Genomic DNA, 115,343 nt, shown 5'->3' on the forward strand with positions numbered 1-115,343 from the left:
ATCACCGCGGTAAAAGAGGGCATAGACCGGTTGAGGGATCGTCAGTAACACAGTCGGAAACAGTGGATCTCCTTTGACTAGAATCGACTCTTCGATCCAATCAAGCTGTAATGCTTGTTCATACCGTTTTCGAAGACGCGTCGAAACGGGTAATTCATGACTGGGAACGATTCCGAATTGCTCAATCAATCGGACGATCGTGTACGGTACCTGACACATGGCGAAGCGGACATACAGTTCACGTTTCATGAGATCAGCGCTCCTTATTTAAGCTTCTTATTTATATAGAAGAAAGCCGTCCTGATTTGTTCAGGACAGCTTCTTTTTTTGATTTATTTGACTGTGCTGTTCGTCACGCACTCGTCATAGATCCCTGCTTCTTTGATGACACGGATTAACGTCTCACCAATGACAGCTGGTGTTTCTGCCACTTCGATTCCGTTTGCACGGAGTGTCTTGATTTTTTCAGCAGCTGTTCCTTTACCGCCAGAGATGATCGCACCTGCGTGACCCATCCGTTTGCCGGCAGGAGCTGTTTGACCACCGATGAAACCAATGACTGGTTTCGTCATGTTCGCTTTGACCCACTCAGCCGCTTCTTCTTCAGCTGTTCCACCGATTTCCCCTAACATGATGACGGCTTTTGTTTCTGGATCTTCGTTGAATGCTTTGAGCGTATCGATGAAGTCCGTTCCATTGACCGGGTCGCCCCCGATACCAACAGCTGTCGATTGACCGATACCAGCAGTCGTCAATTGATGGACAGCTTCATACGTCAAAGTCCCAGAACGTGAGACGATACCGACATGACCTGGTGTATGGATGTATCCTGGCATGATACCAAGTTTCGCGACACCTGGAGTGATAACGCCCGGGCAGTTCGGTCCGATGAGACGAACTGGTTTGCCTTCGAGGTAACGTTTTACTTTGACCATATCAAGAACTGGAATACCTTCCGTGATACAGATGATCAACGCGATGTTCGCATCTGCTGCTTCCATGATTGCATCCGCTGCGAATGCTGGTGGTACGTAGATGATCGATGCGTTCGCACCCGTTTTTTCGACCGCTTGTGCGACCGTATCAAAGACAGGAACACCACCGAGTACTTCCGTACCGCCTTTTCCTGGTGTGACACCGCCTACGAGTTTTGTGCCGTAGTCGATCATCTGTTCACCGTGGAACATCCCTTGGTTACCAGTAATCCCTTGAATAATGACTTTCGTCGATTCGTTCACCCAAATACTCATCTTTAGCTCCCCCTTACTTCACGAGCGCAGCGATTTTTTCTGCGCCGTCTGCCATTGATGTAGCTGCTGTAATCGCTAGACCTGAATCTTTGAGAATTTGTTTCCCTGCATCAACGTTCGTACCTTCAAGACGAACGACGAGTGGCAATTCGAGACCGACTTCTTTTGTCGCCGCAACGATACCTTCTGCGATGACGTCACATTTCATGATTCCACCGAAGATGTTGACGAAAATCCCTTTGACGTTCTCATCCGATAAGATCAGTTTGAAGGCTTCTGTTACTTTTTCCTTCGTCGCACCACCACCGACATCGAGGAAGTTCGCAGGATCACCACTGAAGTGTTTGATGATATCCATCGTTGCCATGGCAAGACCAGCACCATTGACGAGACAACCGATGTTTCCATCGAGTGCGATGTAGTTCAAATCACTCTTTGATGCTTCGACTTCGCGTGGATCTTCTTCTGTTTCATCACGTAACGCCACGATGTCCGCATGACGATACAATGCATTTGAGTCGAAGTTCAACTTCGCATCCAGTGCGAGGACTTCGCCATCCTTCGTCGTAACGAGTGGGTTGATTTCTGCGATCGAACAATCCTTGTCGACGAAGAAGTTGTAGAGTTTCGTGACCATGCCGACGAACTTGTTGACGAGCTTCACAGGAACACCCATTGCGAACGCAAGTTTACGCGCTTGGAATCCTTGAAGACCAACTGCAGGATCGACGACTTCTTTGATGATTTTTTCTGGTGTCGCTTCCGCTACCTCTTCGATGTCCATACCACCTTCGCTTGATCCCATGATGACGACACGTCCTGTCACACGATCAAGTACGATTCCAAGATAGTATTCTTTGTCAATCGCACAACCTTCTTCGACGAGAAGACGTTGAACGACTTTTCCTTCTGGACCTGTTTGGTGCGTGACGAGCGTTTTGCCGAGTAACTCCGTCGCATATTCTTTCACTTCTTCTTGCGATTTCGCAAGCTTGACGCCACCTGCTTTACCGCGTCCCCCCGCGTGAATTTGAGCTTTGACGACTTTAATCGGGCCTGACAATTGTTCTGATGCATCGACCGCCTCTTCGACGGTGAAGGCTGCGATTCCGTTCGGTACGGGTACACCGTACGAACGAAGTAATTCTTTTGCCTGATACTCATGTACATTCATGAAAAAATCCCCCTTAACCCCTTTAGTTTCGGCTCTTTCATTGTAGTTAAAATTGGAAGCGCTGTCTATCGTTATCGACCGAAAGCTTTATTTTTTCAGAATTTCATCTTGATCGAGACGATATAAAAAGGCAAATAACTCGGCAATGACACCGTATAATTCTTCCGGAATCTGTTCTGACACTTGAACAGCATCTAGTAACGTCATCAACGTTTCGTCCTGCCGGATCGGAATATCATGTTTTAATGCCTCTTCTAAAATCCGTTCTGCGATGTGTTCCGATCCCTTAGCAACGACTTTTGGGGCATGCATCTGTTCTTCGTATGATAGAGCTATTGCTTTTTTCATATATGAAGATCCACCCTTCCGTTACGCGTTGAGATATCATGCGGTACGCGCTCTTTCGTCTGTTCGACCCAATCGAATCGTGTCAATGCATAGCCTTGTTCCTCAAGACGAGTCTGAATTTGCGATGTGTAGGCTTGCATGAACGTATTGACGTGCGCATTTGGATGAAAGACGGAAATCGAAACATTCCGGTCTGCGATCAAGACGTCGACAGCGACCTCACCGAGCGTCGGTAATTGAAGATACAAGACGACACGGGCATGATTTGGATCAAACGTCCGTTCGAACGGTGCTTCCATCATGAGATCAACATTTTCGAATGGTCCAAATTGAGGTAATTGAAATAAATAGACTCCTTTCCCTGCTTCGTTCGTTGCTTGGACGAGTTGTTGCGCTAAAATCTGATCACTCGTCTTTCGATCAAGCGTTCGACCTGTCTCGTCACCCTTTGCCAGTTGAACGAGTTCGGTAAGGGCGTGTTTTAACTGCTTCGCTTCTCCTTCTGTTACCGGTTGACCAATTTGCCTTAGGAGTTCCCGTGTTTCGGCAGTCGGTACCGTCTGGCGTTGTAAAAAGGAGTCGAGTAACTGGGGGAGAGCCGACTTTTGCGGAACAGACTCGGTCGAGATGATTTTTAAAACTGGTTGTCCCTCTGCTGAAACGACTTGAAAGCGATACATGTTCCCTTCTTTTAGTTCAGCTGTCGTCCCTGCCGTCAAGACGCGTTGACCGACTTGGAGTTCCATTAATCCGTCGGGTAACAGCTTTAAAACTTTACCGACGATGTTTGCGCCTTCCCGTAACGGTAGGTTCGCATGATCGATGATTTTAAATGGTAATAAGGCACGATGTTCGATTTGCATGATCGTTTCCTCCTAGAGGCGTTCTTTGACAGGGCGGAATGTTTTTCGATGAATCGGTGTGACGCCCAGTGTATCGAGCGCTTGTAAATGTATGGGTGTTCCGTAACCTGCGTGTGTTTCAAATCCGTACCCCGGATATTTGATCGCATATTGTTCCATCATCGCATCTCGTGTCTCTTTCGCAACGACACTTGCAGCAGCAATGGAGACACTTCGCGCATCTCCTTTGATAAGAGAGAGTTGTGGTGTATCGTCGTCGAGTGTCATCGCATCGACAAGTAAGGCATCCGGTCGTAATTGGTATACTGCGTCTTGCATCGCCCGTTTCGACGCCTGATAGATATTGATTTCGTCGATTTCAGCCGGTTCGATGATGCCGATCGCAATCTCAGCAACTTCTTGCAAATGCTTCAGTGCCGCTTGCCGCTGTACTTTACTCATCTGTTTTGAATCCGTTAGTCCTGGATGATAGAATCCGTCTGGTAAGATGACCGCTGCTGCGACGACTGGACCAGCTAGTGGACCTCGCCCGACTTCGTCCACTCCTGCAATTCGAACGTATCCTTGCTGACGATACTCGTCTTCAAACGCGAGTCGTTCCTTGAAATCGATCCGTTGCTGCTCTTCGTGCGCAAATCGTCGTTCTGTCTGACGAAACAGTGTATGCACCCCTTTTCGCGTATCTGACGCCAGTTCCTGCTTTAACTGAATAAATTCTTCTAGTGTTGCTTTTTGTAATCGTTCTTTTAATTCTGCTATCTTCATACATCCTGCTCCTTTGAAAAAAACTTGGACATCAAAAGATGTCCAAGTCCGTTATGCATGCGTTTCCCATTCTTCAACCGTTTCAAGCGTCACTCGACCGAGCTTTTCCGTTCGTAGTTCATGCAAGAGCATTTCGCTCGTCCGCTCGAAATCGACATAGCCACCTGAGACGAAACCACGTTTTTTACCGATTGCTTCAAGTACATCAACCGCTTCTCCCGATACTTCGTCGAGTCGATAGCGCTCACGCAACTGCTCCGGATACCGTGTCTTTAGCTCACGAAGGGCAAATAGCGCGATATCGTCGATGTTTAAGATGTCATCCTTGATCGCTCCTGTCGCTGCTAACCGATATCCGACGACTTGATCGTCGAACTTCGGCCAGAGGATACCTGGTGTATCAAGTAATTCCATCTCACCTGTCTTCATCTTGATCCACTGCTGGCGTTTCGTCACACCTGGACGGTCACCCGTGATAGCGATATTTCGGCCAGCAAGTCGATTGATGAGCGTCGATTTCCCGACGTTCGGAATGCCGATGATCAAGGCACGGATTGCACTTGGGTTCCGCCCTTTCTCCCGCATCCGTGCGTGTTTTTCTTTCATTAGTCGTAAAGCACCCTCATGGATTTGATTCAATCCTTTATTGTGCTTCGCGTCAACCGCAACGACATCAACACCATCTGCTCGTAATGCCTGCATCCATTGCTCCGTCACTCGTTTATCCGCCATATCCGCCTTGTTGAGGACAATCAGTCGCGGCTTACCTGCCGTGATCTGTTCGACCATCGGGTTACGGCTCGACATCGGAAGACGGGCATCGACGAGTTCGATCACCACATCGATCAACTTTAGTTTTTCTGTGACTTCCCGACGTGCTTTGGCCATGTGACCGGGGAACCATTGAATCGTCATATCCTTCACCTCGTTCATATATTCCTGGACTTCTTGCTGATCATACGATACATGAAAAAACATCCACTCCCTAGTATACGCAACTTCAGACAAGAAAAGAAGATGAGCTGCTTACTTTTAACGGCAAGCGTCTCATCTTCGTTCGTTTTAATCGACAGAGCGTACATCATTGAATGGATAGAAGACGAAGTTCGTCGTTCCGACGATTTGATCTTCATCAACAAAACCGATATCACGACTATCTTTTGAATTTTGACGATTATCTCCCATGACGAATACTTTTCCTTTTGGAACAGTCGTCTCTCCTGTTCGCTCTTCAAGCGTGAAGTCTTCCGTCAATGGCACACCACTCATCTGGGCTTTGTATTCTTTCAAATACGGTTCAGCGACTTTCTTATCGTTGACATACAATGTATCATCTTTGTAATACATCGTATCTCCCGGAACAGCGATGACCCGTTTGATATAGTCTCGCGTTTCCGTTGCATGGAAGACGACGATATCGCCTCTTTCTGGTTCATTAAAATAGTACGGGACCTTATTGACGATCATTCGATCCGCATTGTGTAAGGTCGGCATCATCGATTCCCCATCAACGATGACGGGTACGAACAGGAACGTTCGAATGATGAACGCGATGACGAGCGCTACGACGAGCGCCTTTACCCAACTGAATAACTCCTTCACGAATTCCACTCCCTTGATTAACGCAATTTCTTCCTAAGGACTAGTATACGCATAAACTGCAAAAAAAAGAAGCTTGTCCGGAGACAAGCCACTTTTTCACATGATTAACGACGAATTTCTTTAATACGCGCCGCTTTACCACGAAGGTTACGGAGGTAGTAAAGTTTCGCACGACGGACTTTACCGTAGCGAACGACTTCGATTTGTGCAACACGTGGTGAGTGGAGCGGGAAAGCACGCTCAACGCCAACTCCGTAAGAAATTTTACGGACTGTGAATGTTTCACTGATGCCGCCACCGTGACGTTTGATGACTACGCCTTCGAAGAGCTGAATACGCTCACGCGTACCCTCGACGACTTTAACGTGTACACGGACTGTATCCCCAGGACGGAACGCAGGGACGTCTGACTTGATTTGTTCTTGTGTAAGTTCACGGAACAATTGTTGTGTGTTCATGAATGATTTCTCCTTTTTTCACCAATGTTCTTATCTTCATTTGCTTCAAGCATCCGACAGCGGAACATCGTTAATGGGTGGCTTTTGCCACATGTTTTAACTTATCATAGATTCAGTCGTTTGACAATCCTGAAATCGAGTCTAAATAACGCTGATCTTCATCCGTCAACGATGCATCCACGAGAAGATCAGGGCGCCGCTCATATGTCCGCTTCAGCGACTGTTCCCGTCGCCATTTTTCAATCCGGGCATGGTTGCCTGATAACAAAACATCGGGTACTCGGTACCCTTTATATTCTGCCGGACGTGTATAGTGCGGGTATTCGAGAAGTCCCGTTGAGAAGGAATCATCTTCGTGACTCGCAGACGCACCGAGGACGTCCGGTAAGAGGCGGACGACTGCGTCAATCATCGTCATCGCAGCGAGTTCTCCTCCCGTCAAGACGAAGTCTCCGAGCGAGACCTCATCCGTCACCAACTGATCATGGATTCGCTGATCAAACCCCTCATAGTGACCACATAAGAAGACCAGTTCTTCTTCGTTTGCCCATTCTTCCGCCATTCGTTGCGAAAACCGTTTACCGGTCGGTGTCATGACGATGATTCGTCGTTTTCGTTCCGGTAGACTTGCCATCGCATCGAAGACGGGTTGCGGTGTCAACAGCATGCCCGCTCCTCCGCCATACGGATAATCATCGACCTTACCATGTCGATTCGTTGAAAAGTCTCGAAAATTGATTGTTTCGAGTATGACGTGTTGATCGTCTTGCGCTCGCTTGACGATCGAATGATCAAGCGCTGAAAACATCTCAGGAAACAGCGTCAATACACGGATGTTCATTCCTCGATCAGTCCCGGAAGCGGCGTGATCTGAATGCGTTTCTGTTCGACGTCGACGGAAGCGACGACTTGCTCGATATACGGAATCAGGACATCTTTTTTTCCGTCGCGTTTGATCGTCCAGACGTCATTTGCGCCCGTTTCGAGAATGTCGGATACGACTCCTATTTTCGTCTCACCGTCATAAACCGTACAACCGATGATCTCATGATAGTAAAATTCATGCTCGTCTAAGTCCTGTAAGTCTTCTGCATGGACATAGAGTTTCAATCCTTTGTACTTCTCGACGTCATTGATATGATGCATCCCTTTGAACGTCACCATGATGAATTGTTTATGCTTCCGGTAGCCACTGATCGTTACCGGTGTATACGTGCCTTCAGAGCCGAGAAAGACTTCTTTTCCGACCTTAAAGCGTTCTTCCGGAAAATCCGTGCTTGCGAGTAACTTCAATTCCCCTTTTAGACCGTGCGTGTTGGCGATTTTCGCAATTTCCAACCATTCCATTCGTTTCACTTCCTTTCTTGAATTAAAAAAAGGAGGTAAGCTTTCGCTCACCTCCTAACGTCTTACTTCGCGAGTTTCGCGTTGTGGAATTTCTCCATGATACCAGCTTGTGAGAAGAGGTTACGAACTGTGTCCGAAGGTTTAGCACCTTCAGAGAGCCATTTAAGAGCTAGCTCTTCGTTGATTTTAACTTCTGCTTCTGGTTTAGCAACTGGATTGTAGTATCCGATTTGCTCAATGAAACGACCATCACGTGGTGCACGTGAGTCTGCTACTACCACACGGTAGAAAGGTGATTTTTTTGCGCCCATGCGCTTAAGACGAATTTTAACTGCCATTCGTAAGTCCCTCCAAATAATAAATGATTTTTTCGTTTAGTCAAATTGACAACTTCATTAGTATACAACGTTACAGCAAAAGAGAAAAGACTTTTAAAAGAATGGAAGGCCAAAGCCTTTCTTTTTCCCTTTGCCCATCTGTCCGGAAAATTGTTTCATCATTTTCCGCATGTCTTCGAACTGTTTAATGAGACGGTTGACTTCTTGGATACTGCGTCCGCTACCACGGGCAATCCGCTTCCGACGGCTCGCATTCAAGATTTCAGGTTCAGTCCGCTCTCGTTTCGTCATCGATTGGATGATCGCTTCGACATACACGAGTTGCTTCTCATCGATTTGGGCGTTTTTCAACCCCTTCATCTTCCCTTTACCTGCCCCAGGGATCATTCCCAACAGTTCGTCGAGTGGACCCATCTGTTTCACTTGCTGCAACTGCTCGATGAAATCATCGAATGTAAACGATGCATCGCGCATTTTGCTTTCTAACTCTTTGGCACGCGTAGCGTCCATTTGTGACTCTGCTTTTTCAATCAGTGTCAGCATGTCTCCCATGCCTAGAATCCGAGACGCCATCCGCTCGGGATAGAATGGTTCGATGGCATCGAGCTTCTCTCCAAGACCGACGAACTTAATCGGTGCTCCGGTGACTGCCTTGATGGAGAGTGCTGCACCACCTCGCGTATCTCCGTCGAGCTTCGTCAGAACGACTCCCGTTACGCCAAGCTTCTCGTTGAAGCTCTCTGCGACGTTGACGGCATCCTGACCCGTCATCGAATCGACGACAAGGAAGATTTCATGCGGTTTGGCGATCTCCTTAACATCAACGAGTTCCTGCATCAGTTCCTCATCGACGTGTAAGCGACCTGCCGTATCGATCAACACGATATCGTGATGATGCTCTTTTGCATAATCGAGTGCACCGGTAACGATTTCTTGTGGACTAACCTGATCTCCCATCGAGAAGACCGGTAACTCCAATTGTTTTCCGAGTGTCTCTAATTGTTTGATTGCTGCCGGACGATAAATATCCGCCGCAACAAGCAAAGGACTACGATTATGTTTTTTACGTAAATGATTGGCAAGTTTACCCGTTGTCGTTGTTTTACCTGCCCCTTGCAGACCGGTCATCATGATGACGGTCGGAGGACGGTTCGCAAGCGTCAACGGTGACACTTCTGCACCCATCAGATTCGTCAATTCATCGTGGACGATTTTGACGACTTGTTGTCCTGGCGTCAAAGACGTCATGACATCCTGTCCGACGGCACGTTCCTTTACATCATTTACGAATTGTTTGACGACCTTGAAGTTGACGTCGGCTTCGAGTAGCGCTAAGCGAACTTCGCGCATCATCTCTTTGACGTCTGCTTCAGAAATCTTACCTTTACCTCGCATTTTAGCGAGACTGGCTTGAAGCCGTTCCGATAATCCTTCGAATGCCATTAAGAATGCCTCCTACTCTAATTGCTCCAATGTCTCAATGATCACTAGGGCTTCACCCGGAAGGTCGCATTGCTTCAGCTGATCGAGTAACTGCTTTCGCCGTTCGTGTTTCTTGAACAGGGATAGTCGTTCTTCATACTGCTCGAGCATGGCTTCCGTGCGTTTTATGTTGTCGTAGACTGCTTGTCGGCTGACTTCAAACTCATCGGCGATCTCACCTAAGGAAAAGTCATCTAAGTAATAGAGTGACATGTAATTCCGTTGTTTTGGCGTCAAAAGCTCCTGATAAAAGTCAATCAGATAGTTCATCCGGTTCGTTTTATCAAGTGTCATCCGAGCACCTCCGCAATGTTAAGTGAAATTCCTTTACAGATAGTATAGTACAGCCCTCACAGTGTGTTGTCAAGTTTTTTTCTTTACATGAAACGTCGCTTATTCTGCGCTTTCTTCCGTGTCGACGTTTTCTTTTTCTTCAAAGACATCGCCGAACAGTCCATATACGAATTGTTCTGCGTCAAATGGTTGTAAATCATCGATTTTTTCACCGAGACCCACGAACTTCACCGGTAGATTCAGCTCGTTCTTGATCGCAAGAACAATCCCACCTTTTGCTGTGCCGTCAAGTTTCGTTAAAACGATTCCGCTAACGTTCGTCGCTTGTTTGAAGGCTTTTGCCTGCACCATCGCGTTTTGCCCTGTTGTTGCGTCAAGTGCTAGTAACACTTCATGGGGTGCGCCTGGAATCTCACGTTCAATGACGCGTTTGACCTTTTCGAGCTCGTTCATCAAATTGACCTTGTTTTGTAGGCGTCCTGCCGTATCACAAATCAGGACGTCGACCTTACGTGCTTTCGCTGCTTGGACGGCGTCATAAACGACAGCAGCCGGATCGGAGCCTTCGCCTTGACGAATGACCGGTACACCGGAGCGTTCGCCCCAGACTTGCAGTTGATCGATCGCACCAGCCCGGAACGTATCTCCCGCTGCTAACATGACGCTCTTACCTTCTTGTTTTAATCGGTTCGCAAGTTTCCCGATCGTTGTCGTCTTACCGACCCCGTTGACACCAACGAAGAGGATGACATTCAGCTCATGATCAAGATCAAGGGCCGTCTCTTCTTCTTCGACTAACATGTTCGCGACGACTTCAACGAGGACATCCCGGACTTGTTTTGGATCCTTGACGTTACGTCGTTTGACTTCTGTCTTTAATTCTTCGACCAAATCCATCGTCGTCGTCACACCGACGTCGGCTTGGATCAACACTTCTTCTAACTCTTCGAAAAAGTCTTCATCGACTTCACGGAAGCGGTAGACGAGATCATTGACGGCACTCGCTAATCCGTCGCGTGTCTTCGTCAAGCCTTCCGTAAATTTAGTCGTGACTTCTTGTGTCGAAGTCGTCAAGCGGTCTTTCAGTTTTTTAAAGAAACTCATCGTTTAATCTCCTTTGGTTCTTCACTTAATGTACGTCGTGCCTCTTCTAGTTTAACGGATAACACTTCAGATATCCCGTTTTGCTGCATCGTGACGCCGTAAAGGACATCTGCCGCCTCCATCGTTCCTTTCCGATGGGTGATGATGACGAACTGTGTCTCGCGTGCTAGCTGATGGACGAACTCGCCGAATCGCGCGACGTTCGCTTCGTCAAGCGCCGCCTCGACCTCATCGAGGACACAGAACGGGACAGGACGTGTCTTTAGAATCGCAAATAATAAGGCGATTGCTGTCAAGGCACGCTCTCCACCAGACAAGAGCGATAAATTCTGCAGCTTCTTACCAGGCGGTTTCGCAACGATATCAATTCCACTCGTCAACAGATCACTCGGGTCAACGAGGACTAGATCGGCTTCACCGCCCCCGAATAACTCGCGGAATGTTTCCCGGAAGTGTTCTCGGACAGCATCATACGTTTGACGGAACAACCGAATGACTTCTCGGTCCATCTCTTCGATGACGCCATAGAGATCCGTTTTAGCAGCGACGAGATCATCCCGTTGCGCGGATAGGAACGTAAACCGTTCATCGACCTCTGCGAATTCCTCAATCGCACCGATGTTGACGATGCCGATTTCTTCGAGTTGGCGTTTGAGCAGATGAATTTCCTCTTTTGCCTCTTCATACGATAGATCAAGTGGTGCAATCAGTTCGAGCAGTAATCCCATCTCTTCCAGCATTTCTTGTCTTGTCTCAAGACGCGTGCTCGTTTTCCCTTGCGAGAGTCGTAGTTGCTCGAGTGCCTGTTTCGTCGTTTGTTGATCGTCCTTCGTCTTCGCTTCGCGGATCCGGATCAAGCGCAGGGATTCTGCTTGTACTTGAATCCGTTGTCCGATCGCAGCGAGTTCGGTCTCGACCCGTTGTTGTTCCTGTTCCTGTTCGCGCTGTTCCGCGTGCAAGGCATCAATCTTCGCTTCGTCGAATCCTTCAAGGACATGACGCAAGTCACGGCGTTTATGACCACGTTCAAGCTTCGCGTGACTGACCTGTTCCGTCAGGCGTTCGATCTCTTGCGAAAGCTGCGCTTGTTTCATTTGAATCGTCCGCTCTTCGAGAACTGCTTCTGCTTGTTCCTTCTTCAGTTCGTCCATCGTGACGGCACCACGGGCTTGTGCATCCTTGAGACGATCTAAGGCTTGTCTGAGCTCTGTTTGACGCTCCGTCCATTTTGCGATCTCGACTTCCGACGTCTCGATGATCCGACGTGCTTCCTGTTCTTGTTCGAGTACACGTGCCATCTGTCGATCTTCAACCGACAATTCAGACGTCATGACAGCGAGATGACGGTTCGCATCTGCTAACGTATCGCGCGATTGTTCGAGTTGCCCTTGTAATGCTTGAATCGTTTCTGTCCGTGTCCGAGCCGTAGCATCAAGAGTCTGGATCGCCGCTCTCAGATCTTCCAAGCGGCGCATCTGCTCCCGAATGACCGCTTGCCCGCGCGTCAGTCCCTCTTTTAACTCGTCAAGTTCACGCGATTGACTGAACAGTGGTGTACCTTTTTTCCGACTTCCGCCGGTCATCGTACCGCCGACGTTGACGACATCTCCTTCGAGCGTGACGAGACGATAGCGATGTCCTGTCGAACGGGCGATTTGGTTCGCCTGTTCAAGTGACTCGACGACGAGTGTCGTACCGAGCAAGTTCATCTTTAATTTCGTCAACGTCTCGTCTGTCGTCACGAGTTCACTTGCGATCCCGACGAACCCAGACATTCCACCGACTTGTTCTCGTACTGAACGATTGACTTCGCGTGCTTGCAGTGAGGCGAGCGGCATGAACGTCGCTCGACCGGCATTTAATCGTCGAAGCTCCTGGATCAGACGACGTCCTGTTGCATCGGTATCAACGACGATGTTTTGCATCGCACCACCAAGCGCTGTCTCGATTGCCGCTTCAAAGCGCGCCGGAACCGAAATCAACTCCGCGACCGCTCCGTGGATACCTGGGTGCTGATCTCGTTGTTTTAAAATCGTCTTCACAGCACCGAAATAACCGCTATAGTCGGCTTTGACGGATTCAAGGAATTCAATTCGGTCTTCCGTCTTATGCCGACGTCGCTCTAAATCCGCAACGGACTGTTCGACTTGGCGTAACGCATGTTGTTGTTCATTTCGTGCCGCAAGTGCCGTCGTCTCTTCTTCCGTTGCTTGGTCCAACTTCGTCCGGATTGAAGCGACATCCGCTTCTAGTCGAGCGACGTCTTCCTCGAGTTGACGACGCGTCGATTGTTTCGTACCGCTGTCCGCCGTAAATGAACGTTGTTGTTCTTCTGCCTGCATGAGATCTTGCTTCGCCCGGTTATAGGCATTATTCGTCGCAGCTAATCGACTCGCCACTTCAAAGGCTTCCGAACGTAATACTTCGGCTTCCTTATCAAAATCACGATCGGTTTGTGTCAGCGCTTGATCGGCTCTTTCCCGTTCAGCCGTGATCCGTTTTGCTTCCTGATCGACTTCTGCTTGGCGTTCCTGTAAAGCGGTCAGTTCGAGTTCCAGTTCCTTGACGCGTTCTTCGACGACGGCAACCTCTTGTTCGAGTCGCTCTTTCGTCTCGGTCCCGTGTTTTTCACGCTCTTTCGCTAGGTTAAGGGCACCTTGGATTTCAACCAGTCGCGTCGAGACATGTCGAAGTTGCTCCTGCAACGCGTTTTCTTGTTGTCGTTCTTCTTCGAGCGTCGATTCTTGATTCTCTCGGGACACGACGGTCTCTTCGTAAGTCGTCTTTTGAGACGCAAGGCGTTCTTCACATTGTGCGATGTCACGCGCTAGTGTTTCGAGCTCCGTCTGATACGTCGTGATTTCATGCGCCAAGATACCACGCTCGAGGACATCATGCCGTTCTCGAGCGACGAGATACTCCTTCGCGAGCGCCGCTTGTTCACGTAACGGCTCGATTCGTCCGCCAAGTTCATATAAAATATCATCGACACGCGATAGATTCGCTTCCGTATCACTTAATTTCCGCTCGGCTTGCTTCTTGCGATGACGATACTTCAAGACGCCTGCTGCTTCCTCGATAACAGCACGACGTTCTTCCGGTTTACCGGAGATGACTTGTTCAACTCGCCCCTGTCCGATGATCGCAAACGCATCACGCGACAAGCCTGTATCCATGAACAGATCAAGGACATCCTTCAGGCGACATGGTTTTTTATTTAAAAAATAATCGCTGTCTCCGTTGCGGCTGACACGCCGCGTGACACTGATTTCCTGATACGGCAACGCAACCGTTCCCGACTCGTTGTCTAAGACGAGCGTCACCTCGGCAAATTGTTTCCGGTGTTCAGACAGACTGCCTGCAAAAATGACGTCTTCCATCTTCGCCCCGCGCAGTGACTTCGCAGATTGTTCTCCGAGCACCCAACGGACAGCGTCCGATATATTTGATTTCCCACTTCCGTTCGGTCCGACGACTGCCGTGACACCCGGAAGGAATTCTAATTCAGTTCGACTGGCAAATGATTTGAAGCCATTGATTTCAATTCGTTTTAAGTACATCTTGATCACCCGTATGTTTAAATTTCTTTTGAATTTCTTTCAGTTTACCATAGCCGAAACGCTAGCAACATGATAGGTTTTAAGGTAGTATCACGCGAAACAAGAAGAAGAGGAGCGAATAACACGATGACGATTGAACAAATGATTGAAGCAATCTTAGATAAATTGAACATCATCAACAAAGGGGTCATTAAAGCAGAACAGTTCGATGGCTCAAAAAACGAGGACTTAAAAGAGATTTATGAGTTCGTCATGATGCGCGACTCGTTATCACTGGCAGAGGTCGATGCGATCGTCGACGAACTGAAATCCCTCAAGACTGTCTAATCAAGCGAACTTCACACGATAAAGGCCGATCATCTCTCACGTATTCGAGAGATGGTCGGCCTTTGTTGCTTAAAACTGTTTCTTTAATTCAAGTAAGGCTTGTTTTGCCGCCTGTTGTTCTGCCTCTTTTTTCGATCGGCCTGTCCCGATCCCTTCCAGCTCATCCGCGACTTGGACACGCGAGATAAATTCCCGACTATGCGCCGGACCGCGCTCCTCGATGATTTCATACTCGATGACACCTAAACCGACACGTTGAATCGCTTCCTGTAATTGACTCTTGAAATCTGTCTGTTCTTCAAAAAAGCCTGTCGCCACTTTCGGAAAAACCGCTTCGGCGAGGAATCGTTCGGCTGCTTCGATGCCTTGGTCAAGATACAAGGCGCCAATGAAGGATTCGAAGACATCCGCAAGTAAGGCTGGACGATTCCGACCACCGGTCAGTTCTTCCCCCTTACCTAACAGAATCATATCGGAAAACTGATAGTGATTCGCAAATTGGACGAGTGACGGTTCACAGACGATTGCCGCTCGCAATTTCGTTAATTCCCCCTCGGAACGTTCCGGGTAGTGTTCGAATAGATAGCGTGACACTGTCAACTCTAAGACCGCGTCCCCTAAAAATTCTAGGCGTTCGTTATCCCCTTCAGACTCGCGTTGTTCATTGACGAACGAAGAGTGCGTGAAGGCTTGTTTTAATAGCTCGACATTAGAAAACGTAATATTCAGTCGCTCTTGTAACGCTTCGAATTTCTGCTCGATTTGAGCGAGCGTCCGAGCATCCTTGCGTCGTTTTACATAGGGTCCTTTTCGGACACGACGTCCTTTTTGATTCGTCATAGTTCCTCCTAAACAGCTAAAGCCCACCGCAAATTGCGGTGGGTCAGCTTCAATGATCAGACTTGTGTTTCGATGTAGTTGACGACATCGCCGACAGTCTTCAAGTTTTCTGCTTGCTCATCTTCGATCGTAATTTCGAACTTGTCTTCTAAGTCCATGACGAGTTCCATGACTTCGAGAGAGTCAGCACCGAGGTCGTCTTTGAACGATTTATCAAGTGTGATTTCACTTTGTTCTTTTCCTAATTTTTCTGCGATTGCTTCTTGTACGTCTACTAAGATTTGTTCTTTTGTCATTTTAAAATCCCTCCATGAGTTGAGTATATAAGATGATTGCCGATTTGGCAAAGTACTACCGTTAGTTGTGTTACATCGTCATGCCGCCATCAACGGCAAGAGTTTGTCCTGTGATGTATCGCGCTTCATCTGAAGCGATGAAACTGACGAGTGAAGCGATATCGTCCGTTTGACCGAAGCGTTTCAACGGAATTTGCCCGAGTGACAGGTTCCGCTGTTCTTCCGTCAATTCATCCGTCATGTCCGTCTCGATGAAGCCTGGACAGATGGCATTGACTGTGACACCTTTACTCGCGAGTTCACGTGCGACGGATTTCGTCAGCCCGATCAGACCCGCTTTCGCTGCGACATAGTTCGCTTGCCCTGGATTTCCGGAAATACCGACGACTGATGCGATGTTGATGATACGACCGCTTGTTTTTAACAATGGACGTGTCGCAGCTTGCGTGACGAGAAACGCACCTTTGAGGTTCGTATCGATGACAGCATCAAAATCCGCTTCCTTCATGCGCATCAGCAAACCATCACGCGTGATGCCAGCATTATTGACGACACAATCCAGTTGACCGAACGTGTCGATCGTCTGTTTGATCATCTGTTTGACAGCATCTGCTTCAGCGACATTCGCTTGAATCGCGAGTGCCTCTCCGCCTGCTTCCTTGATTTCACGGACGACTGCTTCCGCCTTGTCCGTGCTTCCTGCATAGTTGACGACGACACGGAAACCATCTGTTGCCAATCGCTTCGCGATGGCAGCTCCGATGCCGCGTGACGCGCCAGTGACGAGTGCTACTTTACTCAACGAATTCCCTCCGCTTCCAATTGCTCAAGTGTCGTGATGCTGATGATCTTCGCATCTTTTTTGATTCGTTTCACGAGACCGCTAAGTGGAGACGATGGACCAAACTCGATGAATGTATCCGCACCTTCTTCGATCAGACGCTCGACGCATGATTCGAATCGAACCGGTGAGTAAAGCTGCTGAACGAGCAAACGAATCAATTCGTCTGGTTGATCGTGGAACGCACTGTCGACGTTCGAGATGAATTTCGTCTTCGCCGCTTCAAACGGTGACGAGACGAGAATATCTTCGAATCGTGGTGCGAATGGTGTCATGAGCGACGAATGGAACGCACCTGATACATCAAGCGGTAAGACACGTTTTGCTCCGAGCTCTTTTAACTTCGCTGTAGCGGATTCGACCGCTGCGATTTGTCCAGAGATGACGAATTGCCCAGGACAGTTGTAATTGGCGATCTGTACGATCTCTCCCGTTGCCGCAATCGATTCGACCGCGTGATGGGCTGCCTCGACATCATTCATGCCGATGACCGCCGCCATCGTTCCACCCGTGACTTGATTCATGAGTTTTCCGCGTTCTCGGACGAGATAGACGGCTTCAGACGGTGTGATGACAGAAGCTGCGACGAGCGCACTATATTCTCCAACACTGTGTCCGAGTACGAAATCAGGTGTATGTCCTTGTGCTGCGTACTGCTGTGCGAGTAATGCACTGTGTGCGACGATGGCTGGTTGAGCGATGTCCGTCGCTTTCAATTCATCCTTCGTCCCTGTCGTCATCAGCGTCGTCAGATCCAGACCAATTCGCGTTCCGAGGTCAGCGAGTGCTTGGCGTGTCTCGTCTTGCGTGATGAGCGTCTGTCCCATTCCAGGCGTTTGTGACCCTTGTCCCGGAAACATCCAAACTGTTTTCCCCATCTCGTCTCACTCCTTCTTAACGTGCTTTTGTTGCCTTCGCTTGAACGATTTTGGCAACGACTTCTTGTTCGACCATCTTTTCCGCTTGAACGAGCGCTCGGCTGAATGCGTAGGCATTACTTGAACCATGCGCCTTGATGACCGGAGCCGCAATCCCGAATAGTCCAGCACCGCCATATTCTTCATAGGCGAGCAACTGCTTCATTTTTTTCAACTTCGGTTTCAGTACGAGAGCGGCGAGCTTTGATGTCCACGAGCTCATGAATTGTTCCTTCATGACACCCATGATCATACTGGCTGCCCCTTCAGTACTTTTAAGTAACGTATTGCCGGCAAAACCTTCCGTGACGATGACATCGACGTCACCGCTCATCGCTTCTCTCGCCTCGACGTTCCCAACGAAATGAATCGGTGCTGTCTCAAGTAGCGGATACGTTTCCTTCGTCAGTGCATTCCCTTTACCGGCTTCTGATCCGATATTCAAGAGTCCGACTTTTGGACGTGTGATGCCGCGAACTTGTTCTGCGTAGACAGACCCCATGATGGCATAATCGAGCAAATGCTCTGCCTTCGCATCCGGGTTGGCGCCAACATCTAAGATGACGACACCTTTCCCATTACGTGTCGGGAAAGTCGGGGCCAGTGCAGGACGGTCAACTCCTTCGATTCGACCGATGACGAACAATCCGGCAGTCATGAGCGCTCCCGTGTTGCCTGCTGAAATCAAGGCATCTGCCTCTCCTGATTTCACCAGGTTTGCAGCCACAACGAGTGAGCTATCTTTCTTGCGGCGAATCGCACGTACCGGTTCGTCTTCTCCGGTGATGACGGATGCCGCGTGGACGATCGTCACGCGCGGATCCTCGATTGTGTATGAGCGTAATTTCAACTCATCTCCGACTAGTCGGATATCGATGTCTTCGTTTGGACGTTCTGCCAAATAGGCAACGACCCCTTCTACGATGGCACGGGGTGCGTGATCGCCCCCCATAGCGTCAACTGCTAAAATCATTTCGATTCCTCCTTACTACTTCGATACACTGTGAACTCACCGATAAAGACACATTCTTCACCGACATAACTCTCCACCGTGATGTCAGAACGCCCATCTTGACGATGGGAACTGACGAATGCCTTCGCAACGACGCGTTCCCCGACATGAACGGAGCGTGTGAACTGAACGTTCGCACGTGTCGTCAACGCGAGTTCATCGTCGATGAGCGCAATCGCAAGCGAGTTTGCCTGCGCGAACAAAATATGTCCGCGGGCGATTGCATTCCGACTAAACGCATGTTCCGGCAAAATCTCAAGGATCGAGATCGCAGATGTATCGAGTTTCAGGTCAATCATATCACCAATGACTTCATTTTCAGTCAACGTACGCAAATCATCCAGCCGTTCGGTCGCGACGTGTTTAATTCGCTCCCGTAATTCCGGAATCTTTAATTCCATCCGGTCGAGACGAATCGTCTGGATACTGACACGGAATCGTGTCGCCAGCGCTTCATCCGTGATGAACGGATTTTGCTCGATCGTCTGTAATAATTCTTGTTGTCTCTCTTTTTTAGGTACCCGCATGTATGTTCCTCCCACAAGAAGGATGACCACTATTATTACCTGGTACTAACAGTAGTATATATCCCTTGTTGTTCACTTTCAAGTATTATTCGATTCTTTCTCCTTCAAGTAGCCCTTGTCGTTCGATATAGTCACGCAAGACATCGTATTCCGGCGCTTGCCAAAAGGCGTCCGATCGCAGTAATCGGACTGCATCTTGTCGCGCAGTTTCCATGACTTGTATATCGAGCGCCGGATCAGTCAAGACGAAGCGCGGTAATCCACTTTGTTCGGTACCGAAGAAATTTCCGGCTCCGCGCAGTTTTAAATCCTTTTCCGCTAGCTTGAAGCCATCGTTCGTCTCCGTCATTGTCTTGATCCGTTCTTTTCCCGTATCGGAAGAGGGATCGGCGATTAGAATACAGTAAGACTGGGCATCGCCTCGACCGACGCGTCCTCTTAATTGGTGTAATTGCGCAAGACCAAAGCGTTCTGCATCATGAATGACGATGATCGACGCATTCGGAACGTTCACACCGACCTCGACGACCGTCGTCGAAACAAGGATTTGAACGGTATTCTCCTTGAATGCTTGCATGACCTCGTCTTTTTCTGAAGAAGTCAAGCGCCCATGCATCAAACCGACATGATAGGGCTTGAACCGCTCAGTCAATGTCGCATGTAATTCGATCGCATTTTGAACTTCGAGTGATTCGGATTCCTCGATCAATGGCGTGATGACGTAGGCTTGTCGACCTTGCGACAATTCTTTCTCGACGAACCCGAAAACGCGTTCCATCTGTTGCGGTTTCGCCCAGTAGGTCTCGATTTCCTTTCGTCCCGCCGGCATCTCATCGATGATCGAAACATCCATATCTCCAAAGACCGATATCGCAAGCGTACGCGGAATCGGTGTCGCTGTCATATATAATACATCTGCCTGTTCAGCTTTCGCACGCAATCGTTTTCGTTGTTCGACACCGAAGCGATGTTGTTCATCGGTGATGACGAGGTGTAATGCCTTGAACTGGACGGTGTCTTGAATCAGCGCATGTGTTCCGACCAAGACGTCGATCTCTCCTGTTACAAGAGCTTCGAGCAAGTGTGCACGCGCTTTCCCTTTAACGGAACTCGTTAGTAAACCGACTCGGATCCCAAGTGGTTCAAGCAATGGGGCGAGCGACGCTGCATGCTGTTCCGCTAAAATTTCGGTCGGCACCATCAAGGCGCCTTGTTTTCCGGCACGAACCGTCGCGAACAAGGCGATGGCTGCGATGACGGTCTTTCCGCTTCCGACATCTCCTTGCAACAACCGATTCATTCGTTCGCCGCGACCGATGTCGTCTAGGATCTCTTTTGTCACACGTTGCTGTGCACCTGTCAGCGGAAACGGCAGGCTCTTGATGAAATTGGCAATATCCGTTTCATGTAAAGGCAAGGCAATCCCTTGACCTTTCCGTCGTCCAAGACGTAACGCCTGTAATTTCAGTTGGAAATAGAGGCACTCCTCATAGACATAACTGCGACGAGCAGCCGTTAACTCTTGTCGATTCGTTGGGAAATGAAGCGACTTCAACATCGTCATCCGGTCTTGCAACCGATACGTCTTCCGGATGCTATCCGGGATTCGTTCAGCTAATGCCTCAGTCTCCTTGAACGCCAAGTCGACGACGCGTCGGAATGTCTTCATCCGCATGTCACCCCGGAGCGAGTACACGGGTGTCAATTCGCCTTCAATCGCCCCGAATTGCAATTCCGTCGCAGAGATCGTCATCCGGTGTAAATCCCACTTGCCACTGACCGTCACTTCTGCCCCGAGTTGCAATTGGTCTTTGTAGAATGCCCGGTTGAACATCGTTACGGTCACACTATACCGTTCTTCAACGAGCAGACGGAACGTTAAACGATTTTTTCCTTTACCGTAATAGCGCACAAGTGGTTCAGACTGGACTTGACCCGTGAACTTGACTTTATCCTCATGGATTGCTTCCGTTAGACTTCCCGTCACGAAGTCGTCATAACGAAACGGGACGTGCTCGAGCACGTCCGCAACGGTGAGAATATTCATCTCTTCTAGTTTTTTCGCTAAATCCCGTCCGACACCTTTTAATGTCTTGACGTCACGTGATGGATTCATTCGATAACTCTCCGAAGATTTTCGCTTCGAGCCAGCGACCCGTCGGCGTATTCGCGAGTCCACCTTTTGCTGTCTCGCGAAGCGCAGACGGCATCATCTGACCAATCTCATGCATGGCTGAGATGACTTCATCACACGGAATCCGTGACGTGATTCCTGCGAGTGCCATGTCGGCAGCGACAACAGCATTCGCCCCGCCCATCGCATTGCGTTTCACGCATGGTACTTCGACAAGTCCTGCGACAGGATCACAGACGAGTCCGAGCATGTTCTTCAGCGCGATCGCAAAAGCATGTGCTGACTGATCCGGTGTTCCGCCCGCCATCTCAACGATCGCAGCAGCTGCCATCGCTGTTGCTGAACCGACTTCTGCCTGACAGCCACCAGCCGCTCCGGAAATCGACGCATTGTTCGCGACGACGAAGCCGAACGCACCGGATGTGAACAAGAAGCGTAACATCTGCTCACGTGTTGGGTTTAACCGATCTTTGACCGCAAATAACGTACCTGGCACGACGCCGGCACTCCCTGCTGTTGGTGTCGCACAAATTTTCCCCATCGCGGCATTGACTTCATTCGTTCCGATTGCTTTACTAACGGCGTCCAGTAATAAATCACCGGATAAACCTTTACCTGAAGCACGGTACCGTTGAAGCAAAACAGCATCTCCACCGGTTAGTCCTGTCACCGACTGGACACCGTCACCATCAAGCGAACGAGCGACTGCTTCTTCCATCACTTGTAGGTTTCGTTCCATCATCGCATAGACTTCATCTCGCTCTAAATGACGAACCGTCATCTCTTGCTCGATCATGACTTCCGAAATCGGAATATTTCGTTCCGTCGCGATGGCGACGAGTTCTTTTACGGATTTAAACATGTCTTCACTCTCCCATCATGACGGCACGCTCGACTTGAGGTAACCGATCGATTTCTTCCAATACTTCTGCCGTTATCCGGTCATCAATCTCAATTGCCATGAGTGCTTGTTTTCCTTTTTCATGACGTGACACTTCCATATGCCCGATGTTGATTTCGTAATCAGCCAAAATGCTCGTCACGGCTGCAATCGCACCAAAGCGGTCATGGTGCAAGACGACGAGTGCCGGTCCCCCACCGGACAAACGAAGCGGTACACCATTTAATTCCGTGATTTCAATCGTTCCCCCACCAATTGAAATACCGACCAATTCAAACTCTTCTACTCCATTCGTCAAATGGACACGAGCCGTATTCGGATGATCCGTCAACGCCTCACTCGTCTCGAAATGAATCTCAATCCCTTTTGACTTCGCGATATCGATCGATTGCGGAATTCGGTCGTCAAACGTATCGTATCCGAGAACACCGCCGATGATGGCGACGTCCGTTCCATGTCCACGATACGTATCCGCGAATGAACCGTAAAACGTGATGTGAATGACAGTAGGTGTTTCCCCGAATAATTTACCCGCCATCAATCCGATCCGTGCAGCTCCCGCTGTATGCGAGCTCGATGGACCAACCATGACTGGTCCGATGATGTCAAAGACGCTACGATATTTCATCTCTTTTCCCCTCTCTATGAAACAAACGAAATCCCACCTCTATTATCGCAGATGGTGGGATTCGTGAAAAGGCTAGTCGCCCTTTTTCAGTATGATGGTTTTATTCGACGCTTAAAATGTACGAATAAAGTGGTTGTTTGCCGTCGTGGACTTCCACTTCAGCATCCGGATTAACCGATTCGATGTACGCAACGAGGTCGTCGACTTCTTCTGTCGAAACGCCTTCACCATAAAGAACCGTGATGATTTCGTCGTCCTCCGTGACGAGTGTATCGACGAGTTTCTTGACTGCACCAAGACTTGAAGCGTCCGTAGCGACGATTTGTTTTTCAGCAATCGCCATATGGTCGTCTTTCTTGATTTCTACACCATCGATGTTCGTATCACGTACGGCATATGTGACTTGTCCCGACTTAACGGCTGCAATCGCATCTGCCATATGCGCTTCGTTCTCTTCGACAGTCGCTTCTGGATTATAGACGATTGTTGCTGCTAAACCTTGTGGGACTGTTTTTGATTTCACGACCGTCACACCACAATTCGCAACAGATGCTGCTTGTTCAGCGGCCATGATGATGTTTGAGTTGTTTGGATAGACATAAACGTGTTCAGCGTGTGCATCCTCGATCGCCTTAACGATATCTTCCGTCGACGGGTTCATCGTTTGTCCGCCTTCGATGACGACACTGACACCGAGTGATTTAAAGAGTTCGCTGATTCCTTCACCCATTGCGACTGTCACGAGGGCTGCTTTCGCTTTTGCCTTCGGTGCAGCGACTGGAGTAACTTGGTTCGCTCCTTCTTCTTCAAGGATCGTCGAGTGTTGTTGACGCATGTTTTCAATCTTAACAGCGACGAGTTCACCGAAACGTTGTCCTTTTGTGATGACTTCTCCTGGTGTTTCAACGTGGACGTGAACTTTCAACAGTTCTTCATCCGCGACGACGAGCAACGAATCACCGAATTCCGCTAATTCGTTCCGGAAGTCTTCTTCGCTGAACGGTGCATTCGCAAGCTTGTCATCTTGGAAACGAACCATGATTTCCGTACAGTAACCGTAATGGATTTCTTCTGTCGACATGAAGCTTTGAGCCGTTTTATGATGCTCTGCTTCGACGAGTGCTTCCATGACAGGCGCATGCGGTTTGTCGAGTTCTTTTCCTTCGAGTGTTGCGAGGAATCCTTCATAGATACAAACGAGACCTTGACCACCAGAGTCAACGACGCCGACTTCTTTTAATACCGGAAGAAGTTCTGGTGTTCCGTCGAGCGATACTTTCGAAGCTTCGACGAGTTGACGCATCAACTCTAAGAAATCCGTCGTCGTCTCAGATTGTGCGATAGCAGCGACCGCTGTTTCACGGGCAACCGTCAAAATTGTTCCTTCAACCGGTTTCATGACTGCTTTGTATGCTGTATCGACACCTTTTTGCAACGCATCTGCGAATTCCTTCGTATCAATCGTTGTCTTACCTTCGATTGATTTCGAGAATCCACGGAACAGTTGGCTTAAGATGACGCCAGAGTTTCCGCGTGCTCCCATCAATAATCCACGTGCGAAGACGTTCGCGACTTCCGATACAGAATCCGAAGTTGATTTACCTGCTTCTTTTGCACCTGAAGTCATCGTCAAATTCATGTTCGTTCCCGTATCACCATCTGGCACAGGGAAGACGTTCAATGAATCGACGAAATCTGCGTTTTGATAGAGATTCGCCGCGCCATTTTGAATCATCTTGACTAACTGCGCTCCTGTTAAACGATCTACACTCACTAAAGTTTCCTCCTCTATTCCCGCCTTAGACATTCGTCAAGCGGACTCCTTGGACAAAGATGTTCACAGATGTCACGTCAAGACCTAGTGCCTGACTGAGCGTGTATTTCACGCGACTCTGTACGTTATTCGCCACCTCTGAGATTTTCGTTCCATAACTTACGATGATATGCATATCGATATGGACCTGCTCTGAAGCCTGTCGAACGATGACACCGCGTGCAAAGTTCTCGCGTTTTAAGAGTTCTGCAAGACCATCCTTGATTTGAGACTGGGATGCCATACCAACGACACCAAAACATTCCATTGCTGCGCCGCCCGCAAGTTGCGCGACGACATCATTATCTACATCAATCTTTCCATAGGTCGTTTTCATCTCGATCGCCACCTGAGTAGCCCCCTTTGAATATTGTATTCTTCTCATAATTCTACTATAAGGACCTACTATTGAAAAGTCGCCGTACTGACTATACAATGAATAAGTGAAAAATAGTAGCGGTCAAATGAACTTTTACCATCATCCTCATCCATTATTTTAAATTTCGAGGTTGTCTGTCAAGTTTTTTTCTTGTCAGCTACTTTTTTTATGTTGCAACCGCCCTGACACCATGCTAAGATAGCAAAGTGTCTATTAGGACGAACGCAAAACAACATAAAAGGAGGCGGAACGCATGGCACGTAAATGCTACGTTACTGGGAAATCGCCAAAGTCGGGTAACAACCGTTCACACGCATTGAACAAAACAAAACGTACTTGGGGAGTCAACGTACAAAAAGTACGTATCCTCGTCGACGGTAAGCCGAAAAAGGTTTGGGTTTCAGCTCGAGCTCTTAAATCAGGTAAAGTCGAACGCGTATAAGGCGCAACCACCGGATGGGAATCTTCCCTTCCGGTTTTTTTATACCCTCATTTATTTTTCTCATAAACTAATTGTCGCCTTTATTGAAAACGCTTACAATAGGAACGTACTTTATTTTGTAAGAATTGGGGGAAGTCATCATGCAACTCAAACGAGAGATGACGAGTCGACACCTGTTCATGATCTCACTCGGCGGGATCATCGGAACAGGCTTATTTCTAGGGTCAGGGTTAACGATTTCACAAGCAGGACCTTTCGGGGCCGTCCTCAGTTACATCGTGGGTGGGACCATCATGTATCTGACGATGTTATGTCTAGGGGAATTAGCGGTCTATCTGCCGGTCTCGGGGTCATTTCAGACCTATACGACCCGCTTCATTGGACCAGGAATCGGCTTTGCCGTCGGTTGGATTTATTGGCTCGGCTGGGCCGTGACGGTGGCACTCGAAATTACGGCAGCTGGTAGTTTGATGGATCGTTGGTTCCCGAACGTACCCGTCGTCGTTTGGTGTACCGTCTTTACGGTCTTACTGTTCGGTCTGAATGCCGTCTCAGCCAAAGCATTCGGTGAAGCCGAATTCTGGTTCTCAAGTTTGAAGGTCCTCGCGATCCTTTTCTTCATCATTCTAGGTGGTGCTGCTTGGTTCGGCTGGTTACCAATGGAAGCAGATCGCCCAACCTCGTTATTTGCGAACTTCACAGCAAATGGTTGGTTTCCAAACGGGATTCTTGGTGTCTTGACGACGATGATTGCCGTCAACTTCGCTTTTCAGGGAACGGAATTGATCGGTGTCGCGGCTGGGGAGTCCGACACGCCTGAAAAATCGATTCCAAAAGCGATTCGGAATACAGTCTGGCGCACGTTCATCTTCTTTGTCTTATCAATTACGATCGTTGGGGCATTAATTCCGTATGAGACGGCTGAAGGGGTCAGCAGTCCATTTATCATGGTCTTTGATGCGATCGGCATCCCGTATGCTGCTGATTTGATGAATATCGTCGTCTTGACAGCACTATTATCTGTCGGAAACTCGGGACTTTACGCTGCAACGCGAATGTTATGGGCGATGTCGCAAGAAGGCATGATTTCAAAGAAATTATCGTACGTCAATGCAAGAGGTGTGCCGATGCGTGCCTTACTCTTTACGATGATGTTTGCGATGTTATCGCTTCTAACAGCCTTTTTCGCAGAGGATACCGTCTTTATCTGGCTCTTGTCCTTAGCCGGGCTCGGTGCTCAAGTCGGTTGGATTTCGATCTCTGCTTCTCAACTCGCATTTCGTCGGCAGTTCTTGCGAAACGGACATGATCTATCCGAATTGAAATTCAAGACACCGCTTTATCCGGTGTTACCACTGATTTCGTTGACGTTAAACGTCGTCGTCCTCGTTAGTCTTGCGTTTCAAGCGGACCAACGGATTGCCCTATACATCGGTGTTCCATTCTTCCTCGTTATGTGGGGAAGCTATCATCTCTTCGTCAAAGGAAAACATCTAGCAGCACAAAGCGACATCCGTGTCGCTCCCTCTCAACTCGAAGAATGATCTCATAAGAAAGAGGCCGCGGAATCATCCACGGCCTCTTTCCTATGATTGTGCTATTCCTTAAGCGTCCGCATCATCAATAGTTCTCCTTGATGGAGCTCTACCTTCGCTTCTGACGCACACCATTCATTACTGACGGTCAAGGAACCTCCGACCGGTACTGGATGTGCATCAAGTGGATATTTGACTCCGGATAAGCTTAAAGTCGATGGTACGAGTGGAATGAACGAAAGATAATGATAGCTCCCTGCTTCGACTGCATACGTTCCCTCAGCCAAGTATCGTACCTCTTCTCGTTTCGTCACGAGTCGTGCCTCTGGGTATCGCTTCAATAAATATACATTTTGGACGGTCATGTCGAGCCGCCCACCTGTCGCCCCGATAATGAAGGTATCCTCAAACTGTTTCTTCTCTGAGACTGTACGAAGTGCCAGTTCGAGATCCGTTTCATCTTTCTCGGCCGGATGAACGATTGCCCCTTCTGGTACATAACCAAGCGAATCAAAATCACCAATCGTCAGGTCGCATGTCAGCCCAAACGATTCAATCGTCTGAACACCACCGTCGACACCGACGATAAAATCACCTGGCTGACAAAACGTCCGTAAATCCGGCGCTTCTTCTCGCGGACCGGCACAGACGAGAATCGCCCGCATCTCAGACGCCTCGTGCCGAATAACGGAGTAAGCGTGGCGCAGTCGTGAATAAAAGACCCGCAACGACACCACAAAGAACGTAAGACGGTACCATGTATGTCGCGTTATAAATCAATGAATACGGTACGACTGGACCTTCGGCATACTCGGCAAAAAAGACGATTCCACTGATGACATGACAGATATAACGGAGTCCTGCGCCTAATAACGTCGCCAGGAGAACGAACGCCATCAAGCTTTTCTTTTGTCCATTGCGCGCGGCTAGTCTGACTTGACGCGCGAACAGACCACTTAATCCGACGACACCATACGCAATCGTATAGTCAAGCATCGGTTGAACGATCGTCAAGACTTGTGGAGCGAACATCAATTGAATCGTACCGACAAGCGCTCCCGTAACAACCCCTCCAACGACACCGTGGCGAAATGCCATGACGAAGATCGGTAACATCGCTAAGCTGATTGAGCCTCCTTGTGGCATTTTGAATGGAATCAGTAAATCAAAGACGACTCCGAGACTGGCGAAGATGGCGATTTCCATCATCATTTGTAACCGTTTCATGCTATTTTTCCTCCTTCATTGTACGAGAGGACGCAAAAAGGCAGTACGACGAACGCCGTACTGCCTGCGTGCGCCACATCCCTACGTCCGTTTGAACGGAACAGGTTCGAAGGGTTAAAGTCTAAAAGACTCCTCTCAGCCGCTTTTCAAGCGACACCCCTTGCGGTCATCATATTTCGTTTTCTCGTTCTTATTATACGGCAGCCCCTTGACGAATGCTAGTGATCGCTTCCGCATAATCTGGTGCATTGTAGATTGCTGATCCTGCGACGAGAACGTTCGCACCGTTATCGATGCAAAGCTTTGCCGTTTCCGGATTGACGCCACCGTCAATCTCGATTTCAAATGTCAGACCACGATCTGCTTTCATTTGCGCAAGTGCTGCGAGTTTCGGCATGACACGCTCGATGAAGGCTTGTCCACCGAAGCCCGGATTGACCGTCATCAATAAAACCATATCGACATCCTCAAGGACGTGTTCAATCGTTGATAATGGCGTATGGGGATTCAAGACGACTCCTGCCTTTGCGCCCGCTGCTTTGATTTGTTGCAAGACACGATGGACATGATTCGTCGCTTCGACGTGGAACGTCACGATGTCAGCTCCTGCCTTGACGAAATCTTCAACGAAACGTTCTGGCTGGTCAATCATCAAATGGACATCGAGAATCATATCCGTCTTTTGACGTAAGCTGCTAAGCACAGGTAATCCAAATGAGATGTTCGGTACGAACTGACCGTCCATGACATCAAAATGGATATAGTCCGCGCCTGCTGCTTCGACTGCTTTGACATCACGCTCAAGATTCGCAAAATCTGCTGATAAGATCGATGGTGCAATTTTAATCATCTTCAATACCTCCGGGCTCGATTCTTGATTTCGTCTATAAACATACCATAGTTCTCATAACGAGAGGACATGATTTCTTGGGCTTCGACGGCTTCCTTGACGGCACAACCGGGTTCATTCAAATGCAAGCAACCTCGGTATTTACAATCATCTTGTACAGCGACGAACTCAGGAAAACTCCACCGTACATCCTCGATTTCCATATCATACGGAAAATCGAGGTTCGAGAAACCTGGCGTATCGGCAATCAATCCTTCGGCAAGCGGCATTAATGTGACATGGCGCGTCGTATGACGTCCGCGTCCGAGTGATTTCGAGATCGCACTTGTTTCTAAATCAAGAGAGGGCTCCAGTGCATTGAGCAATGAACTTTTCCCGACACCGGATTGTCCGGCGAGAACGCTCGTTTTTCCAGCAAGTAACGGACGGACTTGCTCAACACCCGTCAACGTCTCACTTGATGTCTCGATGACCGTATACCCAATCTTCCGGTAAGCGGCAATCGCCTCTCGGACAGCCGGTCCTTTGACTTCGTCAAGTAAATCCATCTTCGTTAACAGGATGACGGGTTGGATTTCCTTCGCTTCGATCAAGACGAGAAATCGGTCGAGTAGATGCGCTGAAAAATCAGGTTCTGCCGCCGAGACGACAAGCAACGCTTGATCGATATTCGCGACAGGCGGGCGTACTAAAAAGTTGTCCCGCTCCTTCACTTCGAGAATATATCCCGTCTCACTTTCGATATGAAGCACGACTTCATCTCCGACGACTGGACTGATGCCGCGTTTTCGGAAATTTCCTCTTGCTCGTGAACGAACTTCTCCTTCTGGTGTCATGACATCATAAAAGCCGCCCTGCAGGCGTATGATCGTTCCTTCTCGATTCTCTTCGATGCGTTGTTCCGTCATCCTATGCACTCCTTTTTTATCACATTCATTGTGCGTCTTTTGCTTGATTGTACGTGATGGTTTTTGAACGATACACCGTATCGTCTTTATAGATCGTAATTTTGCCTTCTTCACCCGGATCAATCGTTAATGGCACGTCGAATGTCTCATCTTGATCAATTGATTCCTCGATGACGGTCCGCTTCCCTTTCGCGTCTTCCGTCTCGATTCGGATGACTTGTTTCGGCGGAGCCTCTTCTTCATCTTCACTAACAGCATCATAGACGACCTTTTCAGGGAACGTCGCCGTCACTGTTTTTTCTTCCTCACCTTTAGAGATGAAGACCGTCACGGAGTCGTTCGGCTCGACTTGTGCGCCAGCTTGCGGGAACTGACGGATGACTTGATCGAGTTTGACATCGCTAGAAAATTCTTGTTCGAACGTTCCGTCTAATCCTACTTTATCGAGATAAGCTTTTGCTTCATCACTCGATAAATTCGTCAAATCCTTCAACTCGAAAGAAGACGTCCCCTCAGATACAGTAATCGTAATCGTTTGTTCTTTCGCAATGACCTCCGTTCCAGCAGAAATTGACTGTCGAATCACATTTCCTCGATCGATCTCATCCGACTTCTCTCGCTCGACTCCGACTTTTGCGAATCCTGCTTCTTTTAGCGTTGCAATTGCTTCTTTTTCAGCTTCATCCGTCACATCCGGTACCTCAACCGGAGCACTACCAGTAGAAACGACCAAATTGACTGTCGAGCCCTTCTTGACCTGTGCTTTTTCACGAGGCGTTTGACTGATGACATCGCCTTCTTCGACCGTATCGCTACTCCGTTCCGTTGTCTCGACGACAAATCCAAGTTTCTCAAGCTTCGTTTCCGCATCGTCTCCATCCGTCTTGACGACAGATGGTACGGTGACCGTTGGATCCGGCCACATCGCGAACGTCGTAGCCGCCCCACCCAGTAAAAGGAGTAACAAGAGGATGATCCACCAGCGTTTTTTCTTTTTCTTTTCCGGTGTTTTCGGTTGAACAGTTGCGACGGCGGGTGATTCTAGTTCCGCTTTTGATTCTTCTGGCACTTGGACAGGTGATAAAACCATTGTCTTTTCCATCTCATCCTCTTCTGCGCCACGGATGCTTTCATTTGCCCGTTCGTCAGACAACGCCGTCACCATATCTGCCTTAAACGCTGCGACGGACTGTTGACGGTCATGCGGTGCTTTTGCAAGCGCCTGCATGATACAGTTCTCGAGTGCTTGCGGCACTTTCGGATTCAAGACGGATGGGCGACGCGGTGTATCTTGCAGATGCTTTAAAGCGATCGCAACCGGTGAATCACCTTCGAACGGGACTTGTCCTGTGACGAGTTCGTATAAGACAGCACCAAGCGAATAGATATCCGACTTCTCATCCGCAAATTTACCTTTTGCTTGTTCCGGTGAAAAGTAATGGACGGACCCAAGAACGGACATCGTATGCGTCAGCGTCGCATTCGACATCGCCACAGCGATTCCGAAATCCGTTACTTTGACGGTACCATCTTCTCGAATCAACATGTTTTGCGGTTTGATATCGCGATGGATGATCCGGTGTGCATGGGCGTGATCAATCGCATCACAAATTTGAGCGATGATATCGACGGCCTGCGGCACAGGTAATGCTTGATTTTCACAAAATGTTTTTAATGTCATACCATCGATATACTCCATGACGATGTAATAGATGGCATCTTCTTCGCCTACATCATAGACGGCAACGATGTTTGGATGATTCAAGCTGGTAGCAGCATGCGCTTCACGTTCGAATCGACGAATGAACTGTTCGTCATGCGAAAATTCAGTCCGTAAAATCTTAATGGCAACATGACGCTTTAAAATCTCATCATAGGCTTGATAGACATTCGCCATCCCGCCACTTCCAACTAGCCGTTCTATGCGGTAGCGGTCATTTAATTGATCTCCGTATCGCATATTCAGACCCTCTTTCTTTCTTTGAACCGGATGGCGGCAATCGTAATGTTATCCGCGCCTCCTCGAGCATTCGCTTCTTTCACCAATCGTCCAACGATCTCATCAAGCGGCTCATCCTGTAAGATGATCTGTTCGATGACATCATCTGGCACTTCATCGGTCAACCCGTCACTACAGACGAGGACGAGGTCATAGTCTGGAGCATCTCTGACTTGAATGTCGACTTCGACTGTTTCGTTCGAGCCGACCGACCGTGTGATGACATTCTTACGTGGATGATTTTCGACTTCCTCATCCGAAAGTTCCCCCATTTGTCGTAACATGTTGACGTAAGAATGATCATCCGTCAATTGTTTTAACGCCTTACCTTCAAGGGCATAGACTCTGCTATCCCCAACATGACCGATGACGAGCAACTCCTCGACCCAGCATACGCAGGCAATGGTCGTTCCGACGATGGCAAGTTGCTCGTCTTTTGAAAACTGAAGAATCCGGGCATTTGCCTCGGCTACACGTTGTTCTATCCATTCAGACAATTCCATCGGACGATTTGGCATAAGTGAAAAGGATGCTTCAAATACCTCGCGAACAATTGCACTTGCGATATCGCCAGCAGCATGACCTCCCATACCGTCCGCAACGACGGCAAGACCACGTTCAGCGTTCCCGACGAGTAATACCGTATCCTCATTTTTAGTCCTGACTTTCCCAGTAGTCGAAAGGTGAGCTAACTCCATGACAGTCCTCCGTTCGTGTCAATCTTCTCGTTTTTTAAACGCGGCAATATAGAAGCCGTCCGTTCCGACTGTCGTCGGTAACAACTTGAGTTCTGCTCGATCCCCAATCAGATGTCGCACGGATTCCGGCATCCGTGCCGCAAAGGATGTATCAAATTCAAATCCTTGATCGAGAATGAACGCTGTCTGATCCTCGTTCTCGGTCGGATCAATCGTACAAGTCGAATAGACGAAGGTTCCACCCTTTTTAACGAGTGGTAAGACAGATGTCAGAATATCTCGTTGAATTTTCGGGAGTTGCTCGAGTTGTTCCGGGCGTTTCGTCCATTTGATATCTGGTTTTCTTCGAATGACACCGAGTCCTGAACAAGGTGCGTCGACAAGAATCCGATCAAACGATTCTACTTCAAAGCGGTCTCCTGCTTTACGAGCATCTAACGCTTCTGCTTGAACAGTCGTAAGACCTAATCGTGTCGCTTGCTGTTCAATCAATTTAATCTTATGTGGATGAAGATCAAGTGCCTGTAGTGTTCCCGTCGTCAAACCTTCAGCAATGTGCATCGCTTTCCCACCAGGTGCGGCACAGCTGTCGAGAACATGATCAGATGCTTCTGCACCAAGTGCACGGGCGACGAGCATTGAGCTCTCATCCTGCAGAGAAAGATACCCACGGTCAATCAGATCCGTTTTTTGAACGCTTCCTCGTTCGATTTCGAGACCATCTGGCGCGACCGTAGATGGTTTTGCCGTCACACCTTGGTCGAGTAGAAGCTCGATCGCTTCCTCTCGCGTCGTCTTCGTCCGATTGATGCGAACCGTGACCGGTGCAGGTGTGTTATTCAATTGACAGATTTGAAGCGTTTCTTCCGGACCAAACAGTTCAATCCAGCGTTCGACGAGCCACTGCGGATGACTCGTTTCGATGCTGATTCGTTTTGCAACAGGCTCAATCTCAGCGAAATGGGGCATTCCCGCCCGTAATACATTCCGGAGCACTCCGTTGACGACTTTCGAGACGTGGATTTTCCCACGTTTTTTAGCAATCTCGACAGCTTCATGGATGACGGCATGATCCGGTACACGATCAAGATAAAACAATTGATACACACTCATCCGTAATAATGGACGCATGAACGGATCAAGTTTTTTCTGTTTCGCTAGATACGGCTCCAAAATATAATCCAGTGTCAATTCACGACTGAGCGTCCCGTAGACGAGTTCTGTGAACAAGCCGACATCCGTTGCTGAGATAGCACGCTTTTCAAGCATCTGGTGAACTGTGATTGTCGAGAAGGCACCACCTTGACCAATTTTCATTAGTGTCGCTACTGCTGCGTCACGTACGTTCATGCGTTCTCACCTACTTGTTGTCCGAGTTCAAGCGATTGACCGATCCCGCGCATGAACGTGGCACCATCCATCCGTTTTTTTCCGGACGGCTGTAAGTCGATCAGCTTCAACGCTGTTTCCGAACCTGTCGCGATGACGGGACCATCCGCTTCTAAAGCAATGATTTCACCTGGTCGTCCCGTTCCTTTGACTTTCGTCGCGAAAAAGACTTTCAATCGATCATCACCAAGCATCGTGTACGTACTTGGGAAAGGATTCATTCCTCGGATTTGATCATAGAGTGTCTCACCCGGTAACGTAAAATCAAGCCGTTCACGTTCACGTGAGATATTCGGTGCAAACGTCGCTTCTGCCTCGACTTGTGCTTCCGGTGTCAATTCACCTGCGAACAAACGCGGTAACGTCTCAAGCAACAGACGCGCTCCTGCGTCCGCTAATTTTTCAAACATAGTTCCAACTGTATCGTTCTCTTCAATCGGAACGATGATTTTTGACAACATATCACCGGCATCCAATCGATCGACCATGTACATGATTGTCACGCCTGTCTCTTTTTCACCATCGATGATTGCTTGATGAATCGGTGCACCGCCACGATATTTCGGTAAGAGTGACGCATGGACATTGATCGCCCCAAAACGTGGTGCTTCCAAAATCACCGTCGGTACGATCTGACCGTAAGCTGCCGTGATGATGAGATCTGGTTTTAAATCGAGAACATCTTGATAATCCTCGCGAATCCGTTTCGGTTGCAACACAGGAATATCGTGCTCCATCGCGACGAGTTTCACTGGTGTCGGTTTGACTTCCCGTTTTCGTCCGACCGGCTTATCGGGTTGTGAGACGACACCGACGACGTCATATCCGGCATCGATCACTTCACGCAGTGTTCCTGCCGCAAACTCAGGCGTCCCCATGAAGACGACGCGCGGTTTTTCTTGATCGACGAGTTTATCCGTGAACAGGACACCGTCTAAATGATCCATCTCATGCTGGATGGCACGTGCAAAAAAGCCGTTTGCTTTGATTTTGACCGTTCGTCCGAGTCGATCCTGCGACTTGACGACGATGCGGTCGAACCGTTCGACAGGACCAAAGATGCCGGGCATGCTGAGGCATCCTTCGTCATCGATTTGTGAACCGTCGGCTTCGATGATTTCCGGATTGATCAGCTCGATCGGTCCGGTCTCATCATCCGTATGGACGACCGCAACACGGATCGGTTGATTGATTTGCGGTGCCGCTAAGCCGACACCATCATATTCATACATCGTATCGAACATCCGGTCGATCATCTTACCAAGTTTTTTATCGAACTTCGTGACAGGTTCACACACCTGTCGTAATACATCGTTGGGTACTTCTACTACTTTATACATACAGACACCTCACATGAATACAAATGGATTCAAGTCGATCGCGACTTGTGTTTTTGACTTTTGACGACGGGCTAAGATATCACGAAGATGTGTCCGGACATCTTCCTGCCCTTTATGTTTAATTAAGACCTGTTGTCGGTACATATTCTTCAGTCGAGCAAGTGGCGCATCGAACGGTCCATTGACGACTAAATCCTCCGATTCGAAAGCCCGCAGCTCGGAGGCGATTTGTTGAGCTTCTGCTTGTGCTTCAAGTGGATGTGTCGCCGAGACCGTGATCAGACCAAGGAACCAGAATGGAGGGTGTCCCCCGAGTTTGCGCAACTGCATCTCCCGCTTATAGAACGTTTCGAAATCATGCTGTTTTGCCGTCTGAATGACGTAGTGTTCCGGATTATAGGTCTGGATGATCGACTGTCCGGCGAGTTGCCCTCGCCCGGCACGACCCGACACTTGCGTGATCAACTGAAATGTTCGCTCACTTGCCCGAAAATCCGGAATACCGAGCGTCGCATCGGCAGCGAGCACCCCAACGAGCGTGACATTTGGAAAGTCGAGACCTTTTGCGATCATCTGTGTCCCGAGAAGAATGTTTCCTTCCTTACGCTCGAAGGCATCGAGTAACTTCTCGTGTGCGCCTTTACGAGACGTCGTATCTTGATCCATCCGGATAATGCGCGCTTCCGGAATCAAATGCGCCAACTCTTCCTCGATCTTTTGTGTCCCCGTTCCGAACTGACGAATCTTCGTCGATTCACAGGACGGACAAGTTTTCGGCATCGCTGCCTCAAATCCACAATAGTGGCACTTTAAGCGATTTTCATGTTGATGATACGTTAAATTGACGGCACAATGCGGACATTGAAGCGTCTCCCCGCAATCCCGACATAAGACGAATGTCGTGTACCCACGACGGTTCAAAAGTAATACCGTCTGTTCCCCACGCTCGATTCGTTCTTTGATGCCTTCGACTAGCGCGAGGCTGAACGGAGTACGATTGCCCCGTTCAAGTTCTTTACGCATATCAACGATGTCGACCGGAGGCAGTTCCCCACCGAATCGTTCGCGAAGCGGTAAGTAACGATAGACCCCTTTTTGTGCCCGCGCATACGTCTCAAGTAATGGAGTTGCACTTCCGAGCACGACGGGACAACGATGATAGGCCGCTCGCCATTTTGCAACATCACGCGTATGATAGCGCGGATTCTCTTCTTGTTTATAGGTTGTTTCATGTTCTTCATCGAGAATGATGATTCCGATATTCGTCAGCGGCGCAAACACGGCGGACCGTGCACCGACGACGACATCGACCTCACCTTGAGCGATTTTGCGCCACTCATCATACTTTTCTCCGAGCGATAGACCGCTATGCAGGACAGCGACCCGTTCTCCGAAACGACGTTTGAACCGTTTGACCATCATCGGTGTCAGACTGATTTCAGGGACGAGCAAGATCGCTTGTCTACCGCGTTCGAGTTGTGCATGAATCGATTCAAGATAAACTTCCGTCTTACCGCTTCCTGTTACGCCATGTAACAAAAACGTTCCGGTCTCCGCTTCAGCCGTAATCGCCGAGACGGCTTCCTGTTGCTTTTCCGTCAAAGAGGACGGCACAAAGATGTCTTGGACGAGATGTTCGTAAGGATTTCGCCGTACATCAATCGTCTCGACTTCAATGATGCTTTTTTTCCCGAGGGCGTTCAACGTCGCGCTCGTTGCGCCCGTCGCCTGCTTGATTTCACTCCAAAGCGCATTCGGAAATTCTTGGATATACGAGTAAAGTGCCGCTTGTTGGCTCGCTTGTTTCGTAAAAGTTGCCTGTTCCTCGAGGAGACGAATACGTTTATCCGTCTTAGACGTCTTTTTCTCGCGAATGACCGGTTGAAGCGTCACGTCAGCTTGTTTCGCCGCTGTTAAGATGATTTGTTGGACTTCCGTTGGTAATTGACTCATTTTCTTACCATGATATGCCCGAAGTGGGCCCGACTCGACTATGACCAGTTTATCATAACTCACCTTCAACGCAGCCGGCAGCATCGCAAGCAGTGCCGTCGCCTGAAAACACAATGTCGTTTCTGATAGATAAGCCGACAGCTCGAGTAATTCTTGCGTATAGGTCGGCGTCTCATCTAAGACACGAACGATCGATTTGACGTTCGTCAAATCAGAGGTTGCTTTCGTTCCGACGACGATCCCAAGCAACGCACGTGGACCGAACGGAACCTCTACGCGCATTCCGGGAACAATCAGCTCCTGCCAGAGTTCCGGCACGGCATAATCAAAAGGACGATCGACGGTGGCCGCTGCGACATCGACGATGACTTCAGCTATCATGCCAATGCCTCCGCAAATTGGCGCATGAGCGATTTGGCGAGCGTCGATTTCAATTGTTGATCGTATCGCGTGACGGAATCATTCTTCCCAAAAACGACGACCTCATTTTCGTCGCTGACAAATCCGATGTCAGAACGAGAGACATCATTCGCGACGATGAAATCCGCCTTCTTTCGGACGAGTTTCTGTTTCGCGAACGTCTCGACGTCCGTCGTCTCCGCTGCAAATCCAACTAATACCTGATGTTGTTTCTGCTCACCGAGCGTCTTCAGAATATCCGTCGTCTCCTCGAGTTCAATCCGCAATGGTCCGTGAATTTTCTTCTGCTTCTGATCGTACTGGACAGACGGTCGATAGTCAGCTACGGCAGCGGACATGATGACGATGTCTTGCGTCTCATAGTCACGTAACATGGCTTCAAGCATTTCTTCTCCCGACTCGACGGCAATCGTCGCTATCCCGGTCGGTAATCCAATCCGAAGGGGACCATGGACGAGTGTGACATCGGCTCCTGCATCTCGTGCCGCCTCTGCGAGCGCAATTCCAGTTTTCCCGGAAGAATCATTCGTCAAATAACGAACCGGATCAATCCGTTCTACTGTGGGTCCTGCACTGATCAAGACTTTTCGTTCGGCTAGATATTTTTCTTCAAAGAACGTTGAGAGTGTTGCGACCAAATCTTCTGGTTCCGGTAAACGACCTTTTCCGACCCAACCACATGCGAGATTTCCGACTCCCGGTGCAATCACCTGGACACCATCCTGCTTGAGTTGTTCAATATTGCGGACAGTCGCCGGATGTTCGAGCATATTGACGTTCATCGCCGGTGCGACGATGACGGGACATGTCGCTGCGAGAATTGTCGTCGTAATGAAGTCATCTGCGATCCCGTGCGCGAGTTTTGCAATCAAGTTCGCGGTCGCTGGTGCGATGACGATTAAGTCCGCTTCATCCGCTAAATCGATATGAGCGATTTTTGACGGATCATGCTCGATGAAGACATTGTCATAGACCGCTTTTCGCGTCAGTGCTTCAAACGTCGTCTTACCGACGAATTGTTGCGCATTACGCGTCATCGCGACTTGAACGTGTGCGCCTGCTTGAACGAGTTTGGAAGCGAGTGCTGCTGATTTATAGGAAGCGATTCCACCGCCGACACACAGTAGAATGTTTCGGTTGGTTAACATGTAGGTGTCCTCCTTATTGAAAAAAACAGCCACGATGACAAGTGGCTGCTTCAAAATTAGTCTTGCGGTTGGTTCGTGACGGATACTTCTTCGAAATAAAGCTCTTCTAAAGCTTTCCCGACCGGTTTATGCGATTTTGGGTTCGTGACTCTCACGCGTTTCCCGTCTTGGATTTGACGCGCACGCTTAGCGGCAACTGTAACGATCGTATATTTCGATGGCACTTTCTTTTGAAGCTTATCAACTGATGGATATAACATATCACTTAACCTCCATGGCTTTTTTATATAGGGACGCGACACGTTCCCGACTGCAATGTTCCGCTGTGACGATTGCTTGAATTCGATCACAGGCTTTATGAATTTCGTCGTTCGTCACGACATAGTCATACGCATCCATCATCTCGATCTCTTCTTTAGCGACGAGAAGACGTTGCTTGATGACTTCCTCTGATTCCGTTCCACGCCCTACGAGGCGGTTCCGTAATTCTTGGAGGCTTGGAGGTGCAAGGAATAAGAAGACAGCTTCTGGAAAATGTTCTTTGACCTGCATGGCCCCTTGAACTTCGATTTCGAGAATGACGTCTTTTCCTTCATCTAGGATCTGGTTCACCCATTCGACAGGTGTTCCATAATAATTCCCTACGAATTCAGCATATTCCAAGAGTTGATTGTTCGCAATCATCTCTTCGAATTCTTCACGCGATTTAAAGAAATAGTGAACACCATCTACTTCTCCTTCGCGCGGTTGGCGCGTCGTACAGGATACCGAGTAATGCAGATCATTATCCTGATCTTCGCGCAAGGCACGACAGACCGTTCCCTTTCCGACACCACTTGGACCAGATAATACGAGTAATAAGCCACGCTCTTTGAAAATCACTTCAAAACCCCTCCATCTCACAAACTTCACATTGTTTCATATTAGCAGTAGAGACGGGAAGTTCGCAAGTCATCTTTTTTAGCTCGACTGCTTTATCATACCATAACGATGCCATTTCTGTTACCTTTAGAAAGTGAGAACGAAATCAAGAAAGAAGGTAATCGTATGGCTTTTGACGGATTGATGACGACACGCGTCGTCGAAGAACTCCAACCGCTCGTCGGAGGACGGATCAATAAGGTATACCAACCTTACACATTGGATTTAGTATTCCAGGTCCGGGCCGAGCGAAAAAACGTATTATTGCTCGCCTCTGCGAATGCCATGTATGCACGAATGCACATTACGTCGGAAGCGGTCAGCAACCCGAGTGAACCCCCACTCTTCTGTATGATGCTCCGTAAACATGTCGAAGGCGGGTTCATCGAGTCAATCGAACAACTCGAACGCGACCGGATCATCGTCTTGCGCGTCCGCTCCCGGAACGAACTTGGCGATGAGGAAGCGAAAAAAATCTATATCGAATTGATGGGACGTCACTCGAACATCATTTTGACCGATGGACAAGATAAGATCCTCGATGCGATCAAACACTTACCACTCAGTCAAAATACCTTCCGGACGATCATGCCAGGGATGACATACCAGCTTCCGCCGGCACAGGATAAAGTGGATCCGCTCACAGGAGATATCGAAAAGGCGCTTCACCGGATTGACTGGAACGCTGGGAAGCTCGATCGTCAGTTACTTGGTCTCTTCAGTGGTCTGTCCCCGCAAATCGCAAAAGAGATCGTCTCGCGAGCAGGTCTAGCCAACCGGACGACTCTCGCGTCTGCCTTTCAAGAAGTCCTGAAGGAACTCGATGGTCCTTATGTGTTGCAACGGATGGATGGCGGGAAGGAACGTTTCGCCCCTATCCGCTTGACGGAAGGATCCATCATCGATGAGAAGACGTTCGAGACGAGTGGTCAAGTCCTCGACGCCTTCTTCCATCAAAAGGCGAACCGCGATCGCGTCAAACAACAAGCAGCCGATCTCGAACGGTTCATCAAAAGTGAATATGATAAAAATATTCTAAAACGCTCGAAACTCGAAAAAGATTTAGAAGCGACGTTACGGATGGATGAGTGGAAACATAAAGGGGAATTACTGACGACCTATCTGTATCAGCTCGAACGCGGGATGAAGGAAGCGACAGTCGTCGATTACTATGACCCAGATGGCGCTGAGATAACGATTTCGCTCGATCCTCGCTTTTCACCGAATGAGAACGCGCAGCGCTACTACAAACGGTACAACAAATTAAAAACCGCCAAAGTCGAAGTCGCGCGTCAGCTCGAGAAGAACCAAGCTGAGATTGCGTACTTCGAAGGCTTACTTGCGCAACTCGATGTCGCATCCCCAGAAGACATCCGGGAAATGCGCGAGGAACTCGTCGAAGAAGGTTATCTGCGCGAACGACAAAAGAAGAAAAAGAAACCGCAGCTCCCACAACTCGAAGCATACCGTTCTTCGACTGGTCTTCCATTCTTCGTAGGAAAGAACAATAAACAAAATGATTACGCGACGTTCAAGTTCGGACGCAGGTCCGATACGTGGTTACACACGAAGGATATCCCGGGATCGCACGTCATCATTCAAAGTGATGCACCGGACGAGACGACGTTGAAGGAAGCAGCGATCGTCGCAGCTTATTTCTCGAAAGCACGTGAGTCGAGCCAAGTCCCGGTCGACTTCACGGAACTACGTTATGTCAAAAAACCGAGTGGTGCAAAGCCCGGATTCGTCATCTACACGGATCAAACAACTCTTTACGTCACACCTGATCCAGATGTCGTCCAATCCTTACGTCAATGACGCTACACAAAAAAGCGCTGTTTTTCCTAAATGTTACTTAGGAGAAACAGCGCTTTTTCATCTTCACTTCATTTTTTCTAACTGTTCCCGGTAATCAAGCAAATGCCCATGGATGATATCCTTCGCTTCGCTTAATTCTTGATCGAATGAGAACATCGCCTGTTTTCGTTCGTGGGAGAAGATGACATCGTAATGATGGCTGAGTAAGAAATCAATTTCCTGACCGAGCGTCTTTTCCTGTTCTTCTGTCATCGGGATATCCCGGTGACTAGCAATGCTTTCAAGCAAGACGAGCAACTTGTCTTCAAGATCGACAAGCTCCTTCAGTCGAATGAACGCTTCACTTTGACCGCTTGCCACCAATGGATATTTTTGATCCTCTTGAAGCATCAGCATCATTTCCTCATGTTTGAGGATTTGTTTACGGACGGCAAGCAAGCGTCCATCATCTTGCACAAGGGTTCGCCAATCTTCCATCAACTGTTGCGTCGTTTTTTTGACGAGTAATAGCAAGCGGTCTTCATAATGTGGTGGGAAGACGATGTAGTTGACGAGAACGGCAGATAACACACCGACGACAGTCAGCAACGATCGTGATAAGGCATAGTGGACATAGTCGGCGGTCGGGCTCTCGAACATCAAGACGATCGCAAAGGCAGCGAACGTCGACATATCCGTTCGTCCAATCATCGAATTGAGGACGAGTGAGACGACGACGGCGAGTCCGATCGTCAGCGGATTGGCACCAAGTGTCGCAACGATGGCGAGTCCACACATTAGTCCGAGTACCGTTCCGAAAATTCGATTGAAGACGATTTTAAATGAACGATGGATTGTCGGTTGCATCGCAACGATGGCTGCGACAGCCCCCATTCCTGAATAAATATCAAATACATACCAAGAGATGCTGAGTGCAAGAGCTACCGCGATGCCAGTCTTAATCGTTCGAAGTCCAATCCGAAACTTTAATTTCACTCGAGCGTCACCTGCCCGACTTCACTATTGACTGTCACTTCCGGTTTTTCTTGTTTCGACAGTTCATAAATCGTCTCATCCTTATTCTTTTGTTTCGTATATCGATCAGAGGCTTTAATATCGCCTCCCGTGTCGATCGTAATCGTACCGGCTGATTTATCTGGCTTCAATTTCGTCGCGCCGTCAATCGTCGTGACGTCAAGACTCAACTTCGCCATATAGTCTGCCAGCGAGACACTCTCGCCTGTCACCTGCGCATGTACGGCGTCCATTTCCTTGACGGAAATCGCACGTGTTGCATTCAGTGTAATCTCATCACCTTTTACTTTATCGAGACTCATCGCTTCTCCATCCATCTCGATCGTTTTTGCGTAGATGCCCATCCCTTTCAGTGTACCGGCATCGACATCAACACGGTTCATATAACTTGGTAATCCTACTTGAATCGTATAGTCTGCTGTTTTCTCGCTCGGACGATTGCCAAGTCGAGACAGCCAACCATCTCGTCCTGTCACCGTCACCGTATTCGTCGATGTACTGATTTTCAGTCGCTTCCCACTCGACGCACTATCGACGAGTTTGATTTGGACGTTTCCGTCTGTGCTTCGAACGAATTGTACCGTTGCGTGCGGCGCCTCGATGGCGAGAGATTTATAGCGATTCGTCGTCTTAAATGACTCGCCGCGCGATAACAATTCCGTTGAGACGAGCAATGTGATCGAATAGATGACGACAAGTCCGAGAATGACACCACCGTATAAGTAGATTGGCCGTTTCACTGGTCCTTTTTCTCCAATCCGGTTCAATCGTGCATCCATCTTTTGTTTTTGTTTATTTTTTAAGCGTGTGAACGACGATTGTTTTCGTTTTCGCACACTCCTACTATTATGTTCTTCCATGTCAGCCCCTCCATCTCATGTCTTCCATTATTCCGAATATCCGAATCGGCTGTCAACAGCCCCTTTCTTATCATAGAAGAAGTTCACCGTTTCGCCATCGGGCGGAAGAAGGAAGGAGGTCAGAAAAACGGCAACAAAAAGGAGAGGAACCATGACGTTTTCCTCTCCTTTACTTAAGAACGGATTATAATTCGAGTGACTCGCCAATCGCGAGTGGATGGCCCGTTTGACCTTGTGCTTCAATCTTTTCACAGAAGGCGTTCGCATCTTGTTTGATTAAATCAAATGTATCGTAGTGGATCGGTACGACGGCTTTCGCTTGCAACATATCTGCAGCGATCAACGCATCATCCGGACCCATCGTGAAGTTATCACCAATCGGTAAGAAGGCTAAATCGATTTCGTGATGGGCGCCATAAAGGGCTAAATCTCCGAACAGTGCCGTATCACCTGCATGATAGATTTCCTTTCCTTCGATCGTCAGCAAGAATCCAGCCGGCATCCCCATATACGTAATCGTCTGTTTTTCCTCATCGATGATACTTGATGAATGGAATGCCTGTGTCATCTTCACTTTACCAAATGGGAATTCAAACTGTCCGCCGAGATTCATCGGATGAACGTTGAGCCCTTTGAAACTCAGATACGTCGCCAGTTCATGAGTAGCAATGATTGTCGCCCCAGTGGCTTTTGCGATATGTTCAGCATCAAGCATATGATCGGCATGCGCATGCGTCAAAAGGATGAAATCCGCTTTGACGTCATCGGGATTCGTCGTCGCTTTTTCGTTACCGCTAAAGAATGGATCGATGACGAGATGATGCCCGTTCGTCTCGATTGTTACTGTCGATTGTCCGTGATAAGTCAATTTCATGAGTGTCACTGCCTCTCGTTTAGGATTCGGATAATTGATTCCCTTCCCCCCACGCGCATAAACCTTTCATGGCCGGTTGCAGTGTAAATGCCGCCTCTGTCAATTTGTATTCGACGTGTAAGACGGCTTCATCATACTCAATCCGCTCGATCATTCCGAGTCGTTCAAGTTCTTTTAACTGATCGGTCAAGACTTTCCGAGAAATCCCGGGAATGGCACGTTGTAACTCTAAAAAACGTTTCGGACCGTTCTCTAACGTGCAATATAATTGTGGACGCCATTTTCCGCCGATGATGGCGAGCGCCCGATTGACCGGAAATTGTTCTGTCGACATGTTGTTCTCTCCTCCAGAGTAGTTACTTCAAAGTGCGTACTATGCAATCGAGTGTAGCGTAAGTTAGAGTATGCGTAAATCATTTTGCAAAAGGAGTGTTAAGCATGACGTATCCACGTAATTTTTCGCACATCGGTCTTTCCGTGCCGAATCTCGACGAAGCCGTCCGTTTTTATCAAGAGGTGATGGGCTGGTATATCATCATGGAACCATCTGATGTCCTCGAAGATGATTCTGCCATCGGTGTCATGTGTACGGATGTCTTTGGTGCAGGGTGGAACAAGTTCCGGATTGCTCACATGGCGACAGGTGACCGCATCGGAATCGAGTTGTTCGAGTTCCCGAACAATGAACAACCCGAAAACAACTTCGAATTCTGGAAAACAGGCATCTTCCATTATGCGATTCAAGATCCAGACGTCGAAGGACTCGTCGAAAAAATCGTTGCCCATGGTGGCAAACAACGGATGCCAATCCGCGAATACTATCCGGGAGACAAGCCGTATCGAATGGTCTACTGTGAGGATCCATTCGGTAACCTCGTCGAAATCTACTCTCACTCGTATGAACTCACGTATTCGGAAGGAGCGTATTAAACATGAAAGCATGGTTAAACCACTCAGGTACAGCCATTGATCAATGGACATTCGAAGAGGTCGAGACGCCGACGCCAGGAGAAGGTCAAGCCTTGATTCGCGTCAAGACCGTCGCGCTGAATCCCGTCGACTATAAGGCGACTAACAATCCAGCTTGGACGTTTCCACATATTCCAGGCGTCGATCTAGCTGGTGTCGTCGAACAAATCGGCCCCGGCGCAGAAGTGAAAATCGGCGATCGTGTAGCGATTCATACGAACCTGCAACGCGATGGCGCTTTTGCTGAATATGCACTCGTCGATACACGTGCCCTCGCCCTGATTCCGGAAGACGTCTCATTCGCTGAAGCCACTGCGATTCTTTGCGCAGGAATGACTGCCTATGAAGCCATCGTTCAGAAGATGAACACGACAGGGAAAGAAACGATCCTTATCCATGCTGGTGCAGGTGGTGTTGGTGGCATCGGCATTCAACTCGCAAAACGCCTGGGTCTTAAGGTCGCGACGACTGCTTCGACGGAAAATCATGAGTGGGTCAAGCGACTCGGTGCCGATCTTGCCATCGACTACAAAAAAGAAAATGTAACGGATGTCATCCGCGATTGGACGAACGGTCGCGGCGCTGACTTGATTTTTAATACGGTCGGTCGAGATGAAGCAACAGCGGATATCGGACGTCTTGCCTTCTCGGGGCAACTTGCATTCATCGCCGGTGGTCCCGATCAGTCGGTCGTCAAGCCGTTCACGCTCTCCCCTTCGATCCATGAAGTGGCACTCGCGGCTGCTTATGCAAGCGAAGATGACCGTGCCATCCGAAACCTCGGTCATATGGCAAGCGAGTTATTAAAACTCGTCGCAGCAAAAGAACTAGATCCACTCGTCACAGAAGAGATTCCAGCAGCGGACATCGTCAAAGGATTGCAACGTCTATCTGAACGCCATGTCCGTGGTAAAATCATCGCTACATTCAATTGATTTCTCAGTTTGACATGAAACAGCCGATCGTCCTTAGATAACAGGATGATCGGCTGTTGTTGTACATATCAATGTCTAGACATGTCCAAGAAACAAGTGGCTCGATATTCATCGATAGCGCTCTTGTTTCTTGATATGTAAGGATCGCCCGACTAACTCGAAACCGACATGCTGATAGATCTTATTCGCTGTCTGGTTCGACCAATCGGTGTAGAGTGTCACGACCGGATAAGACTTTAGTAGATGTTCAGATAGTTTGGCGACGAGATAAGAGGCATACCCATTTCCACGCAGTTCTTTCGGCGTATAGACGTAAGAAATCGTAATCCCAGTTTGCGTCGGACGCGTTGCTGCCGCCATCGCGACAAGCATATCTCCACGAAACAGTCCGAACAAGCTTCCTTGCTGGATGTGGCGCGTCATCGACTGATGGAGTTGCGTAAGCTGTCGCTCAGAAGGTCGCGTTTCAACTTCATGTAAAAATCCGGACGCAGATGCTAAGGCTTGTTGTCTTTCAACGTCCGAAATCGGTCGGAAGACGACGTTTTCCGGAACAAGCGGCATCTCGACCTCTGTCAGTGCATACATCCCTTGTTCCATATGTACCTCATACATGGAATGTGGGAGTAAAAGCGGCGCTAAGATGGCCTGTTCTCCGACGAATCCTGGACTATCCAGAATTCGCGCGAGCTTTCGGATTCCTTCTTGCGAGAACACATCACCTGCGACGATGGCTTGCTCCGGTATCGTTTGCAATATGACGAGACGATGATCGTCTTCTTGTGCCGTTGCCATCAAGAGCGGTTCATCCCCACGTTCTAATATGCCAAGAATCAACTGATGGGTATCCGGACGTTCAAGCAAAAACGGGAGGACGACCTTTTTGAACTGTTCATAATCACGATAATGCGTCACCATAGTCGACGACCTCCTTTATTTTTCTAGTGTACCAAAACATTCACTAGAAATCGTAGGTCGTCTGACGGAATCTATCGATTTTAGACGTTCGCTGTAAAACGTTCGCTCCAAGCGACTGGATCTTTCGACCAATCCGCCAACTGTTTTTGCTCTTCTATAGTAATATCACCTTGTTGTTGTGCGGTTTCGAGTAACGCTTCGAACGTCAGTAATGCATCCGCTTCGATCTTTGCGTCGCGGAGATTGTTTGACAAGCGCTCCATCCCGTACGAGAAGATCGCTTGAATGCGAATGACATTTGCTCCCTTCGCTTGCAGAGCTTGCGCCGCTTCGATTGCAGACATCCCCGTCGATAATAAGTCTTCGATGACGACGACACGTTGTCCAGGTTGAATGACACCTTCGATTTGATTCCCTTTACCGTGTTTCTTGTTGCCACTACGTACGTAGACCATCGGTAATCCTAGTCGTTCCGCGACGAATGCTGCGTGTGGAATACCTGCCGTCGCAGTTCCAGCAATCACATCGACTGCAAGTCCCTTCACTTTCTCAGCGAGTGCATCTGCAATCAAGGAACGAACTTCTGGGTACGAGAGCGTCAAACGATTATCACAATAAATCGGTGAACGAAGTCCACTTGCCCATGTGTATGGATCGTTTGGTGATAAGGTGACGGCTTCAATACGGAGTAACGCACTAGCGATTGGATTTACCATGAGAATTGCCCCTTCCATTGTTCAAGTAACATCAGATAGACCTGTTCTGGATGTTCTGCACGCGTAATCGGACGACCGATCACTAAATCCGTCGCTCCATTTTGACGAGCGTCAAGAACGGTCGCGACCCGCTTTTGATCATCCGCTTGACTGTTCGTCGGACGAATGCCGGGTGTGACGAATCGAAAATCTGTCCGACAAGCTGAAACTAGTTCCGGAAGATCGAGTGCTGAACAGACGATACCATCTAGTCCTGCTGCTTCTGCGAGTTGCGCATATTCACGAACGACTGCCGGCATCACTCCTTCAATCTTTAAATCGCGTAACATCGCTTCATCCGTCGATGTCAACTGAGTCACGCCAATCAGTTGTGTCTCAGCGTTCGTCTCACGCAGTCCTTCTCGGGCTGCGATCATCATCTCTTTCCCACCAGCAACATGGACGTTCGTCAGTTCGACGTCTAATTGTCCGATGATACGCATCGTCCGACGTGCCGTTTCTGGAATGTCGTGGATTTTGACATCGAGGAACACCGCATGTCCGCGCTCGACGAGTTTTCGGACGAAGGTTCCGCCTGCTGCATAAAACAATTCCATCCCGACTTTCACAGCTGGTCTTGTCGCTTCGAACCGTTCGAGAAACGAAAAGACTTCTGCTTCGGTCGGAAAATCAAGCGCGATGTAAAGTTGATTCATATGCTTTCCCCCTGATGTCTAAAATATGATCAATACCAAGTTCGTCCATGCGTTCCGGTAACTGCTGAATCAATTCTTGACAGATGTATGGATTGACGAAGTTTGCGGTACCGACGGCAACAGCCGAAGCTCCAGCGTAAATCATTTCGAGGACATCATCGACCTCCATCACGCCACCCATGCCGATGATCGGGATCGAAACGGCTTGCGCGACATCATGAATCATCCGAATCGCAACCGGTTTGATCGATGGACCGGATAATCCACCAATCCGATTGGCAAGGATTGGCTGCCCCGTCCGGACATCGATTCGCATCCCAACGAGTGTATTGATCATCGTCAGACCATCTGCACCAGCTGCTTCGACGGCACGTGCCATCTCAACGATCGAGGTGACATTCGGTGATAGTTTGACGTAGACTGGTTTAGTCGAGACCCGTTTGACACGTCGTGTCAATTCAGCAGCAAGCGACGGATCCGTTCCGAATTGAATTCCACCCGATTTGACGTTCGGACAAGAAATATTTAATTCCAGTGCATGAATGCCTGGATGCTGACTCATTTTCTCTGCAACGAGCTCATATTCTTCCGGTGTCGAACCCGCGACATTGGCGATGATCGCCGTATCGAACGTCTCGAGGAAAGGCATCTTATTCGTTAGGATGCCATCGACACCCGGGTTTTGGAGACCGATTGCATTCAACATCCCCATCCCACTCTCTGCGACACGCGGCGTCGGGTTTCCGTAGCGTTCTTCACCCGTCGCTGCTTTAATCATGATCGCCCCAAGCTCTGATAAATCATACAACTTCGCATATTCCTCACCGAACCCAAAACATCCGGATGCCGGCATGATCGGATTTTTTAAAGAGAGTCCCGGCAACTCGACACGCAATCGTTCCGTCATAGTACGACCTCCTCTGCCCGAAAGACTGGACCATCGGAACACGTCTTGACGTACCCGCCCGTCGGTGTTTGACAGACACAGGCAAAGCATGCTCCGATTCCGCACCCCATTCGGTTTTCGATCGACAGATACTTATGTTCAATCGGTTGTTGCTGTAGTGACTTCAGCATCGGTTCCGGTCCGCAGGCGAGTAGGACATCGTAGCTTTCCGGATGTAAGGCAGCCGTGACGAATCCTGCTATACCATGCGTCCCATCGACGGTCGTGACCGTCGTCTTACCGAGCGTTTGGAATTCCGCTTCGTAAAAAACACTTGTTGCCGTATCGAATCCTAGAATCGCTTCACATGTCACACCCCGGGCGACAAGTTGGCGCATCGTCTCATACAGCGGTGGTACACCGATCCCCCCACCAACGAGGACGACGCGTTGAGTTGGATGGATAGCAGCAATCGGAAACCCGTTTCCAAGCGGTCCGAGGGCATCGATCGTATCATCCGGACGCAAAGAAGCCAGTTCTGCTGTTCCTTGTCCGATTTCTTTAAAGAGAAACGTGATCAAATCATGGTCGACCTGGGCAATCGAGATCGGTCGGCGTAAGAGTGGCCCGACGCGAAGATGCATGAATCGCCCTGGCGCGATGACCTGAGGTTGCTCAAGGCGACAGACGAGTTCTGTCGCACCTTGAGCTACCGTTCGTCGAGAGACGACCGTCAAGAGTTGCTTCATTGGATCACCACTTTCTTTTCATGTGTGAAGGCTTGGATCGCACTGGCTTCAAACGAGCGACTTTCGATGACACGAAGAATTGCTTCCGCCGTATCGAGTGATGTCAGACAGACGACTTGATTCTCGGCTGCTGCCCGACGAATGATGAAGCCATCTTTCGTGACTTGCGAGTCCCGACTCATCGTATTGATGACGTATTCAATCTCCCCTTTTTCAATCACGTCGAGCATCGATTCGGAAGACGAGTCGATTTTGCCGACCGTCTGGACCGGTAATCCTTGCTCCGTCAAGTAGGCTGCCGTTCCTTCCGTTGCAAGTAACGTGAATCCAAGTGAGGCAAAGCGTCGTGCGAGATCCGTCATTTCTGCTTTATCTGGATCTGCGACTGTCAAGAGGACACGACCGTGCTCTGGAATCGCCATCCCTGATGCGAGCAACCCTTTATAGAGCGCTTTTTCGAGCGTCCGGTCCGTTCCAATGACTTCACCGGTTGATTTCATTTCCGGTCCGAGTGTCGGATCAACTTCTTTAAGCTTCGCAAATGAGAAGACTGGTACTTTGACCGAGACGAGTGGTTCTTCCGGTAGAACACCACTTGTTAACCCATAAGAAGCAAGTGTCTCACCGAGAATGATGTCCGTTGCGAGCCGTGCGACCGGAAGTCCCGTCACTTTCGAGATGAATGGCACCGTCCGGCTAGCACGCGGATTGACTTCAAGGACATAGAGGGCGCCGTCCGCGTAGACGAACTGGATGTTGAGTAATCCTTTGATGCCGAATGCTTTCGCAATCCGTGTCGTGTAGTCGACGATCCGGTCCTTGATGTCTTGGGAGACCCGTTGTGGCGGATAGACACCAATCGAGTCACCCGAGTGAACACCGGCACGTTCGATATGCTCCATGATTCCTGGAATGACGACATCCGTTCCGTCGCAGATCGCGTCGACTTCGAGTTCGATTCCTGTCAGGTAGCGGTCTACGAGGACTGGTCGTTCCGGTGAGGCGATGACCGCGTGTTTCATGTAATGTTCCAGTTCTTCTTGAGCATAAACGATTTCCATCGCCCGACCGCCGAGGACGTACGATGGACGAACGAGGACCGGGTAACCGAGTGACGCTGCTGCCGTGACCGCTTCTTCGACCGTCACGGCCGTTTTACCTGGTGGCTGTGGAATGTCGAGCGCCGTCAACGCTGCTTCGAACTGTTTCCGGTCCTCAGCCCGGTCGAGATCCTCAAGCGATGTCCCGAGGATTTTCACACCTTCTGCTGCTAATGACTCGGCTAAGTTGATCGCCGTCTGTCCACCGAACTGGACGATGACACCGAGCGGACGTTCATTTCGGATGACTTCAAGGACATCCTCCGTCGTCAGTGGTTCAAAGTAGAGCCGATCGGAAATCGAGAAGTCGGTCGACACGGTTTCCGGATTGTTGTTGACGATGATTGCTTCGTATCCGGCTTGTCGAATCGCTTGAATCGAATGGACTGTCGCATAATCGAACTCGACTCCTTGACCAATCCGGATCGGACCTGATCCTAAGACGAGAATCGAAGAACGGTTCGTCGCGATGGCTTCATTTTCACGTTCGTATGTTCCGTAGTAGTACGGCGTATCGGACGCGAACTCTGCCGCACACGTATCGACCATCTTATAGACCGGATGAATCGCTTGTGCTTCACGCATCCGGCGAATTTCCGTTTCCGTTTGTCCTGTGATTCGGGCGAGCATCGGGTCACTGAATCCATACCGCTTCACATGCAGGAGTAGTTCAGGTGTCAAACCAGTTGCGACTGATTGCTCGAGCTGCCAAATATGGTGCAACTTTTCAAGGAACAGGCGATCAATCGCTGTCCAGTCATGAATCTGTTCGACGCTGTAACCGCGGACGAAGCCCGCGTACAAGGCGAAGAGTCGATCGTCCGTCGCTTGGCGAATCGCTTGTTGTAACGCATCATCTGCCATTTCGATGAAGCGTGGCATATACAGATCCGCTGTACCGATTTCAAGCGAACGGACCGCTTTCAGTAATGCCTCTTCCATCGTCCGTCCCATTGCCATGACCTCACCGGTTGCTTTCATCTGTGTGCCGAGTGTCCGGTCCGCCGTTTCGAATTTATCGAACGGCCAGCGCGGAATCTTGGCGACGACATAATCGAGTGCCGGTTCGAACGAAGCAAAACTTGTCTCGGTGATCGGGTTCTTTAATTCGGACAAGGCATACCCGACGGCAATTTTCGCAGCCAGTTTTGCGATTGGGTAACCCGTTGCTTTTGACGCGAGTGCAGACGAGCGTGAGACACGTGGGTTGACTTCGATGACATAGTAGTCGAAGCTCGTCGGATCCAGTGCGAACTGGATGTTACATCCGCCCTCGATTCCAAGTGCACGAATGATATCGAGCGAGACGTTTCGCAACAATTGATAATCGCGATCCGATAGCGTTTGTGTCGGTGCGAAGACGATCGAGTCTCCGGTATGAACACCGACGGGATCGAAGTTTTCCATCGCACAGACGATGATCGCCTGATTCGTCGCATCGCGCATGACTTCGAACTCGACTTCCTTCATCCCGGCAATTGATTTTTCAAGAAGTACCTGTGTTGCCGGACTTGCCTTGAGTCCCCCTTCGACGATTCGCGTGAACTCTTCTGGTGTGTTGGCGATTCCACCGCCCGTTCCTCCAAGCGTATACGCCGGACGGATGATGATTGGTAAACCGATCTGTTGCCGGAATTGTTGTGCCTCTTCAAGCGTATGCACGATTTCACTGTCCGGCACACCATGCCCGCGTTTAAACATCAGTTGACGGAACAAATCACGATCTTCTGCCTCTTCGATTGCTGACAATTTCGTACCGAGTAACTCGACACCATACTCAGCAAGGACACCGAGACGATCCAGTTCGACAGCCAAGTTCAGACCCGTTTGACCTCCGAGTGTCGCAAGCAAGGCATCCGGACGTTCCTTGCGGATGATCCGTGAGACGAACTCTGCTTGGAGGGGCTCGATGTAGACACGATCAGCGACCGTTGGATCCGTCATGATCGTTGCTGGGTTCGAGTTGACGAGGATGACTTCATATCCTTCTTCCTTCAAGGCTTGACACGCTTGTGTTCCAGCGTAGTCGAATTCAGCTGCTTGTCCGATCACGATAGGACCGGACCCGATAACGAGAATTTTCTGGATATCTTGACGTTTAGGCATGAGAGACCTCCTGTTGTTTCGTGATTTCTTCTAAAAACTGTTGGAATAGACCGTTCGCATCCATCGGACCAGGTGATGCTTCCGGATGGTACTGGACGGAGAAGACCGCTGCTGTCGTATGACGGATGCCTTCGACCGTTCCGTCATTGATCGCAAGATGCGTCACTTCAAGCACGGTATCGCGTAATGACTGTTCGTCGACGGCATACCCGTGGTTTTGCGACGTGATATCGACGCGACCTGTCCGGATATCTTGGACTGGATGATTCGCACCTCGGTGACCGAATGGGAGCTTGAACGTATCCGCCCCGTGCGCTAGTGCAATCAACTGATGACCGAGACAGATGCCGAAGATGACGACTTTTCCCGTCAATTCTTGAATCATCGGAATCGCCGTTGGGACATCCTTTGGATTCCCTGGTCCGTTCGATAGCATTACACCGTCCGGACGATAGCGTAAGACTTCCGTTGCACTGACGTCGTAGGGCACGACGACGACTTCACAGCCGCGTTTGACGAGTTCGCGGACGATTCCGAGCTTCGCACCGAAATCGACGAGAACGATGCGCGGTCCAGCACCTGGAATGATGTACGCTCGTTCCGTTGAGGCCCGCTTGACTTGATCCGTCTCGATAGGTGCGTTTTGAAGGTGAACCAGTTCTGCTGCTAAATCGAACTCACCGTCAACGAGTCGTCCACGCATGACACCTTTCGAACGGATATGCCGTGTCAATTGACGTGTATCGATTCCACTTAATCCTGGAATATCAAGATCTTGAAGTGCTGCATCGAGCGACATCTCACTCCGGAAATTCGACGGCGTCTGACAATGTTCACGGACGATCAGTGCTTTAGCGAGCGGACGCGTCGTCTCATAATCTTCTCGGTTAATCCCGTAGTTTCCGATTAACGGGTTCGTCAACACGATCATCTGATCGCAGTAAGATGGATCCGATAACATTTCTTGATACCCTGTCATTCCGGTCTGGAAGACGACCTCTCCTGTTGTTGTCGTATCTGAGCCAAATGCCGTTCCTTCAAACGTCATCCCATCTTCTAGTATCAGTGTCCGTTTACGCATGTGCTGTGTCCTCCTTGAATACGATTTCTCCCTTGACGAGCGTCATGACCGGGAATCCTTTTAACCGTTCTCCTGCGAACGGTGTGTTCTTACCTTTTGAGCGGAATCGTTCCGGTGATACGATACGCTCCGTTTCTAGATCAAGCAAAACCAGATCTGCTTCCGCCCCCACTTCGAGTCTCCCGTAAGGAAGTTCAAAGATGGCTGCTGCCTTGTCCGTCAAATTCCGGATCAGTGTCTCAAGTGTCATTTCTCCTTCAGCAACAAGCTTCGTATAGAGGAGTGGGAAGGCCGTCTCGAACCCTGTGATGCCGAACGGGGCACGTTCGATACCGAGTGCCTTCTCTTCTGCCGCATGGGGAGCGTGATCGGTCGCGATGCAATCAATCGTTCCGTCCGCTAGCCCCTCGAGCAATGCTTGGCGATCTGCTTCACTTCGTAAGGGAGGATTCATTTTAAAGTTCGGATCCTGATTCGGTATGTCTTCATCGATCAATACCAGATGGTGCGGTGTGACTTCTGCCGTCACCCGGATCCCTGCTCGTTTCGCGTCACGGATGACACGGACCGATTCCTTCGTCGAGACATGACAGACGTGATAATGACAGCCGGTCTCTTCTGCAATCAGGACATCACGTGCGATGTGGATGCTCTCAGCAAGCGACGGAATACCTTGTAGTCCTTCTCGTCGACTGTAGTTCCCCTCGTGCACACATCCTGCTTTTAGCGAATCATCTTCACAGTGGGCAACGATCGTTTTCCCGAGGCGTGCCGCCTGTTGCATCGCTGTCCGCATGACTGCTGCCGTCTGGACGCCGACACCATCATCCGTAAAGGCGACAGCATCTGTTAATTGGTCGAACGCGACGAGTTCTTGTCCGAGTTGATTTTTTGAAATCGCCGCGTAAGGCAAAACCCGAACGGACGCTGTCTCTTCAATCTTTTGGAACAACGCATCAAGTGTTTGACGATCGTCTGGTACGGGGCGCGTGTTCGGCATCGGACAAATCGTCGTGAATCCACCCGCTGCCGCCGCTGCCGTGCCGGTCGCAATCGTCTCCTTATGTTCGCCACCCGGTTCCCGCAGGTGGACATGGATGTCGACGAATCCTGGTGCGACGAATAAGCCGGACGCATCAATGACCGTTTCATTCGCTTGCGGTGTTGCTGCTAAATCCGTGATTTTCCCGGCTTCAATCCGAATATCTCCAGTTCGAACTTGTCCCGCCTCGTACCATCTCGCATTCTCAATTCGTGTTGTCATCTGCATCGTCTCCTTTGATTGATTTCGTTGAAAAGCACCATTCCAGAATCGCCATCCGTGCAAAGACACCATTTTTCATCTGTTCAAAGATCCGCGATTGCGGATGTTCGACCAGTTCGTCAGCAATCTCGACTCCCCGATTGACCGGTGCCGGATGAAGCACGATCGCGGAATGCTTCAGACGGTTCATCCGCTCATGTGTCAATCCGTGCGTTGTGTGGTAGACTGCTGGATCAAATCGTGTCGTCCCGTCATGCCGTTCGTGCTGGACACGCAGTAACATCAAGATGTCGCACCGCTCGACTGCTTCATCCATCGGAAGATACGGTATGCCCATCGCAGGGTCGTACCACTCAATAGGTCCTGATCCATAGACGATGGCACCGAGTCGCTTTAAGATGTCCGCGTTTGATCGGGCGACGCGACTATGTTGTAAGTCCCCACAGATGACGACGACTTTTCCTTCGACCGTTCCGTACGTTTCGACCATCGTCATCAAATCGAGTAAGGACTGGGACGGATGTTGACCGCTCCCGTCTCCCGCATTGATGATCGGAATATCGAGTGTCTGCATCAGTTCTTCGTAATATCCGGTTGCTCCGTGGCGAATGACCAAAGCATCTGCGCCGATTGCTTCGAGTGTCTTGCATGTATCGCGTAACGTTTCTCCTTTTTGCATGGAGGAAGTCGCCGTTTCGAACGGCAGTAGATGCATGTTCAGACGATGCTCTGCCATCTCAAAGGAAGAGCGTGTCCGAGTCGAGTTTTCAAAGAACAGATTGACAAGCGTCTTATCGGAATAATCTGGCGCTGTCTCGCCTCGTTTAAAAGCGAGACCGCGTTCAATCAAAGAATTGATTTCTGTCGTGGATAAACTTTCTAGGTTGACGAAATGCCGGTTTTTTAGGATCGTCTTCATATCATTCACTCCTCTTCAGGTCATGAAAAAGGCGCACCTTCTAAGTGAAGGTGCGCCGAAAGAAGGCAGAGTGATTCCCTGCATCTTTTCATGGCCTTCACTTTATCGTTCTCTCGGAACGTCTTAAAAGTTGTTAGCTACCGATTGAGTTGTAGAGGTTTCCGTTGTTTCTTCGACCTGCTCTGTCGTTTTCGGAAGAACTAGATTCAGGATGATTCCAAGAATCGTCGCTAGTGCCATTCCTTCGAGAGAGAAGTTGCCGATTTTAAGCGCCGCGCCTCCGATACCTGTGACGAGAATGACGGCTGTAATCGTCAGATTTCGTTTATCGGCAAGATCGATCTTACTTTCCGTCAGCGTCCGGAGACCATTCGACGCGATGACTCCGAACAAGAGGATACTGATTCCACCCATGACCGGTGTCGGAATCGTCTTGATGAACCCTTCGACATATCCGAGGAATCCGAAGCTGATCGCAAGAACCGCCGCGCCACCGAGGACATAGACACTGTAGACACGTGTGATCGACATGACACCGTTGTTCTCACCATACGTCGTAACCGGTGGTCCGCCAAGCATCGACGCGACTGTCTTCGCGATCCCGTCACCCAGTACGGTCCGATGCATCCCTGGATCGAGGAGCGTCTCGCGCCCGATGATCCGTGATGTCACTTTTTGTTCGCCGATGTGCTCCGTCAGTGTGACGAGCGTCACGGGAACAATCAGAAGCAAGGCGGCTGTATTCCACGATGGTGTGTAATTCAAGAACGGAATCGTGAAGTCCGGCACGTGGAAGAACGTGGCTTGTTGGAGTGGTGTGAAGTCAATGATTCCGACCGATGCCGCAACGAGATAACCAACTGTGATCCCGAACAAAATCGGAATCGTACTCCACATTCCTTTTAAGTACGTCATCGCAAGGAGTGTGACGCCGAGTGTGACCATCGCAACGAGGAAGTACAGTCCGTTGTACTTACCATCCGCTCCGTTCATCGCCATGTTGACAGCGGTCGGGGCGAGCGATAAACCGATGACCATGATGACCGGTCCGATGACGACCGGCGGGAGTAAGCGAAGCAACCAAGCAGCTCCCGTGTAGCGGATGAGGAGTGAGACGAGTCCGTAGACGAGTCCAGCGACCATTCCGCCGATTAAGGCATCCTCGACACCCCACCGCTCACTGACGGCGATGATTGGGGCGATGTAGGCAAAACTCGAACCAAGATATGTGGGTACTTTGAAGCGGGTGACGGCGAGGAAAATCAGTGTGCCGACTCCGCTTGCGACGAGCGCGACCGATGTGTTGAGTCCCGTTAAGAGCGGGACGAGCACGGTCGCACCAAACATCGCGAAGACGTGTTGTAAGCTGAGCATCAGCCAGTTTAGAGGGTGAGTAGGTACTTCTTGTACATCAAGTACTGCGGCATGTTTTGCCATATGGATGACTCCCTTTCTGGTCTCTCTGGACCACCTTAAAGGTTTTGAATTTTAGCGTTTAATGAATACTTGATCGGCTTCATCGACTTCGGCGAGCGCGACGACGACTTGTTCCTCGCGGGATGTCGGGACGTTCTTACCGATGAAATCTGGTCGAATCGGTAACTCCCGATGTCCGCGGTCGACGAGGACAGCAAGTTGAATCATACTCGGTCTTCCGTGATCGACGAGCGCATCCATCGCGGCGCGAACGGTGCGTCCTGTGTAGAGGACGTCGTCAACGAGGACGACGATTTTCCCGGTGATGTCTTCCGGTAGATCAGAACCTTTGATTTCTGGTTCTAAACTTCGTTTCGACAAGTCATCCCGGTACATCGAGATGTCGACGACACCGAGTAAAACCGGTTTTCCTTCGATTTGTTCGATGCGCTTCGCAAGTCGGCGAGCGAGTGTCTCGCCTCGCGTCTTGATTCCGACGATCATCAAATCATGAATTCCTTTGTTACGTTCGATGATTTCATGGGCGATCCGTGTCAGTGCACGTCCGATCGCGGCTTCATCTAAGATGACGGCTGGTTTCATGGTTTCTCCTTTCATACAAAAGACCTTCTGCGGAAATCCGCAGAAGGTCATCGAAGACAGAATCATGGCATACGTGTTGTATGCATGCCTACGCACGATCGTGGTAGGTTCTCCCTTTCGCAGCCTCTCCGGACTCGATTAAAGGTGATACTAGTTAGGTAGGATCGTCACTCGGACGACCGAAGTGTCAGTAGAGGATGTCTCGCATCGCTCTCTAGGTGATACTCTACCGTTTTATTAGAAAAACGTCAAGACTCTAATTCAAGTTTTTTCAATTGACCGATTTCAAATGTCATCTCTTCTGGGAGCGGTGCTTCAAAGCGCATCCACTCACCTGTGCGTGGATGTTCGAAACCGAGAACCGCAGCATGTAAGGCTTGACCGTTCATTTTCATCGTCTTACGTGGACCATATTTCGGGTCACCCGCAAGCGGGAAACCGATATAACGCATATGGACACGGATTTGGTGCGTCCGTCCTGTTTCAAGTTTACATTCAACGACCGTAAAGCCTTCGTACCGATCGAGAACACGGAAATGGGTCACGGCAGACTTTGAATTCTTATCCGTTACCGTCATCCGTTGACGGTCGTTCTTATCGCGTCCGATTGGGGCTTCGATCGTTCCGAGTTCGTGCGGGATTTCACCGTGCACGAGCGCGATGTAGAGACGTTCCGTCGTCTTCTCTTTCAATTGATGCGCCAGTGACTCATGCGCTAAGTCGTTCTTAGCGACCATCAACAGACCTGACGTATCCTTATCGATCCGGTGAACGATTCCTGGACGTTTGACGCCATTGATGCCTGAGAGATCTTGACAGTGGTGTAATAAGGCGTTGACGAGCGTTCCTGAGACATGACCTGCCGCCGGGTGGACGACCATCCCTTTTGGTTTGTTGACGACGATGACGTCCGAGTCCTCATACACGACTTCAAGTGGGATGTCTTCCGGTAAGATCTCGAGCTCCACCGCTTCCGGGATATGAACGACAATCGATTCCGTTCCCGATAATTTATAGTTCGGTTTGACGACACGACCATCGACTTCGACACGTCCCGCTTTCAACCATTCCTGTACTTGCGAACGCGACCAATCGTTTTGTTCTGCGAGCCATTTATCAATGCGCCCTGTCGCTCCATCCGCTTGTACGGACCATGTTTCTACTTCATTCATTTATCCATCGTTCCTTTCTTAGTCAACCGTTCTTCGAACATGACGCTGATCAACATCGTGATGACACCAAACGTCAAACAGACGTCTGCGACATTAAAGATCGGAAAATTATAGCCGAACGGGAAGAAGTGGAAGAAATCAACGACTTCTCCTCGTGCCATTCGATCAATGAAATTTCCGATCGCACCACTGAGCAATAACGCGATGCTCCAAGCAAATACCTTATTTTTCGTGCCTTCCTTGTAGAGGAAGTAAATCAATCCAATGACGACGACGACCGTAACGATGAAGAAAAAGCCGAATTTACCTTCGAGCATTCCCCACGCGGCGCCACGATTCCGATACGAGTTGAGATAAAAGAAATCCGGAATGACCGTGATCGCTTGACCAATCGTCATGTTTTGAACGACGATCCATTTCGTCAACTGGTCGATTCCAACGAGTAAAGCAGCAATCCCTAAGTAAAGCCACATCCTATTGTCCTCCGCATCCAAAAATAATGAGGGACGTCCTGCGAAGTCGCAGTCGCCCCTCCCTTTGTATCATTATAAAGAATTGACGACTTCAGTACAACGTGGGCAAAGCGTCGGATGAGCCGGATCTTGTCCGAGTTCCGTCGAATATGTCCAACAACGTTCACATTTTTCACCGTCAGCTTTTTGAACCGTGATGCCAGTCGTCTCATACATCTTATCCGCTGTTTCCACGAATTCGAGTTGTGAGACTTGGAGTAATTGCTCAAGATGATCGATTGTTCCGAGCAAGGCTTTCGTCTCTTCCTTCGGTGCAAGTAAGAGTTTCGCTTCGAGTGTCTTACCGACGAGTTTCTCAACGCGCGCTTCCTCGAGTGCTTTTAAGACATCATCGCGGAACGTCAGGAACGCGTTCCATTTCTCGATGAGGGCAAGTCCTTCTTCTGAGACTTCGACCGTTTCCGGAAGGTCTGTCAAGAAGATACTCTTCGTCTCAACAGCTGGTACGAATTCCCATGCTTCGTCTGCTGTGTGTGGCAAGACCGGTGCCATCAATTGCAACAAAGCAACGACTGTATCATACATGACCGTCTGAACCGCACGACGCGATGTCGCGTCTGCTTTTTCGATATACAGGATATCTTTCGTGTAATCGAGGTAGAACGACGACAAATCAAGGACACAGAAGTTGTGGAGCAATTGATAGACCGACATGAAGTCGTACGCATCATAAGCCGCTTTTACTTTTCCAACAAGTTGATCCAGTTTCGTCCGCATGAAACGGTCTGACTCTGGTAAGTCTTCAAATGCGACGCGGTGCGTCGCAGGATCGAATTGATCCAAGTTTCCGAGGAGGAAACGAACCGTGTTGCGGATTTTACGATAGGATTCTGAGACTTGTTTGAAGTTATCCATCGATGCCCGGACATCAGCTTGATAATCGACAGATGCGACCCACAAGCGAAGGATCTCTGCTCCGAATTGCTGCATGACTTGAATCGGAGCAATCGTGTTACCGATTGATTTCGACATCTTGCGTCCTTGACCATCCAGAACGAATCCGTGACTGACGACCGCTTTGTATGGTGCTTTTCCTGTCGTTGCGACGGCTGTCGATAGCGACGAGTTGAACCAACCACGATATTGGTCAGATCCTTCAAGATAGAGATCCGCTGGACGTGTCAATTCAGGACGTGTCGCAAGGACACCGGCATGTGATGAACCAGAATCGAACCAGACATCCATGATGTCAGTTTCCTTTTTGAAGATACCGTTCGGGCTTGCTGGATGTGTGAATCCTTCAGGAAGCAAGTCGACTGCTTCGCGCTCATACCAGACATTTGATCCGTGAGCTGCAAATAAATTCGCGATATGATCAATCGTTTCTGGTGTGACGATTTCCGTTCCATCTTCAGCATAGAAGATTGGAAGCGGAACGCCCCAAGCACGTTGACGTGAGATGACCCAGTCGCCGCGGTCTTTGAACATGTTGTGGAGACGTGTTTCGCCCCACTCTGGTACCCACTGGACACCTTTGATCTCATCAAGGATTTCCGCACGGAAGTCTTTGATTGAAGCGAACCACTGTGGCGTTGCCCGGAAGATGACCGGTTTTTTCGTCCGCCAGTCGTGTGGATACGAGTGTTTGATGAACGACAGTTTTAAGAGAGCGCCTGCTTCTTCGAGTGCAAGACCGATTTCTTTGTTCGCATCCTCATAGAACATGCCTTCGAATCCAGGCGCTTCTGCTGTCATGACCCCTTTATCGTCGACTGGGCAAAGAACGTCAAGACCGTACGCTTGACCGATACGGAAGTCATCTTCCCCGTGACCTGGAGCCGTATGCACGACACCTGTCGCTTCCGCTGTAACGTGATCGCCAAGCATGACGAGTGATTCACGGTCGTACAATGGATGTTTTGCTTTCATGTATTCGAAGTCCGCACCATTAAAGATACGTCCGACTGTTGCGTCTTCCCATCCGAGTGCTTCGATGACTTCAGGAACGAGTGTTTCCGCTACGATATAGCCTTTTCCTTGATACTCGATCCGCGCATATGTCAGTTCCGCACTGACAGAGATTCCGAGGTTCGCTGGAATCGTCCATGGTGTCGTCGTCCAGATGACGAAATGATCCGTCGGCTCTAAGATGTTTTTCCCGTCCATGACTTGGAACGCGACATAGATGGCAGCTGACCGTTTATCTTGATATTCGATTTCTGCTTCAGCGAGTGCTGATTCAGAAGACGGTGACCAATAGACCGGTTTCTTCCCTTTGTAGATATAGCCTTTGTTCGCCATATCCCCGAATAAACGAATTTGAGCTGCTTCAAATTCTGGTTGCAGGGTGATGTATGGGTTGTCATAGTCACCGAGAACGCCGAGGCGTTTGAATTGTTCGCGTTGGTGATCGACTTGTTCGAGCGCATATTTCGCACATAATTCACGGAATTCTGCGACCGTCATCGATTTACGATCAACACCGGCTTTTTGAAGTGCTGTTTCAATCGGTAATCCGTGTGTGTCCCAACCAGGCACGTACGGAGACTGGAAGCCGTTCATCGATTTGTAGCGGACGATGATGTCTTTTAAGACTTTGTTTAATCCGTGACCCATGTGGATGTCACCATTCGCATATGGAGGACCATCGTGGAGGATGAACGTCGGCTTTCCAGCGTTCTTTTCCTGGACCGCAGCGTAGAGATTCATCTCTTCCCATCGTGCTTGCATATCTGGTTCACGTTTTGGCAAGTTGCCTCGCATTAAAAACTCCGTTTTCATCATCAATAAGGTTTCTTTGTAATCCATCTGACCATCTCTCACCTTTCGCTTTAAAAGTACAAAAAAAGCCAAGCTCATCCCTGAGATAGGGACGAGCTTGGCTGAACTCGCGGTACCACCCTACTAATCCCGCTCGCCAGTTTGACGACGCAGGACCGCTTAAGAACTCGATAACGGGAGTGAGCCGGCATGACTTACTGTTCAGCGAACGTTCAGTCATGCACTCCAAGGGGATACCCCATCTTTTTCGTTGCTCGGGCTTCCACCATTCCCCCGATTCGCTGTCAACCGTCCAAGATACGACGTGTCCTTGTCATTGATTTTATTTATACGACATCGTCGTCATTATACGCAACTGCTGGAACATCGTCAAGCGCTCCACGAGAAGAGAAATCAAACGCATCCCAGTCATGGCTCGTCAATAATTCCATCTGCGCATCGATCAATACTTTGAATCGATTACGATAGAGTTCGATTTTTTTGCGCATTTGCTCGACTTCGAAGTCTGTCCGTTGTGCCCGGCGTTGCGCCGCATCTTGCAACTGCTCTGCTTCACGTTCTGCTTGCTTTAGGATCAAGCTCGCTTCTTTTGAAGCATTGGCTTTGACTTCTTCAGCCGCTTCCTGTGCAACGATGATCGATTTATTCAACGTTTCTTCCATCGAACTGAAGTAGTCGACACGCGCTTGCATGTTTTGGATGACTTCCTGTTGTTGACGATTCTCACGTAACAACAATTCAAAATCCTTGATGACTTGATCTAGGAATTCGTTCACTTCATCTTCGTCATAGCCGCGAAACTTTCGTGTGAACTCCTTATTATGAATATCGAGTGGCGTTAATGGCATGATGAATTCCTCCTCCGCATTTATCTTATCCTTTTAAAATACCGTATTGTAGCTTGATCCGGTCACGTTTCGTTGATCCGAGGATTGCAATCAACTTGACGCGTCCTGTTCCACGCAAGGAAAGCAAGTCGCCTTCTTCTAGCATGAAGCTCGAATCATCCACTACTTTATAATTGACCTTACTTTCACCTTGTTTAATGAGCGTCTGTGCTTTTTGACGCGAGAAGCCGAGAATTTCACTCACGACCGTATCGAACCGAAGTGAACTGACGAACCCAAGTGTCTCTTCCCACTCTTGATCCTTCACTTTCAAACGGTCTTCCGCCTCAACACGCGAAAGACGAATCTTCGTCTTCCCTGCTCGTTCGACGTTTGCTTCGATATAGGTCGCGACTTCGTCCGCGACGGCAAACTGTACTTGATCCTGAATGATGACGTCGCCGAATTTAGCTCGTTTCAATCCGACGTTCAATAATGTACCGGTGACTTGACGATGAGAAAGTTCAACGAATTTAGTAGGATAATGAATGCGATAGATGGAAATGTCAAAGTCATCCGCGTTGTATTCATAATAATCTGGTGCGAGGATTGCCCGTTTACGTTCAGCGCCTTCGAAACCGCCCTCAAAAAAGAGGGCGCATTTCGAACCGACGAGTTCTTGTGTGATTTGTTGTTCACGTGGATCTAGGAAATCCGTTAATTTGAACGTATAGGTCGCTTCCACATGATCGATCCAGTTCAAGACTGAATCGACGAATTCCCGCTCGCTTCCACGATAATGATCGTATACGCTCATACTAAAAAGATTGCTCGGATACCCGATTGAGCCAAGTTCAAGACGAGGAAGGCTACAATCGGCGAGATATCCAGCATGCCCCCGATAGGCGGGATGATACGACGGAAGGGCGCTAGGAATGGCTCGACTAACATCGCGAGCACTTGTCCGAATTTAGAATCACGGGCATTCGGGAACCACGAAAGCAGGATATAAACGATCATGACGTAACTGTAATACTGTAATAACGTACTTAATGTACGACCAATCGCGTACATCACTTGAGAATCCATACTTACCACCCCTTATGATTAATATCATCTTCTCCAAGAAGATTCGAGATGCTACCAGCTAACTCGACATTGTTCGGAACACAGAGGAGGGTATTCTGACTGATCGTCGTAATCGTTCCATCGAGAGCGAAGACGACACCAGATAAGAAATTAATCATCTGTCGTGATTGATCTTTTGACATACGCTGCATATTGACGATGACAGCACGGTTCTGACGAAGATGTTCCCCGATTTCCTGGGCTTCGTTGAAGACACGTGGTTCACTCAAGATGACTTGCGATTTCGTTTTTTTCGTCGCATGAAGCGGCACGATATTCGATTGTCTCACGCTGTCCTCCTTTTGAGTAACACTTGGGGTAGATTCCTCGTAATACTCTTCATACTCTTGTTGTGAAGCACCTCTACCTTTATTTATTGTAGCATCATTTTCATATTCAAGTTCATCTAAATCGTCGCTGTTGCCGAGAAATAGATTTTGCATTTTTGATTTAAAACCCATATCCATTCTCCCTTCTTCTCGTTTAGGTGTGAACGAGCGTCGTCCCGATTCGGACGAACGTCGCCCCTTCTTCGATGGCGATTTCAAAATCCGATGACATTCCCATAGATAACTCCGTACATGGAGCATACGACAATTTTTTCGCCTTGACCTCTTCTTGCAATGTTTTTAATGACCGGAATACCTCACGGATACGCGCCGTATCTTCCGTCAACGGTGCCATCGTCATCAGTCCGATGACACGAATCGCGGGATATTGACCGATTTCGTGTAAGAACGATGGTACATCCTCAGGCGCGATGCCTTGCTTCGATTCTTCCCCAGAAACGTTGACTTGGATGAAACAATCAATGATTCGGTCTGTTCGTTTATTGATCTCTTCCGCCAAATGAAGACGGTCAAGGGAATGCAACACGTCAATGGCATCGATGATTTGACGAACTTTACGCGTTTGTAGTGTACCAATGAAGTGCCACGTACAAGCAGTTCGTCCGAGCTCTGCCTGTTTTTCAAGCAATCCGTCCGGACGATTTTCTCCGAGATGGGTCACGCCAGCTGCTAATAATTCAGAAGCAACTTGACTTGAGACTGATTTCGTCACACCAATCAACTGTACCTGCTTTTCAGAAGAACTCTTTTCACTCGCTTGTTCCATTCGTTTTGTAACTTCTTGTACATTATCAAGAATTGACATCCAATGACTCCTTTACGATCAAACTTGCAAAGCGCCCACCGTGGTCACCGTGGCGATAAGAGAAGTAATCTTCCGCCTGACAGTGTGTACATAGACCTGAGTCAAGGACATCACCGACTCCACAACGCTCAGCTAGCGCAGCATTCGTTTTTTGTAGCGATAACATCGCTTTTCCATCTTCCTTGCGTATGTAAGGAGACTCATCGAGTTCAAGCGCATCGATTGCATCGATGACCGGTTGATCGACTTCGTAACAACAATCACGGATCGATGGACCAATGACCATTTGAATCGATGAACGACTCGCACCCGCACGTTCCATTTGCTTGACTGTTTCCTCGACGATATTGCCAACGGTTCCGCGCCAGCCGGCATGCGTATTCGCGATGATTCCTGTCGTCGGATCACAGAAGACAAGCGGCACACAGTCAGCGAAGAGCATCATCAATAAGACATTCGAATCGGTCGTCACCAATCCATCTGTACCCGGAATCGCTGTTTCGTAATCCAAAGCACCGCGCCCGGAGTCAAGTGTCGTCACCTGTTCGACGTGATTTCCGTGAACTTGCTGTGCCCAAATCGAGTTCTCGAGGGAGAGATCAAGCTGACGTGCGATGACTTGTCGATTCTGGATGACACCGTCGCGATCATCGTTGACATGTAACCCTAAATTTCCGTTTTCATGAGGGGCAGCGAACTTCGTCGTAAAGGCGGCACGTACTGTACCTGTCGGTGTATCCCATTTGATCCATTGTCCAAACATGTTCATGCCTCCTTTGATTTTAAAAAAAGAGGCGCCGCTTTCGCGACACCTCATCGTTTAGCAGTCGTGTCACTGGAACATCGATCAACGATTATTCCGGCGAAGGAAAGATGGGATGTCCATCGTTTCTTCGACATCTGGCTCTTTAGCCGGTTCGGGATTCGAGCTGACAGGTGTCTCTTCGACTTGTGGTTTTGACTCCTCTGTTGGTGGTGGAGTCGCTTGTTTTTTCTTCAATAAATTCTTCATCATTTCTTGAGCGGATGGAATTTCGAAATCGAGTGGTTCGTTTTCGAATTCCGTCGCGATGACTGTAACGATGATTTCATCTTCTAGGTTATCGTTGATGACAGAACCAAAGATCAAGTTGACTTCCTCATCAGCTGCACTCTGAACGATTTGTGCGGCTTCCGTCACTTCGTACAAGCTAAGGTTCGCACTACCTGTGATGTTCATCAGAACACCTTTCGCGCCTTCGATCGAGGTCTCAAGCAACGGACTCGAAATCGCTTTTTTCGCTGCTTCCGTCGCGCGGTGTTCGCCTGTCGCGACACCGACACCCATTAAAGCAGAACCTTTTTCCGTCATGATCGTCTTCACATCGGCGAAGTCGAGGTTGATCAGACCAGGTACGGCGATCAAGTCAGTGATACCTTGTACACCTTGACGCAAGACGTTATCTGCTTCTTTGAACGCTTCAAGCATTGGTGTGTTCCGATCAACGATTTCAAGTAACTTATCGTTCGGAATGACGATCAACGTATCGACTTTTTCTTTGAAGTTCTGGACACCTGAAACAGCATGTTGCATCCGTTTACGTCCTTCGAACATAAATGGTTTTGTGACGACGCCGACTGTCAATGCACCGATTTCTTTTGAAATCTCCGCGATGACAGGAGCAGCTCCTGTACCAGTTCCGCCACCCATCCCAGCTGTGACGAAGACCATGTCAGCGCCTGAAAGGATTTCTGTTAATTGCTCACGGCTCTCTTCCGCCGCTTTTTTACCGATTTCCGGATTGGCACCCGCACCGAGACCACGTGTCAATTTAGCACCGAGTTGTAGTTTTACGTCAGCTTGTGACATGTTCAATGCCTGCGCGTCCGTGTTTACTGCGATGAATTCTACGCCTTGGACACCGTGTTCAATCATTCGGTTGACGGCGTTCGAACCGCCACCACCTACACCGATGACCTTGATTTTTGCTACTTGGTCCATCATTTCATCAAAATGCAACATAAAAAGGGCCCCCTAATATTTTTTACTCATTGGATTTTTTGTAGGCATTAACCAAAGAATTTCTCAAAGAAACTACTGAATGACTTTTTCTCTTTCGGAGGCTGTTCACGTGTTGGCCGTTCGTTTCGCGTAGGTGACGTCTGTTCGTTCATGAGCAGTGCATCCTGTTCATGTCCGTGCGCTACGGCTTCCTTCTCTTCCGCCCGGTCGAAACCTGATTTCGATACGGCGCTTCTTGAGAGCACATAACGTAACATACCGGCTGCGACGGCATACTTCGGATGACGAATACCAAGACTAGCAGGTTGATAGACATTGACGCTCTGCTTGAAGATTCGTTTTCCGAGCTGATCGATTCCCGGTAATGAAGAACTTCCCCCACATAAGATTAAGCCACTATTCATGTGAGCGTATCCTGCTTGCGTCATTCGTTTTTGAATCATCTCGAAGATTTCCTCAAGTCGTGCTTCTAAAACGAATCCAATCTCTGATTGTGGTTCGAAACGATGTTCGCCGTTGATCGTGACGTAGGAAACTTTCTCTTCCGGATCCCCGAGTGCTTCAAGCGCAATACCATATTCTTCTTTAGCAAGTTTCGCGTCTTGATATTTACAATTCATCTTGTACGTCAAATCACGTGTCAGATGATCACCACCGTATGGCAACGTCGTCGAGTAGACGAGATCATTCTTTTCGTAGATGGAAAGTGTCGTCGTCTCATGACCGATATCGATGATTCCGACACCGAGTTCGAGTTCATCAATCGATGCTGCGATTCTAGATACCGCTAAACTCTCCAGCACATATCCAGCAAGCTCTAAACCAGCCCGTTCAATGGAACGTTTAATGCTATGTAGGATCGTCTTCGCTCCGATGATGAGCTTCCCTGTTACTTCGAGACGATAACCGATCATTCCTCTCGGATCAGTGATTTCTGTTTGCTGATCGACCGTAAAGGTCTTCGGCAAGACATCGACGACACTGAGTTCGTTCGGAATTCGCATGACCATCGCAGAATGCAGAACGTCTTTCACGTCATCATCCGTGATTTCATTGTCCTCACCTTTGATCGATGTCATCCCTTGGCAATCCTTCACTTGAATGTGTTCACCGGAAATAGCGACATATACTTCACCAATTGGTTCACCAAGTGTACGTTCCACTTCCGTAACCGCTTGTTTAATGGCTTGTACCGTTTGATCGATGTCAACGATGACACCTCGTTTAACACCCGCGGATGGTGCAGAACCTTCAGCAAGAACGTTCAGCGTTCCACCAAGTAGTTCACCGACGATGAGTTTCACCTCCGATGTCCCAATGTCGAGCGCGGCAATCGTACCTTTCGTTTCCATGGGAGTGACACCTCCACTTTCATAATACTAATCCTTTTTATTCCTAATTATATTCTAGGAATGAGTCAGGCTTCTTCTCGTTTAAGTCTACACTATATAAATACTTACGAAAAGAAGTTATTGCCCGTCTTAGCGTTCGAATAGATTACGATTTGATGACGATTCGAACAAAGGTCGACGAATGAAAACACACGTTTGTTTTTTTATTCGTCAGCTCTTTACGAATCTTCTATTTTTTTCCTTTATATGGCTTGAAATAGATACCGCCATCAATTGTAATCGTTCCCGTCTTTCCTTTTGGTAAGGCAGAAATGACCTTTACGTATTCATTCAAGGAATTTGAAAAGGATGATGTACTGAGTAACACCGTATTCCCATCCGTCATGAATAATTTCAGACCACCCTTGTCCGTCTTATCGTTTGCGACGATTTCAGAGATCCGACTACGTACTTTCGGCTCGATCTTAACGAGTTCCTTCGTCAACCGATTTAATGATTGATCCGTAAATCCAGTCAGAATTGGTGCATCGAACAATTCTTCCTTCGACTTTCCGGGAATGATCGTTCCGTCCGCCAGTACGATCCGGTCTCCTGGTTTATCCTTTGCGTAAGCGATCTCTTTCTCTTCCGTCACCGTCACGCGATATTGATGCAAAAACTGTTTTTGCATCGTTGCTTCCTGAATGCCTGGAACCCTCTCGATTCGTTCAAGAATGTCTTCCTCTGATAGATTAAAGGCGTGTGTCTCATTCACCTTAACTCCTGATGCCTTCAAGATATCTGATGTTTTGACATTAAGATTACCATCAATATCAAATCGAGCGACCCGAGAATAACTCGACTGTAGATAAAAAACGACACCGACCAATAGACCAATCAGAATCAGGACATAGATGAGCCTCCGGTTGGCTTTTTTGCGACGTTGTTCACGGATATAAGGTATCTTATCCTCGAGGCTGCGGACGTTCTCGTCCTCTTGTGGTCGTCCAACCGCACTCCGTTCCCTCACGTCTCATTCCCCCTCTATAACGTAACAATTCATTTCCCTATCGGTCTTTTCCTGCAATAGTTTAGTTTTTTTGTCCTGTCAGTCGTAACAATTCATCGACTAAGTCCCGTGAAGCGTTCGGCATACCGAGCGCAAGCGCCGCTTCAGACATCATTTGTTGTTGTGCTAACGCTTTTTCGCATGCCTCAAACAACCGATCACCCGTTAGCTCTTGTTCACGAATCAATAGACTCGCACCTGTCTCGACGAGTGATGAGGCATTGACCTCTTGGTGATTTTCCGTCACGTAAGGACTCGGGATGAGCACACTGGGTAAGCCGAGTGTCGTCAGTTCTGCCAATGTGCTTGCTCCCGAACGTGAAATGACGAGTTGACTTGCTTTTAAGATGTTCGGTAAATCATATACGAATGGGCGAAGTTGAATGCGTTCTGGTAAGGAACCAACGCGTGACATAATCGTATCGTAATGAATTTGACCAGTAACGAAGAGGAGCGACCAGCCTGCTTGCTCGACCTTTGGCATCATATCGACGACTGCTTCGTTGATTGCAGGTGCGCCACGACTACCGCCATAGATGACGACGAGAGGACGTCCTTCCTCAAAACCGAAACGTTGTCGCTCTTCAAGCGGATTGATGTTGAGCTCTGCCACTTCAGAAGCACGCGGATTTCCGATTAAAACCGTCTTCGCTTCATTCTTACCGAAGTGATGTCCAGACCCTTTAAAAGAGAGTGCAACACGATCCACATACCGAGCTAAAAATTTATTCGTGATACCAGGTAGACTGTTTTGTTCATGAACGAGTGTCTTGAAACCCATTTTTGCAGCCGTATACAATACCGGTCCACAAACGAACCCACCTGTACCGACGACGATATCCGGTTGGAACTGACGCAGTAGTCGACGAACACGCCGGACGCTCTTGACGAACCGGATACCAGTCTTGACGTTTTCGAACGACAAGGAACGACGGATGCCAGAAATCTCAATCGATTCAAATGGAATTCCCGCACGACGGACGATATCCGCCTCGAGACCATTTTCTGTTCCGATATAGAGGACCTCACACGGCATGCGTTGTTCGAGCTCCCGGATCATAGCGAGTGCCGGATAGATGTGACCTCCTGTACCGCCTCCAGAGACGACGATTTTCATACTGTTGTTCCTCCTACTTCATGTACGGCACGAACGAAATGATCGCCGCGCTCTTCATATGTCTTGTATTGATCCCAACTTGCAGATGCTGGTGACAGAAGAATGATGTCGCCGGGTCGTGACACTTCAAACGCTACTTTCACGGCTTCATCCATCGCCTCAACGACGGTCGACGCATATCCATTTTCTGACGCAAGCGTTCCGAATCGATGACCCGTCTCCCCCAGTCCGATGACATGTTTGACATGCTTCATTGAATCGAGTAACGGTGTCAAATCCGCTCCACGCTCGAGTCCGCCACATAACCAGATGATGGGTGCCGTAAATCCAGACAACGCCGCTTCTGTTGCCACATTATTCGTCGCTTTTGAGTCGTTGTAAACTTTTCGACCAGCAATTTCACCGACGAACTGTGTCCGGTGCTCTACACCACCAAACGTCCGTAGAACATGTTGAACGTCAGATAATGCTAAGTTAAACGGTTCGACGAGTGTTAAGGCTGCGAGAACGTTCTCGACATTATGCCCACCACCGAGAGCTAGTTCACTAACAGGTAAGATACTCGTCCCATTGATTGTCAACGTATCGTTCATGATTTCTGCATACGCCGATTGACGACGAGAGAACAAGAGTGGCGTTACTTCAGCTGTCTTTCCGAGTGCATTGACGGACGCATCATCGGCATTCAAGACAAGACGATCCGTTTCTTTCATGTTCTTAAAGATCCGGGCTTTCGCTTCGCCATACGATTCAAAATCACCATGATAATCCAGATGTGCTGGTGATAAATTCAAAAATGCTGCCGTATATGGTCGGAACTGCTCGATCCCCATCAATTGAAAACTTGATAATTCAATGACGATGATATCGTCCTGTTTCGCCTGACATGCGATTTCAATTGCCGGGAATCCAATGTTTCCTGCCAAATGTACACGCCGCGTACCGGTTTTCAACAACTCATGGACCAGCGTCGTCGTCGTCGTTTTCCCGTTCGATCCTGTGATGGCAATCCACGTCGCATCGGTTGCTTGATACGCTAGTTCTACTTCTGTCCAAACCGGAATGTCGCGTCGTAAGGCTTCTTGTAGCAGATCGATGTGATACGGAATTCCTGGATTCTTGACGATCAAATCGATGTCATCGAGTAGTGTGAGCGGGTGCTCACCGTAGACCGTCTTAACATCGAGTGATGCAAGCGTCGCTTGATCACTCTCGGACGGCGTTTTCCCGTCATTGACCGTTACTTCTGCACCAACACTCGCTAAATACCGAGCTGCTGCGATTCCACTTTTCGCCGTTCCGAGAACGAGCACTTTTTGATCATTCCATTGTCGTTGTTCCATTGTTGAATCGCTCACTTTCTCTCTTCTTTTTTATTACACGAATAGATAGGCGATGAATGCCATCAAACAGCTGATTCCTGCGAATGTACCGACGATCCGCCATTCGCTCCAACCGACCATTTCGAAGTGGTGGTGAATTGGGCTCATTTTGAAAATTCGTTTTCCTGTCGTCTTAAAGGAGATGACTTGTAGAATGACTGATAATGTCTCGACAACGAAAACGATACCAATTAAGACGAGTAGTAATTCCAGTTTTAAGACAATCGATAGACCTGCTAATGCAGCTCCAAGTGCAAGTGACCCTGTATCTCCCATGAAGATCTTCGCTGGGTGCGCATTGAATAATAGGAATCCGATCAAGGCACCGACCGCTGAGAAAGCAAAACAAGCAGCGCCTACTTCATCTGCGATAAACCAACTGTATAATCCGAAGAACAAGAATGTTGGAATCGCTGTAAATGATACGAGACCGTCCAATCCATCCGTCAAGTTGACTGCATTTGAGAAACCAACTAACCAGAACAAGGCAACAAACGGATAGACGATACCGAAATCAAGCTCAAAATCGGTAAATGGAATCGATAGATACGTCGCGTCACTTGTAAATCCACCACTCAACCAGACAAATAACAATCCGACGACGATTTGTCCAAGTAATTTTTGTTTTGAATTCAGACCAAGGTTACGTTTCTTGACGACTTTGATGTAATCATCAATGAAGCCGATAACGCCATACGCAAGTGTTAAAAACAGTAACGATAATTGTGTCGTCGATAGATCGCCCATGACGACTGCACCGAGAACGCTGACGATCATCGCGACAAGAATGACGATTCCACCCATCGTCGGTGTTCCGGATTTGACCTGATGCCATTGCGGTCCTTCTTCCCGAATTTCCTGACCGAACTTCAATTGGTGTAGAAACGGAATCGCTTTTGGCATGACGAGTAATACAACAAGAAATGCAAGAATAAGACTGATGAATAATGTGATCATAGCAGACACCCTTTTTCAAAAATTAGTTTTCGTTCAGATAGGTTAATATCCGTTCAAGCGCCATCCCACGTGACGCTTTCAATAAGACGATTGTTCGTTCTCCGAGCAATGGGCGCAATCGTTTTGCAGCATCCTCGACGGTTGTCGCGAATTGGATTTGAACAGACGGGTCGCTGATTCCTTCAGCAATCCACGCGCCTTTCTCCCCTACTAGGATAGCATGCGAGACAGGTAACGCAATCCGCTTTCCGACCGAGGCATGTAATAAGCGTTCTTGGTCCCCTAATTCATACATATCGCCGAGGACGAGAACGCGTGTCGTATACCCTTCCAGCGCAGTGACCGTCTCAATCGCTGCATTCATTGATGTCGGACTCGCGTTATACGCATCATTGATGACCGCAGTCTCTTCAAAGAGTAATCGTTCCATCCGCATCGGTGTCAATTCAACCGCATCGAACCCTTCTTGAATCCGGGCGTCCGTCACGCCAAGTGCACGTGCTGTCGCAATCGCGTATGCTGCATTTCGGACTTGGTGTTTCCCTAGCACTGGTAGGTGAAAAGCGGTGCCATCGTAAGTAAAGGCCGTTCCAAAGAACGTTGCTTCCTTCGTTTCGATCCGGTACGTATTTCCGATTTGATAGCCGATCTTCTCCGCTTCGACTTCTGCGAGAAGTGGTTCGTCACCATCAACGAATAAATGACCACCTGGTTTGAGTCCGGATTGAATCTCAAGCTTCGCTTTGGCGATGCCACTGCGTCCACCGACTTGCTCCGCATGCGATTCGCCGATGTTCGTGACGAGTGCGATATCTGGCTCAGCTAGATTCGATAGGAATTCAATATCGCCAAACCCGTTCATTCCCATCTCAAGCACAGCGACTTCCGTATCAGCTGGCATCATGAGAATCGTTAACGGCATTCCGATATCCGAATTGAAGTTTCCTTGTGTCTTATGTGTCTTAAACGTCGTCTTGAGTACGCTCTCGACCATGTCCTTCGTCGATGTCTTCCCATTTGATCCAGTGATGGCGACGATTTTTGGCGCAATCTGCATTAAGTATCGTTTTGCGATGTGTTGCAGGGCAACCAATGGTTCATCGACTTCTAAAAAGACGATATCGATGTCTGGTCGATCAATGCCTTTCTTCCATAAGGTGACGATCGCTCCTTGGTTTTTTGCACCTTCAAGGAATCGATGACCATCAACGCGTGCTCCTTGAATCGGAACATAGAGACCGTCTTCAAGTTGTGCGCGTGAATCCGTTGCAAAATGACGAACGATACGATCATCTTTCACATCGAGATGCAACCATTCAGCGAGTTGCGTAATTGTTAACATGATATATACCTCCATTTGATGACAGCAAAAGAGGACGAATGCAAAAGTCAACGAATGACTCCTGTTCGTCCTCGTCTTCCTGTAGAAATCAGGAAATTTGCCCCACCGTTATTCTTTAGGTTCAGCTAGTTCGACCGTTAACTTTCCATTTTCCCTCACTAGTGTACCAGTTCGAGCTGATTGTTTGGTTACAAAACCTTTACCAATGACATCAAGCTTCAAGTCATACAAGCTGACGAGTTTTTTGACGTCTCGCTGCGACCACCCCGTCAAATCCGGCATTTTGAACGTATTTGCTGTCTTCAGCAAGACACGCTCTCCGCTGACGAATTCTTGACCACGAGACGGAATCTGCGAAACGACTTCAGCACCATCGCCTAGGATGATTGGAACAGCCTCTTGTTCTTTTGCTAAATCCGTCGCTTGTCGGGCACTCTTCTTGATGTAGCTTGGCGTAATTTTCGCTTTGACATCCACCGAGTCCTTTTGCGTTTCCGGTTGAATGCTCCGGTATTGCAATGCTGTGTTCATGACACTCTTGAACACCGGACTCATGATGAGGGGTCCTGAAACAGACGATTCACTTTTCGAAGGACGATCGACTGCGATGTACATGATCAATTCCGGATCATCTTTTGGCGCCATACCGATGAACGAGTGAATGAATTGTCCTTGAATGTATTTCCCATTCTCAGAAATTTGAGCTGTACCGGTCTTCCCGATGACACGGTAGTCTTTCAACTTATACATTTGCCCGGTTCCGATTTTACTATTGACGACACCATCAAGTGCATCCCGCGTCGCTTTTGCCGCCTCTGCCGAAATCGGCTTACCGACGACCTCTGTTTTCGCCCGGTACGGTGCTTTATCCGTATGATCCGCTTTTTGGATGATATGCGGTTTGACCATCTCGCCGTCACCAGCAATTGCCGTTGCCCCTTGAAGCAGTTGCATTGGTGTGACCGCAGTCGATTGTCCCCATGACGTAATGAGCGCATTCAACGGTTTCGACAAGTCAGATTGACTGTTTACTTCTCCCGAGATGTCTATACCCGTTCGTTGGTCAAAATGAAACTTCTTAAAGTATTCTTTATAACGCTCAATCCCAAGTTTTTCTGCTGTCAACTTCGAGAACATGACGTTCGAGGAGTGATAGACTCCTTCAATCATCGGAATAGTTCCCCAACCGACATCGTTATAATCCTTGATGACCGTTCCTTTGTAGTTATAACTACCCGATTTATACATCTCATTCGGACGGAACACTCCCGCATCAATCGCCGCTGCGAGCGTAAAGATTTTCATCGTCGAACCGGGTTCGAACCGTGACGAGACGGCAAAATTCGTGAAATCTTTCATGTCACGTAAGTTCGGGTTGAACGATGGACGATCCGCCATGGCAAGGATTTCACCGGTTTTCGCATCCATGACGATCCCTGTCGCATTTTTCGGTTTGTACGTGTTGTACATTTTTTGCATTTGTTTCTCTAGCGACTGTTGAATGCGGTGATCGATCGTCAAGTACAGGTTTGACCCGTCCTTCGGTTCATTCGAGACACGCGACGAGCCTTGGATCAACGGATTACCGCTCCGATCTTTCTCGAAGACACGTGCCCCGTAAGATTCGCTTAAGGCATCGTCATACTGTTTTTCGATCCCCATTTGTCCCTGTAACGCGACACGACCATTCTCCTCGGTGATTTTTTGGACGAATCCAAGTGTATCGGACAAGAAGATACCATTCGGGTAATATCGTTTCGGCTCTTCAATCATCCGGATTCCAGGAAGTTTCAACTTATCAATCTTCTCTTTTTGATCGAGCGTCAAATCATTTCCTTTTTTTCCGAATTCGATTTGCGAACGATCTTTGTTCTCAATCAAATAGGTCTCCAGTTCCTTCGTCGTCATCCCAAGAATCGGTGCAAGACCTTCAGCCGTCTTTTTAAAATCGACGATCGTCTCGTCCGGATCTTTGACGCCACCTAGTCGGTAAATACCAATCAAATGATAGGATGGAACATTGATCGCGATCGGTGAACCGAGTCGGTCGAAAATTTCACCGCGTTCTGCCCCGAGCGTCTCCTGAGACTCCCATCGCTTTTTCTCAGCATAGGCGATCATGTCTTCCCCATGGAATTGTTTTGTTGTCGCCAAGTATAAAAATCGACCAATGAACACAAAAAAGAGAGTAGCAAATATCACCATGATAAAGGCTACTCTCCAACGGGATTTTTTCAGTGGATTCATTTAGGAATCACCTTGATGTTCCCTTTACGCATATCAAGACCCTGTTCTTTTGCAATCTTATAAATCCGTTCCGGAGAGCTTAAGTTCGTGACCTCTAGTTGTAAACGTTCGTTTTCTTTTTTGAGTGATTGTGTGACTTGGTTCTCTTTCGCTAAATCACGGCTCACATTATACGCTTCGTTATGCGTACTGATCGTCAAACTCCCAAATAACACAAGACCACCAATCATCGCGCTGTATAAGAATTTTTCAAAGGGATACAAGCGATACTTCGGACGGACGGCGACGCGACGCGCGATATCTTCCGTCTTTCGTGGTTCCTGAACAGGTTGTTGACGAACGGGTTGAACCGTTTGGACCGATTTACGAAGTGGTTCTGCCATTGGAATGCTCCTCTCAAGTTTCTTTCATTTTTTCAGCAACTCGTAATTTTGCCGATCGGGCGCGACGGTTATCATCGAGCTCTTCAACACCCGCCGTAATCGGCTTGCGTGTGACGAGTCGGAGTTCCGGCTCCATTTCGACGGGAATCATCGGTAACCCCGGTGGAAGCTCGGGTAGTGATGATTTTTCTTTGATTGCTTGTTTACACATGCGATCTTCAAGTGAATGGAACGTAATGACACATAGACGTCCACCGACCCGTAATAAATCAATGGCTTGGTGTACCGCACGATCAAAGACGTTCAGTTCATCATTGACAGCGATCCGGATTGCTTGGAAAGTCCGTTTCGCAGGGTGACCACCTTTACGTCGTGCTGGTGCCGGAATCGCATCCTTGATCAATTCGACGAGTTCAAATGTCGTCTCGATCGGTCGCTCTTCCCGCGCTTTTTCGATTTTACGCGCAATCTGTTTCGAGAATTTCTCTTCCCCGTATGTAAAGAAGATACGTACGAGATCATTGTACGACCACTCATTGACGACTTCGTAAGCAGAAAGTGGAGAAGATTGATCCATGCGCATGTCGAGACGTGCGTCGTGATTGTAACTAAATCCCCGTTCCCCTTCGTCTAATTGTGGTGAAGAGACACCGAGATCGAATAAGATGCCGTCCACTTTCTCGACGCCATGTGCTGCTAATTGCTCTTTCAGATAAGCAAAATTACTCTTTATTAAAGTAAAGCGACCTTCATACGCCGCGAGACGTTCTGCTGCATGAGCGAGGGCGACATCATCTTGATCAAATGCGTACAGATGACCTGTCGTCAATTGCTTGACGATCTCTTCACTGTGTCCTGCTCCACCTAATGTACAATCGACGTAAATACCGTCGGGTTTAATCGCGAGTCCTTCTATCGATTCCCATTTCAATACTGTTTCATGCTCAAACATGTCCTGCCTCACCTTTCACTGTCCTTGAAGGACGTTACTCTTTTTCAATGTATCACATTCTCTCGTGAAAACGTTACGAAAATGAGACAGTTTCCTTGATTTATTTAACTTTTGTGTAATTTTCGCTAAAAAAGAGAAAAAACCTGCTAGTTTCAGCAGGTTTAGAGGAAAATCTTCAGTTGATCACTCGTATTCGCTTCATAGGCTGTTCTTAAGTCCCGAACAAAATCAAGACCATGGTGATTCAACCACGGGAGGACAGAATGAATCCGCTCTTGTGGCGCTCCATCAGGAAGAAGATGATAAGCCGTCTCTTTATATTGCCGTGTCTGTCGGTCAAACTGACGTCGATCTTCTGCCAGTAGACTAGCAATTGCTTGATCGAGCTGTTTCTTGACCTTCTCACTCTTACTCGATGTCCGCAGTAGATTCTGTTCGAGCGAGAGGAATTCCGAGACGAAACTGTCTTTTAGCATCGCTGCCGTCTGCATACGTCCTGTCATCTTCTCTTCTGAATAGAGCGGAATCGGTACGCCTGATCGGACGATTTCTTCGAGCGACACCTCAAGTTTAGCAAGACGCTTTTCATCGCTACGGCGCACGAGTAACCCACCCATGCGGGGAATCAATAACGGCATCGTCCAATTCAGGTGATGAAAGAGCGGTCGTAAGCGTGTCCAGTATGCTAACTCCCCCGGACCCCCGATATAGGCAAGCGTCGGGAACAGGTAATCCTGCATCAATGGACGTGTGACGACACTGTTGGAGAAACGTTCCGGACTGGCGTACAGCAACGCGATCAATTCAAGCTCCGTATATTGCTTTCCTTGTTTTGTCTCGAATCCGTCTGCTGTCGGATACAGTAACTGACGACCATGATCATCGACGAAAAGATGCGCCGCTTCCTCGTTCAAGAATGTATCCGGTAACTCTTGCGTCTGTGAAATACCATCCGTCAATGCTCGTCTAAATTCCGCATTTTCTTGAATCAACCGTTCAAAGAACGGAATCTCGAGTTCACGGACAGAATGTGTATCCGCATCAAAGAAGACGATATCAAAATCGATCAATTCACCGATCAATTGTGAGAAAAACATCCCATACGATGTACACGCTTCAACGAGTTGCTTCAGGCGCGCAACTAATTGTTTCGTATGAACCGTTTCTGGCATTGCTCGGAATGTCTCTTCGATGATTTCAAGAAGTGCTGCTTGATCAAAAGAGAGCCGACTGACCGAGCGGGCAATCGATTCTGAAGGTGTGACAGCGATTTTACGCGTTTGATAATCCGCTGTCGGAACGTAAACATGGTTAATCTCATCAAAATCGTGATCTTCGGTCGCGAGCCAAAAAATCGGAACGACAGGCCGCCCAAGTGTCGTTTCCGCCTGCTGTGCGACCTTCAGACAGGTCAACAATTTATAGATGGCATATAATGGTCCGCCGAAGATACCCGTTTGTTGCCCTGTAATGACAACTTGAGCTTCACCCGTACGAAGCTTCGCGACACGTTCCCGCAAACGCTCCGTCATATTCGGATTTCGACGTTCTAGTTCGTCTGTCAGTGCCGCAAGATGCGGATAGTGACGTTCTTCAAGCAAACGGCTCCTCGACGCTAAACCACTCTCTCCAAGGTGGTCGACATATGTTAAGAATTCTTCTCGTGAAGCACGATGCATCAACGAGTTATCATCGTATAAGGCTTCAAATGGTTGTACCTTCAAACAAAATCCCTTCTTTCTTACCTAACTGGTCAGCTGATGAACAGTTGACGAATACCGAGTACGAACAGTATGAAATGGACGGGTAATGCCAGCAAGATGATGATCCGCCAACTGTGGCGAATCATTTGTCTCAAATCAACATCAAGTTGACGAATTCGTTGCCAGAGTGCATTCAACGCAAACACCAACAATACGACGATGACGATCCACCCTAAGTAATTTGTTCCGGTCAAGGCAATCAATGCAACATGAATCGCATACAGAACGATGAATGTTCCAAAGTCGAGTGCAAATCGAACGGCCTTCCCATGTTTCCGAAATAGAAGTAGAAAGACGAGATACAACGCAATCAGGCTGAATAAAGGAAAAATGATGAAGACTGTCACTGCGGACCCTCCCTCTGTTTGATCTGTTCATAATAAAAAGATAAACGTGGCGTCGCAGTCGTCGCCTGACGTAATGCGTATCCAAGTATCGGTTCTACTTCCGTTCGTCGTCCATACTCAAGATCTCGTAACATGGAAGAACGATTTTTGCTCGTATTCTTCATGATCCGCTCGATTTCGGAATAAGTAATGTCATGGTGCGGGAAAATCGTCCGCATTTCGTCAAATAATTGACGGGCTTCTTCTCGATAAGGCATCTCTAATAAGGATCCATTCTCAACACCGTAATAAGCCGTCACTGGATTGATGACGACGTTGATGAACAGCTTCGTCAATAAAACGGCTTCCATATCTGACTCAAGTTCAAAGCACAGCTGCTTTGACGACAAGTTCGCTACCTCTTGATTTCCGTAGCGGATGCGTCCTTTTCCAGTATGCTGGACTTCAAACGGTGCAGTACGCATGGCACCATGTTCGACGACACCAAATAAGACATGCGGCAATTGCTCTTTCCATTTCAAATGATCCATTCCATTTTGCAGGAACATGACGGGACACGTCAGCCGTTTAAGGAATGGAATCACACTTTTTATATCATACGACTTTGTCGCGACAAACACCAAGTCTTCTGACTCGAGCCGATCAATCTTCCGGATCCGTACGAGGCGACTCGCTTGTACATCGCGAATGATTGGTCGTTCCTCATCTTGTTCTTGTCGCACATAAAGCGTGACTGCATGATCTTCCGATAAATAAGAGGCAAGCAATAACCCGATGGCACCCGCGCCAATGATTCCAACATTCATCTATTCCTATCCCCTTTCATGAAAAAAGCGACCTTAAAACCGATTTCTCGATTTGAAGGTCGCTTTTATACCGATCAATCAGCTTATTTGCTGACGATTTCTTTACCTTTGTACGAGCCACATGCTTTACAAACGCGGTGTGAAAGTTTCATTTCACCACAGTTTGGGCACTCGACCATACCTGGTACACGGAGTTTGAAATGAGTACGGCGAAGACGTTTGCGTGTTTTCGACGTTCTGCGGAATGGTACTGCCATCGTTGTCCACCTCCTTGAAAAAATACACTCGCCTTTACTTCAGAAATCAGGAATCCTGATCTTTTTTAAAGAACTGAGCGAGACCCGCGAGTCGCGGATCGATTTTTGGTTCGGTTTCCTCTGGATCTTCTTCAGAAAGAATCGTCCAGCCTTCCCCCTCAACCAACTGATTCTCTTCATCATCCCCATGCACTTGCACTGGCACATGAAGTAAAATCAATTCTTGCACGAGCGGTCGAAGATCGACCGTATTCCCGATCGGCACGTTGATGTCATCTGCTTCGTTCGAAACAGCATCGACCTCGAGCAGGAATGGCTCGATGGATTCAATCTCGAATGGATAAGCGACGTCATTTAGCGTCCGGGCATCCGGAAGCGTCATTTCGCCGGTAATCCGAAGATTGAATATTAATTGATTCGATGTAAACGATGCATTTGCACGAACGTGCACAGGTTGCACCGCCCGGATATCCGGATGGAGGGCGACTAGCTCATTGAGCTCGATCGTCTCGTTAACCTGAAGTTGACCCAGATTGCGCAATTTATTCAATTGCATCAGGGACCATTTCATCCGAATCACCTCAATTGCAACAATATGAATTATAGAGAGGACATCTTGTTTTGTCAATGTTTTTTCTTTACACTGAAATCGCTAGAGAACGAACACTTTTGGACGTCTTTATCCATATTACCGCACTTAATTCGGTTTGCAAAGGAGAAAGTTTTCATGAGGATGACAGCTATCATTTCAGAGTACAATCCGTTTCATAACGGACACTATTATCAAGCGACGACAGCACGACGAGAAACGGATGCCGACGTCATCGTCGCCATCATGAGCGGGACGTTCATGCAGCGTGGTGAGCCCGCCTTTACGGATAAGTGGACACGTGCTCAGGCAGCCGTCGCGAGCGGTGCCATCGATCTCGTTCTTGAACTTCCCTTCTATTTTGCTGTCCAGCGTGCTGATCGCTTTGCACTCGGTGGTGTGACGATTGCCGAGACAATCGGCTGTCAGTCGCTTTCGTTTGGAAGCGAGTGCGGAGATATCGAACCTTTTCTGCATGCAGCAGCGGAACAGATCGAAGAGACACCTGCATACAAGCAAGCGTTACACGATGGTTTGGCATCTGGTCTCTCTTCTGCTCACGCCGCTAGTCTAGCATTCAAGAGCGTCTCAGGAACTCTTGATTTGACACAACCGAACAATACGCTTGGCTATTATTACGCTCGCGCCGCAAATACCCTATCGCTTCACACGACGAAACGGATTGGAAGTGGCTACCACGACTTATCAACCGGAGACATCATGAGCGCCACCGCGATACGCGCCCATCATCAGACGCACGGTCAGCTGCTCGCACTTCCTGAACAGACGGAAGACGTCTTAGCAAACGCCTCTTTCGCCAACTTTTCGCACTATTATCCGTGGATTCGACAACGTCTACTAACGACTCCAGTACCCGAGTTGATGCGAATCGCTGGGATCGACGCTTCGTTAGCACCACGACTCATCGAAGGGGCTAAACAAGCAACGACGTTCGACACCTTTCTGAATCACGTCAAAACACGCCGTTATACGCGGACGAGCCTGCAACGTGCCTTGATCTATCTATTGACCTCAACGACGGCAGAGGAGGTCGCACGGATTGATTACGACCATGTTGATTTCGTTCGTCCCCTCGCCTTTTCAGAACGAGGACGACAGGCACTCAAAACCATCAAAACGCGGACTACCGTCTTCAGTACCTTCACGAGTCATCCTTGGCTAACGAAAGAAAGCCAAGTGACAGCTGCATATGCACTGCCCTTGGCTCGCTACGACGCGTTGCTTGAACACCGTCGCTTTCCTTATTTCGCTGGAAGTTCTTCTAAATAATCAATCGCATCTTCGACTGTCTTGATCGGAACGAGCTTCATGTTCGTTCCGAGTTTTTTGATGGATGGTTTTGCTTCTTTGTAGTTCTCTCCTGCTGGTACGAACATGATTTCTGCTTCTGCCTCGTCTGCAGCGACCACCTTTTGCCACGCTCCACCGATTGGTCCCACCTTGCCACCTTCTTCAATGGTTCCTGTGCCGGCGATTTTATGCCCTTTCGCCAAATCTCCCGGCGTCAATTGATCATAGATTTCAAGAGTGAACATCATTCCTGCAGAAGGTCCCCCGACGTCTTCGACCTGAAACGCAATCTCAGGATCCGTCGTCACGTTCGAGATCGGAAGCGGTTCGTAAATACCTAGTCCGACTCGCTTGACCTCTTTAGATAACTGATCCACTCGAATCGTCGTCTTCTTGTCTTCCGATTTACGCGTGAACTGAATCGGAACAGCTGTTTTGGCTTTTTTCGCTTGAATCGTCTTCATGAAACCTTCAAATGACGTAATCGGTTTTCCGTCAACACTTGTAATCCGATCCCCTGCCTTCAGTTTCCCCTCGGCTGGACCACCGGGAATGACGCCGGAGACGTAGACTCCTTCGAAATCGACATCGACCTTTTGATCCGCCAATTCATACGCTTCGATCGTTGCGTTATGTTGCGCTTCTTCCATATACAGCTTCTGACGCGTTTCATACTGCGCGTCCGACTCGCCGTCGTACAGATAATCACTTACACTCGATGTTTCGGAGAACGGTAGAAATAAGCTTTCAATGAGAAAGTAAGGCGTTGCCCGGCGTTGTGCGATCGTCAGCATCATCAAATCTCCCGGTTCCTTGTCGCCTCCAGATACTTCAATCAAATCTTCCGTCGACGTCGCGTCACCCGGATAGGAGATGAAATAAGGAAGTGGTAAGAAAAATATGATCAAGGCAGCGATGATCGCTGCTAAGGCAGGTTTCCAAGCTTTCATCACAGTTCTCCTTTCGCATATTTCTGACGTAGCGCCTCTTCGACGGAAGGCGGTACGAGATCGGCAACGGAAGCACCATATTTGGCAGCTTCCTTGACGATTGAAGAACTCAAGAAGGAATACTGATTATTCGTCATCATGAATAGTGTCTCGATTTGATCGTTCATCTTCTTGTTGATAGAAGCGACTTGCATTTCGTATTCAAAGTCCGAAACTGCTCGTAGACCGCGTACGATCGCGGTTGCTCCGACTTCCGCCGCATAATCGACCAGTAGACCATTAAAGGAATCCACCTTGATTTGAGGTAGGTGCGATGTCACATCGGCAATTAACTCCATCCGTTCCTGGACAGAAAAGAGTGGTTGCTTCGAAGAATTATTCAGTACGGCAACGATGATCTCATCAAAAATCGGAACGGCACGCTCGATGATGTCTAAATGTCCGTTCGTGATCGGATCAAAGCTACCTGGGCAAATGGCGATTCGTTTCATTCGTGGTCTTCCTCCGCTTCCATGAATTCGTACAATGTAATCGAGATGACAGCGGAATAACGAAGTCGACGCACGACTTCTAGTCGTCCGATCTGGTCCGGTAATTCAACCGCTGAGTCATGTTCACAGACGATGACACCATTGTCCGTCAACATATTGTGTTGCTCTATGTACGTGACATGTTCCGTCAATCGCTCTTTTGCATAGGGAGGGTCTAGATAAATCAACTTAAACGGCTCTTCAGATGCGAGTTCCGTTAAAGCGATCGCTACATCTTTTTTTAAAACACGTGCTTGGTCCGTATAGCGCGTCGTTCGTAAATTATCTTGGATCGTTTGGATCGCTTTATGGTGTTGGTCGACGAACACCGCCTCATCGCATCCTCTTGAAAGAGATTCAATCCCAAGACCACCGCTCCCCGCAAACAGATCCAGTGCTCGTCCTCCGTTGAAATAAGGACCGATGACGTTGAATAAGGATTCTTTTACCTTATCAGTCGTCGGTCGTGTTTGATCCCCTGGCACTGCTTTTAATCGTGTACCTTTCCGTTCCCCTGAAATGACTCGCATTTCCTTCATTCCTTTCAACAAAGAAGCGACGAGGATGTCCTCATCGCTCCATGGATTATGCTTCTTCTGGCATTTTACCTTTTTTGTTCGCGAACGTCTCCGTGATGAACGGTCGTTCTGAACGTTTAATAGATTCGACGAACGGGAGAGTCGAAATGACTTCCATCACCTGTTCATGCTGATCTAAATCGACATACAGATGAACGTATCGTTCACGTTTAGACGTAAAGTAGACGTTCCCGTAACGGCGTAATTGACGGGATGCTTTCATCGCATTGACATAGACGATGAGTCCCACTCGTTCCTTGATCACGCCAGCCTACCCCCTTCACCTTCGTTATCCGCTACAGCTACAGCTGCCACCGGTCGAACAACCTCCAGCGCATCCTTGATCGAAGAAAGGATTTCCCGTCGGTACTTTAATTTGCGGCGATACTTCTCCAGCGAGCTTCAGACTGATTTGTCCGAGTAACGTCTCGAGTTGTTTTTCCGCCTTTTTAAACTGCGCGACTTCCTCTTGTAAATCAAGTCGCCGTTTGACTTCATGGACCCTTTTCGTGATCGTCTGATAGTCAGGATGATACCGTCCGAATCGCTGTACGAGTTCGTAGTCCTCCTTGACTTGATGAAAATCGCGAATGACAGCCTGTGCCTCTGTTGACTCTTGCTGTGCTTGTTTCGCACATCTATATGCTTGCCCCGTTTCACTTTGAGCGAGAGATCGAATGAGGTCTTCCGCTGCGTTGATGAGGTCAATCGTCTTATCGGTATATATCACAACGAATCTCCTCCTTAACTTTACCATCTTATCATAACATTTCTCTCCCTCCTAGCCTGTTGAATTGTGTATAATTTGTTCAGAAGGAAGGAATGAACTTTATGCAACTGCTCTCTTTTAATATGTTCCGGACGATTGGAATCAAGACGGAACATGCCAAATCAGATTATCACTTTGATTCCTTAAAAAAAATCGAACAGGCGGATGTCGTCCTGTTCCCGGAATACTGGCAAATCCACTCAATCATCTACGGGATGAAAAAACCGATCTTCCCGTCGGCTGCTACGTTCCACTTAGGTCATGATAAGATCGAGATGACGCGGATTTTTCAAACCGTCATTCCGGATAACATCCCTCGGACCCGCATCTATGGAAAAAATGAATTCACCGTCGAACGTGTCTTACGTGAATTCTCGTTTCCGTTCGTTGCGAAGACAGTCCGTAGCTCCATGGGACAAGGTGTCCATCTCATCAAAAATGAAACAGACTGGAAGAAATACACGGATACACACGAGACGTTCTACATTCAGGAGTACATTCCGAATGAGAAGGACTTACGTGTCGTCGTCGTCGGTGATCAAGTCCTTGCTGCGTACTGGCGCGTCGGTGGTGCTCAGTTCTTAAATAACGTCGCTCAAGGTGGTGTCCTTGATTTTGATGATGTGCCACAAGGGGCAATCGACTTCGTGCTCGCGCTCGCGAAACAGCTCGATATCGATCACGCCGGTTTTGACCTCATCATCCGTGACGGACAGTGGTACGTTCTTGAGTTCAATGTCTTCTTCGGTGGGGAAGGTCTCAATCACCTTGGTATCCACGCACCGGATACGATTCTTGAATATGTCGAACGAAAATATGGAAGTTCATGAATTCTTCAAAATGACTTCACATCTTTTACGTCATCGTTTCATTCATTATGGTATGATAGTTTGGAAAGACTAGTATCTACTAGCAAACTGGGGTATAGGGGGATTCAAACATGAAGTTTGAACAATATGGCATCGAAGGCAAGGAACTGAAGTTCGGTCTTCTCGAAACAATCATGGAACATCACCGCTTCGTTCGTGAAGGACAGTGGGATTACGAACGCGCGATGTACGACATGAAATATGAAAAACAATCAACAGGTGAAGTATTCTACCTGCGTGTTCCTGTCTATGCGATCCAAGGCGAGATTGAAGACCGCCATGCTGTCGTTCGTATGATGACACCACTTCTCGGTAAACACTACTATCCACACGGTGTCGAGTATGATGAGACGTTCCCTCCGGAAATCGTCAAAGACTGCGAACGTCGTTTAGCAGCATTGCTCGAAACACTCGAAAAATAAGATCCACACGCAGAGGTTCCAATGAGGAGCCTCTATTTTTTGTTCTTCATTCCAAACAAAAAAGCTAACGACCTCGCATCATCCACGAAATCATTAGCTGTTCTGTCCACCTGATTGTTATTCTTTAATACACGCGAAATCGCTTTTAACGCGCGACGAATTGTACATAAGATACGACATCGTCTCCGAGCTGAATCCCAAGCTGCTCGCGTACATGAAGATAAAGCGCGTGAAGTGACGTTGCCGGTGCATTGACCTTTACACTAAATGCAATCTCTTCCCGGTCCATCCGTTTGATCCGGGAGTGATGGATTCCATAATCCTCGATCGCACAAGCAAGTAATTCCTCGATGGCTTGAATAGAGACGGTAACATCTCCTTGCATGTACTCTTCATAAGTCATCTACCTTCACTCCTTTGCTAATTGTGTGACCGAAGACATGACCTCTTCTAAGTCGACCGGTTCATCCGGTGTCTTCGCCATAGACGAAATCGCCCGTACTTTATTCTCACGGTCCAAAATGAACATTTGTGTTCCGTGTGTCACCAAGCCACTCTCAGCCTTCGAGTAATAGAAATTCAACTGACGTGTCAGACGATCGATGACGACTGGATCTCCCGTCAATACTTTCCATCCCTTAGCATCCGCTTCAAAGTTCGAAGCATACTTTTTCAAGACTTTCGGTGTATCCACTTTTGGATCAACTGTCACAGCGACAAGTTCGACGTCATTTCCGTATAACTCTTCACTCCGAAGCTTCTTCTCAAGCTTTCGGTAATCATTCAACGTCAACGGACAAATATCAGGACAGTTCGAGTAGAAGAACGTCAACACTTTGACTTTTCCGTCTTCCGAATTGAATGATTTTCCGTCTACGGCATTCGTTAATTCAAATGGTGTCGGTTCAGCGATGACAGGTAACTTTTCTTTCATGAAGAAATAATAATATCCCCCGGCTGCCGCAACTAAGATAAGGACGACGGCAGCGACCGTCAAGTAACTATTCTTTTTCAAGTTGGCTCCCCCTTAATGACTCCAGATTGCCCGGAATACGTTCGTCGTCTCACCCGGATCGTAGACGACATATAGTAAGCAATACACGATCACACCAGTAATGGCTGTCAAAAACCAAACGATTGAGGCAACCGGTCCGATTTTACGGTGACGTGCAAAGTTCTTCTTATACGCGTGATAGAGTGCCATCAAACCGAGCACCCCACCAGATGTCGCAAGAAGAATGTGGAAGATCAAGAATCCTGTGTAGTAAGCTTTGACGGACTCTGGACCGCCAAAGGCTGTGTTACCGAGCAGAATCGTCCGCAAGGCATACATGATGAAGAATAATAAAGCGAGTGCAGCTGCAATCGTCATCACGGTTTGGTGAGCTTTCATGTTACGACGCGTTTGGGCGATCAAAAACCAGCCAATCGCTACGAAAATCGCACTGATGACAATCAGCGACACACAAATCAACGGCAAATAACTCATGTTCCAACTTCCTCCAATTTAATCCGCTTTTGGTGTGAAGGACATGCCTTCATCCACGGCAGTACTTTTTGAACGGCGCACCCATGTAAAGAAGGTCAGTCCGAAGAATAGACCATACACGAGTTCTTGACCGAGCTTCATGAGGACACCACCAAAGCGTTGGTCCTCTAATAAGTCATCTGTCGTTCCGAGCAATCGTTCCAGGTTCAATCCGCTTAAATCATTGTTCGGCATACAGTAAGCGAGTACTTTCGCGAACGTAGCTGGATCCTGATACGCTTGATACTGAAAACTTTGACTGAAGATCATGAAGGCACAGGCTGGTGTCAACAACACACCATTCGCTACGATGTAGACCATCTTCTTCAGGTCAGAAAGGCTGTCCGCCTCATTGACCGGTGCGATGATCGGATACCACATCGTCATACTCAAGAAAATCAATGTTCCGTGGAACAGACGGTGAACGGTATAGTTCGTCAAGACATAATCAAAAATAAATGGCATGTGATAGAACGTAAACAAGGCATTAAAGACGACAAGTGCAATCAACGGCTTGATGAAGAAGCGAAGAATTCTTCCAAGATACGGTGTATCGAACAAGCGCTTATAAAGCCACTCTGGTATCGCAATCAACAAGAGCGGCGGTGCGACCATATAGACGAATACCATCTGCAGCATATGTGCTGAGAACGTGATATGTGCTAGCAGGTCTAACGGACTTCCAAAACCGATGTAAAAAACGATCAATGCCGCGAGCATCGAAAACTTTTGCCCAAGCGTTGTTTCCGGCTCATCCGGACGACGCAACTTTTCTGTCACGACAGCATATAGGATATACAATCCAACGAGTATCAACGCATAATACGGACTCCATAAGACAGTCCATTCGAATTGCGAAAGTGCTCCCCTTAAATTGCCTAACATATTTTTTCACCCCGTTCCTTTCTCTTACAAACTAAGATTACCGTTCCCCTATTTCATTGTAAAGGTTTCTCATAAAACGATTCCAAAATAAAAGACCATCCTGCTAAACGTTAGCAGAATGGTCACATTTCTTACCAGATCAACAGACGAAGCGTCGCAACGATCGTCAAGGCGACGAATACACCGAGACCCATCATGACTTTGATCCATGTGTTGCCTTTGTTGTTCATATGCATGAACATGTAAAGCTGCAGGTAAACCTGAACGATTGCCATGATGATCAAGAAACCACCAGCTGCCCAGTGCGGCATGAGATCAGCCATGACAGCACCGAAAGCGATGAGCGTCAAGAAAATCATGAGTGCGAAACTGATGAGTTGCAGTTGTGTCTCACGACCACGTTCTGCTTTCATCTCAAGCTCGATTTGATTGCGCGTAAGTTGCGGTTCGTGTTTTTCCATCTTATTTCACCATCCCCATGAGGTAGACGACTGAGAAGATAAAGACCCAGACGACGTCAATGAAGTGCCAGTAAAGACTTGAAACATAGTACTTCGGCGCATTCACGACCGTGATGCCACGGTTCCAGTTCCGGATGAGCAATGTCGAGATCCAGAGAAGACCGAACAAGACGTGCGCACCGTGGAATCCGACGAGAGTGTAGAAGGCAGAACCAAATGCACTCGACGTGAACGTATGACCGATGTGGTAGTAGTGATTAAACTCATAAATCTCACCACTTAAGAATCCAAGACCGAGAAGCAATGTGATGATGAGCCAAAGCTTCATCTTTTTCACATCATTACGTTTCATTGCCATCATTGCAAGAACGCTTGTTAATGAACTCGTCAAGAGAAGCATCGTCATGATGAAGACGAGACCCATTTCAAAGATGTCATAACTGCGTAATCCTTCTTTTGCACCGGAGTTATGGAGACCGATGTATGTCCCGAAGAGAGAGGCGAACAAAGTCGTCTCTCCTCCAAGGAAGAACCAGAAGGCTACATATTTATTCTTACCCTCAAGTGTCGCTTTTTCAACATGATCCGGAATACCCGTGATCGGGTTATTCGGTACTGAATGATGACCCATCTTACTTCGCCTCCTTTTCTGCTTCAAGGCGTAGATCTTCTTCGACGACTGATTTCGGGATGTAGTATCCTTCATCGTCAATCCAAGAACGGAAGAACATCGCGATCAATGTCATCGCAAGACCAATCAAGGCAACGACGAGACCAACAGTTCCATAGTCTAGGCGAAGAATAAATCCGAGACCTGCAAGGAATAGACCGACTGACATGACGAATGGCAAGATCGTGTTATTCGGCATGTGGATATCGCCGACTTCTTCCGATACAGAAACTGTTTTGTTTCCTGCCATTTTTTCGAGCCAATACGTATCCAAACCTTTGACGAGTGGGATTTGAGCGAAGTTATACTCTGGAGTTGGAACTGGAAGTGTCCACTCAAGTGTACGTCCATCTCCCCAGACGTCGCGTTTTACATATTCTTTTGACATCAATGCTGCTGCAATCGAAATGACGAGAACGATCGTCGACACACCCATGAAGGCTGCCCCAATTGATGAAAGTAAGTTCATTGTTTCCCAGCCTTGGTTTGGCAAGTACGTGAAGACACGACGTGGCATACCTGTAAGACCAAGAATATGTTGCGGGAAGAACGTCAAGTGGAAGCCGATGAAGAACAACCAGAATTGAATTTTTCCCCAGAATTCGTTGAGCTGTTTCCCGAACATGAGTGGGAACCAGTAGTAAAGACCTGCGAAGAGACCGAAGACAACCCCACCAACGATAACGTAGTGGAAGTGAGCTACTACGAAGTAACTGTCATGGTACTGGTAATCGGCAGGTGCAACAGAAAGCATAACCCCTGTCATACCACCAACAAGGAATGATGGAATGAACGCGACCGAGTAAAGCATTGCGACTGGGAACGTCAACTTACCACCCCATAGCGTAAAGAGCCAGTTGAAGATTTTGACCCCTGTCGGTACAGCAATCGCCATCGTTGCTACGGCGAAGATCGCGTTTGCGACCGGACCGAGACCAACTGTGAACATGTGGTGGACCCATACCATGAATCCGAGGAAACCGATCAACATCGTCGCAAAGACCATCGTCGTGTAACCGAAGAGACGCTTACGAGCAAATGTAGGAATGATTTCAGAGAAAATACCGAATGCCGGTAAGATCAAGATATAAACTTCCGGGTGACCGAAGATCCAGAAGAGGTGTTCCCAGATGACGATGTTCCCGCCCGCTGCCGGGTCAAAGAAATGCGCTCCGAAGAGTCGCTCGAACGTCAAGAGGAACAATCCAACCGTAAGTGGTGGGAATGCGAAAACGATCAAGGCAGAAGCAACGAATGCTGTCCATGTGAAGAGCGGCATCCGCATCAGTTTCATACCTGGTGCACGCATGTTCAAAATCGTAACGAGGAAGTTAATCCCCCCCATAAGTGTACCGAAACCAGAAATCTGAAGACCCAATGCGTAGAAGTCTACACCGAGAGACTCAGGTACTGTCGAGAGTGGTGCGTATGCAGTCCACCCTGCGTTCGGTGCAGCGCCGAAGAACCAAGAAAGGTTCAACAAGACTCCACCGAAGAAGAACAACCAGAAACCAAGTGCATTCAAGAATGGGAACGCAACGTCACGTGCCCCGATTTGAAGCGGTACTGCTGCGTTCATGTATCCAATCAACATCGGCATCGCTGCCAAGAAGATCATCGTCGTACCGTGCATCGTGATCAATTGGTTAAAGAGTTCACCGCTGACGAAATCGTTCATCGGTTTAATCAATTGAAAACGAATCATTAGGGCTTCTACGCCACCGACTAGAAGGAAGAACAATCCAGACATGATGTAGAGAATCCCGATTTTCTTATGGTCGACTGTCGTTAGCCAGTCCATGATGCCGCTTTTTTTCTGCGGCATACCCATAGTATGTGTCCCCACTATGATTCCCCCTTAAAAAATTATTGGAGCTTTTTGTCCAATAGATAATCTGCCAATTCGCTCAATTCTTCATCGCTGATCTGATCTTCAGAGAATCCAGGCATTTTCGTACCTTGTTTCTCTTTTTGAGGATCGCGAATCCATTTTTCGAGGTTTTCTTTATCATGGTCGAGATAACCCGCGATACGTTGACGATCACCGAAGTTCGTCAAGCTAGGTGCGACTTTTCCGCCACCATGACAGCTGAGACAGTTCTGGGCATAGACTTTCTCACCAGTCGTCCAGTTCTTTTCATTCTTTTTATCAAACTGCTTCGTCTCTGCTTCTTTCGCAGCTTTCATATCTTTCAACCAGTTATCGTAGTCGTCTTGTTCAAGTGCAACGACTTTGAAGTCCATCAATGCGTGAGAAGGACCACACAACTCGGCACATTTACCGTAATAAGTGCCTGCTTCTTTTGCTTGTAACCACATTTCGTTCTCAAGACCTGGGTTCGTATCTGTTTTACCAGAAAGAGCTGGTACCCAGAATGAGTGAATGACGTCTTTAGACGTCAAGTTAACAGCAACACGTTTACCGACTGGAATGACAAGTTCTTGTCCTGTCGAAACACCTTTGTCTGGGTATTCGAACTCCCACCAGTAGAGGTTTGCTGTAACGTTGATTTGTTCGTTTTTCTTCGCTTCTTTTGCATCTGCGAGTTCAACCGTTGTTTTGATCGTCGGAATTGCAAGAACGATCAAAAGAAGAATCGGAATGACTGTCCAGATGATTTCAAGCGTATGGTTCCCTTCGACTTGCTTCGGAACCGTGTTATCACCTGATTTACGACGGAATTTCATAAGTACGTAAATATAAATGACGGCTACGATCGCAAGGACGAACAACATGACCCACAAGCTAAGCTTGATGATCTCAAGTTGCATCTCAGCGCCTTCTCCGCGAGGCTGTAGCGCAGACAATTCCGGAATTCCACAACCTGATAACATAAGTGCCATCAAGCCGATTGGAAGAAGCCGGAAGAGCATTTTTACTGATTTTTTCACAACCATCCCCACTTTCTTTGTCCCCAATTTTGTCTTTCGTAATGGTGTACGTGAATTATGTCAAATCGTTTTAGAGAGAAACGAGTACGACCGTCACGATCCAAGCCGTGAAATAAAACAGTGAGAAGAAGAACATCTTCGACGCCCATTTGATTTCGGCTTGTTCATCTTGGATCTTCAGACCTTTCAGTCCCATATAGAGCCAATATCCACCGAGCAATGCCATGACGATCATGTAGATGATGCCATAGTGTGCTAAGAGGAGTGATGATGGAATGAGTACTGCAATCCACCATACAATTTGTCGTTTCGTGATCGCGAATCCGTTTACGACAGGTAACATCGGGATACCTGCTGCCCGATACTCCTCTGTCCGTCGCATCGCGAGTGCAAGGAAATGTGGTGGTTGCCACACGAACATGATGAGGAATAAAATCCACGCATCAATGTGAAGCGTCGGAGTGACTGCCGCAAATCCAATGATTGGTGGCACAGCTCCTGATATACCACCTACGACTGTATTGATCGTGTGCGTCCGCTTTAACCACATCGTATAAATCACGACGTAAACGAATGATCCGATCAATCCGAACACTGCCGCCACATGGTTGACGATCAACAACAATACCGTACCGGTCGCAAGAATACCGAGTCCTAGTGCGAGTATCCGCTGTCCATCCATCTTCCCAGTAACGCTTGGTCTTCCCATCGTCCGTTCCATCTTGTAATCGATGTCCCGGTCAATGTAGTTATTGAGGTAGCAACTTCCGGCAATGACCAACCCACTCCCAAGAAGCGTCCACAGTAACATCCACTTGGTTTGCCATAAATACAACAGGACATCATCCGTTATGTACGATGCTGCTACGACATACCCCGCGAAGACCGTAATCAGATTGGCACGGACAATCCCCATTTTTGCTAGGGTAATATAGTCCTTGAATGTCGGCTGATCTGCTTGCTCGATCGCCATATCCAGTGCCTCTCCAGTAACTTTCGCCATGCTGTTCCCTCCTTTTCACCGTCTGCTTCCGTTTAGCACCTAGGCTTCACGTAATTTCTTCACAGAAATAACACAGACATGCCACGAAACACCCTTTTCTCTATAAAAGATACCACATATCGAGGACCGTGACGTATGAAAATACTTTCGACATAATGAACAAAATGTGAAATCTATGTGATTTTCATCACAGTTCACCATATTTACCTAATACTAGAATAGCGTTGTTCTAAAAGATTGCAACCCTTTCAGTACTTTTTATGCGATACTAGACCTATGGAAATCCATGTATTTCGTATTTTTTTAGAAAGGTGGTGTCCAAATCTTGAATCGAAAACTTTCGATGTTTTCAGCCTTCGTCACGTTTACGATGATGATCGTCTTACTGATGGGTGGGACAGTAACAAAAACGGATTCGGGAGATGGTTGCGGAACGGATTGGCCACTCTGTCACGGGGAACTCATTCCGACGAACCCAAGTGTTGAAACGATGATTGAATATAGTCACCGCGCTGTGACTGGAGTCGTTGGACTCTTAATCATCGCCTTATGTCTCTGGACGCTCGTTGCCTTCAAGGATCGATTAGATACGAAGATCTTTGCGTTTCTTGCTTTCATCTTCATGTTGATTCAATCGATCGTCGGTGCTGGAGCAGTCGTTTGGCAACAATCAGACCTCGTCATGGCGTTACATTTCGGAATCTCTTTGATTTCCTTTGCTTCGCTATTGATTTTGACACTGTTGATCATGGAGCGTCCGGGTCAGGAATTCAGGGAATCTGTCCCAGCATTCTTACGGAAGCTCTTGTACGGTCTACTCATCTATACGCTGATCGTCGTTTATACGGGTGCTTACGTACGCCACGTCGGGGCTACATATGCTTGCGTTGGTTGGCCTGTCTGTTCTCAACCTTCCATGACGTTCGAAGCGTGGGTGCAGATGATTCACCGAATCATGGCAGGATTACTGTTCCTGTTCACCTTATTCGTCCATGTCGTTGCGATTCGCTTAAAGCATCGGACGACAACGATTGGTATGGCGTTCGCGACGTTCTTCATCTCGTGCCAAGTCGCCACTGGGGCTTGGATCGTTCTTGGTGGACATGCAACGTATGTGCCGTTACTCCACGCCTTCTTGATCACATGTTACTTCGGGGTCTTATCTTACTTGACGTACCATGCATTCCGAACGCGTAAGGCAAATAGTCGTCTTCAATAAGGTCGTAAAAAAAGGATGTTCCTCACTTGAGGGACATCCTTTTTTCATTATTTGAATCGAGCAATCGCACGCTTTCGCGCTTCGTCATGTGCGACGATTGGTTCTGGATAGCCATAATCCTTGCGTTGTTCAGCAGTCGGTTCATGAATATACTGCTTTGATAAATCCTTGATTTCCGTGACATACTTTCGAATGAACGCTCCATCCTTATCGAACTTCTTCGATTGAGTCGTCGGATTGAAGACGCGGAAGTACGGGACGGCATCCGTTCCGACTGATGCTGCCCATTGCCAACCCCCGATGTTTGATGCCGCTTCATAATCAACGAGTTTCTGCTGGAAATATCGTTCGCCTTTCTGCCAATCGACCAACAAGTCTTTTGTCAGGAAAGAAGCGACGATCATCCGTAGACGATTATGCATCCACCCCGTTTGATTCAATTGCCGCATCGCTGCATCAACGATCGGATAGCCCGTCTTGCCTTCACACCACGCCTTGAAGCCCTCTTCATCTTCTTCCCATTCGATTTCCCGATATTGCGTATTGACGGCTTGTCGTTTTGATTCCGGGAAATGCATTAAAATCATGTAATAGAATTCACGCCAGATGAGTTCGGTGATGAAGGTCTGTTTCCCTTTTGATTCTTTTGCCTCCTGAACAGCCGCATAGACGGTCCGGATGCCGACTTCTCCAGTCCGTAAATAGCGAGAAAGTAAACTCGTACCGTCGACAGCAGGAAAATCACGGTTCTCTTCGTAATCTTCAAGCGATTGTTCGATGAATTTCTTCAAGCGTTGTTTCGCCTGCTTTTCACCAGGATGGAAGACGGTTTCCGACTCTGCCTTTTTAAAATAAGCGTTGATGAAACTATTATCGTGTTGACGCTTTTGATAATGATCCCGCAGCGTTTGCCATTTCACTTCATATGGTACAGGAATATCTTTTTTCATGAATGCATTCTTATATGGCGTGAATACTTTATAGAACTTTCCATCTTGCTTTTTAATGTCATGTGGATGAAGAAGATGCCGGTCTAGTAGTCGCTCCGTCTGACGATCTTTACGCTTTTTAATGATTTTTTCATCTCGCGTCTTGAATGGTTCGACATATTCCGCATTAAATAACAAAACGTCCGCATCACCAGTTGCGTCTAAGAAAGCCTGTTCATCGCCTTCGATGAAACGGATTGGCATCTCTTTCTCTTTGCAGGCATCAGAAAACATCTCGAGCGCTTGGAAGAAATATTGTTGCCGTGCTTCATATTCTCCGATGTAATCCGGATTGAGCCAAAAGACGAACTCGACCGTCGCCTTCGGATTTTCATTTAGTAATTCAACAGCACGTGCCAACATGTGGTTATCTTGTAATCGAAAATCACTTCGTACCCAACAAATAATGTTCAATCGTATCCTCTCCCACTACGTATTGAATGAAAAACAGGCAGCCCGCCGAGCGTGCGCCTGTTTTTCGTTGTGACCTTATACGAATTCAATCAGTAAGTCTTGACTCGCGATGGCTTCGCCTTCCTTGACGTGGACGGCTTTGATTTCACCGTCTTCCGGTGCTTGGATCGTCGTTTCCATCTTCATCGCTTCCGTGACGAGGAGTTGCTCTCCTTTACGGACACGTGTACCCGTCTCGACGAGCACCTTCAGCACACTCCCCGGCATTGATGCACCGATTTGTTTCGCATTGCTTCGATCTGCTTTTGGACGACTTGATGAACTTTCCTTAATACTGATGTCTTTGACTTCGACTTCACGAGGAACACCGTTCATCTCATAATAGATCGTCCGCATACCATGATCGTCTGGCTGACCGATTTGAATCAACTTAAGGTAGAGTGTCTTGCCTCGTTCGATTTCAACCTCGATCGTCTCCCCTAGACGCATTCCATGGAAGAACGTATTCGTATCAAGAACAGAGATATCGCCATATCGCGCGACATACGAACTGTAGTCCATGAAGACTTTTGGATAGAGCGCGTAAGCGAGTGCATCAAATTCTGTAACGGGACGTTCAAGTTTTTCGAACAACTCATGTTTGATCGCATCAAAATTGAGTGGTTCCATCAACTTACCTGGACGTTCTGTCAGCGGAGCAGCTCCCTTGAGAATAGCCTGTTGAACGTCTTGCGGGAAACCATCTGGTGGTGTTCCGAGCTCCCCTTTCATCAGTTCGACGACTGAATCCGGGAAATCAAGTCCACTTGCACGGTGCAAGACATCCTCTTCTGTCAGATGATGTTGAACCATGAAGAGTGCCATGTCTCCAACGACTTTTGACGATGGTGTGACTTTGACGATATCGCCAAACAGCATATTGACACGCGCATACATCTCTTTGACTTCAGACCAACGATCCGCAAGTCCAACCGCTTTTGCTTGTTGCTGTAAGTTCGAATACTGTCCACCCGGCATCTCATGGTCGTAGACCGTTGGATTCGGTGCGATCATATCGAGTTCGAATGCTTGATACAGATGACGCACGTCCTGCCAATAATCCGAAATCTGTTCAAACTTCTGTGCTGATACGAGCGGTTGACGTGGATGACCACTTAAGGCATGAATCAAGCTACCACCCGCTGGCTGACTCGTCAGTCCCGACATGCTTGATGCGGCGACGTCTACGACGTCGACACCTGCATCGATCGCACGCGCATACGTATAAATCCCGTTCCCACTCGCATCGTGTGTGTGGAGATGGATCGGTAGCGATACCACATCTTTAAGTGCTGATACGAGCGCATAGGCTGCTTCCGGTTTCAAGAGACCCGCCATATCCTTGATGGCAATGATATGAGCGCCGCTTTCTTCCAGTTGTTTCGCCAGATTGACGTAATACGGCAGGTGATATTTCGGTCGATTCGCATCGAATAGATCCCCTGTGTAACAGACAGCTGCTTCCGCGATTTTACCTGTCGGCAAGACCGCATCGATCGCAAGTTGGATTGACTCCGGGTTGTTCAAGCTATCGAAGATTCGGAAAACGTCGACTCCTGCCTGCGCCGCTTCCTTAACGAACGTGTGAATGACATTGTCCGGATAGTTTTTGTAACCAACGCCGTTCGCACCACGAAGCAACATTTGAATGAGGACGTTCGGCATCTTTTCACGTAATTTCATCAGACGAACCCATGGATCCTCCGATAAGAATCGGTAGGCGACATCAAATGTCGCGCCTCCCCATGCTTCGACAGAGAACAGTTCAGGTAGCAGTTTCGCTTCCGCCTCTGCAATCGCAACGAGATCCTTCGTCCGCATCCGCGTCGCAAGGAGCGACTGATGGGCATCACGGAATGTCGTATCTGTCAACAAAACGTTCTCCTGAGCTGCTAACCATTTTGCGACGGCTTCTGGACCTTCCGCATCGAGAATCGCTTTTGCACCTGGTATATAGTGTGTCGGGAGATTTTTCGGAATCCGGACGTCGCGTGCAAGCGGCTTGTCCAATTTTCCGATTCCCGGGAATCCATTGACGGAAACCTCTCCGATGTACGTCAAAAGTTTCGTTCCACGGTCTTGACGTTTCGGGAAAATGAATAATTCTTGTGTATCATCAATGAATGATGTGTTGTAATCCCCGCTGACGAACGCATGGTGCTTCAAGACGTTGCTCAAGAATGGAATATTTGTCTTGATTCCACGGATTCGGAATTCACTTAAATTTCGACGCATCTTCGCGACGGCTTGGTCGTATGTCAAACCATGCGTCGAGATTTTAACAAGCAACGAGTCATAATATGGTGAGATTTCCGCTCCAACATAAGCATTTCCACCATCGAGACGTACACCAAAACCACCTGGTGAACGATAGGCTTTAATTTTCCCTGTATCCGGCAAGAAGCCGTTTTCCGGATCTTCTGACGTGATTCGGCTTTGGATCGCAAAACCAAGCATCTTAATGTCTTCTTGTTGCGGAATACCAACGAGGTCGCTATGTAACGATTCGCCTTCAGCAACACGGATTTGTGTCTGGACGATATCAACGCCTGTGATCATCTCCGTAATCGTGTGCTCGACTTGGACACGTGGGTTGACCTCGATGAAGTAGAACGATTCATCTTGTGTCACGAGAAATTCGACCGTACCCGCATTTTCGTATCCGACATGTTTCATCAACGTGACGGCTGCGTCACAAATCTTTTGTCGACCTTCGTCTGATAGCGTCACACACGGCGCCACTTCGACGACTTTTTGGTGACGACGCTGTACGGAACAATCACGTTCAAACAAATGAATGATGTTCCCATGGGCGTCACCGATGATTTGAACTTCGATATGTTTTGGTCGTTCAATTAATTTTTCGACGTAAATCTCATCCGAACCAAACGCTTTTAAGGCTTCAGATTTCGCACGTTCGATCATGTCTGGGAGCTCTTCTTCTGTCCGGACGACACGCATACCGCGTCCACCACCGCCAAGCGATGCTTTGACCATGAGTGGATAGCCTGCTTCTTTTGCGAACGCATATGCTTCATCAATGGATGAGATCGGACCATCCGTTCCTGGAATGACAGGAAGACCGGCCTCAATCGCTGTCGTTCGTGCCCGTACTTTATCCCCGAACTTATACAGATGCTCTTCTTGCGGTCCGATGAAGATGATTCCTTCTTCACGACAACGTTTGGCTAGCTCAATATTCTCAGAGAGGAATCCATAACCAGGATGGATTGCATCACATTCGGCTTTTTTCGCTGTTGCAATGATATCTTCAATATCGAGATAGGCTTCGATTGGTTTTTTCCCTTCTCCGATCCGGTACGCTTCATCGGCTTTATAGCGATGAAGAGAACCCATATCCTCTCGCGAATAAATGGCAACGGTACGAATACCGAGTTCTGTCGCTGCACGGAAAACGCGAATCGCGATCTCCCCGCGGTTTGCTACGAGAATCTTCTGGATTTTAGTCAACTGATGCTCCCCCTTTAGTTAATGAGCTTGTGGCACTCATCGAACGTGCAGTCCGCACTTCTTTCTGATAAGCCACTCGATATTTGTTTTGCATGGAAATGTTCGCCATTACACCAAGCATCGTACTCATGACGAGTAACGATGACCCACCGTAACTGATGAATGGCAAGGTGACGCCGGTTCCTGGAAAGAGACCAGACATCGCCGCGATATTGATACATGTCTGAATGAAGATAATACCTGAAATCCCAAGCGCAAGCATACTCGAATAAATAGAAACACACCGGTTAGCGATAATCGCCCCTTGAATCATCAAGTAGAACAGTAGACCAAGCACGACGAGGACACCGACGAATCCAAGTTCCTCCGAGATGATCGACATGATGTAGTCAGTTTCAGGTTCAGGCAAATAACCATACTTCTGAAAGCTATTCCCGAGACCTACTCCGAATAATCCCCCGTGTGCAATCGATATGACGGAGTTGATGAGCTGATATCCCTTACCTTCTGCGTCAAGGAAGGGATTCAAACTTGCCTGAATCCGTTGCATCTGATTATCCGAAAAGTTGTTCCAGGCATACATGAAGATGATTGGTACGGTGACGACACATAACATGATGTAACCACTCGGTAATCCAACTGCGAATAAAATCATCGCCGTGATGAGCAACAGAATGAACAATCCGCCGTCATCCGGTTGCATGCGAATGATGATTGCGTATGGTGCCAGTAACACAACCATCGGAATCAAAATCCAGTCCGAGAAACTAAGTAAAATTCTTCGGCCTGGAGACGTCGCTTTGATTTGACGATGGATGAAGTGGTGGACGATCCCAATCACGCCGTCCATCTTCCCTTTGTGCTTTTGATCAAAATAACTTGCAAGTCCGACGACGAGGACGAATTTACAGAGCTCGATCGGTTGAATCAAGAAGATACCGAAGTTCAGCCATGCACGAGCACCATTGAGTGGAGCCGAAAACAACGTTGCCATTAACATCAACCATGTAATCGCGTACAAGAGTAAGCGAATAACCGGTCCACGGAACACCTCATGATTTACTTGCGAAACGAAAAGGAACAAGGCGATCGCCATCGCATCAAACATCAACTGCTTCTCAAAGAAGGACGTATTCGCATAATCCCCACCGTTCCACACGCTCGCACTATAGACCATGACCGTACTGATCGCCATGAGGATGAGCATCGTAAAGAAGAGACCATAGTCAAAAAATGCTCGTTTTTCTTTAAACTTCGCTAACATATGTACACGTCCTTTTTTCATTTTCTAAAAAAAAAATACCCAAACGCCGCATTTCACGTTTGAGTAGAAAATCAGCACGTCTCCGCATCATGTAAATCAGATAATTGCTGTTCAAGTGATTCGAGTAATTGTTTCCCCTCACCCGCATCAATCAGTTCAAGACGTACCGCAAAATCAATCTGACGGGATAATCCGAACATTTGTGTATCCAATACTTCCTCGTAAAGAGGACATTGTGGCATCGTTAAATTCGCAAGCTGGACCTCGATCAACCGGCGGATTTTTTGTGCATCCGCTTCTAGTAGCTCAAGAGCGCGCTGGCGATGAACTGTCTCGATTTCAGTTGACAATCCAATCCCTCCTCATCAAATGACGCGTTCCTGTTATAGCTAAACTTTACCTTACTTTCGCCAACAATTCAACGTTTCGGTATAATGGATTTGTTGGACTTACACATTTAGGGGGTAGAACAAATGATTTTTCCGATTAACGGTAAAGTACGGCATCAGTTGACGATTGATCCGACAGTCTGGATCTTTGATGAACGAAAGGTGGAAATCGAGAAAATCGGTCAACCAGCCGACACAAGTGAACAAGAAGCGTACTACGCGAAAATGGGGGCTGCGTGGGATAAAGGCATCATGGAAGGCAGTCGTACGGATCACAATCGTCCGATGACACGTGCTGAAAAAGAAGCCGCGCTTCAAGGGTCATTCGCCATGGCGCTTGCACCGTTCATCCGGAATGCCGAACTTTTACCAGATGCGATTGCCATTCGTTTTGAAGGCGAAGAAACGGTTGAACTTCCACTTGAGCAACTCGACGAAGTGTATCTGCAGTTCTCACAAGACGGCAAAGTATTAGCAGATGGACCCGTTCATCTGTTACACGGACAACGGATCGTCAAATCCGTTCATACGGTTACCGTCATATAAGGAAAACGTGGTGCGCCTGAATAGACGCACCACGTTTTTTCATAGTAAATCGGCTGCGAGGCGCGCCAAGTTCGAGCGCTCCCCTTTGACGAGTTTGACGTGTCCCGTCATCTTCTCATTTTTAAGTCGTTCTACGGCGTAGGATAAACCATTGGAATACTCATCTAGATACGGATGATCAATCTGTTGTGGATCCCCGACTAACACGATTTTCGAGTTTTCACCGACACGTGTCAAAATCGTCTTGACTTCATGTTTCGTCAAATTCTGCGCTTCATCGATGATGATGAATTGTCCCGGCATACTGCGTCCCCGGATATACGTTAAAGCTTCCAGTTGAATCGTCTTCATTCCGGCGAGAATGTTACCTAGTTCGTCTCCCGATCCCGTATTGAAAAGGTGTTCAAGGTTATCGTAGATGGGTTGCATCCACGGACGAAGCTTCTCTTCCATTTCACCTGGCAAGTAGCCGATATCGTTTCCCATCGGTACGACCGGACGAGCAACGACCAGTTTTTTATATTTATGCTCGTCTTCCACTTGCAGGAGACCCGCAGCGAGTGCAAGTAACGTTTTTCCGGTACCTGCCTTACCAACGAGTGTCACAAGTGGTACATCGTCACGTAATAATAACTCAAATGCCATCCGTTGTTGGACGTTTCGTGGAATGACGCCCCAGACTTGATCGACATCGATCGAAAGTGCCCGAATGATTGGCAGGTTCTGATCAACGACGGCGATGGCTGAAGCTTTCGACATGTTACTTTTTAAGATGACGAACTCATTCGGTTGCACTTTTTCTGGCAAGACATCCACCGAAAGCCGTTTGTCCTGATAGAAGGCATCAATATATTCCTGATCGACGGTCACTTCGATGAATCCTGTATAAAGACCGGTCAAATCAGCGATATGATCTGTCATATAATCTTCAGCGACTAATCCATACGCATCCGCTTTGACGCGGACTAAGATATCTTTTGAGACGAGAATGACATCTCGTGGGGTCGCTTCGGTTTGTTGTTCCTGATGAATCGACCACGCCAGTTCAATGATCTTATTATCGTTCGATTCATGCGTAAACGGCGAACCTTCATGAATGGAGTCCCCAATATCGACGCGAAGAATACCGCCATTTCCGAGTGGCACTCCAGCATGAAGCTGACCCGTTTCTCGTAATTGGTCTAAAATGCGAGCTGTTTCTCGTGCATTACGTCCAACCTCATCCATGTTGCGTTTTTTTCCATCTAGTTCTTCTAATACGATCGCTGGTATGACGACGTCGTGCTCCTGGAATTGGAAAAGAGAAAGTGGATCGTGAAGCATGACATTAGTATCAAGTACGTATATTTTTTTCATTCCATCGTTCGCCCCTTTAGAGTCGAGTTTGTGATGAATGTTACGCTTTTAGGATGCGATGAACGAGTTGATCCAACCGTTCAGCTGCCTGTTCATCGTATGTTTTTTCGATAGTTGGTCGTTGTGTGACCGCTGCTCCGTAAAACAAGATGTCACGTACCTCCTCAACGCGTCCCTCATAAAAAGCGAGTGGCAACGGAAGGTCTTCTTGCGGCGTAAACGCCTTGACGTCCGTACACGTTAAGCTGTACGTCGATTGATCTGCAAAAAAGATCAATGTGAAGACCGGATGTTCTCGTAATGTTTTAACGAGATGAGAATCTGCTTCGATTGTAAAACGAACCGTTTGCGAATCCGTCGCATGTACCCAACTGATTGCGTGTGTGATGGGCCAATGTTTGGATTGATCATGCGTAATCAAAAAAACAAGTGGTAATTGCGATAGTGCTTTTAGTTGTTCTGAGTTGAGCTGTTGTTCAACTTTATTTGCCATGACATCACCCCCTCTACGACTTAGTGATGATATTTCGAGATATACTTCTCGTTTCCCTTTTTTACATCTGAATAATCTTCTAATATGATATACTAAGAAAAAAAGGGAGGACCTGGCATGCGAGTGAAATGTACGATTTGCGATAAGCGTGAAACGATTGATGATTGGTCCTTCACGGCGAAGCGATTACGCAATAAACCTGTTCGTGTCCACATTTGTGATGAATGTCGATCACGCATAGAAGAACGGACACTTGAACGCCACGCTTCTGGGCAATTCCATCTATACCCGACTTGGGAAACGAAACGAAAACACTGGTAAACAAAAGGTCTGCGGGGAAGTTCCCTGACAGACCTTTTATTGTTCATCGATTGATACGAACGAGTCGATCATCATCTGCCGATGGATTCCCTCTTCCGTCCGTATTATTTGTAATATAGTAAATCGATGTCTCGTCAATCCAGACATCTCGAATCCGACCTTGATTTTCGACGATTGTCTTGACTTGCTTCGTTTCTAGATCGATGGTTTGTAATCGTTGTCCGACAAGTGTTGCAAAATAAAGTATATTCTCTGCCGTTGCAACTCCACTTGGTGCTACAGATTGTTCTCCTACTTCGTACCACGGCGTCACCAGTCCATCTGCTTGTTCTTTCCCTTCAATCGTCGGCCATCCATAATTCTTTTGCTCGATTCGGTTGATTTCATCATGCCCACTTTGCCCATGTTCACTTGCATACAGTTGATCATCGACGAAAACAAGTCCTTGTGGATTCCGATGACCGAGACTGTAGACATATCCTTTTTGATTCCCCTCGAACGGTTTCCCTTCAGATGTGATGCGTAAAATCTTTCCTGCCAATGAATCAATGTCTTGCGCTAGTTCGGGATTCGCTGCGTCTCCTGCTGTGACGTAGAGTGCGCCCTCAGGTCCCCACTCCAGTCGTCCCCCGTTATGAATCGTCGCTCCGGGAATATCATCGAGTAAGACACGTTCTTCCGTCCACTGATCACCCTCTTCTTTTATCGCAATGACGCGATTCGTCGCTTGTCCTTGTTTGGCGTACGTATGGTAGACGTATGCTGTCTGATTGTCCTTAAAATCAGGATCAAGTACCATCCCAAGCAATCCACCTTCTCCTTCAGCGAGGACATCCTCTTTCAGCTGAAGGCGCATCCGTTCATAATCATCTTTTTCTCCTTTGACAATCGTTCCTTCTCGTTCCGTGATGTAAAATACCTCTCCTTCTCGGACAATATTCCACGGAGCGTTTAGTTCTTTAAATACGACACCTTCTTGTGCTTGAGATGATTGCGTCGCTTCTTGATCACCTGAATCCTGTTGATTGTTTTCTTGTGTCGTCTGATTCGTTTCCTCTGTTGACGATTCTTCTGACGTTTGTGTACAACCCATCAGAATACCCGCTAACAGGAGGGGCGATATGACATACTTGATCTTCAATGTTTTCTCCCCCTTTTAGTATTCTAGTTCCCGCTACGCTTTAAATCATGCATCTGAATTGGCTCAAAAAAAGAACGAACCTCCGAAGAGATTCGTTCTTTTGATTCATGACATGCTTCCGTCAAGAAGCTGTCCGTTCACGTTCACGCTTGACCATCCACATCCGGAAGCGATAAATACCAAGTACGAAGACCATCGCTAAGAGTACTTCAGGAATCGGCCATGTCCAGAAGACAAGCGTCAATGCTGCCGAGAAGACGGCGAGCAAGAGATAGACGATCAGTGATTTCCACCATGCTAGTTCCTTAGCAAATCCTAACTTAAAGACGACAAGTGTCAAGATGACGACAGTGATCATTAAAGGATAAAATCCCGCTTCGATGTTATTCGGATCACTTCCGATACCGAGAAGTTTCGCGATGAACGGAATATCGTATTTCGAGAAATCAGAAGCAACGGCAGCTTGTGCATTCATTGCCAGTCCCCCTATTCGTTCAAGACTTAATCTTTACCTAGACGACGACGTTTTTCTTGCTTTTCACGTTCGTTCTTATTCAAGACTTGTTTACGGAGACGAACCGATTGTGGTGTGATTTCACAGTACTCATCTTCGTTCAAGAATGTCAACGACTCTTCAAGTGAGAAGACACGTGGACGTTTAAGAACGTTCGTTGAATCTTTTGCAGATGCACGCATGTTCGTTAATTGTTTTGCTTTAACGACGTTGACAGCGAGATCGACATCACGGTTACATTCGCCGATGATCATACCTTCGTATACTTCAATACCAGGCTCGATGAAGATCGTTCCGCGGTCTTCAAGAGCTGAGATCGCGTAAGCAGTTGCTTTACCTGTTTCGATCGAGACCATAACTCCACTACGACGTCCACCAATATCCGCTTGGATGAACGGACGGTATTCTTCGAATGTGTGGTTCATGATTCCGTATCCGCGTGTAGCAGAAAGGAATTCGTTACGGTAACCGATCAAACCACGTGAAGGAACGATGAATTCCATTTTTGTTTGACCGTTGTCCATTGTTTGCATGTTCGTCAATTCACCTTTGCGGAGACCGATCGATTCCATGACAGAACCTGTGTACTCTTCTGGTGTATCGATGACGACGCGTTCGAATGGCTCGACTTTGACGCCTTCTTCTTCTTTGATGATTACTTGCGGTTTCGATACTTGAATTTCGTATCCTTCACGGCGCATGTTTTCGATCAAGATCCCGAGGTGAAGTTCCCCACGACCAGAAACGATCCAGCGGTCCGGTGAGTCTGTGTTTTCGATGCGAAGTGAAACGTCTGTTTCGAGTTCTTTTTCAAGACGCTCTTCGATTTTACGTGAAGTAACGAGATCCCCTTCACGACCAGCGAATGGCGAGTTGTTGACGATGAATGTCATTTGAAGCGTTGGCTCATCGATACGTAATAATGGGAGTGGATCAACGTGTGAAGTCGGGCAAACCGTCTCACCGACGTTGATATCTTCCATACCAGCGATCGCAATCAAATCTCCAGCTTTTGCTGTTTCGATTTCGACACGTTTTAGGCCGAAGTAACCGAACAACTTCGTAACACGGAAGTTCTTCGTTGAACCATCAAGTTTTGAAAGCGAAACGCTATCACCAACTTTGATTTCTCCACGGAAGACACGACCGACACCGATCCGTCCGAGGTAGTTATCATAGTCAAGCATCGTCACTTGGAACTGAAGCGGCTCCATTGTGTTATCGACAGGCGCTGGTGTGTGCTCAAGAATTAAATCAAGAACGTTTGTGATTGTATCTTCTTGTTTCTCTAATTCAGGTTCAAATGAACTTGAGCCGTTGACTGCCGATGCATAAACGACTGGGAATTCGAGTTGATCTTCGTCAGCTCCGAGGTCGATCAAGAGATCAACGACTTCGTCGACGACTTCAAGAGGACGGACCATCGGTTTGTCAATTTTGTTGACGACGACGATTGGTTGAAGTCCTTGCTCGAGTGCTTTTTTCAAAACGAAACGTGTTTGTGGCATACAGCCTTCACGTGCATCGACAACGAGGATAACGCCATCAACCATACGCATGATCCGCTCAACTTCTCCACCGAAATCGGCGTGTCCTGGCGTATCAACGATGTTGATGCGTGTGTTCTTGTAATCAATTGCAGTGTTTTTCGCAAGAATCGTGATTCCACGTTCCCGCTCGATGTCATTTGAGTCCATTGCGCGTTCTTCGACTTGTTCGTTCGTACGGAACGTACCAGACTGTTTTAAAAGCTCATCGACTAATGTTGTTTTACCATGGTCAACGTGGGCGATGATCGCAACGTTGCGTAAATCATTTCGTACTAATGTTGTCATAGGTGTGTACCTCTTTCTATTCATTTAAATAAATCTTATCATACTTTCGGTCAACTTTAAGAGTATAGCACAGGTAGAGTCCTAATTGGCAATGACTAAGATTCGACATCAGTCCGAAAGCCTTTTCATTATCCTTCATTCACGCTACACTGTTAACGTACTCACGGGTAGAGGGGGAAAAGAACATGCGCCTGCTATTTTTATTACTCGCCATGCTTGCCGTAGGATCCATGGCAGCCATCGGCATCTTCATCGCGGAACAAAACGTCCCGATGACGATCGCCTCTGTCATCTTGATGATTGTTACGATGGGTGCTGGGTTCGTCTTAAAAGCACGTTTACGAAAACAAGCATGAGCAAAAAGGTTCCTTTCGTTCAAGACGAAAGAAACCTTTTTTCAATCCTCTTGTGTTTGTACGAATGTCAACACATCTTCAACGAACGTCTGGCTCCCTGCTAGCACACTCGTTTGTTCGAGAAATGACATCGATTCACCTGTGATCGTTCCGACACGCCCACCGACCTCTTCAATCAACAACTGACCGGCTGCGTAATCCCAAGGCATATTACGCATTGTGATATACCCGTCAACACGCCCTGCAGCTGTCCATGCGAGTTCGAGTGATGCTGCACCGATTGCTCGTACACCTACCGCGTGTCGTACGAGTGGTGCAAGACGATCCGTATTGATTCGACGATTTGGTGTCACCCAGGTCGCGTTCATACAGATGATTGCTTCTTTAACACTCCGCTCCTTGATTTGTGGTAATCGTATGCCGTTTTGATAAGCACCATGCCCTTTGATGACATGGAACAACTCGTCCGCCATGACATCGTAGACGAATCCATAGCGTAACTCACCATCCACCATAATCGCGATCGAGATGGCAAACATTCGTTTTTGACGGATAAAGTTCATCGTTCCATCAATCGGATCAACGAACCAGATCGTGCCTTCGAGTGTATCAGGTCGAGCGATTCGCCCTTCTTCCCCATAAATATGATGATTCGGATAGCGATCTAAAATACCTTGAATCAATAAATCCTCGACGGCTTGATCAATCTCTGTCACTAAATCGCTTTTTCCGGTTTTTTGTTCGACGTGATACGAACCATCAATTTTTTCGCGAATGTACTTTCCCGCTCGTTTGATCAAATCTATCGCATCCAACTCAATCTGCATTTGAGTTCACTCCTTCATCGTTGTTTCCAGCTTCTTCTATAGTAACAAAAAAAGAAAACCAGCGAACAGTTCGCTGGTTGAAGAGTTGATATTTTATTATAAGGTAGAGATTGGAACGTTGAAATCAAGCTTCAAGACGTACCATCTCTTGACGATATTTTTCGAGGCGCTCTTTACTTGCGCCAACAGCTTCTGCGTCACTTGCCACCATCGCATCGTGTAATGTAGCAAGCTCATAATCGATTTCGAGACGCAATACAGGAATGCGTTTTTCTGCATCTTTTCTCTTGTATGCTTCTATCACTTGTTTCACAGTAACCACACTCCTTCGCGGGATAAACAGAGGTTTAATTTGTCAGACAATTGCGACTTATTAGTGGATTGAATCTATAATAGTACGATTCAACTTAGATGTAAAGCATCTAATTTTAAAAAATACAGTTTCACATATTTGTAAGGCCAACGTCTTGTATGTAGTATATAGCCGCTTCCTTTCCACTTTAAACAAATGTTGATCATTTCCCGCACATTTCCAGTCGGATTAAAAGATAAGACTCCTACGCGATCGCATAGGAGTCTTATCTTCATGATCCAATTATTTCTTCATACGAACAATCGGTTCTTCCTTACGTTTTGCTTGTTGCATCGTCCGATAACTCGAGCAACCGGTCTCTTCCATATAAAACTGATCCCACTGTTTTTCCTCGGATTTCGAGGTGACGATTTGCTTGAATTCACGATACGCTTCGAGCAACCGTTGTCGTTCAACACCTGTCTCATACGCTTGCTCGACTAAATTAAAGAAGTCGATGACTTTCACGATTTCTTCAGTCGACCAATCGGAATTGAGCGGATAATTCAATGCCATCATTCCCACTTCCTTTCTGCACTTTTCTATTTTACACGGAAAAGAAGCATAAAACAGTTGCAACCGTCCGAAAACTTGTTATAGTTAGCTTGTTTGATTGTATTTTTATTCGGTTTTAAGGGGGGAAATCTGGTGCAAACAAAAAGCTTAACACAGCTCGATACACCTTTATTCGATGCGCTACTCGCGCATGCGAAACGTCAACCAATTCAATTTCATATTCCCGGTCATAAAAATGGTCAGGGAATGGATCCAGCCTTTCGATCGTTCATCGGTCAGAATGCGCTCGATATCGATTTAATCAATATCGCTCCCCTTGATGATCTCCATCATCCAAAGGCAATCATTAAGGAAGCTCATCAATTGGCAGCTCAAGCCTTCCACGCCGACGAAACGTTCTTTTCCGTACAAGGAACTTCAACGGCCATCATGGCGATGATCATGAGTGTCGTCGGACCTGATGATAAAATTCTCGTTCCTCGGAACGTGCATAAATCGGTGATGTCAGCTATCGTTCTTTCTGGTGCGCATCCGATTTTCATTCACCCTGAATTCGATGAGACATTCGGAATCGCGCACGGCATCACACCAAGCGCGGTAGAACGTGCCCTTGCACTTCATCCCGATACAAAAGCAGTACTCGTCATCAACCCGACCTATTTCGGCGTTGCTGGTGACTTAGAGAGCATCGTCAAGCTTTCCCATAGTAAAGGTATTCCGGTACTCGTCGACGAAGCACACGGCGTCCATATCGCCTTCCACGAAGATATGCCGTTGTCTGCGATGCAAGCAGGAGCTGATCTTGCCGCAACCAGCGTGCATAAACTCGGTGGGTCACTTACTGGAAGCTCTGTCCTGAACGTTCGTCGCGGTCTTGTCTCTCCGGATAAGGTCCAAGCAGTGCTCTCGATGTTGACGACGACTTCGACATCCTACCTGTTGCTCGCTTCTCTTGACTGCGCACGGCGCCATCTTGCGATCAACGGTGAAGCGATGAATCGTCGGGCACTCGAACTCGCGACACGGATGCGTTTTGGATTAGCGAAGCTTCCTTACCTTGCCGTTTTCGGCGAATCCGATCTCCATTCAAGTGCGACATTCGCTTTTGATCCAACGAAAGTGCTTGTTTCGGTCAAAGGACTTGGTATTTCTGGTCACCTCGTCGAAGAGTTCTTACGCGAAGAACATCGGATCGAAGTTGAACTTTCTGATTTGAACAATATTCTTGTCATCATCACGTCTGGTGACTCGGAAGAGACGATTGACGCCTTCTTACATGCGATGTCATTACTTGTCGCACGTTATCAAAATAATGGTGCCGAAACAACTGATCATTCGATTGTTCTTCCAGACATCCCAGCGCTCGCTCTCAGTCCTCGTGATGCATTCTATGAAGAGACAGAGACGATTCCGTTGGTCGATGCGGTCGGGCGGATTTCAGCTGAATTCATGATGGTATATCCACCTGGTATTCCTATCTTCATCCCAGGCGAAATGATCACGGCAGACAACCTTGCCTATATCAAAGAAAACATCGAAGCCGGTCTTCCGGTTCAAGGTCTTGAGGACCATTCGCTTGAGACGATCAAAGTCATTCAACAATCGAATGCGATTCGTTAAAAATGCAAAAGCAGCCATCCTGAGTAATAAGGATGGCTGCTTTTTTGAACCTTTCATTCGGCGTATTCATCGTTTGGTGAACAAGGAATGAATGCTGCGAGTGCTTCACCGATTACTTCGACATCCTCTCGTTCAATCGCAAATGTACGAACTAAGACCTCTCCATTCAATACATCCTGTTGATCGAGTAACGCTGACTGACCACCTGTTAAACTGACGACGAGTACTTTCCCGAAGAATTGTCCTGTACAGACGACAGCAAAATCATAGCGGGCGAGTGCAGTCGTCCAGCCGACAAAACGAACCTTATCCATCTCCGATACGTAATACAGCTCCTCTAAGGTAGTCACGGATTCCATGTGCGTCCACCCTTTCCGATTTTTACTTTTTCTTTTCCTTTTTTGAATCAAGACCAAACAAAAAACACCTCATACACGGTCGGCTCCCCGTGTATGAGGTGTTTCGATATTATTTAATGATGTGGATTGGGCTACCGATTGCAACTTCAGCAGTTTCCATTGCGATTTCACCGAGTGATGGGTGCGCATGGATTGTGAGTGCGATATCTTCAGCTGTCATACCAGACTCGATTGCGAGTCCCATTTCAGCGATCATATCAGATGCGCCTGTACCAGCGATTTGCGCGCCGATCAAGAGACCATCTGATTTACGAGTGATCATTTTCAAGAAGCCGTCTGGCTCGTTGAGTGCAAGTGCACGACCATTCGCAGCGTAAGGGAATTTAGACGCGATGTAGTCGAGTCCTTCTTCTTTCGCTTGTGCTTCCGTGTAACCGACAGTAGCGAGTTCTGGGTCTGTGAAGACGACCGCTGGAATCGCGCTGTAGTCGAGGTATGCAGGGTGTCCTGCAGCTGCTTCAGCAGCAATTTTAGCTTCGAATGAAGCTTTGTGTGCAAGTGGTGGTCCTGGAACGATATCACCGATTGCGTAGATGTTTTCGTTTGAAGTACGGCACTGATCGTCGATTTCGACAAGACCACGGTCGCTGACTTTGACTTCTGCCATTTCAAGACCAAGATCACCAGTGTTCGGACGGCGACCGACAGTGACGAGGACGTAGTCCGCTTCAACTGTTTGTGCTTCACCGTTGACTTCGAATGTTACTTTAACGCCATCTTCCGACTCTTCCACACTTTGAGCAAGTGCTTCGTTGTGGATTGTGATGTTACCTTTTTGTTTGAGCTTTTTCTTAACGACTTGCGTCATAGCAGGCTCGAAACCAGAAAGGATGTCTTTTGTTCCTTCAAGAATGACGACTTCTGTATCGAAGTTCGCATACGCTGTACCAAGCTCCATCCCGATATATCCACCACCGATGACGATGAGTTTTTTCGGGATTTCAGGAAGGTTCAATGCGCCTGTTGAAGAAAGAACGCGTTTTGACCATTTGAAAGCTGGAAGTTCGATTGGAGTCGAACCTGTCGCGATGATACATTTCTTGAATTTGTAAGGAGTCGAAGAATCTTCGTTGATGATACGGACTGTATCTTCTGATTGGAAGTAAGCTTCCCCAACGACAGTCTCGACTTTGTTCCCTTTAAGAAGACCACTAACGCCGCCAGTCAATTTGTTGACGACAGATTGTTTCCAAGATTGAACTTTCGAGAAATCGACAGTTGCATTCTCAGAAGTGATCCCCATATCGCTTGCACCTTTAGCATGCTGGAAGTTATGACCTGCAGTGATCAAGGCTTTTGATGGGATACATCCAACGTTTAAGCAAACACCACCGACGTTTTCACGTTCAACGATTGTTACT

At 48.0% G+C, this 115,343-nt stretch carries 120 protein-coding genes, 1 pseudogene and 1 riboswitch (2 of these 122 running past the window's edge); of the genes and pseudogenes, 14 read left to right on the forward strand and 107 right to left on the reverse strand.

Annotation, left to right across the window (positions count from 1 at the left end; all coding sequences use genetic code 11):
• The 16 genes from dprA to smc all read right to left on the reverse strand — a co-directional run.
• Positions 1 to 249 carry the beginning of a DNA-processing protein DprA gene (gene dprA, locus KNQ12_RS03195; RefSeq protein WP_214746318.1) on the reverse strand. Its footprint begins 579 nt before the window's first position, so the window shows 249 of its 828 coding nt (coding positions 1-249); its start codon is at positions 247 to 249; its stop codon lies beyond the left edge, outside the window.
• Positions 250 to 332: 83 nt separating this feature from the next.
• Positions 333 to 1,250 (reverse strand): succinate--CoA ligase subunit alpha, encoded by a 918-nt coding sequence (sucD, locus tag KNQ12_RS03200; protein ID WP_214746321.1) that lies wholly within the window; start codon positions 1,248 to 1,250, stop codon positions 333 to 335.
• A gap of 13 nt (positions 1,251 to 1,263) precedes the next feature.
• Complete coding sequence (sucC, locus tag KNQ12_RS03205; protein WP_023468732.1) at positions 1,264 to 2,424, reverse strand: ADP-forming succinate--CoA ligase subunit beta; 1,161 nt, start codon at positions 2,422 to 2,424, stop codon at positions 1,264 to 1,266.
• Positions 2,425 to 2,511: 87 nt separating this feature from the next.
• Positions 2,512 to 2,772, reverse strand: coding sequence for an EscU/YscU/HrcU family type III secretion system export apparatus switch protein (locus tag KNQ12_RS03210; protein ID WP_023468733.1), 261 nt, complete (start codon positions 2,770 to 2,772; stop codon positions 2,512 to 2,514).
• Positions 2,769 to 3,635, reverse strand: a complete 867-nt coding sequence (locus tag KNQ12_RS03215) for a flagellar hook-length control protein FliK (RefSeq protein ID WP_214746324.1) — start codon at positions 3,633 to 3,635, stop codon at positions 2,769 to 2,771. Before KNQ12_RS03215 ends, KNQ12_RS03210 begins: the two co-directional genes overlap by 4 nt.
• Before the next feature lie 12 nt (positions 3,636 to 3,647).
• Positions 3,648 to 4,400: a ribonuclease HII gene (locus KNQ12_RS03220; RefSeq protein WP_214746327.1), complete on the reverse strand. Its 753-nt coding sequence runs from the start codon at positions 4,398 to 4,400 to the stop codon at positions 3,648 to 3,650.
• Positions 4,401 to 4,451: 51 nt separating this feature from the next.
• Complete coding sequence (gene ylqF / locus KNQ12_RS03225) at positions 4,452 to 5,315, reverse strand: ribosome biogenesis GTPase YlqF (RefSeq protein ID WP_035396901.1); 864 nt, start codon at positions 5,313 to 5,315, stop codon at positions 4,452 to 4,454.
• Positions 5,316 to 5,462: 147 nt separating this feature from the next.
• Positions 5,463 to 6,002 carry a signal peptidase I gene (gene lepB, locus KNQ12_RS03230; RefSeq protein ID WP_064299642.1) on the reverse strand — a complete coding sequence of 180 codons (540 nt, stop codon included), beginning with the start codon at positions 6,000 to 6,002 and terminating at the stop codon, positions 5,463 to 5,465.
• A gap of 104 nt (positions 6,003 to 6,106) precedes the next feature.
• Entirely contained in the window at positions 6,107 to 6,460 is a 354-nt protein-coding gene (gene rplS, locus KNQ12_RS03235; protein ID WP_023468738.1) for a 50S ribosomal protein L19, read from the reverse strand.
• Positions 6,461 to 6,572: 112 nt separating this feature from the next.
• Positions 6,573 to 7,301: a tRNA (guanosine(37)-N1)-methyltransferase TrmD gene (gene trmD / locus KNQ12_RS03240; protein ID WP_023468739.1), complete on the reverse strand. Its 729-nt coding sequence runs from the start codon at positions 7,299 to 7,301 to the stop codon at positions 6,573 to 6,575.
• Positions 7,298 to 7,807, reverse strand: a complete 510-nt coding sequence (rimM, locus tag KNQ12_RS03245) for a ribosome maturation factor RimM (protein WP_023468740.1) — start codon at positions 7,805 to 7,807, stop codon at positions 7,298 to 7,300. The genes trmD and rimM overlap by 4 nt, the downstream gene beginning before the upstream one ends.
• 62 nt (positions 7,808 to 7,869) lie before the next feature.
• Positions 7,870 to 8,145, reverse strand: coding sequence for a 30S ribosomal protein S16 (rpsP, locus tag KNQ12_RS03250; protein WP_023468741.1), 276 nt, complete (start codon positions 8,143 to 8,145; stop codon positions 7,870 to 7,872).
• 93 nt (positions 8,146 to 8,238) lie between these two features.
• Positions 8,239 to 9,588 carry a signal recognition particle protein gene (ffh, locus tag KNQ12_RS03255; protein ID WP_023468742.1) on the reverse strand — a complete coding sequence of 450 codons (1,350 nt, stop codon included), beginning with the start codon at positions 9,586 to 9,588 and terminating at the stop codon, positions 8,239 to 8,241.
• 12 nt (positions 9,589 to 9,600) lie between these two features.
• Positions 9,601 to 9,921: a putative DNA-binding protein gene (locus KNQ12_RS03260; protein WP_023468743.1), complete on the reverse strand. Its 321-nt coding sequence runs from the start codon at positions 9,919 to 9,921 to the stop codon at positions 9,601 to 9,603.
• Positions 9,922 to 10,020: 99 nt separating this feature from the next.
• A complete protein-coding gene (gene ftsY, locus KNQ12_RS03265; RefSeq protein WP_023468744.1) occupies positions 10,021 to 11,025 on the reverse strand; it encodes a signal recognition particle-docking protein FtsY in 1,005 nt (334 codons plus the stop codon).
• Entirely contained in the window at positions 11,022 to 14,585 is a 3,564-nt protein-coding gene (smc, locus tag KNQ12_RS03270; RefSeq protein WP_214746330.1) for a chromosome segregation protein SMC, read from the reverse strand. Before smc ends, ftsY begins: the two co-directional genes overlap by 4 nt.
• A gap of 126 nt (positions 14,586 to 14,711) precedes the next feature.
• On the opposite strand from smc, the gene KNQ12_RS03275 reads away from it, so the two are divergent.
• Positions 14,712 to 14,912: a DUF1128 family protein gene (locus KNQ12_RS03275; protein WP_023468746.1), complete on the forward strand. Its 201-nt coding sequence runs from the start codon at positions 14,712 to 14,714 to the stop codon at positions 14,910 to 14,912.
• 69 nt (positions 14,913 to 14,981) lie between these two features.
• Here KNQ12_RS03275 and rnc read toward each other — a convergent pair whose 3' ends face one another.
• The 11 genes from rnc to KNQ12_RS03330 all read right to left on the reverse strand — a co-directional run bounded on the left by rnc (position 14,982) and on the right by KNQ12_RS03330 (position 25,170).
• The gene (gene rnc, locus KNQ12_RS03280) at positions 14,982 to 15,752 is read right to left on the reverse strand and encodes a ribonuclease III (protein WP_023468747.1); all 771 of its coding nucleotides are present in this window, start codon (positions 15,750 to 15,752) and stop codon (positions 14,982 to 14,984) included.
• Between the two features lie 56 nt (positions 15,753 to 15,808).
• A complete protein-coding gene (gene acpP, locus KNQ12_RS03285) occupies positions 15,809 to 16,048 on the reverse strand; it encodes an acyl carrier protein (RefSeq protein WP_029342095.1) in 240 nt (79 codons plus the stop codon).
• Positions 16,049 to 16,118: 70 nt separating this feature from the next.
• Positions 16,119 to 16,850, reverse strand: a complete 732-nt coding sequence (gene fabG / locus KNQ12_RS03290; RefSeq protein WP_035396763.1) for a 3-oxoacyl-[acyl-carrier-protein] reductase — start codon at positions 16,848 to 16,850, stop codon at positions 16,119 to 16,121.
• Entirely contained in the window at positions 16,847 to 17,767 is a 921-nt protein-coding gene (fabD, locus tag KNQ12_RS03295; protein ID WP_035396761.1) for an ACP S-malonyltransferase, read from the reverse strand. Before fabD ends, fabG begins: the two co-directional genes overlap by 4 nt.
• A 16-nt stretch (positions 17,768 to 17,783) precedes the next feature.
• On the reverse strand, positions 17,784 to 18,779 hold the full coding sequence (plsX, locus tag KNQ12_RS03300; protein WP_055968645.1) for a phosphate acyltransferase PlsX: 996 nt from the start codon (positions 18,777 to 18,779) through the stop codon (positions 17,784 to 17,786).
• On the reverse strand, positions 18,776 to 19,345 hold the full coding sequence (fapR, locus tag KNQ12_RS03305) for a transcription factor FapR (protein WP_214746333.1): 570 nt from the start codon (positions 19,343 to 19,345) through the stop codon (positions 18,776 to 18,778). Before fapR ends, plsX begins: the two co-directional genes overlap by 4 nt.
• A gap of 85 nt (positions 19,346 to 19,430) precedes the next feature.
• Complete coding sequence (recG, locus tag KNQ12_RS03310) at positions 19,431 to 21,461, reverse strand: ATP-dependent DNA helicase RecG (RefSeq protein ID WP_035396758.1); 2,031 nt, start codon at positions 21,459 to 21,461, stop codon at positions 19,431 to 19,433.
• Complete coding sequence (sdaAA, locus tag KNQ12_RS03315) at positions 21,445 to 22,341, reverse strand: L-serine ammonia-lyase, iron-sulfur-dependent, subunit alpha (protein ID WP_023468754.1); 897 nt, start codon at positions 22,339 to 22,341, stop codon at positions 21,445 to 21,447. Before sdaAA ends, recG begins: the two co-directional genes overlap by 17 nt.
• A gap of 4 nt (positions 22,342 to 22,345) precedes the next feature.
• Positions 22,346 to 23,008, reverse strand: a complete 663-nt coding sequence (gene sdaAB / locus KNQ12_RS03320) for an L-serine ammonia-lyase, iron-sulfur-dependent subunit beta (RefSeq protein ID WP_023468755.1) — start codon at positions 23,006 to 23,008, stop codon at positions 22,346 to 22,348.
• 100 nt (positions 23,009 to 23,108) lie between these two features.
• Complete coding sequence (locus tag KNQ12_RS03325; protein ID WP_369792079.1) at positions 23,109 to 24,782, reverse strand: DAK2 domain-containing protein; 1,674 nt, start codon at positions 24,780 to 24,782, stop codon at positions 23,109 to 23,111.
• Between the two features lie 25 nt (positions 24,783 to 24,807).
• Positions 24,808 to 25,170: an Asp23/Gls24 family envelope stress response protein gene (locus tag KNQ12_RS03330; protein ID WP_023468757.1), complete on the reverse strand. Its 363-nt coding sequence runs from the start codon at positions 25,168 to 25,170 to the stop codon at positions 24,808 to 24,810.
• A 283-nt stretch (positions 25,171 to 25,453) separates the two neighbouring features.
• On the opposite strand from KNQ12_RS03330, the gene rpmB reads away from it, so the two are divergent.
• Both rpmB and KNQ12_RS03340 read left to right on the forward strand, forming a co-directional pair.
• Complete coding sequence (rpmB, locus tag KNQ12_RS03335) at positions 25,454 to 25,642, forward strand: 50S ribosomal protein L28 (protein WP_023468758.1); 189 nt, start codon at positions 25,454 to 25,456, stop codon at positions 25,640 to 25,642.
• 140 nt (positions 25,643 to 25,782) lie between these two features.
• On the forward strand, positions 25,783 to 27,186 hold the full coding sequence (locus KNQ12_RS03340) for an amino acid permease (RefSeq protein WP_214746337.1): 1,404 nt from the start codon (positions 25,783 to 25,785) through the stop codon (positions 27,184 to 27,186).
• 53 nt (positions 27,187 to 27,239) lie between these two features.
• Here KNQ12_RS03340 and KNQ12_RS03345 read toward each other — a convergent pair whose 3' ends face one another.
• The 13 genes and pseudogenes from KNQ12_RS03345 to gmk all read right to left on the reverse strand — a co-directional run bounded on the left by KNQ12_RS03345 (position 27,240) and on the right by gmk (position 39,988).
• On the reverse strand, positions 27,240 to 27,842 hold the full coding sequence (locus KNQ12_RS03345) for a thiamine diphosphokinase (protein ID WP_029342104.1): 603 nt from the start codon (positions 27,840 to 27,842) through the stop codon (positions 27,240 to 27,242).
• A 1-nt stretch (position 27,843) separates the two neighbouring features.
• Positions 27,844 to 28,404 (reverse strand): energy-coupled thiamine transporter ThiT, encoded by a 561-nt coding sequence (gene thiT, locus KNQ12_RS03350; protein WP_023468761.1) that lies wholly within the window; start codon positions 28,402 to 28,404, stop codon positions 27,844 to 27,846.
• A gap of 61 nt (positions 28,405 to 28,465) precedes the next feature.
• A riboswitch (TPP riboswitch) is annotated at positions 28,466 to 28,575 on the reverse strand.
• 22 nt (positions 28,576 to 28,597) lie between these two features.
• Positions 28,598 to 29,254 (reverse strand): ribulose-phosphate 3-epimerase, encoded by a 657-nt coding sequence (gene rpe, locus KNQ12_RS03355; protein WP_029342106.1) that lies wholly within the window; start codon positions 29,252 to 29,254, stop codon positions 28,598 to 28,600.
• Between the two features lie 2 nt (positions 29,255 to 29,256).
• Positions 29,257 to 30,162, reverse strand: a complete 906-nt coding sequence (gene rsgA, locus KNQ12_RS03360) for a ribosome small subunit-dependent GTPase A (protein ID WP_023468763.1) — start codon at positions 30,160 to 30,162, stop codon at positions 29,257 to 29,259.
• A 25-nt stretch (positions 30,163 to 30,187) separates the two neighbouring features.
• The gene (pknB, locus tag KNQ12_RS03365; protein WP_214746341.1) at positions 30,188 to 32,122 is read right to left on the reverse strand and encodes a Stk1 family PASTA domain-containing Ser/Thr kinase; all 1,935 of its coding nucleotides are present in this window, start codon (positions 32,120 to 32,122) and stop codon (positions 30,188 to 30,190) included.
• A gap of 2 nt (positions 32,123 to 32,124) precedes the next feature.
• Entirely contained in the window at positions 32,125 to 32,859 is a 735-nt protein-coding gene (locus KNQ12_RS03370) for a Stp1/IreP family PP2C-type Ser/Thr phosphatase (RefSeq protein ID WP_214746344.1), read from the reverse strand.
• An 18-nt stretch (positions 32,860 to 32,877) separates the two neighbouring features.
• On the reverse strand, positions 32,878 to 34,209 hold the full coding sequence (gene rsmB / locus KNQ12_RS03375; protein ID WP_214746347.1) for a 16S rRNA (cytosine(967)-C(5))-methyltransferase RsmB: 1,332 nt from the start codon (positions 34,207 to 34,209) through the stop codon (positions 32,878 to 32,880).
• Entirely contained in the window at positions 34,206 to 35,126 is a 921-nt protein-coding gene (gene fmt / locus KNQ12_RS03380; RefSeq protein WP_035396898.1) for a methionyl-tRNA formyltransferase, read from the reverse strand. Before fmt ends, rsmB begins: the two co-directional genes overlap by 4 nt.
• 72 nt (positions 35,127 to 35,198) lie before the next feature.
• A pseudogene (def, locus tag KNQ12_RS16950) lies at positions 35,199 to 35,588 on the reverse strand (peptide deformylase); the annotation flags it as partial.
• Between the two features lie 9 nt (positions 35,589 to 35,597).
• Positions 35,598 to 37,922, reverse strand: coding sequence for a primosomal protein N' (gene priA, locus KNQ12_RS03385; protein ID WP_214746353.1), 2,325 nt, complete (start codon positions 37,920 to 37,922; stop codon positions 35,598 to 35,600).
• Positions 37,919 to 39,109 (reverse strand): bifunctional phosphopantothenoylcysteine decarboxylase/phosphopantothenate--cysteine ligase CoaBC, encoded by a 1,191-nt coding sequence (coaBC, locus tag KNQ12_RS03390; RefSeq protein WP_214746356.1) that lies wholly within the window; start codon positions 39,107 to 39,109, stop codon positions 37,919 to 37,921. The genes priA and coaBC overlap by 4 nt, the downstream gene beginning before the upstream one ends.
• Before the next feature lie 56 nt (positions 39,110 to 39,165).
• Positions 39,166 to 39,369: a DNA-directed RNA polymerase subunit omega gene (rpoZ, locus tag KNQ12_RS03395; RefSeq protein ID WP_023468770.1), complete on the reverse strand. Its 204-nt coding sequence runs from the start codon at positions 39,367 to 39,369 to the stop codon at positions 39,166 to 39,168.
• Position 39,370: 1 nt separating this feature from the next.
• On the reverse strand, positions 39,371 to 39,988 hold the full coding sequence (gene gmk, locus KNQ12_RS03400) for a guanylate kinase (protein WP_174316772.1): 618 nt from the start codon (positions 39,986 to 39,988) through the stop codon (positions 39,371 to 39,373).
• A gap of 168 nt (positions 39,989 to 40,156) precedes the next feature.
• On the opposite strand from gmk, the gene KNQ12_RS03405 reads away from it, so the two are divergent.
• The gene (locus KNQ12_RS03405; protein WP_035396742.1) at positions 40,157 to 41,848 is read left to right on the forward strand and encodes an Rqc2 family fibronectin-binding protein; all 1,692 of its coding nucleotides are present in this window, start codon (positions 40,157 to 40,159) and stop codon (positions 41,846 to 41,848) included.
• A gap of 63 nt (positions 41,849 to 41,911) precedes the next feature.
• Here the strand turns inward: KNQ12_RS03405 and KNQ12_RS03410 are convergent, their stop codons facing one another.
• From KNQ12_RS03410 to KNQ12_RS03425, 4 genes are all read right to left on the reverse strand, one after another.
• Positions 41,912 to 42,823, reverse strand: a complete 912-nt coding sequence (locus tag KNQ12_RS03410) for an FUSC family protein (RefSeq protein WP_023468773.1) — start codon at positions 42,821 to 42,823, stop codon at positions 41,912 to 41,914.
• On the reverse strand, positions 42,820 to 43,722 hold the full coding sequence (locus tag KNQ12_RS03415) for a DUF4097 family beta strand repeat-containing protein (protein WP_023468774.1): 903 nt from the start codon (positions 43,720 to 43,722) through the stop codon (positions 42,820 to 42,822). Before KNQ12_RS03415 ends, KNQ12_RS03410 begins: the two co-directional genes overlap by 4 nt.
• Positions 43,723 to 43,906: 184 nt before the next feature.
• Positions 43,907 to 44,596: a metal-dependent hydrolase gene (locus tag KNQ12_RS03420; protein WP_214746359.1), complete on the reverse strand. Its 690-nt coding sequence runs from the start codon at positions 44,594 to 44,596 to the stop codon at positions 43,907 to 43,909.
• Positions 44,597 to 44,615: 19 nt separating this feature from the next.
• The gene (locus KNQ12_RS03425) at positions 44,616 to 44,930 is read right to left on the reverse strand and encodes a winged helix-turn-helix transcriptional regulator (RefSeq protein ID WP_023468777.1); all 315 of its coding nucleotides are present in this window, start codon (positions 44,928 to 44,930) and stop codon (positions 44,616 to 44,618) included.
• 104 nt (positions 44,931 to 45,034) lie between these two features.
• Between KNQ12_RS03425 and KNQ12_RS03430 the strand changes: the two genes are divergently transcribed.
• Together KNQ12_RS03430 and KNQ12_RS03435 are read left to right on the forward strand one after the other, a co-directional pair.
• Complete coding sequence (locus KNQ12_RS03430; protein ID WP_023468778.1) at positions 45,035 to 45,526, forward strand: lactoylglutathione lyase family protein; 492 nt, start codon at positions 45,035 to 45,037, stop codon at positions 45,524 to 45,526.
• Between the two features lie 2 nt (positions 45,527 to 45,528).
• Positions 45,529 to 46,500, forward strand: a complete 972-nt coding sequence (locus KNQ12_RS03435) for a zinc-binding dehydrogenase (RefSeq protein WP_214746362.1) — start codon at positions 45,529 to 45,531, stop codon at positions 46,498 to 46,500.
• A gap of 108 nt (positions 46,501 to 46,608) precedes the next feature.
• Here KNQ12_RS03435 and KNQ12_RS03440 read toward each other — a convergent pair whose 3' ends face one another.
• The 35 genes from KNQ12_RS03440 to KNQ12_RS03610 form a co-directional block, all read right to left on the reverse strand.
• On the reverse strand, positions 46,609 to 47,418 hold the full coding sequence (locus tag KNQ12_RS03440) for a GNAT family N-acetyltransferase (RefSeq protein WP_214746365.1): 810 nt from the start codon (positions 47,416 to 47,418) through the stop codon (positions 46,609 to 46,611).
• 80 nt (positions 47,419 to 47,498) lie between these two features.
• A complete protein-coding gene (pyrE, locus tag KNQ12_RS03445; protein WP_074668419.1) occupies positions 47,499 to 48,134 on the reverse strand; it encodes an orotate phosphoribosyltransferase in 636 nt (211 codons plus the stop codon).
• Complete coding sequence (gene pyrF, locus KNQ12_RS03450; RefSeq protein WP_214746368.1) at positions 48,128 to 48,829, reverse strand: orotidine-5'-phosphate decarboxylase; 702 nt, start codon at positions 48,827 to 48,829, stop codon at positions 48,128 to 48,130. Before pyrF ends, pyrE begins: the two co-directional genes overlap by 7 nt.
• Positions 48,804 to 49,736 carry a dihydroorotate dehydrogenase gene (locus tag KNQ12_RS03455; protein ID WP_023468783.1) on the reverse strand — a complete coding sequence of 311 codons (933 nt, stop codon included), beginning with the start codon at positions 49,734 to 49,736 and terminating at the stop codon, positions 48,804 to 48,806. The genes pyrF and KNQ12_RS03455 overlap by 26 nt, the downstream gene beginning before the upstream one ends.
• Positions 49,733 to 50,464 (reverse strand): iron-sulfur cluster-binding protein, encoded by a 732-nt coding sequence (locus tag KNQ12_RS03460; protein WP_214746370.1) that lies wholly within the window; start codon positions 50,462 to 50,464, stop codon positions 49,733 to 49,735. The genes KNQ12_RS03455 and KNQ12_RS03460 overlap by 4 nt, the downstream gene beginning before the upstream one ends.
• The gene (carB, locus tag KNQ12_RS03465) at positions 50,461 to 53,670 is read right to left on the reverse strand and encodes a carbamoyl-phosphate synthase large subunit (RefSeq protein ID WP_023468785.1); all 3,210 of its coding nucleotides are present in this window, start codon (positions 53,668 to 53,670) and stop codon (positions 50,461 to 50,463) included. Before carB ends, KNQ12_RS03460 begins: the two co-directional genes overlap by 4 nt.
• The gene (locus KNQ12_RS03470; protein ID WP_023468786.1) at positions 53,663 to 54,751 is read right to left on the reverse strand and encodes a carbamoyl phosphate synthase small subunit; all 1,089 of its coding nucleotides are present in this window, start codon (positions 54,749 to 54,751) and stop codon (positions 53,663 to 53,665) included. The genes carB and KNQ12_RS03470 overlap by 8 nt, the downstream gene beginning before the upstream one ends.
• Entirely contained in the window at positions 54,744 to 56,015 is a 1,272-nt protein-coding gene (locus KNQ12_RS03475) for a dihydroorotase (protein ID WP_214746373.1), read from the reverse strand. The genes KNQ12_RS03470 and KNQ12_RS03475 overlap by 8 nt, the downstream gene beginning before the upstream one ends.
• Entirely contained in the window at positions 55,999 to 56,934 is a 936-nt protein-coding gene (locus tag KNQ12_RS03480; protein WP_214746376.1) for an aspartate carbamoyltransferase catalytic subunit, read from the reverse strand. Before KNQ12_RS03480 ends, KNQ12_RS03475 begins: the two co-directional genes overlap by 17 nt.
• A gap of 123 nt (positions 56,935 to 57,057) precedes the next feature.
• Positions 57,058 to 58,371 carry a uracil-xanthine permease family protein gene (locus KNQ12_RS03485; RefSeq protein WP_050677526.1) on the reverse strand — a complete coding sequence of 438 codons (1,314 nt, stop codon included), beginning with the start codon at positions 58,369 to 58,371 and terminating at the stop codon, positions 57,058 to 57,060.
• Between the two features lie 51 nt (positions 58,372 to 58,422).
• Positions 58,423 to 58,953 (reverse strand): bifunctional pyr operon transcriptional regulator/uracil phosphoribosyltransferase PyrR, encoded by a 531-nt coding sequence (gene pyrR / locus KNQ12_RS03490; protein ID WP_035396895.1) that lies wholly within the window; start codon positions 58,951 to 58,953, stop codon positions 58,423 to 58,425.
• A 248-nt stretch (positions 58,954 to 59,201) separates the two neighbouring features.
• The gene (locus KNQ12_RS03495; RefSeq protein WP_023468791.1) at positions 59,202 to 60,125 is read right to left on the reverse strand and encodes an RluA family pseudouridine synthase; all 924 of its coding nucleotides are present in this window, start codon (positions 60,123 to 60,125) and stop codon (positions 59,202 to 59,204) included.
• Positions 60,122 to 60,598, reverse strand: coding sequence for a signal peptidase II (gene lspA, locus KNQ12_RS03500; RefSeq protein ID WP_023468792.1), 477 nt, complete (start codon positions 60,596 to 60,598; stop codon positions 60,122 to 60,124). The genes KNQ12_RS03495 and lspA overlap by 4 nt, the downstream gene beginning before the upstream one ends.
• 72 nt (positions 60,599 to 60,670) lie before the next feature.
• The gene (ileS, locus tag KNQ12_RS03505) at positions 60,671 to 63,406 is read right to left on the reverse strand and encodes an isoleucine--tRNA ligase (protein ID WP_058713764.1); all 2,736 of its coding nucleotides are present in this window, start codon (positions 63,404 to 63,406) and stop codon (positions 60,671 to 60,673) included.
• A 299-nt stretch (positions 63,407 to 63,705) separates the two neighbouring features.
• Positions 63,706 to 64,227, reverse strand: a complete 522-nt coding sequence (locus KNQ12_RS03510; protein ID WP_023468794.1) for a DivIVA domain-containing protein — start codon at positions 64,225 to 64,227, stop codon at positions 63,706 to 63,708.
• Positions 64,228 to 64,252: 25 nt separating this feature from the next.
• The gene (locus tag KNQ12_RS03515) at positions 64,253 to 65,023 is read right to left on the reverse strand and encodes a YlmH family RNA-binding protein (RefSeq protein ID WP_029342133.1); all 771 of its coding nucleotides are present in this window, start codon (positions 65,021 to 65,023) and stop codon (positions 64,253 to 64,255) included.
• Entirely contained in the window at positions 65,020 to 65,295 is a 276-nt protein-coding gene (locus KNQ12_RS03520) for a YggT family protein (protein ID WP_023468796.1), read from the reverse strand. The genes KNQ12_RS03515 and KNQ12_RS03520 overlap by 4 nt, the downstream gene beginning before the upstream one ends.
• Positions 65,296 to 65,297: 2 nt before the next feature.
• Complete coding sequence (locus KNQ12_RS03525) at positions 65,298 to 65,624, reverse strand: cell division protein SepF (RefSeq protein WP_231496839.1); 327 nt, start codon at positions 65,622 to 65,624, stop codon at positions 65,298 to 65,300.
• A gap of 193 nt (positions 65,625 to 65,817) precedes the next feature.
• Positions 65,818 to 66,489, reverse strand: coding sequence for a YggS family pyridoxal phosphate-dependent enzyme (locus tag KNQ12_RS03530; RefSeq protein ID WP_023468798.1), 672 nt, complete (start codon positions 66,487 to 66,489; stop codon positions 65,818 to 65,820).
• Complete coding sequence (pgeF, locus tag KNQ12_RS03535) at positions 66,476 to 67,252, reverse strand: peptidoglycan editing factor PgeF (RefSeq protein WP_023468799.1); 777 nt, start codon at positions 67,250 to 67,252, stop codon at positions 66,476 to 66,478. Before pgeF ends, KNQ12_RS03530 begins: the two co-directional genes overlap by 14 nt.
• Positions 67,253 to 67,336: 84 nt before the next feature.
• Positions 67,337 to 68,491 carry a cell division protein FtsZ gene (gene ftsZ, locus KNQ12_RS03540; RefSeq protein ID WP_023468800.1) on the reverse strand — a complete coding sequence of 385 codons (1,155 nt, stop codon included), beginning with the start codon at positions 68,489 to 68,491 and terminating at the stop codon, positions 67,337 to 67,339.
• A gap of 47 nt (positions 68,492 to 68,538) precedes the next feature.
• Complete coding sequence (gene ftsA / locus KNQ12_RS03545; RefSeq protein ID WP_214746378.1) at positions 68,539 to 69,843, reverse strand: cell division protein FtsA; 1,305 nt, start codon at positions 69,841 to 69,843, stop codon at positions 68,539 to 68,541.
• A gap of 229 nt (positions 69,844 to 70,072) precedes the next feature.
• Positions 70,073 to 70,852 (reverse strand): cell division protein FtsQ/DivIB, encoded by a 780-nt coding sequence (locus tag KNQ12_RS03550; protein ID WP_214746380.1) that lies wholly within the window; start codon positions 70,850 to 70,852, stop codon positions 70,073 to 70,075.
• A 61-nt stretch (positions 70,853 to 70,913) separates the two neighbouring features.
• Positions 70,914 to 72,008: an undecaprenyldiphospho-muramoylpentapeptide beta-N-acetylglucosaminyltransferase gene (gene murG / locus KNQ12_RS03555; protein ID WP_035396718.1), complete on the reverse strand. Its 1,095-nt coding sequence runs from the start codon at positions 72,006 to 72,008 to the stop codon at positions 70,914 to 70,916.
• On the reverse strand, positions 72,005 to 73,351 hold the full coding sequence (murD, locus tag KNQ12_RS03560) for a UDP-N-acetylmuramoyl-L-alanine--D-glutamate ligase (protein ID WP_214746383.1): 1,347 nt from the start codon (positions 73,349 to 73,351) through the stop codon (positions 72,005 to 72,007). Before murD ends, murG begins: the two co-directional genes overlap by 4 nt.
• A 33-nt stretch (positions 73,352 to 73,384) precedes the next feature.
• Positions 73,385 to 74,347: a phospho-N-acetylmuramoyl-pentapeptide-transferase gene (mraY, locus tag KNQ12_RS03565; RefSeq protein WP_023468805.1), complete on the reverse strand. Its 963-nt coding sequence runs from the start codon at positions 74,345 to 74,347 to the stop codon at positions 73,385 to 73,387.
• Positions 74,348 to 74,369: 22 nt separating this feature from the next.
• Positions 74,370 to 75,689, reverse strand: coding sequence for a UDP-N-acetylmuramoyl-tripeptide--D-alanyl-D-alanine ligase (locus KNQ12_RS03570; RefSeq protein ID WP_074668418.1), 1,320 nt, complete (start codon positions 75,687 to 75,689; stop codon positions 74,370 to 74,372).
• 108 nt (positions 75,690 to 75,797) lie between these two features.
• Entirely contained in the window at positions 75,798 to 77,843 is a 2,046-nt protein-coding gene (locus tag KNQ12_RS03575) for a penicillin-binding protein (protein WP_235147584.1), read from the reverse strand.
• Between the two features lie 89 nt (positions 77,844 to 77,932).
• Positions 77,933 to 78,319, reverse strand: coding sequence for a cell division protein FtsL (gene ftsL / locus KNQ12_RS03580; RefSeq protein ID WP_023468808.1), 387 nt, complete (start codon positions 78,317 to 78,319; stop codon positions 77,933 to 77,935).
• 13 nt (positions 78,320 to 78,332) lie between these two features.
• Positions 78,333 to 79,271: a 16S rRNA (cytosine(1402)-N(4))-methyltransferase RsmH gene (rsmH, locus tag KNQ12_RS03585; protein ID WP_035396712.1), complete on the reverse strand. Its 939-nt coding sequence runs from the start codon at positions 79,269 to 79,271 to the stop codon at positions 78,333 to 78,335.
• A gap of 161 nt (positions 79,272 to 79,432) precedes the next feature.
• Complete coding sequence (gene bshC / locus KNQ12_RS03590) at positions 79,433 to 80,995, reverse strand: bacillithiol biosynthesis cysteine-adding enzyme BshC (RefSeq protein ID WP_214746385.1); 1,563 nt, start codon at positions 80,993 to 80,995, stop codon at positions 79,433 to 79,435.
• A gap of 29 nt (positions 80,996 to 81,024) precedes the next feature.
• Positions 81,025 to 81,381, reverse strand: a complete 357-nt coding sequence (locus KNQ12_RS03595) for a DUF3397 domain-containing protein (RefSeq protein ID WP_023468811.1) — start codon at positions 81,379 to 81,381, stop codon at positions 81,025 to 81,027.
• Positions 81,378 to 82,187 carry a ketopantoate reductase family protein gene (locus tag KNQ12_RS03600; RefSeq protein WP_214746388.1) on the reverse strand — a complete coding sequence of 270 codons (810 nt, stop codon included), beginning with the start codon at positions 82,185 to 82,187 and terminating at the stop codon, positions 81,378 to 81,380. Before KNQ12_RS03600 ends, KNQ12_RS03595 begins: the two co-directional genes overlap by 4 nt.
• Positions 82,188 to 82,270: 83 nt before the next feature.
• Complete coding sequence (gene rpmF / locus KNQ12_RS03605) at positions 82,271 to 82,444, reverse strand: 50S ribosomal protein L32 (RefSeq protein WP_012370841.1); 174 nt, start codon at positions 82,442 to 82,444, stop codon at positions 82,271 to 82,273.
• Between the two features lie 46 nt (positions 82,445 to 82,490).
• Positions 82,491 to 83,015, reverse strand: a complete 525-nt coding sequence (locus KNQ12_RS03610; RefSeq protein WP_023468813.1) for a YceD family protein — start codon at positions 83,013 to 83,015, stop codon at positions 82,491 to 82,493.
• A gap of 156 nt (positions 83,016 to 83,171) precedes the next feature.
• On the opposite strand from KNQ12_RS03610, the gene KNQ12_RS03615 reads away from it, so the two are divergent.
• A complete protein-coding gene (locus KNQ12_RS03615) occupies positions 83,172 to 84,323 on the forward strand; it encodes a tRNA(Met) cytidine acetate ligase (protein ID WP_214746391.1) in 1,152 nt (383 codons plus the stop codon).
• Here the strand turns inward: KNQ12_RS03615 and KNQ12_RS03620 are convergent.
• The 5 genes from KNQ12_RS03620 to KNQ12_RS03640 are packed head-to-tail and all read right to left on the reverse strand — an operon-like array spanning position 84,296 to position 87,159.
• Positions 84,296 to 85,294, reverse strand: coding sequence for a SepM family pheromone-processing serine protease (locus tag KNQ12_RS03620; RefSeq protein ID WP_214746394.1), 999 nt, complete (start codon positions 85,292 to 85,294; stop codon positions 84,296 to 84,298). The genes KNQ12_RS03615 and KNQ12_RS03620 overlap by 28 nt on opposite strands.
• Complete coding sequence (gene coaD / locus KNQ12_RS03625; RefSeq protein ID WP_023468816.1) at positions 85,294 to 85,785, reverse strand: pantetheine-phosphate adenylyltransferase; 492 nt, start codon at positions 85,783 to 85,785, stop codon at positions 85,294 to 85,296. Before coaD ends, KNQ12_RS03620 begins: the two co-directional genes overlap by 1 nt.
• Positions 85,782 to 86,363: a 16S rRNA (guanine(966)-N(2))-methyltransferase RsmD gene (rsmD, locus tag KNQ12_RS03630; protein WP_074668417.1), complete on the reverse strand. Its 582-nt coding sequence runs from the start codon at positions 86,361 to 86,363 to the stop codon at positions 85,782 to 85,784. The genes coaD and rsmD overlap by 4 nt, the downstream gene beginning before the upstream one ends.
• A 46-nt stretch (positions 86,364 to 86,409) precedes the next feature.
• Entirely contained in the window at positions 86,410 to 86,667 is a 258-nt protein-coding gene (locus tag KNQ12_RS03635; protein WP_023468818.1) for a YlbG family protein, read from the reverse strand.
• Positions 86,668 to 86,691: 24 nt separating this feature from the next.
• Entirely contained in the window at positions 86,692 to 87,159 is a 468-nt protein-coding gene (locus KNQ12_RS03640) for a YlbF/YmcA family competence regulator (RefSeq protein ID WP_217448912.1), read from the reverse strand.
• Positions 87,160 to 87,233: 74 nt separating this feature from the next.
• On the opposite strand from KNQ12_RS03640, the gene KNQ12_RS03645 reads away from it, so the two are divergent.
• Together KNQ12_RS03645 and KNQ12_RS03650 are read left to right on the forward strand one after the other, a co-directional pair.
• The gene (locus KNQ12_RS03645) at positions 87,234 to 88,001 is read left to right on the forward strand and encodes an ATP-grasp domain-containing protein (protein WP_251137741.1); all 768 of its coding nucleotides are present in this window, start codon (positions 87,234 to 87,236) and stop codon (positions 87,999 to 88,001) included.
• 110 nt (positions 88,002 to 88,111) lie between these two features.
• Positions 88,112 to 88,462, forward strand: coding sequence for a YugN family protein (locus tag KNQ12_RS03650; RefSeq protein ID WP_023468821.1), 351 nt, complete (start codon positions 88,112 to 88,114; stop codon positions 88,460 to 88,462).
• A 145-nt stretch (positions 88,463 to 88,607) separates the two neighbouring features.
• Here KNQ12_RS03650 and KNQ12_RS03655 read toward each other — a convergent pair whose 3' ends face one another.
• The 9 genes from KNQ12_RS03655 to cyoE form a co-directional block, all read right to left on the reverse strand.
• Positions 88,608 to 88,865 carry a hypothetical protein gene (locus KNQ12_RS03655; RefSeq protein WP_023468822.1) on the reverse strand — a complete coding sequence of 86 codons (258 nt, stop codon included), beginning with the start codon at positions 88,863 to 88,865 and terminating at the stop codon, positions 88,608 to 88,610.
• Positions 88,866 to 88,871: 6 nt separating this feature from the next.
• Complete coding sequence (locus KNQ12_RS03660; protein ID WP_050677540.1) at positions 88,872 to 89,477, reverse strand: SCO family protein; 606 nt, start codon at positions 89,475 to 89,477, stop codon at positions 88,872 to 88,874.
• A gap of 12 nt (positions 89,478 to 89,489) precedes the next feature.
• Complete coding sequence (locus tag KNQ12_RS03665; protein ID WP_023468824.1) at positions 89,490 to 89,951, reverse strand: DUF420 domain-containing protein; 462 nt, start codon at positions 89,949 to 89,951, stop codon at positions 89,490 to 89,492.
• Positions 89,952 to 89,969: 18 nt separating this feature from the next.
• A complete protein-coding gene (ctaG, locus tag KNQ12_RS03670; protein WP_023468825.1) occupies positions 89,970 to 90,875 on the reverse strand; it encodes a cytochrome c oxidase assembly factor CtaG in 906 nt (301 codons plus the stop codon).
• Positions 90,876 to 91,006: 131 nt separating this feature from the next.
• Complete coding sequence (locus KNQ12_RS03675) at positions 91,007 to 91,336, reverse strand: cytochrome C oxidase subunit IV family protein (RefSeq protein WP_023468826.1); 330 nt, start codon at positions 91,334 to 91,336, stop codon at positions 91,007 to 91,009.
• Between the two features lies 1 nt (position 91,337).
• Positions 91,338 to 91,967 (reverse strand): cytochrome c oxidase subunit 3, encoded by a 630-nt coding sequence (locus KNQ12_RS03680; RefSeq protein WP_023468827.1) that lies wholly within the window; start codon positions 91,965 to 91,967, stop codon positions 91,338 to 91,340.
• 1 nt (position 91,968) lies between these two features.
• Positions 91,969 to 93,837: a cytochrome c oxidase subunit I gene (ctaD, locus tag KNQ12_RS03685; RefSeq protein ID WP_029342162.1), complete on the reverse strand. Its 1,869-nt coding sequence runs from the start codon at positions 93,835 to 93,837 to the stop codon at positions 91,969 to 91,971.
• 35 nt (positions 93,838 to 93,872) lie between these two features.
• Complete coding sequence (gene coxB / locus KNQ12_RS03690; RefSeq protein ID WP_214746400.1) at positions 93,873 to 94,904, reverse strand: cytochrome c oxidase subunit II; 1,032 nt, start codon at positions 94,902 to 94,904, stop codon at positions 93,873 to 93,875.
• 64 nt (positions 94,905 to 94,968) lie between these two features.
• Complete coding sequence (gene cyoE, locus KNQ12_RS03695; protein WP_023468830.1) at positions 94,969 to 95,901, reverse strand: heme o synthase; 933 nt, start codon at positions 95,899 to 95,901, stop codon at positions 94,969 to 94,971.
• Positions 95,902 to 96,226: 325 nt separating this feature from the next.
• Between cyoE and KNQ12_RS03700 the strand changes: the two genes are divergently transcribed.
• Positions 96,227 to 97,120: a COX15/CtaA family protein gene (locus tag KNQ12_RS03700; RefSeq protein ID WP_023468831.1), complete on the forward strand. Its 894-nt coding sequence runs from the start codon at positions 96,227 to 96,229 to the stop codon at positions 97,118 to 97,120.
• 47 nt (positions 97,121 to 97,167) lie between these two features.
• On the opposite strand, the gene KNQ12_RS03705 is transcribed toward KNQ12_RS03700, so the two are convergent.
• The 4 genes from KNQ12_RS03705 to KNQ12_RS03720 form a co-directional block, all read right to left on the reverse strand.
• On the reverse strand, positions 97,168 to 98,523 hold the full coding sequence (locus tag KNQ12_RS03705) for a cryptochrome/photolyase family protein (protein ID WP_214746403.1): 1,356 nt from the start codon (positions 98,521 to 98,523) through the stop codon (positions 97,168 to 97,170).
• Between the two features lie 75 nt (positions 98,524 to 98,598).
• A complete protein-coding gene (locus KNQ12_RS03710; RefSeq protein ID WP_214746406.1) occupies positions 98,599 to 102,033 on the reverse strand; it encodes a pyruvate carboxylase in 3,435 nt (1,144 codons plus the stop codon).
• Positions 102,026 to 103,297: an FtsW/RodA/SpoVE family cell cycle protein gene (locus KNQ12_RS03715; RefSeq protein ID WP_035396702.1), complete on the reverse strand. Its 1,272-nt coding sequence runs from the start codon at positions 103,295 to 103,297 to the stop codon at positions 102,026 to 102,028. The genes KNQ12_RS03710 and KNQ12_RS03715 overlap by 8 nt, the downstream gene beginning before the upstream one ends.
• Positions 103,298 to 103,368: 71 nt before the next feature.
• Entirely contained in the window at positions 103,369 to 103,647 is a 279-nt protein-coding gene (locus KNQ12_RS03720) for an Fpa/YlaN family protein (RefSeq protein WP_023468835.1), read from the reverse strand.
• 123 nt (positions 103,648 to 103,770) lie between these two features.
• Here KNQ12_RS03720 and KNQ12_RS03725 point away from each other — a divergent pair, with 123 nt between their 5' ends.
• Positions 103,771 to 104,232, forward strand: a complete 462-nt coding sequence (locus tag KNQ12_RS03725) for a hypothetical protein (RefSeq protein WP_023468836.1) — start codon at positions 103,771 to 103,773, stop codon at positions 104,230 to 104,232.
• Between the two features lie 39 nt (positions 104,233 to 104,271).
• Here the strand turns inward: KNQ12_RS03725 and KNQ12_RS03730 are convergent, their stop codons facing one another.
• Both KNQ12_RS03730 and KNQ12_RS03735 read right to left on the reverse strand, forming a co-directional pair.
• On the reverse strand, positions 104,272 to 105,588 hold the full coding sequence (locus KNQ12_RS03730) for a PhoH family protein (RefSeq protein ID WP_023468837.1): 1,317 nt from the start codon (positions 105,586 to 105,588) through the stop codon (positions 104,272 to 104,274).
• Between the two features lie 40 nt (positions 105,589 to 105,628).
• Complete coding sequence (locus KNQ12_RS03735) at positions 105,629 to 106,081, reverse strand: PNPOx family protein (protein ID WP_214746409.1); 453 nt, start codon at positions 106,079 to 106,081, stop codon at positions 105,629 to 105,631.
• Between the two features lie 117 nt (positions 106,082 to 106,198).
• Here KNQ12_RS03735 and KNQ12_RS03740 point away from each other — a divergent pair, with 117 nt between their 5' ends.
• Positions 106,199 to 106,402 carry a YlaI family protein gene (locus KNQ12_RS03740; protein WP_023468839.1) on the forward strand — a complete coding sequence of 68 codons (204 nt, stop codon included), beginning with the start codon at positions 106,199 to 106,201 and terminating at the stop codon, positions 106,400 to 106,402.
• 43 nt (positions 106,403 to 106,445) lie between these two features.
• On the opposite strand, the gene KNQ12_RS03745 is transcribed toward KNQ12_RS03740, so the two are convergent.
• From KNQ12_RS03745 to typA, 3 genes are all read right to left on the reverse strand, one after another.
• Positions 106,446 to 107,543 carry a PQQ-dependent sugar dehydrogenase gene (locus tag KNQ12_RS03745; protein WP_023468840.1) on the reverse strand — a complete coding sequence of 366 codons (1,098 nt, stop codon included), beginning with the start codon at positions 107,541 to 107,543 and terminating at the stop codon, positions 106,446 to 106,448.
• Positions 107,544 to 107,664: 121 nt separating this feature from the next.
• Positions 107,665 to 108,018, reverse strand: a complete 354-nt coding sequence (locus KNQ12_RS03750) for a YlaH-like family protein (protein ID WP_023468841.1) — start codon at positions 108,016 to 108,018, stop codon at positions 107,665 to 107,667.
• Between the two features lie 26 nt (positions 108,019 to 108,044).
• Positions 108,045 to 109,892: a translational GTPase TypA gene (typA, locus tag KNQ12_RS03755; protein ID WP_023468842.1), complete on the reverse strand. Its 1,848-nt coding sequence runs from the start codon at positions 109,890 to 109,892 to the stop codon at positions 108,045 to 108,047.
• A 185-nt stretch (positions 109,893 to 110,077) separates the two neighbouring features.
• Here typA and KNQ12_RS03760 point away from each other — a divergent pair, with 185 nt between their 5' ends.
• Positions 110,078 to 110,248 carry a DUF5325 family protein gene (locus KNQ12_RS03760; protein WP_158581850.1) on the forward strand — a complete coding sequence of 57 codons (171 nt, stop codon included), beginning with the start codon at positions 110,078 to 110,080 and terminating at the stop codon, positions 110,246 to 110,248.
• Positions 110,249 to 110,289: 41 nt separating this feature from the next.
• Here the strand turns inward: KNQ12_RS03760 and KNQ12_RS03765 are convergent, their stop codons facing one another.
• From KNQ12_RS03765 to KNQ12_RS03775, 3 genes are all read right to left on the reverse strand, one after another.
• Positions 110,290 to 111,075, reverse strand: a complete 786-nt coding sequence (locus KNQ12_RS03765) for an inositol monophosphatase family protein (RefSeq protein WP_214746412.1) — start codon at positions 111,073 to 111,075, stop codon at positions 110,290 to 110,292.
• Between the two features lie 124 nt (positions 111,076 to 111,199).
• Positions 111,200 to 111,388 carry a hypothetical protein gene (locus KNQ12_RS03770; protein WP_023468845.1) on the reverse strand — a complete coding sequence of 63 codons (189 nt, stop codon included), beginning with the start codon at positions 111,386 to 111,388 and terminating at the stop codon, positions 111,200 to 111,202.
• Positions 111,389 to 111,670: 282 nt separating this feature from the next.
• The gene (locus tag KNQ12_RS03775; RefSeq protein WP_214746415.1) at positions 111,671 to 111,943 is read right to left on the reverse strand and encodes a UPF0223 family protein; all 273 of its coding nucleotides are present in this window, start codon (positions 111,941 to 111,943) and stop codon (positions 111,671 to 111,673) included.
• A gap of 132 nt (positions 111,944 to 112,075) precedes the next feature.
• Here KNQ12_RS03775 and KNQ12_RS03780 point away from each other — a divergent pair, with 132 nt between their 5' ends.
• Complete coding sequence (locus KNQ12_RS03780) at positions 112,076 to 113,563, forward strand: aminotransferase class I/II-fold pyridoxal phosphate-dependent enzyme (protein ID WP_035406702.1); 1,488 nt, start codon at positions 112,076 to 112,078, stop codon at positions 113,561 to 113,563.
• A 53-nt stretch (positions 113,564 to 113,616) separates the two neighbouring features.
• Here KNQ12_RS03780 and KNQ12_RS03785 read toward each other — a convergent pair whose 3' ends face one another.
• Together KNQ12_RS03785 and lpdA are read right to left on the reverse strand one after the other, a co-directional pair.
• Entirely contained in the window at positions 113,617 to 113,922 is a 306-nt protein-coding gene (locus tag KNQ12_RS03785) for an SAV0927 family protein (protein WP_050677551.1), read from the reverse strand.
• A gap of 109 nt (positions 113,923 to 114,031) precedes the next feature.
• Positions 114,032 to 115,343: the 3' portion of a dihydrolipoyl dehydrogenase gene (lpdA, locus tag KNQ12_RS03790; protein ID WP_064299598.1), read on the reverse strand. It continues 101 nt past the right edge of the window; only the last 1,312 of its 1,413 coding nucleotides appear in the window; its start codon lies off the right edge, out of view; it ends in the stop codon at positions 114,032 to 114,034.

This window comes from Exiguobacterium sp. s11 (assembly GCF_018619015.1).
Classification (GTDB): Bacteria; Bacillota; Bacilli; order Exiguobacteriales; family Exiguobacteriaceae; genus Exiguobacterium_A; species Exiguobacterium_A indicum.

Excerpts from the sequence above, each read along its gene's own strand:
- KNQ12_RS03775 (WP_214746415.1), bottom strand. The coding sequence starts at position 111,943 with ATGGCATTGAATTATCCGCTCAATTCCGATTGGTCGACTGAAGAAATC.
- KNQ12_RS03760 (WP_158581850.1), top strand. The coding sequence starts at position 110,078 with ATGCGCCTGCTATTTTTATTACTCGCCATGCTTGCCGTAGGATCCATG.
- coaBC (WP_214746356.1), bottom strand. The coding sequence starts at position 39,109 with ATGTTAACCAACCGAAACATTCTACTGTGTGTCGGCGGTGGAATCGCT.
- KNQ12_RS03345 (WP_029342104.1), bottom strand. The coding sequence starts at position 27,842 with ATGCGGGCGATTCTCGTCTGTGCCGGTCCGCGAGAAGAAGCGCCGGAT.
- cyoE (WP_023468830.1), bottom strand. The coding sequence starts at position 95,901 with ATGGCGAAAGTTACTGGAGAGGCACTGGATATGGCGATCGAGCAAGCA.
- KNQ12_RS03730 (WP_023468837.1), bottom strand. The coding sequence starts at position 105,588 with ATGAAAAAAATATACGTACTTGATACTAATGTCATGCTTCACGATCCA.
- KNQ12_RS03440 (WP_214746365.1), bottom strand. The coding sequence starts at position 47,418 with ATGGTGACGCATTATCGTGATTATGAACAGTTCAAAAAGGTCGTCCTC.
- KNQ12_RS03615 (WP_214746391.1), top strand. The coding sequence starts at position 83,172 with ATGAGGATGACAGCTATCATTTCAGAGTACAATCCGTTTCATAACGGA.
- KNQ12_RS03750 (WP_023468841.1), bottom strand. The coding sequence starts at position 108,018 with ATGAATGCACAAGCTGCCGTTGCTTCTGATTTCTCGAAATACGATATT.
- rpmB (WP_023468758.1), top strand. The coding sequence starts at position 25,454 with ATGGCACGTAAATGCTACGTTACTGGGAAATCGCCAAAGTCGGGTAAC.
- KNQ12_RS03455 (WP_023468783.1), bottom strand. The coding sequence starts at position 49,736 with ATGACGGAACGATTGCGTGTCGAGTTGCCGGGACTCTCTTTAAAAAAT.
- ftsY (WP_023468744.1), bottom strand. The coding sequence starts at position 11,025 with ATGAGTTTCTTTAAAAAACTGAAAGACCGCTTGACGACTTCGACACAA.
- sucD (WP_214746321.1), bottom strand. The coding sequence starts at position 1,250 with ATGAGTATTTGGGTGAACGAATCGACGAAAGTCATTATTCAAGGGATT.
- KNQ12_RS03425 (WP_023468777.1), bottom strand. The coding sequence starts at position 44,930 with ATGTCGACAGAACAATTTCCGGTCAATCGGGCGCTCGCCATCATCGGC.
- KNQ12_RS03510 (WP_023468794.1), bottom strand. The coding sequence starts at position 64,227 with ATGCCATTAACGCCACTCGATATTCATAATAAGGAGTTCACACGAAAG.
- KNQ12_RS03665 (WP_023468824.1), bottom strand. The coding sequence starts at position 89,951 with ATGAGTTATTTGCCGTTGATTTGTGTGTCGCTGATTGTCATCAGTGCG.
- ylqF (WP_035396901.1), bottom strand. The coding sequence starts at position 5,315 with ATGACGATTCAATGGTTCCCCGGTCACATGGCCAAAGCACGTCGGGAA.
- rsmH (WP_035396712.1), bottom strand. The coding sequence starts at position 79,271 with ATGTTTGAGCATGAAACAGTATTGAAATGGGAATCGATAGAAGGACTC.
- KNQ12_RS03275 (WP_023468746.1), top strand. The coding sequence starts at position 14,712 with ATGACGATTGAACAAATGATTGAAGCAATCTTAGATAAATTGAACATC.
- rsmB (WP_214746347.1), bottom strand. The coding sequence starts at position 34,209 with ATGAACGTACGTGACGCAGCAGTAGCGACACTAATGAAAATTGGTCAA.
- KNQ12_RS03600 (WP_214746388.1), bottom strand. The coding sequence starts at position 82,187 with ATGAATGTTGGAATCATTGGCGCGGGTGCCATCGGGTTATTGCTTGCC.
- rpsP (WP_023468741.1), bottom strand. The coding sequence starts at position 8,145 with ATGGCAGTTAAAATTCGTCTTAAGCGCATGGGCGCAAAAAAATCACCT.
- KNQ12_RS03785 (WP_050677551.1), bottom strand. The coding sequence starts at position 113,922 with ATGGAATCCGTGACTACCTTAGAGGAGCTGTATTACGTATCGGAGATG.
- rpoZ (WP_023468770.1), bottom strand. The coding sequence starts at position 39,369 with ATGTTATATCCATCAGTTGATAAGCTTCAAAAGAAAGTGCCATCGAAA.
- KNQ12_RS03220 (WP_214746327.1), bottom strand. The coding sequence starts at position 4,400 with ATGAAGATAGCAGAATTAAAAGAACGATTACAAAAAGCAACACTAGAA.
- sdaAB (WP_023468755.1), bottom strand. The coding sequence starts at position 23,008 with ATGAAATATCGTAGCGTCTTTGACATCATCGGACCAGTCATGGTTGGT.
- KNQ12_RS03415 (WP_023468774.1), bottom strand. The coding sequence starts at position 43,722 with ATGGAAGAACATAATAGTAGGAGTGTGCGAAAACGAAAACAATCGTCG.
- fapR (WP_214746333.1), bottom strand. The coding sequence starts at position 19,345 with ATGCGGGTACCTAAAAAAGAGAGACAACAAGAATTATTACAGACGATC.
- KNQ12_RS03260 (WP_023468743.1), bottom strand. The coding sequence starts at position 9,921 with ATGACACTTGATAAAACGAACCGGATGAACTATCTGATTGACTTTTAT.
- sdaAA (WP_023468754.1), bottom strand. The coding sequence starts at position 22,341 with ATGTTTAAATCCGTAAAAGAACTCGTCGCCATCGCGACGGAACGAAAT.
- KNQ12_RS03725 (WP_023468836.1), top strand. The coding sequence starts at position 103,771 with ATGATTTTTCCGATTAACGGTAAAGTACGGCATCAGTTGACGATTGAT.
- ctaG (WP_023468825.1), bottom strand. The coding sequence starts at position 90,875 with ATGTTAGGCAATTTAAGGGGAGCACTTTCGCAATTCGAATGGACTGTC.
- ctaD (WP_029342162.1), bottom strand. The coding sequence starts at position 93,837 with ATGGGTATGCCGCAGAAAAAAAGCGGCATCATGGACTGGCTAACGACA.
- rnc (WP_023468747.1), bottom strand. The coding sequence starts at position 15,752 with ATGACGAATCAAAAAGGACGTCGTGTCCGAAAAGGACCCTATGTAAAA.
- ftsZ (WP_023468800.1), bottom strand. The coding sequence starts at position 68,491 with ATGTTGCATTTTGATGAAATGATGGACCAAGTAGCAAAAATCAAGGTC.
- KNQ12_RS03215 (WP_214746324.1), bottom strand. The coding sequence starts at position 3,635 with ATGCAAATCGAACATCGTGCCTTATTACCATTTAAAATCATCGATCAT.
- KNQ12_RS03570 (WP_074668418.1), bottom strand. The coding sequence starts at position 75,689 with ATGTTAACAATTACGCAACTCGCTGAATGGTTGCATCTCGATGTGAAA.
- KNQ12_RS03640 (WP_217448912.1), bottom strand. The coding sequence starts at position 87,159 with ATGGTAAAGTTAAGGAGGAGATTCGTTGTGATATATACCGATAAGACG.
- murG (WP_035396718.1), bottom strand. The coding sequence starts at position 72,008 with ATGAAAATCGTCGTCTCTGGAGGCGGTACAGGAGGTCACATCTATCCG.
- KNQ12_RS03435 (WP_214746362.1), top strand. The coding sequence starts at position 45,529 with ATGAAAGCATGGTTAAACCACTCAGGTACAGCCATTGATCAATGGACA.
- KNQ12_RS03470 (WP_023468786.1), bottom strand. The coding sequence starts at position 54,751 with ATGCGTAAACGGACACTGATACTAGAAGATGGGATGACGTTTGAAGGA.
- sucC (WP_023468732.1), bottom strand. The coding sequence starts at position 2,424 with ATGAATGTACATGAGTATCAGGCAAAAGAATTACTTCGTTCGTACGGT.
- pgeF (WP_023468799.1), bottom strand. The coding sequence starts at position 67,252 with ATGTTTGGACAATGGATCAAATGGGATACACCGACAGGTACAGTACGT.
- KNQ12_RS03610 (WP_023468813.1), bottom strand. The coding sequence starts at position 83,015 with ATGAAATGGTCCCTGATGCAATTGAATAAATTGCGCAATCTGGGTCAA.
- acpP (WP_029342095.1), bottom strand. The coding sequence starts at position 16,048 with ATGACAAAAGAACAAATCTTAGTAGACGTACAAGAAGCAATCGCAGAA.
- rpmF (WP_012370841.1), bottom strand. The coding sequence starts at position 82,444 with ATGGCAGTACCATTCCGCAGAACGTCGAAAACACGCAAACGTCTTCGC.
- KNQ12_RS03715 (WP_035396702.1), bottom strand. The coding sequence starts at position 103,297 with ATGTTAGCGAAGTTTAAAGAAAAACGAGCATTTTTTGACTATGGTCTC.
- fabD (WP_035396761.1), bottom strand. The coding sequence starts at position 17,767 with ATGGGGAAAACAGTTTGGATGTTTCCGGGACAAGGGTCACAAACGCCT.
- KNQ12_RS03210 (WP_023468733.1), bottom strand. The coding sequence starts at position 2,772 with ATGAAAAAAGCAATAGCTCTATCATACGAAGAACAGATGCATGCCCCA.
- KNQ12_RS03675 (WP_023468826.1), bottom strand. The coding sequence starts at position 91,336 with ATGGAAAAACACGAACCGCAACTTACGCGCAATCAAATCGAGCTTGAG.
- mraY (WP_023468805.1), bottom strand. The coding sequence starts at position 74,347 with ATGATCACATTATTCATCAGTCTTATTCTTGCATTTCTTGTTGTATTA.
- rsmD (WP_074668417.1), bottom strand. The coding sequence starts at position 86,363 with ATGAAGGAAATGCGAGTCATTTCAGGGGAACGGAAAGGTACACGATTA.
- KNQ12_RS03420 (WP_214746359.1), bottom strand. The coding sequence starts at position 44,596 with ATGAAATTGACTTATCACGGACAATCGACAGTAACAATCGAGACGAAC.
- pyrF (WP_214746368.1), bottom strand. The coding sequence starts at position 48,829 with ATGAATCAACTTTACATCGCGCTTGATTTTCCGACCGAAGCAGAAGTC.
- KNQ12_RS03740 (WP_023468839.1), top strand. The coding sequence starts at position 106,199 with ATGCGAGTGAAATGTACGATTTGCGATAAGCGTGAAACGATTGATGAT.
- rsgA (WP_023468763.1), bottom strand. The coding sequence starts at position 30,162 with ATGACGGAACAACGCATCGAAGAGAATCGAGAAGGAACGATCATACGC.
- fmt (WP_035396898.1), bottom strand. The coding sequence starts at position 35,126 with ATGGGGACGCCTGAGTTTGCGGCAGGAACACTGCGTGAAGTGATCGAT.
- pyrR (WP_035396895.1), bottom strand. The coding sequence starts at position 58,953 with ATGAAACCAGCCGTCATCTTAGATGAAGCCGCGATCGGACGTGCACTG.
- murD (WP_214746383.1), bottom strand. The coding sequence starts at position 73,351 with ATGGAACAACGACAATGGAATGATCAAAAAGTGCTCGTTCTCGGAACG.
- KNQ12_RS03680 (WP_023468827.1), bottom strand. The coding sequence starts at position 91,967 with ATGGGTCATCATTCAGTACCGAATAACCCGATCACGGGTATTCCGGAT.
- trmD (WP_023468739.1), bottom strand. The coding sequence starts at position 7,301 with ATGAACATCCGTGTATTGACGCTGTTTCCTGAGATGTTTTCAGCGCTT.
- coxB (WP_214746400.1), bottom strand. The coding sequence starts at position 94,904 with ATGGTTGTGAAAAAATCAGTAAAAATGCTCTTCCGGCTTCTTCCAATC.
- rimM (WP_023468740.1), bottom strand. The coding sequence starts at position 7,807 with ATGGAATGGTTGGAAATTGCGAAAATCGCCAACACGCACGGTCTAAAA.
- ftsL (WP_023468808.1), bottom strand. The coding sequence starts at position 78,319 with ATGGCAGAACCACTTCGTAAATCGGTCCAAACGGTTCAACCCGTTCGT.
- KNQ12_RS03520 (WP_023468796.1), bottom strand. The coding sequence starts at position 65,295 with ATGGATTCTCAAGTGATGTACGCGATTGGTCGTACATTAAGTACGTTA.
- KNQ12_RS03460 (WP_214746370.1), bottom strand. The coding sequence starts at position 50,464 with ATGAAGCAACTCTTGACGGTCGTCTCTCGACGAACGGTAGCTCAAGGT.
- thiT (WP_023468761.1), bottom strand. The coding sequence starts at position 28,404 with ATGAAACGGTTACAAATGATGATGGAAATCGCCATCTTCGCCAGTCTC.
- KNQ12_RS03480 (WP_214746376.1), bottom strand. The coding sequence starts at position 56,934 with ATGAAGACGATCCTAAAAAACCGGCATTTCGTCAACCTAGAAAGTTTA.
- ftsA (WP_214746378.1), bottom strand. The coding sequence starts at position 69,843 with ATGGAAACGAAAGGTACGATTGCCGCGCTCGACATTGGGACATCGGAG.
- pyrE (WP_074668419.1), bottom strand. The coding sequence starts at position 48,134 with ATGGTAAATCCAATCGCTAGTGCGTTACTCCGTATTGAAGCCGTCACC.
- KNQ12_RS03405 (WP_035396742.1), top strand. The coding sequence starts at position 40,157 with ATGGCTTTTGACGGATTGATGACGACACGCGTCGTCGAAGAACTCCAA.
- KNQ12_RS03430 (WP_023468778.1), top strand. The coding sequence starts at position 45,035 with ATGACGTATCCACGTAATTTTTCGCACATCGGTCTTTCCGTGCCGAAT.
- ffh (WP_023468742.1), bottom strand. The coding sequence starts at position 9,588 with ATGGCATTCGAAGGATTATCGGAACGGCTTCAAGCCAGTCTCGCTAAA.
- pknB (WP_214746341.1), bottom strand. The coding sequence starts at position 32,122 with ATGCGATACGGAGATCAATTAAATGACCGCTACCGCATAGAACGGCTA.
- KNQ12_RS03340 (WP_214746337.1), top strand. The coding sequence starts at position 25,783 with ATGCAACTCAAACGAGAGATGACGAGTCGACACCTGTTCATGATCTCA.
- KNQ12_RS03735 (WP_214746409.1), bottom strand. The coding sequence starts at position 106,081 with ATGGCAAATAAAGTTGAACAACAGCTCAACTCAGAACAACTAAAAGCA.
- KNQ12_RS03475 (WP_214746373.1), bottom strand. The coding sequence starts at position 56,015 with ATGACAACACGAATTGAGAATGCGAGATGGTACGAGGCGGGACAAGTT.
- coaD (WP_023468816.1), bottom strand. The coding sequence starts at position 85,785 with ATGAAACGAATCGCCATTTGCCCAGGTAGCTTTGATCCGATCACGAAC.
- KNQ12_RS03650 (WP_023468821.1), top strand. The coding sequence starts at position 88,112 with ATGAAGTTTGAACAATATGGCATCGAAGGCAAGGAACTGAAGTTCGGT.
- KNQ12_RS03530 (WP_023468798.1), bottom strand. The coding sequence starts at position 66,489 with ATGTCAATTCTTGATAATGTACAAGAAGTTACAAAACGAATGGAACAA.
- rpe (WP_029342106.1), bottom strand. The coding sequence starts at position 29,254 with ATGATTAAAATTGCACCATCGATCTTATCAGCAGATTTTGCGAATCTT.
- KNQ12_RS03515 (WP_029342133.1), bottom strand. The coding sequence starts at position 65,023 with ATGAGCGTATACGATCATTATCGTGGAAGCGAGCGGGAATTCGTCGAT.
- KNQ12_RS03620 (WP_214746394.1), bottom strand. The coding sequence starts at position 85,294 with ATGAAAGCTTGGAAACCTGCCTTAGCAGCGATCATCGCTGCCTTGATC.
- KNQ12_RS03645 (WP_251137741.1), top strand. The coding sequence starts at position 87,234 with ATGCAACTGCTCTCTTTTAATATGTTCCGGACGATTGGAATCAAGACG.
- rplS (WP_023468738.1), bottom strand. The coding sequence starts at position 6,460 with ATGAACACACAACAATTGTTCCGTGAACTTACACAAGAACAAATCAAG.
- smc (WP_214746330.1), bottom strand. The coding sequence starts at position 14,585 with ATGTACTTAAAACGAATTGAAATCAATGGCTTCAAATCATTTGCCAGT.
- KNQ12_RS03495 (WP_023468791.1), bottom strand. The coding sequence starts at position 60,125 with ATGAATGAAGTAGAAACATGGTCCGTACAAGCGGATGGAGCGACAGGG.
- lspA (WP_023468792.1), bottom strand. The coding sequence starts at position 60,598 with ATGTGGCTTTACTTAGGGATTGCTGCTTTACTCGTTGGAATCGACCAG.
- plsX (WP_055968645.1), bottom strand. The coding sequence starts at position 18,779 with ATGATTTTAGCAGTTGACGCTATGGGGGGCGATCACGCACCCCGTGCC.
- KNQ12_RS03655 (WP_023468822.1), bottom strand. The coding sequence starts at position 88,865 with ATGACTTATGAAGAGTACATGCAAGGAGATGTTACCGTCTCTATTCAA.
- priA (WP_214746353.1), bottom strand. The coding sequence starts at position 37,922 with ATGATAGCTGAAGTCATCGTCGATGTCGCAGCGGCCACCGTCGATCGT.
- carB (WP_023468785.1), bottom strand. The coding sequence starts at position 53,670 with ATGCCTAAACGTCAAGATATCCAGAAAATTCTCGTTATCGGGTCCGGT.
- KNQ12_RS03370 (WP_214746344.1), bottom strand. The coding sequence starts at position 32,859 with ATGGAGTTAGCTCACCTTTCGACTACTGGGAAAGTCAGGACTAAAAAT.
- typA (WP_023468842.1), bottom strand. The coding sequence starts at position 109,892 with ATGACAACATTAGTACGAAATGATTTACGCAACGTTGCGATCATCGCC.
- KNQ12_RS03765 (WP_214746412.1), bottom strand. The coding sequence starts at position 111,075 with ATGCAGATTGAGTTGGATGCGATAGATTTGATCAAACGAGCGGGAAAG.
- ileS (WP_058713764.1), bottom strand. The coding sequence starts at position 63,406 with ATGGATTACAAAGAAACCTTATTGATGATGAAAACGGAGTTTTTAATG.
- recG (WP_035396758.1), bottom strand. The coding sequence starts at position 21,461 with ATGAATCCATCACGTGACGTCAAGACATTAAAAGGTGTCGGACGGGAT.
- KNQ12_RS03485 (WP_050677526.1), bottom strand. The coding sequence starts at position 58,371 with ATGGCAAAACATGCCGCAGTACTTGATGTACAAGAAGTACCTACTCAC.